Raw genomic sequence first — 115,343 nt, forward strand, 5'->3', positions numbered from 1 at the left:
TGCACATTTTTGTTCAAGATTTGCGACCTCCCCCTCGAATTGATCAACAACCGTCAATCGACGAACTTCCTAGCAATTTCTATGCCTCATTCAAAAAATATTAAAAAATCCCAATATACCCACCAATACAAATCGTTCGAATTCAAAAAATACGAATGACAACTTACATTACGATCGAATTTCAGATTTTTGGACTATGAATTTATTCCAAACATGGAAGTCTTTCACATGCGGCAGTGCGGAGAAATAAGTCAAATAACCCACAGCAACTGACGCATTGCGGCACTGCACAATTCCAGACGAGCCTTGGATGCATGCGGAGGAGCTTCACGGCGCTCTGCTTCAACCTCAACCTCAGAGGGGTCCAGAGAATGAAACGTCTGAAAGACTTGATTGACCACCGGCTGTCTCGCCGGTCCGTGCTGTCAGGCACGGCAGCCGCGGCAATGCTGGCCACCGCCAGCACATTTGCACCTGCCATCGCCGACGACGCCAACACGACTGGCCTCGCGGTCACAGAAGACACCGTGAAGGTCGGCATCCTGCACTCCGTCACCGGAACCATGGCGATTTCCGAGACCGGGTCAGTGCAGGCAGAAAAGCTCGCCATCGACCAGATCAACGCCATGGGCGGCGTGCTTGGACGCAAGATCGAATACATCCAGGAAGATGGCGCATCCGACTGGCCGACCTTTGCCGAAAAGGCAAAAAAGTTGCTGGTGAACGACAAGGTCGCGGCTGTTTTCGGATGCTGGACATCCGCATCGCGCAAGGCTGTTCTGCCCGTCTTCGAGCAGTATAACGGCATGCTCTACTATCCGACCTTCTATGAAGGCCTGGAACAGTCCCCCAACGTGATCTACACCGGCCAGGAAGCCACCCAGCAGATCATCGCCGGCATCGACTGGGTCGCCAAGGAAAAAGGCGCCAAGAGCTTCTACCTGCTTGGTTCCGACTATATCTGGCCGCGGACGTCCAACAAGATCGCCCGCAAGCACATCGAGAAGCTTGGCCTGGAGGTTGTCGGCGAAGAGTACTATCCGCTCGGCCACACCCAGTTCAACTCGGTGATCAACAAGATCAAGCTGAAGAAGCCGGACGTGATCTACGCCATTGTCGTGGGTGGTTCCAACGTTGCCTTCTACAAGCAGCTGAAGGCTGCCGGCATCGACATGACCAAGGAAAAGCCGGTTCTTCTGACCATCTCGGTGACCGAGGATGAAATCCGCGGCATCGGCGGCGAGAACATCGAAGGCGCTTATGCCGCGATGAAGTATTTCCAGTCTCTCGACAATGAGAACAACGCCGAATTCGTCAAGTCCTTCAAGGAAATGTGGGGCGACGACATCGTCATCGGCGACGTGACCCAGGCCGCCTATCTCGGCCCCTGGCTCTGGAAGGCCGCGGTTGAAAAGGCCGGCAGCTTCGACATCGACAAGGTGCGCCTTGCCTCTCCGGGCATTGAGCTTACCACCGCGCCGGAAGGCTATGTCCGCGTCCATGAAAACCACCACCTGTGGTCCAAGACCCGCATCGGCCTTGCCAAGCCGGATGGCCAGTACGAGCTGGTTTACGAGACGGCCGACCTGATGGAGCCGGATCCGTTCCCGGAAGGCTACCAATAAGCCTCCGTTAGTTCCCCCAGGGATGGAAACGCCCTTCCAGAAAGCGGGCATAACCGGGGCGCTGCGTGGAGGCAGCCTGCGCAGCGCCCGTCCCCTTCGTTTCAAACCCTTATTCGCAGCAGGGGAACAGGCGTTCCGCCTTGACCCCGCAGCATGGAGACGCGCGCAATGTTCGCCGATTATTCATGGACGGAACTCGGGTCCATATTCGCCATGCAGGGTTTTGCCGGACTGATCCTGTTTTCCGTTTTCGTCCTCATGGCCCTGGGTCTTGCAATCATTTTCGGCCAGATGGGCGTCATCAACATGGCTCACGGCGAGTTCATGATCCTGGGCGCCTATGTCACCTATCTCTGCTCCAATTTCGTCGAGACCTATGTCCCGTCCCTGTTCGGCATCTACTTCTTCTTCGCCATGGCATTGGCCTTCGTCGCTGCGGGTGCACTCGGGGCACTCGTCGAATGGTCGCTCATAAGGCATCTCTACAAGCGTCCGCTGGATACCCTGCTGGCCACCTGGGGCCTAAGCCTCATTTTGCAGCAGGCCTACCGGTCGATCTTCGGCGCGCGTGAAGTCGGCGTCAGCCTGCCGAACTGGCTGCTCGGGTCCGTGCCGCTGACGGACATCATCGAAATCCCGATCAACGGCATCTTCGTCATGGTGCTGACCCTGGTCATCGCCATCGGCGTCTATTTCATCCTGTTCCGCTCCCGCATGGGCATGCAGACCCGTGCTGTGGTCCAGAACCGCGTCATGGCCGGGGCCGTCGGCATCAACACCGAAAGGGTCGACCGGCACACCTTTGCTCTTGGATGCGGCATTGCAGGCATCGCCGGCAGCGCCTTCACCATGATCGGCTCGACCGGCCCAACCGCCGGGCAGCTTTATATCGTCGATACCTTCCTGATCGTCGTTTTCGGCGGCGCTGCAAGCCTGCTCGGAACGATCGCGTCTTCCTTCGCCATCAGTCAGGCCCAGTCCACCATGGAGTTCTTCCTTTCCGGCTCCATGGCGAAGGTCCTCACCCTGCTGACCGTCGTCGGGATCCTGATGCTGCGCCCCGAAGGTCTCTTCTCCCTGAAAATCCGTCGCTGAGGAGGTTCCGATGACACATGTGAAATCCCTGCTGTCTCGACAGGAACTGATCGGACTGCTGGTCGTGGCCGCGCTGATCTTCGTCTTGATGCCCCTGTCGATGGACATCTTCCGTCTCAACCTGTTCGGCAAATACCTGACCTATGCCTTCGTCGCCATCGGGCTGGTGCTGTGCTGGGGCAAGGGTGGCATCCTGAGCCTCGGGCAAGGCGTCTTCTTCGGCCTGGGCGGCTATTGCATGGCCATGTACCTGAAACTGGAAGCCTCAACGCCGGAAGCGACCGCGATCCAGTCCACCCCGGGTATTCCCGACTTCATGGACTGGAACCAGATCACGTCCCTGCCCTGGTTCTGGGAACCCTTCAACAGCCTGACCTTCACGCTGCTGGCCATCATCGTCCTTCCCGCGCTGTTCGCCTTTGTTATCGGTGCGGCGATGTTCAAGCGAAGGGTTGGCGGTGTCTATTTCGCCATCATTACTCAGGCAATCGCAGCCATCCTGACGATCCTGATCATCGGACAGCAGGGCTATACCGGTGGCGTCAACGGCATCACGGATCTCAGGACCCTGAAGGGATGGGACATCCGCACCGACGAAGCCAAATACGTTCTCTACTACGTCAACGGAGGTCTTCTGATCGCCGTCCTGCTGCTGAGCCAGTTCGTTCTCAAAAGCAAGCTCGGCCGTCTCTTGGTCGCCGTCAGGGACAAGGAGGACCGGGTGCGGTTTTCCGGTTACGACGTCTCCAACATCAAGATCTTCGTCTTCTGTTTTGCAGCGGTCCTGTCAGCCATCGGCGGCGCCATGTTCACCTTGCAGGTCGGCTTCATGTCCCCCTCGTTCGTGGGCATCGTTCCCTCCATCGAGATGGTCATCTTCTGTGCGGTCGGCGGCAGGCTTTCCATCTTCGGCGCGGTCTACGGAACGCTGCTGGTGAACTGGGCCAAGACCACTTTTTCCGAAACCTTCCCCGAATTGTGGCTCTTTGGCCTGGGCGGGCTCTTCATCGCAGTTGTCCTGGTGTTCCCGAACGGGTTGTCCGGTCTCTATCGCACCTACCTGGCGCCGCATGTCGACCGGCTGATTTCACGGGGCAATAGCGGCAACCGGTTAGAACCAGTCAGCCCTCCCCCCGACCTTGACGGCGAAGCAACCGCAAAGCCAGCCGAGTAGGAGAGACACATGAACACCATCAGCAACAACACCGACTTCCTGCTTTCGATCGAAAACCTGTCCGTTTCCTTTGATGGCTTCAAGGCGGTGAACGACCTGAACCTTTACGTCGACGAAAATGAGATCCACGTCATCATCGGACCGAACGGCGCGGGCAAGACAACGGTACTCGATCTGATCTGCGGCCGCACCAAGGCGACTGCCGGCTCAATCAAATTCCGCCAAAAAGAACTGACCCAGCTGCGCGAACACGAGATCGTGCTTGAGGGGGTCGGACGCAAGTTCCAGAACCCGTCCATCTATGAGGACCTGACGGTCTTCGAGAACCTGGAGCTTTCCTTTCCCCGTGGCCGAAGTGTCTTCGGTGCCCTCACCTTCAAGCGCGATGCGGAGGTGACGACCCGCGTGCGCGAGATTGCCGAAATGGTGTTCCTCGACACGCTCCTGGACATGCAGGCAGCCCTGCTCAGCCACGGCCAGAAACAATGGCTGGAGATCGGCATGTTGCTGATCCAGGACCCTGAACTCCTGATGCTCGACGAACCTGTTGCCGGCATGAGCGTCTCTGAACGCAAGCAGACCGCGAAGCTTCTCAACGAAATCACCAAGGGACGTTCGGTGATGGTTGTCGAACACGACATGAAATTTGTCGAGGACATCGCCCACCGCGTCACCGTTCTGCACCAGGGCAAGATCCTCTCCGAGGGCTCAATGGCAAAGGTGCAGGCCGACCCCAAGGTCATTGACGTCTATCTCGGCCACTAGGAGGCGACCATGCTCAATGTTGCACAGTATCACGTTGCCTACGGCCAGAGCGAAGTCCTGCACGGCCTCGATTTCACGGTCGCGCCGGGAGAAATCATCGCCATCATGGGCCGCAACGGCATGGGCAAGACCACGCTGATGAAATCCCTGATGGGGATCGTGCCCACCAGCAACGGCGCTGCCGCGGTCGACGGCGTCGATATCACCACCATGAAGAGCTACGAGCGCGTCGCCAGAGGCATCGCCTATGTACCTCAGGGACGGATGATCTTTCCGACCATGACGGTCCAGGAAAACATCGAAACCGGCCTGACCATCAGTGGCCAGAGCAAGGTTCCCGGCGACATCTACGAGCTGTTTCCGGTGCTGCTCGACATGAAGGGCCGTCGCGGCGGCAATCTCTCGGGCGGCCAGCAACAGCAGCTGGCGATTGCCCGCGCGCTGGCGACCAACCCGAAGGTCCTGCTGCTGGACGAACCGACCGAAGGCATCCAGCCGTCGATCATCCGCGAGATGGGCCGGGTCCTGAAACGTATCCGCGACGAGCGCGGACTTTCCATCGTTGTGTCGGAACAGGTTCTGTCCTTCGCCCTCGACGTCGCCGACCGGGTGCTCGTCCTGGAAAACGGCCGCCTTGTCCACGACGAACCGCGGGCAAGCGTCGACGAGGAAAAAGTCTCCGCGTTTCTGTCCGTCTAACCAGCTCATCCAGTTCAACAGCGCACGCTTTTCAGGCGCATATCCAGAGGAGAACCCCATGGCAGATACACTGATTTCGTTAGATTTGAGCGAGTCCCCGCATACCAACGAAAAGGTCCATAACCGCTGGCATCCGGATATTCCGATGGCGGTCTGGGTTGAACCGGGCGACGACTTCAGGATCGAGACCTATGACTGGACCGGCGGGCAGATCAAGAATGACGACGACGCGGCGGATGTGCGCGATGTCGAACTGGAACAGGTGCACTACCTCTCCGGTCCGATCGGCGTCAAAGGCGCCGAACCGGGCGATCTACTGGTCGTCGATATTCTCGACATCGGCGCCAAGGAAGAAATGCTCTGGGGCTTCAATGGCTTTTTCTCCAAGCAGAATGGCGGCGGGTTCCTGACGGAGCATTTCCCGGAAGCCCAGAAATCCATCTGGGATTTCGAAGGCATGTTCACGCGCTCGCGCCATGTGCCGGGCGTCAGCTATGCCGGCCTGATCCACCCGGGTCTGATCGGCTGCCTGCCGGACCGCAAGATGCTGGACATGTGGAACAATCGCGAAAAATCATTGTTCGATACGGATCCCGACCGCGTTCCGGCGCTTGCCGCCCTGCCGAACACCCAGTCTGCGCATATGGGACAGCTCAAGGGCGAAGCACGCGACAAGGCTGCTGCCGAAGGCGCGCGGACGGTTCCCCCGCGCGAACATGGCGGCAACTGCGACATCAAGGATCTGTCGCGCGGGTCAAAGATCTATTTCCCGGTCTATGTGGACGGTGCCGGTCTCTCCATGGGTGACCTGCATTTCAGCCAGGGCGACGGTGAAATCACCTTCTGCGGCGCGATCGAAATGGCCGGCTGGCTGCACATCCGGGTCAACCTGATCAAGGGCGGGGTCGCGAAATACGGGATCAAGAACCCGATCTTCAAACCGTCGCCAATTACGCCGAAATATGACGACTACCTGATCTTCGAAGGCATCTCGGTCGATGAGGCTGGCACACAGCATTACCTTGACGTGCACATCGCCTATCGCATGGCCTGCCTCAACGCCATCGAGTACATGAAGAAGTTCGGCTATTCCGGCGCGCAGGCCTACGCCATCCTGGGAACGGCGCCTGTACAAGGACATATTTCGGGCGTGGTCGATATTCCAAATGCCTGTGCCACCTTGTGGTTGCCCACCGACATCTTCGACTTCGACATGATGCCGGGTGCGGACGGACCGAAGACCTTCATTGACGGATCGGTCGACGTTCCGCTTGCCCCGGATCTCTGATCCGGACGTGACGACGAGACGGGCCCTGCCCGTCTCGAACCCATTTCGCCGGCCAGCCGGCTTTCCGTCTTTCAGGATCAATCATGCCAACCTACGATTATCTGTGCGCTTCCTGCGGTCCCATCTCCGCCAACCGGCCGATGTCCGCCCATGCGGATCCGATCGAATGTCCGATCTGCAAGGCGGAAGCCCCGCGCGCGATCCTTCAGGCGCCGCATATGTCGGGCCTGTCTCCCAGCGACCGGGCTGCCCATCAGCGCAATGAAACGTCCCGGCACAATCCGAAATTCTCGACCAGGTCGGATCGTGACGACAGTGCGAGGGAAAACCGAAAACGTCACCCGTCAGGCTGCTCGTGCTGTTCCGGCTCGAAAGGCAATTTTCGCTCAAGTGCGGTCTACAAGGCCGACGGCAGCAAGACGTTCCCCTCAAAACGCCCCTGGATGATCAGCCACTGACAATGCAAGCGTGAGCCCCGTATCTAGCTTTGCGTCCTACCGCTCGAGCACGATTGAAACTCAGATCTCATTACATGCAAGTTGGATTCGTTCTTCCAGTTGATAAACCGCCTCTTCAAAGGAGATCTCCCGAACAGGATCGTGTTCCAGGTAGTGGCTGTAGTCGAAATAAAGTGCAGCAAAGACTGCTTCCAGGGATACCGGGTGACGTCGGTTCAATTTCACCGGGTTTCGTTCAACAGTTAAGCCCCAACCTCCATAGAATGGAACACCGAAAGTGTGGACCTCACAGCCAGCAAGAATAGCTTCGAACCCCAGTTGACTTGATATGCAATAGACCTTGGCACAGGCCTCCAGAAGCGGCCAGGGATTGATCGCTTCCGGGGTTAAACGCAACCGACCTTCATTCAGGGCCTTGGCGCAACTCTCGTCCACTTGCGCGAGAGCCTGAAGGACTTCATGCGTGAAATGCCCTGCCTTGCGCCCGATCATCGTTTCCGGGTGAACCTTGATCAGAATCTCTGCTTCACGGTTCTCCTGAATGGCGACTTGCAGCATCTGGCGGAAGGTTTCATCTTTTGCAAATGCCCCGGGTATCGACGCGTCGCCAACGGTTTGATCAATAACAAGTACCCGATCCCTGCGGTCGGAAGATTGCAAACAAAGCTCTGAAATGTCCGAGAAATCGAAACTGTTGTATTTCGAGAGCCGTTTGGACCGGATCAAGTCGATGGCATCGTGGATCTCTTGCGTCCGCATGGGCTTTCCAAAACGCCGGCGAACAAAACACTCCAGATCACTTGGCTGGCGGGCGTCGTAATAGATGCCTGTTCGATCAAGTACCAGGGAGATCGGCCTTTCCTGGTTGCCAGGCCTGACGGATCTCAAAAATCCATCCTCGAAAGCGACATATGGAAGATGACGTTTAGCTGCCATTTCTCGAGCGCGCAGCGCAGTCGGCTTGTGCCCCCAACCGGCGACGGCGTCTAAGCCTCGGCCAGACGCCGAAAAACGGCTTGGCTTATGACCAACCAAGAGCTCAATCGCATACCGCTGCTTCCATAGCCCGGAGGTACTTAAACCAATTTTTGTCAAAGGGATGTCCCAAAACTAGGTGCGGAGTGGTGTACAAAGCTTCTTACTTAATCGTTGTCTCCCGCAGAAGCACCAAGGATCTATGCTACTTTGTTTTGGCGGACCAGAGTGAACGTGTCAAAACGAAGGTCGCTATCCAAATGATCGAGCTAGGATAGTCGCCAGTCGTGTTTGTCAAGTGGACTTAAAACTCGTGACAAAACCAAATTTCCCAACACCAACCAGCTTCGCTGTGCTTTAAACTGATATAAATAAGGTGAAAACAAATGCGACAATCCGCCCAATGAATCAAAGACTTCGCAGCCAAGTGATTGCTCAACGTCGACTAACAGGCGCACATAACAACTTGGCTCAAGTGTTGAGCGACTGAAAGTTTAGCGACTTGTTTAACGACTGAAGCATTCGCCAGCAAAGCCCACACCAACAATCTGTTTTCGTTATAGCGACTCCAAGATATATGAAGAATAAAATAAATATTTTTGCCTTGGGCACAAAAAATTCTGCAGCTTACAATAGCATAATTGAATCCCTGGAGGAAAATTTTAATATTGTTTGCTTTCGCTCTGAGCGCGACTTCAGATCTTGCGTCATTGGCATAAACACCATTCTCTCGAGTGGTGCAGATGCTGCAATTATGCCAAACCCATACGGAAATCCCAATCGACTTGAGATCTACCAAAAACTTCGAGCAATGAAATTCCCTGTGATCGTATTTGATCGCGGCGGGCTGCCGGGTTCTTGGTTTTTCGACACAGGGTTTAATGCCGACAGTGATAGCTACCAGGCTAAACGCTGGGATCGCCCTCTTACTGACATTGAACATACGAGTGTCGAAAAAGTTATTCATCGTCTGCGAGACGAATCTGAGCCATTGGAACAACAAGGGTGTCGGATAAACTCGGAAGCTTTGCGAAAAAAACTCAACCTCGAAGGAAAAAAGGTATTACTAGTCCCTTTCCAACGGCCTTCAGATACCACAATTAAGTACTTTTCAGACCCTATAGGTAATTTTGAAAATTTTGTAAGTCTGGTTGAAGATGTAAACGCCGAACTCTGCCAAGCTGGCTCTGATTGGGCACTTATAGCAAAACGTCACCCGCTAGAAGTTGAACGGCCTTCGAGAAACCTTCAATTTGTCGACGACGAAACTCACATTAACGACCTGATAGACCTAGCTGATGCAGTTTTGGTGGTTAACAGCGGCGTAGGTCTACTCGCTCAAATGTGGGAAAAGCCTGTTTTGATCGCTGGAACAGCATATTACTCGCATGAAAAACTGAATAAATTTGTATCTTGCTCATCTGACGTCATTGCAGCATTGCGTGATTTGCCCAAGGTTGATCGGGATACACGGAATAGGCTATTTCATCATCTCACGGAAAATGTTTATTCTTTTGGAAAATTCGAAACGCAACGCATCAAGCAGTCCGATGGAGCATACAGAAACATCACGAGGAAAATTTCATTTGACGTGGTGAACACTCCCAAGATATCCGCGAAAAAGCGGATCCTTTTTGTTACGTCAGTAATTCCCTACCCGATAAATCGAGGCAGCGCGCTTCGCACCGACCATACTCTACGGGCGCTTCTTCAAACTGATCAGCATATTGATGTACTCCTGCTTAATCAAAGCGAAGCGGCAACCGAAAACGAAGATCTAATAACTCGTTTGCAAACTCGTTATCCTGGTGCAGGATTTACTATTGTAAAACATCCTATAATTCAAAAAATAACAAATTTACATAATTTTCGCGACCTAATTACTTATCGACTTGGCCGTATGATTGAACACCTACTTGTCCGTGATGGAGACCTTAATTCTCTCCGGCATAATCCCTATGCGCTCCGCACATGTTTGAAGAAGATGATCGAACAAAGATCATACGACACCATTGTGTTCAATTACCTGAAGCTTATTCCACCTGGTTTCAAAGCGAATGGGTCGCGCATCATTGCGGATCTTCATGATGTTCAAGCCGATCGGATAAAAAACGACGTTCTACCCAAAGTAAACCGACTAAGACGCAAAACGTACTTTTCGCGAGCTGTGAAAAGCGAGACCTTACTCCTCAACAAGTGCGATATTGGGATTTGTATTTCAGGAATGGATAAGGTTCGGCTTGAACAACGCGATGGGGTTGAAACTCAACTGGTTACCATAGCCGCCTCAGCCGATGTCAACGAAGGGCCACCCAACGATTGCTCCAACACAAGATTCGACTTTCTCTTTGTCGGTTCAAACTCAGATCCAAATGTTGATGGGATCTGCTGGTTTTTAAACGATTGCTGGCCGCTCGTGACGAAAAAATTACCCAATGCTACACTTCTGATCCAGGGAAGCGTCATCCGAAATAACGAATTTAGCTACGCTATGTCCTCTCAAACCAACGGAACAATTTTCCTTTCTGGTTTTGTTGATGATCTTACGCAAATTTACGAGCGCGCCCGCGTCGTAATTTGCCCAATTCGATATGGTACAGGAATGAAGATAAAAGTGATTGAAGCTATGAGTTATGGTAAAGCTATAGTAGCTACGTCTTCAGCCTTGGAAGGTATCGGAGGAGAAAACGGCACTCCCGAAACTGACACTAATGAAGACTTTTCCTCCGCCTGTATTTCACTTTTGAAAGAAAAACGTTTGTTGATGGAAAATAAAATATCTCTAAATATTATTTTTGAAAATAATCATACTTACCAAATATTTTCTCAAAAATTGCGAAAATTGATTGAAAACTAATTACCAAGCTCTGAATTCGAAGAATAATCTAAGTTTCGATAGTTATTTAACTAATTCATTTGCTGTGTGAATTCTGTTTTCGTGCTAGTTTTTTGAGAACAATGAATCAGTCTGTCTGACGAGGAAAAGAAATGCCGGATGTAGAATGGAATAAGAAGTATTGGAATGAAGAATATCAGTGGCCTATGGCAGGTGAAGAATGGTCAAAGCAATGGGGGGGCGCGCAAATTCAGTGGTGGTCATCTATTGCGCCCAGAATTGGTTCCTTTTTGCCAGCTAATACAATTTTAGAGATTGCGCCAGGCTACGGAAGATGGACCAAATTTTTATTGAACAATTGTAAGCACTACAAAGGCTTTGATCTATCCATCAACGCGCTTGAATACTGCAAAAATCACTATTTTTCGCATGGCTTAGCAGCCAGTAGAGAATTTACTCTTACAAATGGATATCTCCTGCCCGGAGTTGGCGGAGAGACAATCGATTTTGTTTTTTCGTTCGACTCGTTGGTTCACGCAGAAATGGATGTAATCGAATCTTATATCTCTGAGATTAGCAGAATTTTGAAACATGGTGCCCACGCATTCATACATCATTCTAACTATGCAGATGTAATGAATTCTTTCGAAAAAAACACCGCCAGAAGGGGCGTTGACGTAAGCGCGGCTCGTTTTAAGGAGGTGGCAAATAAACATGGATTAACGGCCACTGTTCAAGAGAAGATAACTTGGGATAGTGAGCAATTGCAAGATTGCTTTACTTTACTTTCCAAAAACAAAGAAGCCTTGGAGACCGAAGTTTTAGAAAATTATGACTTCTGGCGAGAAGCCGGATTAGCTCCCCAAAAATTGGCGATGTATCATAGAGACCGGACTTGATCCTAAAGATTTCGCAAATTTTGGTTTTAGTGCTCCCTCATATTGAAATCTCGATCCAAAAAAACTATTCAGTTCGAACTAACGACGGGTGATCGAAAAGGTAGAAATTCAATGTTAAAGAAGAAAGAAAAATATCTAACTTGTAGAGGTGTGAAATTTTTAAACGACGAAGTGATACTTTCGGAAAGAGTTAGAGAATCCATAACAGCAGGAAGATACGAGGGAAATGAAGCGAACGAAGTCGAGAAGTTGATAAAGAATGGAGATAGGATATTAGAACTTGGTGCGGGGCTCGGATTTATTTCAACAATCGCTGCAAGACATCCCTTAGTTGAATCAGTTTTAAGCTTCGAAGCCGATCCAAGACTGATTGGTTATATCAAGAAAGTACATGAATTAAATAACGTTGAAAAGGCGGAGATACGAAATGCTGTTCTGACAGTAGACCCTAGCCTGGACGAACTTCCTTTTTTTGTTCGCGAACATTTTTGGGGATCGTCACTTTCTGAAAACCAAGGAGAATACATTGAGAAGCATCAAGTAAAAGCGATATCCATTAACAAAATTGTCGAAGAATTTCGTCCCACTTTCATTGTATGTGATATCGAGGGAGGGGAATTAGATCTTCTACCAAATATGAACCTATTTGGTGTAACTAGAGTGTTGGTAGAGATACATTCGAGAGTTATAGGGAGAAAAGGTGTAAAGCAGTTATTCGACGCAATGAGTTCAAAGAATTTTCATTATGACCAATTTCATTCTAGCAAATCTGTTGTGCTTTTTTCGCATATCGACAGGAGGGGGTGAAATTGCCCGATTCGGTTAACATAGCATTCGCAAGCGATGATAACTTCATAAAATATACAGCGGTAACTCTAGCGTCGATCTTGCGTAATTTTAAAAATTCTACGCGCAAGTTGAATATCTTTATTTTGACAAGTGACCCAATCTCCGAGGTAGATCTAACAAAACTTTTGGACCTCTACAAAATCAGAGAATTTGACCTCAAAAATATTACCGTAGATGCTTCAAGCTTCTCTGAACTAAAGACTACTCCTGGAATTAGCATAGCAACGTATTTCCGACTATACTTACATGAACTTTTACCAGATAGTATTACAAAAGTTCTATATTTGGATAGTGACCTAATAGTTTTGAAGAATATTGAAGAACTATTTGATGTGAATTTAGGTGAGAACTTCTTTGGAGGAGTGCAAGATAGTCGTAGCGAGGACTATAATGTTAAGTTTGGTCTTCCTAAACATACTAAGCATATCAACGCAGGTGTGTCTCTTATTAATCTTTCGGCGATAAGGAAATTTGATTTTTTAGGAGAAATTGACAAATACTTAGAAGCGAAAAAATATGTGATCACGCTGGGCGATCAACAAATTATAAACACTGTATTTTCTGATCAAATTTTGTATCTTCCGCCTATATGGAATATCCATGGAAGTATGTTTGATCTCGATTGGTGCAAAATTAATGCAGGTTTAGTAAATACCTTTACCATTGATGAGCTCCGTGACGCAGCTGAAGCGCCAGCAATCATACATTACACGTTTAAAAGAAAACCTTGGATCTCCTCAGACCACCCATTGTCCGACTATTGGTATGAATATGCATCGTTGACCGAATATTTTGCGAATGACACCTTTAATTCACGCACAACAACACGTAAAAATACATTCAAGTTGAATGGGGATTTAATGCCTTCTTCAAAACTTAGAAAGAAGATAGATGGCTACATAAAGAGCATTATTCAACTTAGAAAAACGCGCCTAAATGTTGATAAACTTATTAGTGATCCCAAAAGTAGTGCTAACTACAATCTAATTAAAGCAACGACATTTCAACTTCAGAATACGATCATAAGTTCCTCTGCAGCAAAAACTGTTACAAGCGCTGTAGAATTGTTGGATCAAATTCCAGAATATGCGACTATCTTGACTAATTGTGAAAATCGCGATCTCGATGGAGGATTTCACGAAAATATCAAAACTTTGCTCAAGACACCAAACATTGGCCGCGATTTTGATGTTTCAGAAGTAAATGCTACGATGATTGCTGTCCAGAGATTGGGACAGAAAGAATTCATAGAAACACTGTATTGCGCTGCAGCTTATTCCAAACCACATTTTTACGTCGAAACAAGTTTTTTTGGTGCACTAGCTCCCTATTTCCATAAAGATGTGCCAGCTAAATACAGAAGATGCTTTGGCTATATTCTTGACGATTTGGGTTATTATTATGATTCTCGCTTACCCTCCCGGCTAGAGAGAATTTTGAATTCAGAGATAGGCGACATCTCAGAGGATGAAAAAACGCGCTCAAAGGAGTTGATAAAGAAGATTATTGACCTGGGTATTACTAAGTATAATGTAGGCTTAGGCAATCGGACGATGAACATAGACAATGATTCTGTTCTCGTAATTGATCAAAAGCGAAATGATGCCAGTATCGAATTCGGCGCTGCATCGAGTAAGACATTCGACATTATGCTTGCAAGTGCAATTCGCGAAAATCCAGACTCAAAAATTTACTTCAAAACGCACCCAGATAACTCAGGAAACGAGCTACTTCTGAATGATCCAAAGGTTGAAGTTATACCTGAAAATGTCAGTGTCACAGCGTTACTTGATCAATGTAGAAGTGTTTACGTCGTTACATCCCAACTTGGTTTTGAGGCGCTCTTGCGGGGCAAAGAAGTAAATGTATTTGGCTTGCCATTCTATTCGGGCTGGGGATTGACTAAAGATAGGCAAAAGCTCGCTCGCAGGGATAAAACTCGAACAATCGAAGAATTATTCTACGGTGCCTGCATAAGAATGTCTGCATATGTAAATCCTGATACCGGTAACTTGGTCGAGTTGGAAGATGCACTAGATTACATACTCACATGCCGTACAGAAATTGATCAGGTCTGACCAGCTTCCTTGGGACCCACAAAATCTGACCATATCTGCTGAAGGGGCTGCGTGTGTGCATCGATCGAACCAAGTCTGGGCTGTGGACATCACTTATCTGCCGATACACTGCGGGTTCCTCTATCTGGTCGCAATCATTGTCTGGCTCACCCGCAAGGCGCTAGCCTGACGCATCTCGAACACGCTGAAAGCTGACTTCTATATGTCGACGCGCTGAACGGAGCGGTTCACAAGTTCGGCAGTCCGGAGTTCATGAACACCGACCAGGGCAGCCATTTCACATACTTCGTGTGTACCGACCGGCTTCGACGGATAGACGTTCGCATCTCGAAGGACGGCAAGGCCAGTTCCTTGACAATATCTTCATTTAGACGCTGTGGAGCACGCTCAAATACGAGTGCGTCTATTGCACGCTTGGTAGACCGGATCACAGGCTCGGGCTGGCACGCAAATATGGATGGAGTTCGACAACAAGGCGCGACCGCATTCTCACTTGACTGCAAGTCGCTCGCCAAGATCTATTGCCGGGCTATCAATCAACATTAACCCAACCAGCTGATGCAGACGGTAGCTTAATTTACACCGAAAACTGTCCAATGGTCGGGTAGTAGTTCCCATGTCAAATCGATGCTGACAAATATCGGCAGACACGAGTTCTGAATCCTAATCTTCGATAGTTTGGGCGAGAGGCTGTTGAATAATAACAGTACAACACACGAACATACCTAAAGTGAATGTAGAAATTTTAGGCGAAGACTTAGTCTGACCTCTTCGGGCAAAATCGTAAGATCAGTAAACTTCCGAAACGACATTAAGTCCTATCCCGAACATTGTAATACATCAAGACCACAACTGACCAAGCTCCAGCCAGGAGCAAAAACATGGCCAGAGAGTACAGCAAACGGTGCGGGTACTGTGCGTCTTCCGACAAGGTTGGTTGGATGAAAGTCGCCAGGTAAAGGTGTTTACCGTCGGCCTCCTGACGAGCCGTTTCCAAGCTGGCAAGGGACGTCACATAGAGCTGCTGTGCAAATTCTTCCTCCAATGCAAGTTCCGAATAATCTGCAAGACGGAAGGAAAGAGCTGTCCTGTTCGTGCCAGACGAACCGGAAGGCGATATGCCGGAGCCAAGGCGTTCCCGAGCACTTGAAATCTGGCCTTCCAGGGCCTCGATTTGCTGGTTCAGAAGCCTGATGCGCGGCGAGTCCTCGTCCAGATAACTCATCAAGGTCTTTTTTTCTGCTTCCCGGTTTGCGCGCTGCTGATCCAGTCCGGCAATCATTTCCACAGCAAGCTTGGCATTTTCCTCCGGACTGACTTCCTGTGTCTCGTTCCTGTAGGCAAGCATTTGCTTGCGGATTGCTTTCAGGCGCGCCTCGGCACGCGCAACGCTTTCTTCCGCGAAACGTACGGTTTCCCGCCTGTTTGCCTCGGAAAGCTGGTTGACCAGTATTTCGCTGCGCTTCAGGATTGCCTTGGCGATCTCGACCGAGTCCTCCGGCCGGAAGCTGCGCACTTCAACCTGGATCACCCCGGAGGTCGCATCAAAACTGACGTCGACCATGTCGTTCCAGTAACTCAAGCGGTCTTCGACCGGCAGATCGCTGCCCATGCTGAACAGAAAATCCGAGGATTCGCGATTGAAGATGGTCTGCAAATCCAGATCGTCCGGAAGGTCCTCCAGCACGGATTGGCTCTGCAGATAGTCCGTAACAATATAGCTGTTGGAGGTCGCGGACTCCCCTCCGGCATTACCCATTACCATGCCAAGAACTTCAGTCGCCGCAACGGGCTGGGAGCTGCGGACGGCAAATGCTGTCGTGCTGTGATATTGATCGCTTGCCCAGAAAAACATATAGGCGGAAAATGCGGCAGCCGGCATGGCTACGAACAACATGAAGCCTAACAGGATCATCCTGTGTCGCATTTTGGTCGCGGATTTCGCAGTCGTTCCCGGCAATGCCAGATCTAGAAGCTTCTGCGGATCGAGGCCGGACTTTTTCAGCCTACTAATCAGCTTACCGTCCTTGGAATTTGCCTTGGCAACGGCAGCTCCCTTTTTGGACGGAAGATTGAACACCGTTCCCGGACCAATCTCGTCTGCCTTTTCTCCAGGCATTTTTTCGACAGCTGACATGTTCAATCAAACCTTCAAGTATTCAGAGACCGGCCTATCGGCGTGCCATGTTGTCATTGTGCATGTTAATTGCATCGTCAATATCGTTAAAAAAGGTTAAGTTGCCATCTTCTAACACAATTCCAGTCGTGCAGTACTCTTTAAGAGAAGCGTTTGAATGAGATACCATGATGATGTCAGAATTCTGGAGTTTTTCTTCAAAAACCCGTTTGCACTTTTTCTTGAAATTCGAATCGCCGACGGCCGTGATTTCGTCGACCAGATAGTAGTCAAAATCAATCCCCATGCTGACGCCAAAGGCCAGCCGCGCTCTCATGCCGGAGGAATAACTTTTTACCGGCATGTAATAGGATTTCCCAAGTTCGGCAAAATCCTGAACGTAGTCGACCAGTTGTTCCGTGTCGTGCCCATAAATGCGGGCGACGAAGCGAACATTCTGCTCTCCGGTTAGAGATCCATTGAAGCTGCCCTGAAAACCAAGCGGGAATGATACGTTGGCAAGACGGATAATCCTGCCCGAAGTCGGCTTGATCGTACCCGCTATCAGCCTCAGCAATGTGGACTTGCCAGCGCCGTTACGCCCCAGCAGACCAATACTGTTTCCCCTGGGCACCGTAAACGACACATCCCTTGCGATGTAGCGCATCTCTCCCTTGAGCTTGAAGCGTTTGGTCAAGCGGTCCAACCTGATCATTTCGCCTCCCGTAGCTGCGCGTCATAAAGCCATACCAGAAAAAATCCGAAAACAATCGAAAACACGGATAGCCCTACGATGTAAGGCATGTCGACACAAGACGCCCGGTAGGTGGGGTAGAACCCGGTTCGAAAAAGGCCAACAATGTGAACAAGCGGGTTCCACATGAGCCATTCCCTGAAAGGATGCGGAACGGTGTCTGGCAGAAAAAACACTCCGGAAACGATGAATGCCGGCCGGTTAATAATACCCCAGATCTGCTGGTAGGTACTGCTCAAGTGAAACCATACGATGTTCGAAGCCCCTACTCCTGCACCAAGTGCAATTGCAATCAGGGAAGCCTGGAAGATGGGTGCCAGGTTGATACTCTCAAACGGAACCACGAAATAAAGTGCCCCGAAAAGAAGAGCATTTACGACGAAAAGCGTCGCTACCTGTAAAAAAATCCTTCCCAAAATCGTGTCGTAAGGCCGTACGACAGGATAGTTCAGCAGCGCTCTGTTTGCCTCGACTGCAGAACCTACCTGCTCAGAAGTTGAACGATACATGTAGAATGCGATGTAGCCGGTCGCAAAAAACAAGGTGAAGCTTCTTCCCAGTGGCGGGATATGAGCGACTGCTGAAAATACTGTCGTCAGGATGGCGATCGTCAAAACCGGATCCAGAACCGCCCACATGTAACCGCCGAACTTGTTTCCGTAGCGGGTGGTCATTTCGCGAACGACCAACGCAAACGTGATCGCGAATTGGCGTTTCAGGCCCTGGCGCAAAGGTTCTGAGTGCATACTGTCAATCTGCAGTTATTGATCTCTGTTGACGCTTTCTTCGAATGCCAACTGGTTGTCTTGACTAGACCTTTAGACAGTTCATGTCCATCTTCTGACAGACCGTATCATAACGGAATTTCGCGCAGCAACATAGTGTCACGATGCCACAATGATTTCGAAGGCGGGATGAATTGCACGAACTGGAAGTGCGAATGTCTGCAGCCTGAGACCGCGACCATCTCCGATCGCGACCACAGCACCGATGAAACTCATAGTGTGCGGTCTAGTTATATCGACCTTGTGGCAAGGTCCTGAAGACAAGCTCCCGGCATCAACGCCAAAATTCTCTTTCAACAATTCGCCTTTCTCCAAACGACACCCTCAAGCAGATGGTGGAAGCTGCGACGGATGCAGGCTCGAATGCGTCAAAAACAGCCTGTTTCCGCTTGCGTTTTCGTTTGTTCCCGCCTATCCCGCACAGCCATTTCATTTTTGCAGGATCTCCGTATTCGGAGTGCCCTTCGCGCTCCTGCGTCGGTTTCGAATGAGCCACCGCCATTCAATTGCAAAATGGCGTCGGTACAAATCGCTGTGACACAAAAGGACTTTGCCATGAAACAGACCATCGGACTTGATTTCGGCACCTCCAACACGGTCGCGGTTTCGGCGCAGGGTGTGGGGGCGACAGCGCCGATCAGCTTTGTTGATGGCAATGACAGTTTCACATCGCTTCCGACCGTTCTCAGTTTTCTAGACCGGGGGCCGGCCAAGGCGCTGAATGCGGAGGTCGGGCCTTGGGCGATCCGGCAGTTTCTGGAGAGCTTTGGGGATGTGCGGTTCATCCAGTCGCTGAAGACCTTTGCGGCGAGCCGCGTTTTCAAGGGGACCGGAGTTTTCGGGGTCCGGTTCGAGTTTGAAGATCTGATGGCGACGTTTCTGCAGCGGGCTTTCGAGCGGGCCGGCGCTGCGTTTGATCCCGCGGCAACGCGGCTCGTTGTTGGCCGGCCGGTGGAGTTTGCCGGGCATAATCCGGATGAAGAGCTGGCGATGGAGCGGTATCGCAAGGCGTTTCAGAAGGTTGGTTTTGAAGACATCCTCTTTGTTATGGAGCCTGTCGGGGCGGCCTTTTCCTACGCGCAATCGCTGGAACAGGATACGACCATCCTGGTTGCCGACCTTGGCGGCGGCACGACCGACTATTCGATCATGCGTTTCGAGACCGAAGCCGGGCACCTGAAAGCGACGCCACTTGGCCGAGGCGGGGTGGGCATTGCCGGTGACACGTTCGACTATCGCATCATCGACAACGTGGTTCTGCCGAAGCTCGGCAAGGGCACCACCTACCGGAGCATGGGCAAGATCCTGGAGATCCCGCCCAACCTCTTTTCCAACTTCGCCCGCTGGCACATGCTGTCGATTTTCAAGACATCAGACGACTTCAAGGAAATGAAGAAGCTGCTGCGCTACTGCGTGGAACCGGAGAAGATCGAGCTTTTCATCGATCTGGTGGAAGAAGACCAGGGCTACCCGCTTTATAAATCCGTCTCGGAAACCAAGGCCCTGTTGTCCTCTGCAGACGAGGCGGAGCTGACTTTTGCCCCGCTCGGTTCGGACTTCCGGGCAACTGTGAAACGTGCGGACTTCGACGGCTGGATTGCGCCTGACCTGAAGAAGATGGACCTGGCGCTGGATGTCACGCTGGAAAAGGCCGGTTTGAGCGAAGCCGACATCGACCGGGTGTTCATGACCGGCGGCACCTCCTTCGTGCCTGCCGTGCGCCGTCAGTTTGCGGAGCGCTTCGGCCAGGAGCGGATTTCCGGCGGCAACGAGCTGACGTCGGTTGCCAACGGCCTTGCCCTGATCGGGGCACGCACGGACGCGGCCGATTGGGCGCTTGCCGCCTGAGTTCGCCTGCCCGGATCCGGCTGAACGAGCCTGACCGACGGAACTCAAAAGCTCAAACAGCCCTCCCCGTCAGAAACCCGGCGGCACCTGAAGCCACAGTGATACGTCAACGGTGTCTCCGGCTGCGATCTTCTCTTTCTTGCGCACGGCCGACTTGACCGGCAACAGGAACGAGCCCGACGCCTTGTCCGGCCAGATGGTGGTGCTCCATTCGGCCTCGCCGATCCACGCCTTTACCTTGATCATGCCCCAGGCGCTGCCTTTACGGCTTCCTGTGAAAAACCGGATCTGATCGGCGCAGGCCGGCGGTAACGTCACAAAGGTCCAGCCGCCTGGGCCGGCGGACAGCCATAGTTTGCCGGTAAAATCCAGCCGGTCGAGCATGAAGTTGCAGCCTCTGTCCTGCCAGGCCTGTGTCGTCTCGCTTCCGTCTGGCAGGATTGAGCGACGTCAGTCAATCAGATTGATGTCCGCCATCAGGTCTCCTGCCGTCTCCTGAAGTGCGTCGCTCAGGCTTGCAGGGTCCAGTCCACTTGGCAGGCGCAGGTCGGCAGATGCCTTGAACAGGGCCTCTCCCTGCATCGAGCCGGAGACGACTTCCGTTTCCAGATGCTCGATGCTGACACCCTTTTCGGAAAGAACGCGGGTGATATCCCGCAAGATGCCCGGGTGGTCCTGGGAGACGAGATCCAGATGAGCGGATGCGCCTTCCGGCAGCTCGGCACCGGTCTGGTCGGAGCGAAGCGTGATATCGATGCCGTCGGCGGAAAGAGCTTGCAGCTTTTCCACCAGTTCGTCCGCATGCAGCCCCTCGATCGCAATGCGCACGATGCCTGCAAATTCGCCGCCGAGGCGGGCCATGGAGCTTTCGATCCAGTTGCCGCCGGTGCCGGCGATGATTTCCGCCATCCGCTCGACCAGGCCTGGCCGGTCCTTTGCAATGACCGTGAAAACAAGATGAGTTTGCATGATGCCCCGCTTGCGCATTGGAACTCGACCATCCTACTAGACAGCTTCAACGTGCTGAAAACAAGACTGCAAAATCTCATCTCCAGCTGTGGCCGTTGCGGCAGACAACCGTCATAATGGCAAGATTGATCGGGTTTCCCTTCAGGCTTTCTTGCCGATCCACATTCCGTTTCAATTCATACTGAAAATCAGGTTTCCCCATGAAGCAGACAGAACCCCGCCGCGTCGACAAATTCTGGCTCACGCTCATCGAACGACCGGCGGTTTTTCTGGTTCTGGTGCTGATCGGGCTTGGCATGCTGCCTGTTGCCGTGTGGATGGACCTGCGCGCCATTTCAGATGCCTCCCTGCGCTCGCAGGCGGTTGACCTGGACCAGGCCATCGGCAAGATCCGGACCTATTACGCGCAAAACGTGATCGCCCGGGTTCAACAGGCGCCGGGCGACATCACCCCGACACATGAATATCACGAAACGACCGGCGGCATTCCGATCCCCGCCACGCTCTCAATCGAGCTTGGGGAAGTGATCGGTGGCAACGACCATAATCTGCAATACCGGTTCGTGTCGGATCTGCCGTTCATGGAGCGCGGGTCACACAACCTGACGCCTTTCGAGATCAAGGCACTGAACGATTTCAGACAGAGCCGTGATCCTGCAGACCTGGAGATTGCCTACGAAGGATCGATCTTCGACCGAAAGATCCAGATCGCCTCCCCCGTCATGATGGGCGAGGCCTGCGTTTCCTGTCACAACAGCCACCCGGAAAGTCCCAAGACCGACTGGAAGACGGGCGACGTGCGCGGTATTCAGGCAATCACCATCAGCCAACCCATTGCCGCAAACCTCTGGTCGTTCAAATACCTGCTGCTTTATTTCGGCTGTGCAGGGGCGATCGGTGCTGCGGTCACCGCCCTGCAATGGCACCAGGCAACGCGGTTTCACCGGATGAACGTCAATCTGGAGCACGCGAATACGGAAATCGCGCATCTCAACAAGCAGCTGACGTCCGAAAACCTGCGGCTGGGAGCGGAAATTGAAGTCGCAAGGCAGATCCAGATGATGGTGCTACCGACCAAGGATGAGCTTGGCGGCATTCATGAACTGGAAATCGCGGCCTTCATGGAACCGGCAGACGAAGTTGGTGGTGACTATTACGACGTGCTGCAGCTGGACAACAAGGTGAAGATCGGCATTGGCGATGTGACCGGCCATGGCCTGGAAAGCGGTGTTCTGATGCTGATGGTTCAGTCCATCGCCGTCGCCCTGCAGGAACGCGGACCGTCAGATCCGCGCCAGTTCCTGGTTGCACTCAACAGCGCCATCTGTCGCAACCTGAAGCGCACCCGGACCGACAAGCACCTGACGCTGTCCTTCCTGGATTTCGAACCGAACAAGGTAACCTTGTCGGGCCAGCACGAAGAACTGATCATTCTCCGCGACAACGGCCAATGCGACATCGTCGATACGGTCGATCTCGGCTTCCCCATCGGCCTCGATGAAGACATCGAACCGTTTATCGAAACCAGGGAACTGGCTTTCGGTCCCGGAGATCTCATTATTCTCTATACGGATGGCGTGACCGAAGCGGAAAACCCGGACGGTGTGCTGTATGGTCTGGACCGCTTGGTCGCAAGTGCCCGCCGCCACGCTGCACCAAAGGCCGGGCAGGTGCTGGAAGGCATCCTTGCGGACCTCAAGGCCCATATCGACACACAAACGGTGCATGACGACATTACGCTGATGGTGATCCGGCACAAGTAAGCAGGCAGCGTTGGCCGCAGCTTGCTGCCGCACACTGCGAACAAAAAATTTTGGATGCGTGTCACCCCGGATCGACGCAGCGCCTATCCGGGGCGCCTATCCGGGGTAACAGCAATGTTGAGGACCCGACAGTGGCCTCTTCAGACGCCCCTTACCTCGTCATCCGATGGCCTTTCTCAGAACCGGCACGCGTTTGACAACAAGATAGTCCAGCGCCAGCACGCTCAGCAGCGTGATGCCGACAAGCGGAAAGGCCAGGGAGACAGCCAGCATCAGGATCATCGCGCCGCGCCAGTGCGGCAGGTCATCCGGCGTTTTCGGTGCAAAAACCCGAAGCGCGGAACCTTTGGGCCGTCGCAGCCACCACATGACAAGCCCGCTGACGCAAAGAAAAATCACCGACAGGCAGAATAGAGTGTTGAGTACAACGTTCCAGAGCCCCATGTCGCCTTCGTGAAAGGCAATGCCGATGGCCATGCCCTTGGCCGGCAGGGAATAATCCGCAAAACCGACATCCGCCAGGATCCGCCCGGTGTATTGATCGATATGCACCGTGCGGTCCACCATCGGGTTCTCTGAGTCGTTGCTCATGGAATCCTGGTTGATGGTCCAGACACCGGTTTCATTGCCGGGAAGGTTCACCCGGAACCGCCCTTCAAAGCCGAATTTCCGGCCGAACGCGGCAATACTGTCCAGATCAATCGGCGTTCCGGCAGCAATCGCGTCGGTGCCGGCATCAGAGCCGGACATCGGCATGCTGGTCTGTTCCAGCCCCCAGGGAACATCCTTTATCGAGCCATGGTTCATCGAGGCGTGGGTGTCGTCGGACAGAGGCACGTCGGACCATTTTTCGGCTGGAAAGGTGCTCCAGGCCTGAACGAATTTCTCGCCCCAGACACCGGCCCAGGAGAGACCACTGACCAGGAAGACCAGCAGGATGAGAGAAACATAGGCGCCGATCACCTTGTGCAGGCTCTTCCAGAGTGCGCGACCTCTCGCGCGAAGATCCGGCACAAGAACACTTCCACCGCCTGCCCGTGGCCACCACAGGTAAAGACCGGTCACGATCAGCACGATGGCAAGGCCGGCCGCGATTTCGATCAGACGATCACCAAGATCGCCGATCAGCAGCGTACCGTGAATGTCGTTCAGCAAATCATACCAGCCGTCACGCCGGATCCAGCTCTCAACGACCGAGCCCGAATAAGGGTCAACTGCCACCATGTAATTGGTGCCAGCGTCGTTGACGCGGAAGACATTGGCTCCGTCGGCGGTCTTGGCGCCGATCCATTCCACCAGGCTCGCGCCCTGACCGCGCGTTGCCAGCGCAGCGTCGGCCTGCTGCGACAGCGCCACTGGTTCGCCGGCAACTGCAACCTTGATGTATTCCCCATCACGGCCATCAAGAATGGAAATATACATCATCGAAAGGCCAGTGACGGCCAGCATGATCAGAAACGGCACAACATAAAGACCGGCGTAAAAGTGCCAACGCCAGGCAGCCAGGTAAAATCGGCTGGGGGTAGACGCATTTACAGCGTCCGAAGAGATGTTGCTCATGGGATCTCCACACCCGAGTGCGTCCGTTCGGCAAAAGCCGGACAGACCTCGGGTTCAAAACGAATTCAGAAAAGGTTCGGAAAGATCACGCGTTGAGCGGCGGTGCGCGGGCAAAGTTCCGACCGCGCGGAGTGCTGGAAGCCCAGACCTTTGCAGGTAGAGAAACCGGTTGGCGAGAGATCTCTTCCTGCACGAAAAGGAAAGGCACCCTGTCGGGCGCAGCAAACGCACCGACGCCGGCAAAGACGCAATGGCGGGAGGCCTTTTCCGCAGGGCTTTCCTCGTCGGAACCAGGCGGTATTTCTGCACCGTTCGCATCCAGCGTAACAGTGCGAAGGCCCTCGGTGGTACACAGCGTGACGGTAAAACCACCATCCGCGCGCACGTCCGGCATGTACCCCTTGGGCACAAGCGCTGTGACCAGAAACGGCAGCAGAAGCAGTAGCCTGGCTGCCGCCATAAGGTCTGGATGTTTTCGCCGGAAGTTTTCCACGCCCCACTTACCCCGAATCGAGACTGGTTGATCACTAATCCAAAGGGATGACAAAGACAAACCGGTTCTTTTCAGGGAGCCGCAAGACGCAACGATTGCCGGTTTCAGGCCATGGCTGCCTCGTGCCAATGGATGTCGCTTTCATGCTTGATCCGCTATGGCCACTCCCCTAAGGTGCGCCCACCTGACGGCGTCCCGTGGAGGGACTGAAAGCCATTCCGGATGAGGTTGACCCAAGCAGGGGACCAAGGCCGGAGCTGTCCAAGGCATCTGCAGATCAACCGGCTCCGCCGGCTTTTGCGCGTGTTTGCTTTCATTCTTCCCGACGCCTGTTGCCACGCTGCCGATCCGGCACCAGCCACTGGGGAGAGACATGATCAGACGGACCATCCTTGCAGGCCTTGCCGCCGCGCTGCCTACCTCCGCCTTCGCCCATGGGGGCCATCTTGGCGAACTCGCCGGTCATTCCCACTGGGTCGGTGTCGCAGCCCTTGCCGGTGCCGCGCTCGTCGCCGGCATCATCGCCCTCAAAGACAAGAAGCAGAAAAAAGCCGAAGACGCGCCTGAAGCCCGTCCGGAAGACGACGAGACTGCCGGAGAAGCTGCTCAATGAGCGAAAAACTCGGACTGATGATCTGCGGCCATGGCAGCCGCAACAAGGGTGCCGTAAAGCAATTTGCACAGCTGGCGGAAGGCCTGACGGCCCGCTTCCCCGATTGGCCGGTGGAATACGGATATCTGGAATTCGCCAACCCGGTCATTCATGACGGATTGAACAAGCTGCGCGAGGCCGGCTGTACCCGCGTTCTGGCTGTGCCGGGCATGCTGTTTGCCGCCGGTCACGCAAAGAACGACATTCCCTCGGTCCTGAACACCTATCAGGCCATGCATCCGGAGATGACGATCTCCTATGGCCGCGAACTGGCCGTCGACACGCGCATGGTGAAAGCCGCCGCTGCCCGTGTTCAGGAAGCGATCGACGCTGCCGACAGCGACGTGCCGCTGCACGAGACCCTGCTGATGGTGGTCGGGCGCGGCGCTTCCGATCCGGACGCGAACTCCAACGTCTCCAAGATTACGCGCATGCTTTGGGAAGGCTTCGGTTTCGGCTGGGCGGAAACCTGCTACTCCGGCGTCACCTTCCCTCTGGTCGGCCCCGGCCTCGAACATGCGGCAAGGCTTGGCTACAAGCGCGTCATCGTGTTCCCCTATTTCCTGTTCACCGGCGTACTGGTGCAGCGGATCTATTCGACCACGGACGAAGTTGCCGCCAAACATCCGGAAATCGAATTCCTGAAAGCCGGTTATCTGAACGACCACCCGCAGGTGATCGACACGATGGCCGATCGGGTGCAGGAGATCCTGCAGGGCGCCAATCTGATGAACTGCCAGATGTGCAAGTATCGCGAACAGGTCCTTGGCTTCGAAGCCGAAGTGGGTCTGGCCCAGGAAAGCCACCACCATCACGTGGAAGGCCTCGGCGCGGAAGCAGAATGCAAGCTGTGTGACGAGATCTGCACCGGGGCCTGCGAAAAGCAGGTGCAAGCGGGTGGTCATCATCACCACGACAATGGTCATCATCATCACGATCACTCCCATGACCATGGGCATGACCACGCGCATCATCACGGCCATTCTCATGATCATGCGCACGAGCATGGGCATAGCCATGCGCACGGGCACGGGCACGGGCATGATCACGATCACCACCACCACCCCTACCCGCACGCAGACCATCCGCACGGCCCCCGGTCGTTGAACCGCGGAGACTGAGGCTGCCGTGAGCACCGAAACCATGTCGTCCTACGACTATGAAAAGGACCCGGCGGCGATTTACCGCCAGTCCTTTTCAATCGTGCGGTCGGAAGCAGAACTGTCTCATCTACCCGACGGGCTGAAACCGGTCGCGGTGCGTCTGATCCACGCCTGCGGCATGACAGACATTCCGCAGGATCTTGCCTGGTCGGAGGATATCCTGTCTGCCGCGCAGGATGCCTTCGCGCGGGCCGCACCCGTCTTTTGCGATGTGGAAATGGTGGTGCATGGCGTCATTCGCTCACGTCTTCCGGCTGACTGCGACGTGGTTTGCACCTTGAATGACCCCGCGATTCCGGCCCTTGCCAAAGAGCTCGGCACGACCCGCTCGGCGGCCGCGGTCGAGCTCTGGCGCGACACGCTGGACGGCGCTGTCGTTGCCGTTGGCAATGCGCCGACGGCCCTCTTCCATCTGCTTGAAATGATTGCCGCCGGCGGACCGAAACCGGCGCTGGTTCTGGGCTTCCCGGTCGGGTTCGTGGGCGCGGCGGAATCCAAGGAAGCTCTGATCTCCAATCCGTTCAAGGTTCCCTTCCTGGCTGTTCGCGGCCGCAGGGGCGGATCGGCCATGGCTGCCGCCGCAGTCAACGCTCTTGCCGCCGGCCTGCCGGAGGAAACGTAAGATGGCCGGAGATCCGCCGAAAGACGACGAAAAACCAATCGGATTGAAATCCGTCGGCAGCAAAAAGCCTTTGCGGTCACGCGGGTTCCTGTCCCAGCCGGGTGGTTCGGTCAAGACGCCTGCGGACGGCAGTGGTGACCAGCCGGTCCATCACCGTTCACGGGGTGCCCGGCAGATATCGCCAAGCAGTAGCGGCACGCCACGGGACCTGTCGGTAAAACCGGTGATCAAACCCTATCGTCTGGAGGATAAATGACTTCCTCGACAGACAAACGCCCCTGGTTGACGCTGGTTGGCCTGGGCGAGGACGGTGTTCTGGCTCCGGGTGGCGCAGAAGCCCTGGCAGGTGCAGACATTGTTTATGGCGGCACCCGACACCTGGAGCTGACGGGCGGGATCACTGCCGAGAAGCGGACATGGCCCAGCCCGTTTGCAACCGTCTTCGAAGATCTGGCAGCGCTCAGGCAGAAGCGCGTCGCGGTGTTGGCGACAGGCGATCCCATGTGGTTCGGCATCGGCTCATCCTTGCTGAAACATTTCCCTGCGCACGAGCTGATGGTGCTGCCCTCGCCGTCCGCCTTCCAACTGGCTGCCGCACGAATGGGATGGGCCTTGCAGGAAACCGACTGCCTGTCGGTTCATGGTCGACCAGTCGATCTGTTGCGGGCATCGCTTTACCCGGGCGCCCGGATCCTGTGTCTAACCAGCAATGCGGAAACTCCCCGCCAGGTGGCTGACCTCCTGGCCGACGAAGGTTATGGGCGCAGCCGGATGACGGTTCTGGAGCATCTCGGCGGCACCAGGGAACGGTGCGTCGCAGGTACCGCGGAAGACTGGTCGGCCGAGGTCGCCGATTTTCACACACTTGCTCTGGAAGTGATTGCCGACCCCGGTGTGCGGTTCCGTGCGCGGACACCCGGCCTTGCCGACGATGCCTTTCGCCACGACGGCAAGATGACCAAGCAGGACATCCGCGCCATCACCCTGGCGGAGTTGAAGCCTCACCCAGGCGCACTGTTGTGGGATGTGGGTGCAGGCTGCGGTTCGATTGCCATCGAATGGTTGCGGGCAGCCGACCGAACCCGGGCCATCGGGCTGGAACCGCATGTGGAACGACGGCAAATGGCGGCTGAAAACGCTGTCGCGCTAGGCGTCCCACATCTGGAACTGTTGGACGCGACCGCTCCGGAAGGCCTCCACGATCTGCCACAGCCGGACGCGGTTTTCATTGGCGGCGGCCTGACAGCCGACGGTGTGATCGAGGCCTGTCTTGCAGCGCTAGGCCCCGGGGGACGGCTTGTCGCCAATGCAGTGACCCTGGAGAGCGAGGCCATACTTCTCTCCGCCTATCAGTCTCATGGAGGCACTTTGAAGAAAGTTTCCGTTCACCGGGCAAGCGCTGTCGGCGGCTTGACCGGATGGCGTCCCTTAATGCCCGTGACGCAGTGGAGCCTGACGAAATCATGACAGGCACACTCTATGGCATAGGTCTTGGCCCGGGCGATCCGGAGCTGATGACCCTGAAGGCGCACCGGCTGATCGCAAGCGCACGGGTAATTGCCTACCCCGCTCCCGATTCCGGCGAAAGCTTTGCCCGGTCAATCGCTGCCGATGTGATCCCGGATGGGGTGCGGGAAATCCCGATTGTCGTGCCGATGCGGGTCGACAGGTTCCCGGCACAGGAGATCTACGACAAGGCCGCCGAAGAGATAGCCGCCGTTTTGGCTAACGGTGAGGATGTCGTGACCTTGTGTGAAGGAGATCCGTTCTTCTTCGGTTCTTTCATGTATCTGTTCGAGCGCCTTTCCGACCGTTTCACGATAGAAATCGTGCCCGGGGTCACCTCGCTGACAGCCTGCGCCGCTCAGTTGAGACGACCGCTGACGGCACGAAACGATGTACTTACCGTCATTCCAGGCCCGCTTCCGGACGCGGACATCCGCCGCAAGATCGAAGAAGCCCAGGCGGTTGCCATCATGAAGGTCGGTCGTCACCTGACACGGCTGAAGACCTTGCTTTCCGACATGGGGCTGCTGGAAAAGGCCGGTTACGTGGAACGTGCCAGCCTGCCGGAGCAGAAGGTTCATCGGCTCATCGACCTTGAGACCGACACCGCCCCCTATTTTTCCATGATCCTCATCTACAAGGGAGAAGAAGCGTGGACGCTTCCCCCATCCTACTCGTCCTGAACCAGGCCGGCCTCGCCGCCGCCGAAGTGATCGCCAGACGGTTTTCGACTGCCCGCATACACGGGCTTGCCGGCCGTGTGCCGACAGCGGACACCCAGTTCAACGAAACGATCGACCATATCCGCCTGTTGTTTCAGGCCGGTCATCCGATCGTCGGTTTCTGCGCCAGCGGCATTCTGATCCGTGCGCTTGCACCGGTCCTGTCCGACAAGACAAGCGAACCGCCGGTGATCGCCGTGTCGGAAGACGGCAAGAGTGTCGTTCCGCTGCTTGGTGGTCATCGCGGCGCCAACGAGCTGGCCAAGCTTCTGGCCAGCGCTCTCGGTGGGCATGCGGCGATCACGACGGCTGGGGACACCAAGCTTGGTGTTGCGCTCGATGCCCCGCCCCGCGGCTGGCGTCTCGCCAATCCGGAAGATGCAAAACCGGTGATGGCCGAGCTGCTGTCCGGAGCACCTGTTCGCCTGGAAGGCCGCGCCGATTGGCTGAAAGAGGCAAAGCTGCAGCAAGCAGACGATGCCGCCATCACGCTTTCGGCAACCGAACATCCGGAAGAAGCAGGCCCGACGCGTCTGGTCTACCACCCGCAGCGCTATGCTGTTGGCGTTGGCTGCGCGCGCGGTTGTGATGCGGCCGAACTGATCGAACTGGTCGAGACCGAACTGGCGGGAGCCAACATTGCCAAGGGCGCTGTTGCCTGCATCGCGACCATCGACCTCAAGGCAGATGAAGCCGCTGTCAATGCTCTCGCTGCGCATCTGGATGTGCCGCTTCGGGTCTTTTCCGCAGAAGACCTGCAGCGCGAGACCCCGCGCCTGAAAAACCCGTCGCCCGTCGTCTTCAAGGAAGTCGGCTGTTACGGAGTGTCTGAAGGGGCTGCCCTGGCCGCGTCCGGCGCCTTTGGAACGCTGAAGGTCGAAAAGCAGAAAACCGACAACGCAACTTGCGCCATTGCACGGTCTCCGAAGTGGATTGACACCGACACGGTCGGCCGGGCTCGCGGGCATCTGTCCGTTATCGGTATCGGTCCGGGCAAGGACGACTGGCGCACACCGGAGGCCACCAAGCTTCTGGCGGAAGCAACCGACGTTGTCGGCTACTCGCTTTATCTCGACATTGTCGACCAGCACATTACCGGCAAGACCCACCACAACTTCCCGCTTGGCGCGGAAGAGGACCGCGTCCGCTTTGCGCTGGAAGAAGCCGGCAAGGGCAAGAATGTCGCGCTGATTTCCTCAGGTGATGCCGGCATCTACGCCATGGGTTCGCTGGTCTATGAACTGTTGCACCGAAACGAGGAGTATGGCGGCGTGTCGGATGCCGCCAAGCGGGTCAGCGTCACAAACGCGCCGGGCATTTCCGCCCTTCAGGCCTGCTCGGCTCGTATCGGCGCACCGCTTGGCCATGATTTCTGCGCGATCTCGCTGTCCGATCTCCTCACCCCGTGGGAGGTGATCGAAAGGCGCCTGAGGGCAGCAGCCGAGGGCGACTTCGTGATTGCCTTCTACAACCCGGTGTCCAAACGCCGCCGTACGCAGCTTGCAGCCGCAAAGGATATCCTGCTGGAGCACCGCTCGGCAGCGACACCGGTCATTCTCGGCGTCAATCTTGGCCGGCCGGAGGAAACCATCCGCGTCACCAGTCTGCATGCGCTCAGCGTCGACGATGTCGACATGCTGACCACCGTGCTGGTCGGTTCGACCAACACCCGCACCGTCATGCGCGGTGACGGGAAACCTTTCGTCTATACACCGCGCGGTTATGCCAAGCGGATCGACGCACCAAAGCCGGTGGAAGCAGCACCAGTTGCCACTGAAGCCGCGCCTTCGTCCCTGATGGAAGACGTAGCGACCGACATTTCCGACATTCTCGAAACGGATGACAAATCATGACCGTTCATTTCATTGGCGCCGGACCTGGCGATCCCGATCTCATCACCGTTCGCGGCCTGAAGCTCATCCAATCCTGCCCGGTCTGCCTTTTCGCGGGCTCGCTGGTACCTGAACAGATCGTTGCCGCCGCACCGGAAGGTGCACGCGTCATAGACACGGCCCCGATGACCCTTGACGAGATCATCGACGAGATCAAGGCTGCCCATGAAAAGGGCCAGAACGTTGCCCGGGTTCATTCCGGCGACCCTTCCATTTACGGTGCAACGGCGGAGCAGATGCGCCGTCTGGACTCACTCGGCATCGATTATGATGTAACCCCGGGCGTGCCGGCCTTCGCGGCCGCGGCCGCTGCACTCAAGACCGAGCTGACCATCCCGGAAGTTGCCCAGACCATCATTGTCACCCGCACGGCAATGAAATCCTCGGCGATGCCGAACAACGAGGACCTGGACACGCTCGGCAAGAGCGGGGCGACCCTGGCAATCCACCTGTCGATCAGGAACCTGCGGGAAGTCGAACGCCAGTTGACGCCGCATTACGGTGCCGATTGCCCGGTGATCGTCGCCTACCGCGTCGGTTGGCCGGATGAGGCCTTCATTCACAGCACATTGTCGACCATTGCCGCAGAGGTGCGTGCCTCCAAGATCACCCGCACCGCGCTGATCTTCGTCGGCCATGCCTTGAAGCCTGCAGCCGACTTCCGCGACAGCGCCCTTTACGACGCCGACCACGTGCATGTGCTGCGCCCGAAGAAGAAGGCGAAAGCCTGAGGATCCGGTGGAACTAAACCACTTCGCGGCCTTCCACTGTCTGTCATCATCGACATGCGGGAGGTCGCGAAACGCTTCGCAGGTTAATCGAGCGAAGATTTGCCTGTCCGAGAGCGCTCATTTGCATACCGCTCCCGCCCTCGCCTAATCTCAACAGGATTAAGACCGGCCAGGAGCAGCCCCATGACAGATGAAAACCCACTTCTGAAACAGGCGATTTCTCTCAGCGGTGATCCCGATGCCATTCGCAAGTTCTACGCGGACTGGGCGGAGACCTACGATGCCGACCTGCTTCAGACCATAGGGTATGTCGGTCCCAGGATTGCAGCGGAAGCACTGGTCAAACGCCTGCCCAAAACGGCGCTGGTTCTGGACGCAGGCTGTGGGACCGGCCTCGTCGGAAGCGAGCTGATCAGTCGCAATTCAGCCCTGACCATTGACGGCATAGACCTGACACCGGCGATGCTGGAGCATTCGCGCAGCCGTGGGATTTACCGCAATCTGTCCCAGGCCGACATGATGGCCACGCTCTCAGGCATTGACGACAACATTTATGACGGCATCGTCAGCGCGGGCGTCTTCACGAATGGCCATGTGGGTCCGGAAGGGATCGACGAACTGCTGCGCATCGCCAAACCGGGTGCTCCCATCGTCCTGACAGTACGCGATAGCGCCTGGGAGGCCGACGGCTTCAAGGCCAAGGTCGAGAAGCTGGAACAGGACGGCAAGACAAGGACGCTGGAGATCACCCATTGTCCCTATCACACCAGGGAAGACGTCTATTGCGAGCTGGTCGTGCTTGAGGTGGTTTAGGCGCGAGCGATGACATGGGCAAAGGAGCCCATGACCGATCCGGCGCACAGCCCCATCTGCGCCAGTTCGTTGCCTTCGGCATCTTCCGCTGAAAACAGCCGCTCCACCCCGCCTTCCGACATTATGGAGGCATAGTGGAACTCATGGGCGAATAGCGGCATTTGCCAGGGCAGGCCACGGAGTGGCATGACTTTTCGGTACCCGAGGTGACGCTTGCGGGTCTGAAACGAGGTTTCCAGCGGCAGAAGCCCTAGCATTTCGTGGCGCGTGCCATCGGCATCGATCATGCCGTTGCCGAGTGTCATGTAGCCACCACACTCGCCATAGATCAGCTTTCCTGTAGCTGCCGCCCGCAAGACCCCAGCCTTGAACCTGTCTGCCGCAGCCAGCTTTCCGGCATGTAGCTCCGGATAACCGCCGGGGAGAAAAATTGCATCGGCATCCGGAGCCGGTGCTTCATCCGCAAGTGGCGAGAAGAACTCGAGCCTCGCGCCCTGCCTTCGCCAGAACTCCAGCAGATGCGGATAGGAAAAGGCAAAGGCAACGTCCCGGGCAATGGCAATGCACTGGCCAAGCGGTGCAGGCAGGCTTTCCCTGTTATCACCGGCAGGGCTCAGTGGTGCCGCCAATGCTTCCAGGCGGTTCAGGTCTATATTCCGGGCACACAGGTCGCTCGCCTTTTCCAGGAAGGCTTCCAGATCCGGATGCTCCCCCGCCTGGACAAGCCCCAGGTGGCGTTCGGGAAGGCCTAGTTCCTGAGCCCGCGGCAAGATACCCAGAACATCCACGGCGACCGGTGCCAGCGCTGCGCGTAACATGGCTTCGTGGCGCGGGCTGCCAACCTTGTTGAGAATAACGCCTGCGAGATTGATATCCGGCCGGAAGCTTTGAAACCCATGAACAAGCGCTGCAACCGACTGGGCCTGTTTGCCGCAATCGACGACGAGGATCACGGGTAGATGCAACGTTGCCGCCAGATCGGCAGCCGAGCCCTTGCCGCTGGCAGCTCCGTCGAAAAGCCCCATGGCGCCTTCGACCACGAGAACGTCATGACTGTCGGCCTGACGGTGGGCAAGCATCTGCAGTGTCGCCGGGTCCATAGCCCAGGCGTCCAGGTTGATGCAGGGCATCCCGCTGGCAGCTTCGTGGAATTTCGGATCGATGTAATCCGGGCCGGATTTGGCCGAAACGACCGAACGTCCGGCGGATTTCAGCGCCCGCAGCAAGGCAAGCGTCAGTGTGGTCTTGCCAGCACCCGACGATGGCGCCGCGATCAGAACACCCCTAGCGCCCGCCTTGGCAGTGTCAGCCGGCATCGGCAGAACGGGAGGATATGCGCAGGTCTAGCGGGTCACTGTCCAGCACCTTGCCCGACAGGGCGCCGAGCCAGTCGAGCCCCTTGCGCAGACGGACAACCTCACCGACACAAACAACTGCCGGTGGTTCGATCCCGGCAGCCTTCGCCTCTTCAGCGCAGCGGCCCAGCGTGGTTTCCAGTACGTCCTGGCCCGCAAGGGACGCATTGCATACGATACCCACAGGTTCATCCACAGATCGTCCACCGGCAATCAGTTTGCCGGCTATGACGTCCAGGTGCTTCATCGCCATATACATGACAATGACAGGCGAACCCTTGGCGATACCATCCCAGTTGATCGCGTCCGGGGTGAGGCCCGTTTGGTCATGACCTGTCAGGAAGGTGACTGCCTGATTGCAGTCCCGGTGGGTTGCGGGAATTCCCGCATAGGCCAGACCGCCGATACCGGCGGTGATGCCGGGAATAATACGGAACGGCACCCCGGCCTCGACAAGACCGAGCGCTTCCTCGCCACCGCGGCCGAAGACGAAAGGATCGCCGCCCTTCAGGCGAAGCACCCTTTTGCCTTCGCGGGCGTAATCGATCAGCTTCAAGGTGATGTCGCGCTGTTTCGGGCTCGGTTTGCCGCCGCGCTTGCCCGCGTAGTCAGTCACGGCTCCCGGTTTGACCCAGGCAAGAATGCTCTGATCGACAAGGGCATCAAACACGACAACATCGGCCTGGCGCAGACCATTGAGCGCATGCAGCGTCAACAGGCCGGGGTCGCCCGGACCTGCACCGGCAAGCCAAACCCAGCCGGGTTCGAACACGGGTAACCCACCTGGCAGGTCTCCCGGCAAGCCTTCATGCGGTCTGTTGTTGTCGTCTTCTCCAGTCATGGTTCCTGTTTACCCGTGTGACCCGGTAACGCCAAGCGCTTCGGCGATCAAAAACGATGCGAAAACGACATTTCATCGCGCACATAAACTAATATGCACAAAGCGGAATTTCATCGTCTATAGAAAGAGCATGTCGAAGGAAGAGCCAAAAGAGCTGCGGCGGGGCTGGACGACGGGAGCCTGTGCGACAGCAGCCACCAAGGCGGCGTATCAGGCCCTTTTGACCGGCGATTTCCCGGATCCGGTCGAAATCACCCTGCCCAAGGGTGGCACGGCCTCCTTTGCGCTGACCCGGCATACGCTTTCAGGAAAATCGGCGTCCGCCGCCATTATCAAGGATGCGGGGGACGACCCCGATGTGACCCATGGCGCCTTGGTCAGTGCGACCGTCAACCTGCTGCCTCCTGATTCTGGAGTAATCTTCAGGGCCGGAGAAGGTGTCGGTACCGTGACAAGGCCTGGCCTGCCGATCCCGCCGGGCGAACCTGCCATCAATCCGGTGCCGCGCCAGATGATGCGGACCGCAATCGATGAGGTTTCCCAACTGAATGGCGGGGCCGGCGATGTCGAGATAACCGTCTCGATCGAAGGTGGCGCAGAGCTTGCCCTCAAGACGATGAATCCCAGGCTTGGCATCCTCGGCGGCCTGTCCGTACTTGGCACGACCGGCATCGTCCGGCCGTTTTCCTGCGCTGCGTGGATTGCGTCCATTCATCGGGGCATCGATGTTGCGCGCGCAGTCGGGCTCTCACATGTGGTTGGCGCAACCGGCGCCAGTTCCGAAGACGCGGTCAAGGCCCGATACGATCTGGATGAAACCGCCTTTCTCGACATGGGGGATTTCGCCGGCGGTTTGCTGAAGTACCTGCGCAGTCATCCGGTCGACCGGCTGACCCTCGCAGGCGGATTTGCGAAGTTCACCAAGCTGGCTCAAGGGGCGCTGGATCTGCATTCGGCCCGCAGCTCCGTCGACTTCGAATTCCTGCAGGATCTTCTGCGTCAGGAGAACGCTTCCGCAGATCTGATCGAACAAGCCGCCTCGGCCAATACGGCCAAGGAAGTGCTGGATACCTCCCTGGCTGCCGGTATCGATCTCAGCGGCCCACTTGCGCGGCGAACGAAGGACGCCGTCCGCCAGATCCTGCGCGATGCACCGGTGGATGTGGAAGTTCTGGTCACCGATCGCCAGGGCAAGGTGCTGGGGGAAACAGGCTTTGACCGCTAAGGCAGATCATATCCTGCTGCTCGCCGGAACAAGCGAAGCCCGGCAATTGGCCAGAACGCTGGCGGAAACTTTTCCGGAAAGTCGCCTGATCGCCTCTTTTGCCGGAGCGGTTCGCGATCTGCCTGATCTTGGCGTCCCGACACGCGTCGGCGGTTTTGGCGGCTCTGAAGGTCTGCTGGCTTTCATGCGGCACGAAGGGATCACCGTCATTGTCGATGCGACTCATCCCTTCGCTGCCCAGATGAGCCGTAATGCGGCCGAGGCAGCCAAGATGCTCAAGGTACCGCTTGTGCGCCTGGAGCGTCCATGCTGGCACCCCGGTGAAAGCGACGCCTGGACAAATGTCCTGACAATGGACGATGCGGCCAAGGCCCTTCCTGACGGCGCGCGCGCCTTCCTGGCCATTGGCCGCAAGGAGATCGAGCGCTTCACCCATCGAAACGATATTTTCGGTCTTGTCCGGATGATCGAGCCGCCCAAAACACGATTACCTTCCACCTGGGAGCTGATCCTCTCCCGCCCCCCGGCATCTGCCGACGAGGAAGTTTCGCTGTTTCTGGAAAAGAACATCACTCATGTGGTGACGAAAAACAGTGGTGGCAGTCGTTCCTACGCCAAGATCGAGGCTGCGCGGGTCCTGAAACTTCCCGTCATCATGATCGCCCGGCCAGAACTACCGGAGGCCGAAACTGCTCCAACGAATGCAGCGCTCGTTGACCGGTTACGGCAGATCCTTGCACGTGAGAGCTAGCGCGAAACGCCGGACCTGGAAAATCTGATTTTCATCAGGGCAAACAGAAAGCGCGGTATGCCGATGACATAGCGGCGGAACAGGCGGCGAGGTTCCTGCAACAGGCGGAACAGCCACTCAAGGCCGGCTGCCTGGAATATCTTCGGTGCGCGGACAACGGCCCCGGACATGAAGTCAAACAGCGCCCCGACCCCGATCGCGACCGGTACAGCCAGCGCCGACCGGTTCTCAACGATGAAATTCTCCTGCCTGGGGTTCCCCATGGCAACAAGCAAAAGGTCCGGCCTTGCCTCGTTGATCCCCCGGCACAAGCTGTCCAGTTCATCGCTTGCGAAATAGCCATCCCGGTAACCGACCACCTGGTGCTTCGGATAGGCAGTCTCGATATGCTCCTTGGCAAGGCGAACCTGTTCTTCCTTGGCGCCGAGCAGATAGATCCGCAGCGGAATGCCGATGTTCGCCAGGATTCGGGGAATCAGGTCCGTCCCGTTCAGATTTTCCGGAAACGGCTCTTCCCTGAGCAGCTTGCTGGCAAGGCTCATACCGATGCCGTCGTTCAGAAGCGTCATTTTCTGGAGCGTTGCAGCGTAGCGGGGATCATCCATCGCTGACAGGAGCGTATGGGCGTTGCAGATGGCAATATCGAGGTTCTGCTGCCTTTGAACGGCGGCTTCGACAAGCTGGATGGCATCCCGGGAGCGAAGACGCCCGATGGCAAACGGACCGATAGCGGTTGCTTCGATCCGGCACCCCAGCAGTTCACTCTCGAAATCTCTTGCCAGCATTCCGTTCCCAGTCTCCCCGATACGTTCGTCCCGGTTACGACGGCGGCGAACGCATTAGAGCAATATCCGATCGGTCTCTAAGCAGTTGTAAACATAGCCGTTAGAAAGTTCGTAGTTACCGATATTTAATGGGCCTGAACGGCAGACTGAATCGGATGGAAAATCAGTCGGCGGTTTCCAACGGTTCACGCCATCCCCGCTTCGGCACGTCACTACGCTCAAACCGCGTCCGCTCCTTGAGCGCCTTGGCAGGATTACCTGCATAAACAGTCCATGGAGCCAGGTCTTTCACCGTCACCGCACGCGCTCCCAGGACAGCTCCCTCACCGACGCGAACCCCGGGGCCAACAAAGGCTTCAGCGGCAACCCAGCTATAGGCTTCCAGAACGATGGGTTTTGCGATCAGCAGGAACTTGTCGTCGTTGATGTCGTGCGTTCCCGCGCAAATGTGCGCACGTTTGGAGACGACACCGTACCGGCCGATCGTGACAGGGCCCATGTTGTAGATATCCGCACCGTCTGCGATCGCGGCGAAATCCTCCAGGATCAGGTTGCCCGGATGCCATATCCTGGCGGATGGAGCCACATAGACACCCTCCCCCACTGTCGCTCCGAACTGTCGCAAGAGCCACCGACGCCAACCATGCAACGGCTGCGTCCAGGAGGCCAGAAGGAACCAGACAATGCCCCAGAGGATACGGAACAGCCTGTTCTTCAGGCCGAAGCTTTGCGCGCCGAGCGCTCTGGCGTCCCTGTCTTCGTCGATCTGGTTCGGCATTCATCGTCCTCCTGCGCAGTTTCCTTCAGCAGGTTGTTCGTGAAACGTGTTCCCGGCCAACATGGGGACGCCACTCAACCTTGGGGGCTGCCTGCCGGCAATGTGACGAACTGTCGTTTAAAGTTAGTTATTTTTGTCGATTGTACATTTTCGCTGTCCCATGACGCTCCAGAATGAAGCCGTTGGTGACGCTAGGTCGCGGCATTCACTCTTTATTGAAACGTGATGAGAGAAGTTTGCCCCGAAAATGAAGATCAAACAGGCTGATGGAACGACCTGCGGCCTTGTTGCAATCAAAGACCGATGAGCGCGGTGCAACCGTTCTGCCGCCAATATTCGCTGCCGAGGGAAACAATGGACACAAGAGCAGAATTCGGTGAACCGGGTGCAGCAGCGCCCCTCATCCTGCATCTGAGCGCCGACTACCCGAACCCGCAGCAATTCCATCGCAGAACCACCGCAATCGAGCGTCTGGTCACCGGCGTGGACTTTGGCAGGCACATCGTCGTCACGATGGACCGGACCAGCTTGCCCTGGCAGGCCAGCTTCAAGGATTGCGGTGAGATAAAAGGCGTGCGGCTATACTCCTACCGCTATTTCGGCCTGCCGATGGGTATAGGTCTCGCCTCGGCGATGCGACGTATCGCAAGACATGTGTTTAAGACGCTGAGGACCGAGCACGAGACGCCTGTCCTTGTTCACGCACATAAACTCTCGTTTGAAGGCATCGCGGGATTGTGGCTGGCAGAACGGTTTGGACCGGATACCCGGCTGTTCATTTCCGTTCGCGGTGAATCCGAGCGCAAGATACTGCTGTTCAAGCCGACGTACCGGAGCCTGATGCGCCGGATCGCGGCACGTGCAGACAAGATCTATCATATCTCTGCCTGGTTCCGGGACACCTACCACAGGCATGTTCCGGCGCAGCCTGAGAAGGAAAGACTGCTTCCAAACATCGTTGGGAACTCCACCAGCAAAGTGCCGGTGAAGGATCCGATCCCCCGGTTCGTCAGCGTGTTCGATCTGGACATGCGCCGCCGGAAAGGCATGTCCGACCTGCTGCAGGGATTTGCCGTTTTCCAAAAAACACACCCGGACATCGGACTGGACCTGATCGGCCCCGGCAGTGCGGAGGCCGTGGAAGCGGCGAAAAAGGAAATTGCCGAACTGGGTCTCGGTGACAGCGTACGGATCCTTGGACCGATGAACAGCAAGGACCTGTTCGAGGTTCTGCCGCACTATCTTGCGATGGCATTGGTCAGCTACAACGAGACCTTCGGGATGGTCTACCTGGAAGCGCTGTTTGCCGGTTTGCCGATTATCTACGGCAAGGATACGGGTATCGACGGTTATCTTGATGACATCGATGTCGGCATCGGCGTGAAACCCGGTGATGTCGCCGGAATTGCGGCCGCTTTCAAGGAATTGGCGGAAAGATCAGCTCACTTTCGCAGCCAGATAGTAACAAGCGAGCAAATCTTGCACGACCGGTTCAACCCTGCAATGATCCTTGAAAGTTACCGTCAGGACCTGGAAGCTGTCTTGACGCCAGATCAACAACGGAGCCGAACGTGACCGCAAAAAAGTCGAAGCGCCTATGGTCCTGGCTGACCGCGCTTGCTTTTGGTCTGGCTTTCCTCGTTTTCGTTGGTGGTTTCCTGTATCTGGACGAACGTCAGAACGCCATCGCTGCCGGAACTCAGGCAGCGAAGGAGGAGACGATTTCGATACCCATATTCAAACGGGGTATCAATGTTTCCAGACTTCAAAATTTTGCCTATCGGGATCCCGAACGGCCGGGAAAATATCTCTGGCCACCGTTCCGGGGCGAATTGTCCAAGGTCTCCGACGCCGAACTTGAACGCCTGCGCACGCTCGGGTTCGACTTCATTCGCTTTCCGATCGACGCCGGCGTCTTTCTGGCCGCGACGGACAGCGAACGCCGTATCTTGCTGGATGATACGAAATCCATAACGGTTCGCTTACTGGACAGCGGCTTTACCGTGATGGTCGATCTGCATCCGGCTGCGTATCTCACGGAATGGGCACCTGTCGACATTTTGAGCGATGCACCCGATGGCCCGCGCTTTCGGGCCTACTCCGATCTTGTGGAAGAAGTCGCCAAGCGGATCCGCGATCTGCCGACGGACAAGGTCGCACTGGAACTGATGAACGAGCCGCAGGGCGTCTGTTTCGAAGAAGACAGCCAAGACTGGTCTGTCTCTCAAAAGCAGCTGTATGACAGGGCGCGCAGTGTTGCGCCAGACCTGCCGATTGTCCTTACCCCGGGCTGCTGGCGGTCAATGGAAGGCCTCGAGTACATGAGTCTCGACGGCTACGACGACAAGATCATCGTCGACTTCCATTTCTACGAGCCCTTCTATTTCACCCATCAATCCCTTCCGTGGGTATTGGACCCTCTCCGCTATATCGCAGGCCTCAGCTATCCCTGGACGGCGGGTGACGTGGAGACTGCCGAAGAGAGGACACGTCAGCATATCGCCGCCCTCAAGGCAGCCGATGACGACGTTCCCGACTATGCCTTCGGCAAGGCGATGGACGGTATCAGGGACTACTATAAACGTGAAAGGCCCGACCGGAATTTCATTGAAAGCCGCTTTGACACGATCTCGCAGTGGGCGGAAAAACATGACATTTCCCCGGACCAGATTGTGCTTGGCGAATTCAGTGCTATCCGTCCCCCGAAAGGACTTCCGGACGATGGAAGCAGGCTTGCCTGGATCAGGGACGTCCGCACAGTGGTGGAGGAACGCGGCTTTGGCTGGGCGTTGTGGGACTACTATGAAGGCTTCGGTCTGATGACCGACAACGTCAAAAGAACCGTCGAGCCGGCTATGGTCGATGCTTTGGGGCTCAACGCAGACGCGCTATGAACCGTGCCATCCTGACACGACAGTTGATGCGGAATTTGCAGTCGACTGTGCGAAATCGTGACTGATAGATTGAGCTGACAGCTGCGAATCATGCCTAGTGACTGACCTAGCGGTGCGGGCCGGCAGAAAGCTTCTGCAGCTGCAATTGATCTGGAGACTGGGATTTGACAGTTCACCCCGTTGAACAGTCCGGGCCACAGGCCGCCATGCACGGGCAAACGTTGCTGGACAGGATCTTCAACTGGATTCCGGTGCTGCTGCTCGCCTATCCGATGTTGATCAGCCCATTCTTTCTGGTGTCTTCCGGAGGTGAAGACACCGCGGCGAACATCAGCGCGTCAAAGTCCAACGCACTGAACCAGTTGTTCTGGATCTGCCTGTTCATGGTTCTGCTGATATCGGCGGGGCGGCGCTTGCTCAACGCGTTTACGGTTCTGAAAAGTCCGCTTATCTGGATCCTGATGCTTTATCTGCTGCTCGCCGTCACGAGCGTGCTCTGGTCTCATGCACCCGGAATTGCGTTTCGCCGCGTGGTTTTGCAGATCATCATTGTGATGAGCCTTGTGATTTCGGTTTCGTTCACGGACGACGCCCGCTCACTGCTAGGCCGACTGATGCTGCTTATGAATACCGTTGTTCTGATGAATGCGGTTGCAGTCGTCCTGCTACCGCCGACACCGATCGGTCACGCAGGCATCTACACCCAGAAAAACAATCTGGGCGCGGTCATGGCTTTGGCCATGATGTTCAATATCTACGGGTTTCTGGTTTCGCGCGGTTTTCTGAAACGTTTCGGTATGCTGATCATTTCGGCACTGGCTTTTGGCCTGCTTGTTCTCAGCCAGTCGAAAACATCCCTCGGGCTTGCCGTCCTCATGCCGGTCATCGCCTATATTGCAGTCGGCATGGCGTTTCTCTTCCGTATCAATGCCGCATTGCTGCTGATCTTCGGAGCGATTACCGGCGCCGTTCTTCTGTCCTTCCTCTCGCTCCTTACGCGGTTCGGGTTCTCGGACCTGTCTCTGTTCCTGTTCAACGACGAGACCTACACCGGCCGGACGTTCATCTGGGCGTTTGTCGTGGATGTGATTTCCAGAGCCCCGGTACTTGGCCAGGGCTATGCGTCTTTCTGGGCCACGGGGTCCGATTCAATTGCCTTCCGTGAGGCGCCGGGTTTCGTCATTTTGCTGATCCAGGCTCATAACGGTTATCTCGATGTCATGCTCGAACTCGGCATTGTCGGAATTACGCTATTGTTCCTGGTTATCCTGACCGCTCTGTTTTCCGCAGCCCGGGTCGTTTCGCTGGACTACCGGATAGCCTTTCTCTGCTATTCGTTAATCCTCTTCGTCACCTGTCACAACATGCTGGAAAGCGCCTGGTTTCGTTCCTTTTCCCTGAACTGGCTGATTTTCTTGCTTGCCGCGCTGCTGCCGCATGCAGTGGTTCGCACCTGGGACAATCGTTCGCAGAACTAGTGCTTTTCTGTCTGGCCGCAGGCAAATGACAGCGGGCTTCGTGGTGTCGGAGCACCGTAGTCTTGCCGCAAATTAGCAGTTCACTAACCATAAGTGCTTACAAGCAATAAGACGCATGCCCGCGAGGACATAAGGTGACTTTTTGTGGACCCCAGACAGGTAGAAAACCCGGCTTACGATAAGGCGGCCCTTCAAGGCCGCGATGCCATTGCTCTGGACATCCTGTCCATTTTTCAGGTCTTGCGCCGCCGCATCTTCCTGATCGCGGCAATCGCATTTGTTTTTGCAGCGTTGACTGCCGCCTACTCCCTGACCATCACACCGATTTTCAGAGCCTCCTCGCAAGTCCTGTTCGACCCAACCGTCCGCCAGCCCTTCGATGACCCGAACCGCCCGAGCCGCACGGGACAAGGCTCGGAAGTGATCGACAGTCAGATGTCGGTCATCCATTCCGACACTGTGCTGCGCCCCGTCGCCCGGGAAAACAACCTGGCTGAAGATCCTCATTTCGGCGAAGGCAAGCCGGGTCTGATGAGCCAGTTCAAGAGCCTGATCTTCGGGGCAACCAAGAAGGACGCGGCAACGCTTGAAGCGCAGGAAACCGCCGCGGTCGAAGCTCTTGCAGACGCAACCAGCGTCAAGCGCGTTGGTCAGACCTTCGTCATCAACATTGCCGCGGAATCCCCGTCACCGGTCCAGGCTGCCGTTCTGGCGAATTCGATCGCCGAGAGCTATCTGTCCGACCAGAAACGGCAGGTTGACCTGGCTTCGGACGAAGCTGCCGCCCAGATCGATGATCGGCTGGTGGATTTGCGGGAACGCCTGAGGCAAGCCGAAGAAGAAATCCAGAAATTCCGCGCGGCCAACAAGCTGCAGAACTCCGACGAGGGGTCGCTGCTGACGGGACAGGAACTGACCGGACTGAATTCCAGGCTCATCGATGCACGAGCAGCACTGGCAGAGGCAACCGCCAAATACGATGAGATCCAGCGGGTTCTGCAAAGCGGTGTCGACGCGGAATCCATCGGAGATGTGGTCAATTCCCCCACGATCTCCTCACTTCGCCAGCAATATGCCACGGCTGCACGCACGGAAGCTCAGCTGATGGCCGATCTTCTGCCCTCACATCCCTCTGTCGTGCAGGCAAGGTCCCAGCTGGAACGGTTACGCAATCTCATCCGGGACGAAATCAGGCGGATTGCGGAATCCACACGTATCGATGTCCAGGTCAATCAGGAACGGGTTTCCAGGCTCGAGCAGCAGCTCGATTCCACGCGAAATCTTTCCGACGTCGACCAGGCGGCTTCCATCAGGTTGCGTGAATTGGAAACGGAAGCACAGGCAACTCGGCAGCTTTATGAGATCGCTCTGAGCCGGGCCAAGGAAATTTCGCAGCTCGACCAGGTTGTTCTGCCCAACGCCCGCATCATTTCACCTGCCATTCCGCCGGAAAGCCCGGTCTACCCGAAACGGAAGATCATGGTGGTGCTGGCCGGAATCCTGGGTCTGCTGTTCGGCACCATAATCGCCGTTGGCGGCGAAGCCATTCGCATTGCCAAAAAACACCTGTTGCCGGAGATCCTGCAGCCCCCCCAACCTGCAATGGCTGTGGCCGGCCCTGCGCAGTCGCTTGCTCCCGTAACCACGGCTGTCGACACCTCCCGCGATGCACGCTCATCAGTGGGGTTGCCGGGATCGCGGACGAGAAGCAAACGCACTCCCTCCAGGCAGGTGCCCCAATCAGATCCCGGGCTGAAAGTTATCAGCCAGTTGCCCTGGCTGACGGAGACCGACGAAAACGGCAGTGTCCGTCCGCTCAGTTCTGACGCCATCTCTGCCGTACAAGACGCGATAGAGCAGTTTTATTCGGACGAAGCCGGACCTGGATGGTCTTTCGGACAAGGCGTTGACCAGATCGTTGCATCCATCCAGAGCGCGCCTGCCCAAAACGGCACCCGTATCGTCTTTCTGACCTCTCCCGCCCTTGGCCATGGCCAGACCATTGCTGCCCTCGCCCTCGCCCTCGGGGCGGCTCAGCGCGGATTGCACGTGCTCCTTGCCGATGGTGAACCGAAACAGCGAATGCTCAGCCATGACCTGAGCATCGACGATGTGGAAGACATTGGCGGAACGCTTCGCGAAAGGGTCGTCGACTACGACGAGCTGGATATTTCCTTTCTGTCGCTGGTCTCCGGATTGCCGAAGTACAAGCACCACCGGATGAACATCCGCGAAGCTTTCGATTTCGCAGACATCGCGCGTGACTACGATCTTGTAATCATCGATGGCGTTGCCCTGCCGCAACTTGTTGAAGATGATCCGCTCGCAGGTCTTTCGACGCAATTCCTGGTCACGGTTGCCGAGCGTGAAGAAGATCAGATCTCGATGCCGATCCTGTCGCGTGACCTGCTTACGATCGCAGAAGGTCGACCTTCCGGTCTCGTTCGAACGATGACCGGCACTCCGCCGCCATCACGCCGTAAATACGCGTGAAACGGATCGGCTGAGGCATCACTTGCGAGATCTTGAAGCGGAGACTTTCGCAACGAATTCGGTCAACAGGGCGAACATCTGTTGACGGGCGGCGATAGGTGTCAGGTTATGATCCGCATCCTGCAGGCCGTGCATCTCGATGTTCGGATAGGCTTTCAATCCGTGCCGGTCGACGCCGAACCAGTTGTGTAACTCAAGAAGCCCCCGGTCGTTGTCGCTATAGACGAGAGACACCGGGACATCACGTTGCTCTAGTTTCTGAAGGCGACCGGTCAGGACGTTGAAGAGCCGGTAATGGCGTGACAGATTGCCAAGAACAGGAGCCAGGGTTCGGTCGACCTTCAACTTCACGGGCCGGGTTACCTTTTTCAGAGCGGAAACCAGATTGATTTCCCCTGACAGAACCCGTTTCAGGGTCGCTGTATCGACCGCCTTGCGTCCATAACTGGACAGCGTCTGTATCGGCTCACGGATTGCCTTGTCCACGTTTTCGTCGGGATCCCAGACCAGTTTGCGTGAATTCACCAGAAAGGCCGCATTGACGCGGTCATCGTCTGCAGCCGCCAGAAGGGCGAGATAGGCACCGCTGCAACGGCCGAACAGGATAATGTTTTTCGCCCCGGTCCGTTCCTTGACGAACCCGACGGCGGCCCTGACATCCTCAAGTTGCCTGTCGGAATAAAGAACCTGGGACGGCTGATCCGGCCAATAACAGCTCTCACCGATACCAGCCAGATCCGTGCGCAGGACCGCGCAGCCGCTTTCTGCAAGAGACCTGGCAAAGCCGACCGACATGCGTGCCCAACCAATGGAATGGTCATATCCGGAATTGAGCATGATCACCGCCGTTTCCGCACATTTGCCACGGGGGCTCGCGAGCACGCCGAAGAACATTTTGTCGGGCCCGAAACGCAGCGCCTCCTCCTCGACATCTGGCAATGGCTCCGACACAGCAGAGATTTCGGCAAGAGGTGCTGTCTCCAATTGCCCTGCCGGGAAATTGGCCTTTACCCACGCTACCATCCGATCCAGCGTTTGAACCGGGGGGACGGACAGAGTCGGGTCGGACACGTAGTCGACGTACCCCTCAAACGACAGGCTCTCGAACGCCAAACCGTTTTCGGCGTAGTGATCTGCAAGTTTCTGATCGCCCGGATGGTCGGTCCTTTGAACAAGCAATGTTTTCAATCCGGAGGGCAATTCCGTCTTGTAGAGATTGAGCGATTTGATTTCGTCGGCTGTTGCGGCCGAGAGCACGAAACCGCCTGCCATCAACCCGCCCTCGGGACCATCCGACGCACTGACCAGGAACGTCGGCTGCGTCAACGCAGTCCAGGCTGCGAGTTCCCGCAGATAAGCGCGTCCCTGGGCCACTGGCGCCAGTAGCACTTGTCCTGCAATCTCTCCGTCTGCTGCCAGGTTGCTTGCGAGACCTGCACCTATCCCCTGTCCGACCACTACAACCCGATCCGGGTTTGCCAATCTCTTGAGTTCGGAAAGGGCTGTTCGAACGGAAGCCTGCCATGCCGACTTGCCCTGAATGTCCGCGCTGTCACCGTGTGAATTCGCGGTTGCCGGATAGTCGAACCGCAGACATGGGTACCCGGATGCAGCGAATTTTTCGCCGAGCATCCTGTAGCTTTTCCGGGAACATAGCTCTTCATACCCCCAGGGGCTCAAAAGCAGGATTGCTGTTCCTCCCGCAGCTGGATGAAAATAACCAGCAAGCCCATCGAACGAGATCGGCAAGGCCACAGCAGACGTTCCGGCAACAGGTGTGGCAGAGGAGGTATCAAAACCTTGCCGGTTCATATCACGTGCGAGCTCCAGCTTCATGGCGGGTGGAAGGCGGTCTTTCCAAATTCCGGGGCATCTTGCGCCTTTTTTCTAAGCCATTGTTTAATAATGCTGCAGGAACTTCTGGTGCATTAAAAGATCGTCTCACATCCTGTTGATTGCTTCCAACTCTGCTTCGGAGCCCAGTCTGAATGGAAAAAGTTTCCGTCGCCATAGCGAGCATTGGCCGTGAAACCTTGCTCGATACGTTACGTTCCCTGGCGGCGGTGACCAAACCGGTCGGGATAGAACTCAACGTGCTGGTGGCCGACGATTCCAAATCCGGTGCGGCGACCAAACTCGTTGCCGGTCATCCCATCAAGTCGCTGGACGTGACCTGCCTTGCCGTGGCGAGCGGTAATATCTCTTCAGCCCGCAACGCATTGCTCGATGCAGCTGATGGCGACTGGCTGATATTTGTCGATGACGACGAATGGGTGGAGCGCGATTGGCTGGAAAAACTCTTCGCCTGCCAGAAAGACTTCAACGCAGACGTCGTGATCGGCCCGGTAAAACCACGCTATCCGGACAATACGCCCGAGTGGATGCGGCTCGCGAACCCGCTTTACACCGACTGGGGGCACCGGGGAAAACGGCTTTACACCGGCCGGGGCGGCAACACGCTGGTGCGGGTTGGTTTTGTTCGTGCGCTGGAACTGAGATTTGATGAAGCCTATGGCCGAACAGGTGGCGAAGACACCATCTTCTTTGCTCAAGCAGCCGAACGCGGGGCACGTATCTTTGCCACGGACGATGCGATTGCCCACGAACATGTTCCACAAGACCGATTGTCGACGAAGTTCATTCTCAGCCGCGCGACACGGTCAGGCCAATCCTATGGCCAGATGCGTCTCGCCCGGCATCCAGACCCTTTCTGGCACGTTTTTTTCGCAATTGGAGCACTGGTAAAATGTGGAGTTGCCGGTGTTTTAGCGCTCGCATTCCGGCTTCTCGACCGGGGACGGTCTTTCCGGATGCGGCAAAAACTTGCGCTCAATACAGGCAAGCTGCGCGCTGTATTCAACCTGCCTCTTGCAGAGCTCTATAGAAAACCGGATTGAACCAGCTGGCGCCTACGCCTCGGACATGCCTTCAAATGCGGAATTTCGCGCGCCGTGCGAAGGCATAGAGGGAGCTTTTCAGGCGCTTCTTGGCGGAAAACATCGGTGGGATGTCACGATCCGGGTCGAAGCCATTTGCAGGCGAAAAGCGCGGACAGAACCATGCCGTCTGATAGGCAAGTCCTGGTGTGCTTGTGAAGACCCGCCGGTACCCGGCTTCCTTGAGACGATGCAAAACGTTCGCGTCCAGAGCACCGAACGGGATCGCCGCTTCTGTGACAGCAGCCCCTACCGCATCCTCGATTTTCTTTCGAGCGTCGTAAAGTTCCCGTTGAAAGCCGGCAGCATCCAGCTTGCGCCAGTCGACATGGTCGTGGCCGTGGCTGCCGATGACCGATCCCGTCGAAACAATCTCCCGCATCTGTTCAGCGGTCAGATAGCCCTTTGCCCCGATACGTGCAGCCAGAACGAAAAAACGACCTGGCCGGCCCGCCTCCACAAGGGCTGGCAACCCAACCTCGTAATCAGACAGGTTGCCGTCATCAAAGGTGATTTCCAGCTTCACTCCGTGTTTCTGCTCAAGTGCAGGAAGGTGTTCAATTGTGCGCTGGTAAGTCTCTATCGGGACGAAGTAATGGTTCTCTTCCGGCGAAACAGGCACCGCTGGTACACCAATGCCGTGGAAAGTGAGAACCTGCGTTTTTGCCAGCATTTTTTCTCCGCCTTTTCGAACAGGACGCCAGATCCTTGACGCAGGGAAGTTAAAATAGTTTGTGCAGGTTCGCGTTGCCTCCCTATTAACGGCGCAGTCAGGTTTGGCGCCTAGTTTCTGTTGCGACTTATCCAGGGGGCAGATTAAAAAATCCGCTCCTGCGGTCCAAGGCCAGCGGCCACGGGTCCCGCTTTTTTCGATCAACGGCCCACGCCTCGAGGCAATTTCGTGTCAATGAATTCCAGTTCGGCATCGAGAAAATTTCGCGCGCTCTATGACAAGGCCCTTGGCCTCTCACGACGCCCGCTTGTTGCCAATACAATTTCCTACACGATCAATTTTGGTCTCTTGCTCGTCATTCAGCTCGTCTTTTTCCTGTTCATTTCGCGTGCCTTGGGGGCAGCAGACTACGGTCTTTTCATCACCATCGTCAGTGTCTCCATCATGGCCGGTTTCCTGGTCGGTTTGGGCAGTGAATACCTTCTCCTTCAGCGGGTCGCGGTTGAGCCTCAGTCTTTCGGCAGATACCTCGGGCATTCCCTGATCATGATGGGAATTACCTTTCCGTTTGTCCTGCCCGGGACAATCGCTTTGTTGTACGTCCTCATCGGCGATACCGTTCCGCTATCGACTATCGCGATTGTCACTCTTTCGGATCTGCTCCTCACAAAGCTGGTGATCTTGTCCGCGCAATCCTACATGGCCTTCGACCGGGCCAGAAAACAGATTGTCATCAATGTTCTGGCTGCTTCGTTGAAACTCGCCTTCTTGTTCGTTGCCACGCTTCTCCCCGGAAGTCTCACGCTCCAGGAATGGGCGTGGTGGTATTTCGCCGCCGGAATTCTGTCTGCTCTTGCGGCTTGCTGGCTTGTTTTGCGTGATCTCGGCCGGCCGACTTTCACCCTGATCCGGGACGACCTGAAGCTCAGCCTTCTCTATTGCATCGAGTTTTTTGCCATCGGCGGCATGAAGGATCTGGACAAGCCGGTGGTCGTTCACACTTTGAGCGCAGATGCAGGCGGGCAGTACGCAGCCGGGTTCCGCATCATCGACGCAGCCTCCGCGCCCGTCAGAGCGTTTCTTTATGCAACCTACACCCGCCATTTTCGCCAGGCACAAGATGGGCAGGCAAGCAGCCTTGCTTTCGGCGTCAAGCTGTTGCCGGTGACGGTATTCCTCGCCCTGCCGGTCGCGGCTTTCCTGTTGCTGATCGCCGGTTTCATCCCCCTTGTTCTGGGTGAAGATTTCGCAGAAACACCGACCGTCGTGATGTGCCTTGCGTTTTATCCGCTCCTGATGGGGTTTTCCGGTGTAGGCGCTGACATCTTGCGGGCTACCGGACGTCAACGGGTGCGAATGGCGCTGCTCATCAGCACAAGTCTTTTGTTGATACCTGTCGTCAGCCTTGGAGCTGCGCTAGGAGGCCTGGCCGGCGCAGCGCTTTTCCGCTTTGGCATCCAGATTGCTTTGACCGCGGGCACCTGGTTCTTCATTTTCTGGACAAAGGTACCTGCGCCCGAACCAGACGAAACCGCAGGCTGATCCGTCGCTTCCAGAAAGGCGTCAGAAAGGCACGCGCCCGGCGAAGTTCAAGGCCGTAAGTTGCCCTTTGGGGGCTGCCTGATTATCGCATTCTTCGTCTGGCGTTTGTTGCAGTCGAATGCACTTCGCCTCGCCCGGAGCCAGATGGAACCAGTTGTCCTCCGCCTCAAATCCGGGAATGGAAACGACGGTCGATTGCAGGAAGCGCCTGGCACGGATCATCAGCGACCATCTGCCGGCCTCGTCCTGTTCCACACTCACCTCGGGAGCATCGAAATGGCGATGCTGTCCTCGGCCGAGCGGGAAATGATGCGCCTCGGAAATGAGTTCTCCGGTTTGCGTATCGAACAGACGCACCACGGTTACATCATGCGAGGGTGGGCCGAAACGATAAGCGTAGGTGACGTCGAAGAAGGCTCCGATCAGGTCCACCGCATTGAGCGTCTGCGCACTGTTTGGCGCCAACAACAGCTCCTTGTCTCCTGAAACCACCGGCAGCTGGCCATCCCTCAGGCAGGCAATGCTGATACTGACCGACTTTTCCTCCGCCCGTTCGTTGAGGACGTGAATGGCAAGGCCGTTCGTGCCTTCATCGGTGACACAGGCGATTACCGGCCTGAATACGCGCTTGAGGGCATACCACGCGGGTTTGGGCCGTCCGGCTGCATCAACAAGTCCCCACCCGGCACCAATCGAGAGGTCGGAAAGGGTCCAGACCAGTGCGCCCTGGCAATTGGACCCTGGCCGTCGCCATTCGGAAAAGGTCTCGGACATGACCTCACCGGTGACCGCCCGTCCGAGGTCGAGATATCTGTCCGGATCGCCGTAGCGAAGCGCGGCCGGATCGACATCATAGAGCAGCTTCAGATAGTGATCGCGCACATCCTCGAAGTCCCAGCCGGCGCCGCGGTCCCGCGGTACCCGTGCCTTCCAGCGTGGATCATGCCCCGGTTTCACCGGCAATCCTTCTTCCAGGCTTTGCTGGACGGGAATGTTGGAAAACGCGAGGCACTCACCTGCAAATCGGACATCGGCCCGCCTTGCGTCTTCCAGAGGCCGCAGATATGCCCCAACGCCGTAATAGTGCGCGATGCCGTCGTTCGGCGAAAACGGCAGGACCCCGCCGCAGGGCGAATTTGCTGCATAGGGCACATCCGGCCGCAGCGCTGTGGCAATAGCCGGCAAGATCTCCTCGCACAGCGGCCCCTTCCAGCGATCCTCGGAAAGCCCCATCATGGCGCCCTGCTGGTAGATCTCGCTTCCTCCGCACAGAACGGCAAGTGAAGGGCTGCCCATGCTTTCATCGAGCTGATCGCGCAGTTCCGCCTCAACCTCCGCGACGAAGGCGGCATCCTTCACGGGATAATCGTAGTTGGCGAACTGGAAATCCTGCCAGACCAGCAGGCCCAATTCGTCACATAGCTCAAAGAAGGCGCGGCTCTCGTAAAGCATCGTCCCGCCGATGCGCAGCATGTTCATGCCTGCGTCTCGGGCTTTTTCCAACAGCGGGCGATAGGTTTCGCGGCTGGACGACAGGTTCAGGAGATCCGCATTGGTCCAGACGGCGCCCCGGCAGAAGACCGGCACACCGTTGATTTTCAGGCCGAAGCCGCGTCCATCCGCACCGTGGTCCACCTCGATCCGGCGGAAGCCTGTCTTGCCCAGCGAAAGAGAATTGTCAGCGGCCTGAACGGTTACGTCGTAAAGAGCAGGCTCGCCGTGTGTGTGCGGCATCCAGGGCTTGGCGCCCTCAGGACGGACGGTCGCCGCATAGCAACCGTCGTCCTGAAGGCTCATCTTCGCCGATGCTCCCGCGCAAGTCAGCACCGGAACGACATCCGTATTTTCGAGCCTGACCGTAACTGACAGTGCGGCAGTGCCATCCGGAGCCAGGTCCGCAAGAATATGCTTTTCAACAATACGCGGTGTCGTCTCGGGTTCGAGCCGGATCGGACGGTATGGACCAACCGCATGGATTTCCGGGCACCAACCGGGCATGTGACCGAGAAGCGTCGTCCGCACGAGCCTCAGCCCCTGGCTGGTTGCCAACTGAGGTTTCCACCGGGCGCGCGGCCCCTTTGCATTCAAGTGCGGCTCTAGCGCGCGAAAGCAGATTTTCAGAACGTTGCGATCGGCCAGTTCCACGGGAACACTGTATTTGCGGAACATGTTCCGGCTGGACAGCACCTCAACGTCGTTCAGGAAAACCTCGGCAATGGTCGCCAACCCCTCCAGGTGCAAGCGATACCGGCCCGGCGGGGCGTCGAACCAGGCTTCATACCAGACGTCCTTGCCATGAAGGGGAACGGGATTTTCCGGGTCGTAAAGTCCTGCTTCCGTAAGAGCACCGGCGACGGTTCCCGGAACGTGTGCCGGAACGAAATCCCACTGGTGCCCCGTCGAAAGCGAGGTTTCAAAGGCACCGGGCTCTGTCATCGACAGTGCCCAGGTCACTTCACCCAGGTCGATCATTCAAGCCCCGGCAGCGCTGACTACGGGAGTAAAACGTGTTTCCTGATCACCGTAGTGGGTGTCGAGAAGTTGCATCAGGTTGTCCCAGGCGTTGACCGCCGGCAGCAAGCCTTCGTCCAGCCCCTGGAACTTCTTGCGCATGACGGCGCGCGCCAGTTTGAACTGCACCATCTTGCAGGTGGAGGAAATGGTCTTGGCCATCTGCACACCCTCGGTCAGATCGTCCCTGCCTTCCGTCACGAGCCATTCGAGATAGGACGAAAACAGCTCGAAATTCGCACCGAGTTGGCGCAGCGTGTTGAAGGCATACAAGTGGAAGAAGCCGAACTCGCGTTCGCAGATCTTTTCCACCTGTGCCGGGAAGACCTGTGCAAAGGCTGCAATCGGGTTCTGCTTAGGGCGGCGCTTCAGGTGGTGGCGCAGAAGGCCTTCCGAAACGTTCAGGATGTGAGCCGGCGTTGGCAGTGTGTCCGGAACCTTCACGAATTCCGTATATGGCAGGAAGGGCGTCGGCTTTTCATGTGCACCGCGCTGGAACACCCCGTCGAAATCGTCGCCTTCCAGCCTGTGCAGGCCCAGACCGTGGAAATATTCCATTGTCCTGGCTTCAAAATCCATCCAGTTGACTGCGATCGTCGTTTTGCCGTGGGCCTCGTGATAACCAACACCGTGTGTGTCCGGCAGGAAATAGCTGTCGACTTCGACCAGTGACAAGCGGCCGCGTTCGATCTGTTGCTGGACGTGGGCTTCCACCCGGTCGTAGATCGCAAGTTCCGTGACCTTGAGACCATAAAGCGCTTCCAGATCCTCCAGCGGCACCTTGAAGAAGGTGAACTGGTCTCCTTCAAAATCCTGGGTGACCGAATAGGACAGACAAGCCTCCGCCGGCAGGCCAAGGGACGGCAATACCTCGATCCAGACATCAAGATAGCAGTTGGTTTCGGGCCAGTCCCGGTCCTGGGAATGGAGCGGGCTACGCACGTAGGTCGCCGCATTGAAGCGGTCAAACACGGCTTGCGTCATGTTGCGTCCCCTCATCCCCAAAGCGTGGCACGGACGCCTTCAGGCCATTTGGACGTGTCGAAACCATGATGGCGGAAGAGCGCCAGCGCCAGTCGTTCCAGACCGAAGCCGACACAGGCGGTGTGGGCAGGCGTTCCATCAGCCTGACGGATGTTCCAGGCCTTGCCGAAGTTGTCCATGTGGTAATTGAAGCTCATGCAGGCCGTCGGCTTTTCTTCCGACGTGATCGGCACCAGCATTTCGAACTTCAATTCCTGCTCACGCTGGCCGGACGCCATGATCTTGCCGGCTCGGCCGAAGAACGGATCGTTGGCGACATCAACGTGATGCGGGAGCTGCAGCCGCTCCATCATGTCCGAGCCGCGCTGTTTCCAGGTCTCGCGGAAATCCATGGTCTGTTCGGCAGAACCGACACGCACGTATTCGCGCTGACGGAACATCTGCATCCGCGCCGGATCCTTGGAAGGCTCATGGCGGAAGCAATAGGACTGCAGCGCAACGTAGGCTCCCTCTGCCGGCAATGCACCACGGCGCGAGAGGATCGGATAAAGCGGATAGCAGGCAGCAGGTGTCAGCGCCACCTGGGTCGGTTTCTGATCCTTGGACCAGTCGTCGCCAGCCGCCATGCATTGCAACAGCCCCATGTGGTCATGGTCGTTGCCGCAAAAGGCATGCACTGTTCCTGCCAACTGCGGGAAGTTCTTCATGTAACCGCTGGTTTCGAAATCCTGCATGGTCATTCCCGGCGGGAACACCATTGCTTCGGAGATCTCGTCCTGACCGTACGTGAGGGCAAATTTTTCGAAAAGGGCAATAACGTCTTCAAATTCGCCGCTGCGGGCATAGAGGCCGTCGACGCCGCTGTCATGCAGGACGCCTTTGGCAAAGAGCTGATCCAGAAAAGAGATTTGCGCGTCCATCATTACCCCAAAAGACTGGTGTCTTGTTTGTTGACCAGGAGCATCGTGGACGTGTTGCCCAGAATACGGTCGTTGGAAATCATCAGCTGCGCCGAATGGGCGTCACGCAGGTGGCGTCCGAGGCTGAACGGCGTACCGTTCTTGTAGCCTGCGATCCCGCAGATCAGCATGCAGTGGTTGATGATTGTCAGGATCGTCTGTGACGTGCCGATCTTCACGTTGTTCATGGCAACGGAGAAGCTCATGGCATTGAGCGCATCGCTGTCGCCCTTGCAGCCTTCGAACTGTTTCAGGCCGGCAACGACGTTGGCCTTGACCAGCTGCAGCAGGCTTGACGCCTCCGCCAGACGCAGGGCTCCCGGAGGAACCTGGCCGGGAGCCTTGCGCGCAGCGTTCTTCACGAATGCCTGCCCACGGGCAACTGCATCAGCAGCGATGCCATACCAGAGCGCGCCCCAAAGAAGATGGGAAACGGCCAGCATGGATTGGGCGGCAATCTCCGCAAACGGGCGCGGCAGGATCTGCTCGGCCGGAGCTTCCGCCTTGAAAATATAGCCGTCGGAACAGGTTCCACGCATGCCGAGCGTATCCCATTTGCTGGTCTGCTCAAGCGTGTACTGATCCTTCAGGAAAATGGTCGCAACCTGGTCGGAATGAGCCGCGTCGACATGCCGGCGGGAGGTCACCATGATGGCGTCCGCATTGGCGCCGTAGGAAATCACGGTTGCATCCTTGGTCAGGCGCACGGTGTCACCCTCGACCTCGACCGCACAGATCGAATTGCGCAAATTGCCGCCGATACCCGCCTCACTGGTTGCTGAGGCGATCAGAAGCTGCTCATCGCAGATCCGCTTCTGGAAACCTTCGTGCCAGGCACTGCCTACGGCGTAATCCGCCAGGCTGGCAATCTGGATCTGGTGCATGGCATAAGTCATCGCGGTGGCCGCGCAGGCTTGTCCAAGAATTGCGCAAACATCAGCAATCTCGGTCAGCGTTGCACCTTCGCCGCCGAATTCCGGACGGATCATGACACCCATCAGGCGTTCCGCTTTCAGGGCGTTCATGCCTTCAACAGGAAAGCGGCCTTCCACATCAACCTTGTCGGCAAACTCGGAAGCGACCTTGGCGGCCCGCTTGGCGCGATCTGCCAACCCCATGGCAGTGATCTTGGCTGCGGCGGTCATGGATTACGCAGCCTGCTCTTTCAGGATTTCGGTCAGAGCTGCGTCGATCGCATCAATGGAGGAGAAAGACTTGCGGTTCAGCAAATGCTCCGGAAATTCGATATCGAATTCTTCCTCGAGCGCCAGCATCACCTGGACGGATGCAAAAGAAGACAGACCGGCATCGTAGAGGTCAGCACCGTCCGCGACGTCGTCGATAGAAACCGGCAGATTGCCGTGTTTTGCCAGCAGGGTCCGAATGGTCTGTTTCATTTTAGTCCTTACCATTTTCTAACGGTTACACTTGAACCGGTCCTTGGGTTCCGAGACGTCATTTAGGCCAAAAAACGATAAACTGTAATTAAAGGGCATGGTAAAAAATTACAAAACAGGAACTATTAAAATTTGTTAAGTTAACACTTCCTCAATCATAAAAAATCTTTCAAGACACTCAACATTACCGCAGAGTATTCGCTCCAAAAACTTAAATCATTCTACCGAGAACACCGTCCTTGCGCACAAGACCGTGATATAGCGCGGCGGCAATATGCAGCACCACGGCGGCAGTGAAGAGCAGCCCGAGCACAAGATGAATCTGAAAAAGCTGGTCTGCCAACGCGCGGTCCTTGGCGACAATGGCCGGCATGGTGAACAGGCCGAAGACCGAGATTGCCGCGCCATAGGCGGAGGTAGCCACCCAACCGATGAAGGGATTGACCAGCAGAAACCCGTACAGAAAGGCATGGGTAGCCTTGGCGGCAAATTTCTGCCAGAGCGGCATGCTTTCCGGCAAGGGCGCGGGTTTGTGGGTCAGCCGGTAACCGAGACGTGCCAGGGTCAATATCATCAACACGATGCCGACCGAGCGATGGTAATCGAACAGCTGGTTCTGCAAGGGGCCACTGTCGATCCGGATCATGACAAGGCCGGCAGGCACCATTGTCAGCACCAGAATGGCGGTCAGCCAATGGATCAACCGGGCAATCGGGCTATAGCGTTCATCACTTGCGCCCATATCGCACCTCTCCTCTCCTGCCTGCACACAGTTTAGGCAGCCCACCCGGTTTCAACAAGTCCCGGGAGGGAGCCGGAACCCCGTGTCTTACGGCAAGGCAGTGAAATCGACGTGACCGACGCTAAGAGTGAGTTGACCTGAAGTGATGTGTTCCTGCCGCAGCGACCACCATTGCGCCAGTTCCGCCTCGTCCAGCGCGACTTCCCTGCCGACGTTGCACCAACCCCCGAGAAGCTCTTTCAGGAAATCCGCTGACGAACTGTCTGCCTGCCAGTCAGACCGGCCCTGCACCACCTTGTAGCCTCGATCCCGAAACAGTTCGATGGCACGCATGGCAGCGGCTGGACCGAGGGCCGGACCGAACCCCTTGTCAGACAGCTGATGCGTGTTGTGTGCGGCCAACAACGCGGCATCAAAGGAAAGTTGCGGGGTGAACACCGCGCGGCCATCGTAGGTCAAGCTTGCCAGAAACGGCTTTCGCGCCTTCACGACCTGATCGACCAGCCGGACAAGAAACGGCTCTGCGACCAAGTCCAGAAAGGCGGATGTAGTCACCGCGTCAACCTCGGCAAACGGCAGCTCCTCCAGATCGCTCGCAAGGTCGATCTGCCGCGTTGTTACCCTGCCCTGCCAGCGCTGCCCGGCAACTTCCAACAGAGCCGGATCGTAGTCGGTCAAAAGCCATTCGATCGAAGTGCTTCGATGCCGAGCAAGAGCCGAGACAGTCGATCCTGCTCCACTTGCAAGATCCATTATGCGCATCGGCTGACTGCCGAGAGCCGCGAAGAATGCGGTTTCCACTTCCTCATTGCGAGCCGCCAGATCGACCGGTTCGCGCAAGGCAAGCCACTCTGGTGAAAAACCACTCATCGGCCAGTATCCTGCAACAGGTCTGCAAACTTCCGTGCCGCGTCCGTCCAGTCCGGCAAGAGTTCAGCGGCCTTTCTGGCTTCAGCGCTCAATCCCGCACGTTTCTCGCGGTCGGAGATGAGTGTTTCGAGCGCGTCTCGCAAGGCATCGACATCCTCGACGCCGCAGTAGATGGCAGCTTTCTCAGGAAGTGTTTCCTTCACCGCGCCGCCACCGCTACCGATTACCGGCAAACCATGGGCAAGCGCTTCGGTATAAGCCATGCCGTAGCCCTCATACCGGCTTGCGAGCACGAATATCTCTGCCGAGCGATAAAAGTCGCCAAGGTCTTGCGCCGGAACCGCGCCGTGAAAGGTAATCCTGTCGAGTAGTTCCAGCTCACGCGCCTGGCCTAACAGCGCCTGGTAACATTCGGGATCCGCCTCAAGCCCGCCGACGATATCCAGATGCCAGCGCAACTCCTTGAGGCTTGCAAGGGCCGTCAGCAAGAGATCGTAGCCCTTGCGTGGCAGCAAGGTGCCGACCGACAACAGCCTCGTGACGTCGTTCTGTGGGCGTTTATACGGCTCAGGCTTTTCCGTGCCGGGCAGAACGGCGGTGATGCGGTCCGGAGATATGCCGAAAAGCTCCTCAACCTGGGTGCCTGTTGCGGGGCTGGTCACGATGATACGACGGGCAAAAGCCAGCACATTGTTTTCGCTCTGGAAAAGTGCGTCGGCCTGTTCCTTCGACAAACCGTTTTCGACGCAGAGCGGGTGGTGCACAAGCGCAACCAGAGTGATCCGGTCCTGCAGTCTTTCCATGGCTTCCGCCATTACGCCAAGTGCGAGACCGTCGACGACAACAAGCGATCCGTCCGGCACCGAAGACAGCCGGGCTTCGGCTTGCCGAAGCGTTTCTTCGGTGGGAAACGGAAAGCCGTCCCCAAGCGAAACCAGATCAACCTCCCAGCCAAGCGTGCGCAGACCGGCGACGATCCTGCGATCGTAGCCGTAGCCACCGGTCGGTGTGTTGAAATCTCCGGGATAGGCAAAGACAACTGCGGACATGAGCGGTCAGATCCCGGCTTCGTACCAGGCACGCGCGACGTGGGATTCGGAGATCGTCACGCGGATCGCCTTCAGTTCAGATCCCGGACGTCCGAGCTTGTCCTCTCTGGCAGCCTTGGCCAGATGATCATGGATGTGCTTTGTCAGAAACTCGGTCGTGGTGTTGATGCCTGCAAATTCCGGCACATCGTCGAGGTTCTTGTAATTCAGAGGCTGCAGGACTTCCTTCAACGCGTCATGCGCCCGGCCGATGTCGATCACCACGCCATTGGCGTCAAGGCTGTCGGCCAGAAACGCCGCATCGATGACAAACGTGGCGCCGTGCAACGCCTGGGCCGGACCGAACAGTTCTCCCTTGAAGGAGTGGGCAATCATGACGTGATCGCGTACTTCAACTGCAAACATCTTATCATCCTGAAATCATGAGGAAAATTGAGAGCTATTCAACTGACGCCTTGGTTGGTTCCGTCATATACGACGAGGGCGGCAAGCACATCTGACGCCTTGTTCAACAAATCGGGAAGACGATCCGGCAGATCGGCAAACGCCACCTTGTGGGTGATGAGACGGTCGAGGGCAGGATCGGCCAGGAGGCCAAGAGCTGTTTCCAGCCTGCGGCGGTAGGTCCAGCGGGCCTGCCGATCGATCGGGATCGTACCAACCTGACTGGAAACAAGCTTCAGGCGGCGGCAGTGAAAGTCTGCTCCGAGCGGAGCCGTGACCGCATGCGCGCCGTACCAGCTCAGCTCGACAATGGACGTGCCGTCGCCGGCACAGGCAAGCGCCGTCGCCAGTCCCGCCGACGTGGCGCTTGTGTGAAACACCAGATCCTGATTATCCGGCGCATCTTCCGGCAGTGCAAACTCCAGACCCAGCCCGATGGCAACTTCCGCCCGGTCAGGGTTTGTATCCACGACAGTTACTTTTGATCCGGGTAACCGTCCGGCAACGTATGCGGTCAAGAGACCGACGACACCACCGCCGACCACGCAGATGTGATCCCCCGGTGATGGTTTTCCGTCCCATAACGCATTAAGTGCCGTTTCCATGTTGGCCGCCAGGACGGCTCTTTCGGCGGAAACGCCCTGGGGAACCGGCACGCACGACATGGAGGGGAGCGTAAAGACGCTTTGATGAGGGAAGAGAGAAAACACAAGACAGCCGTTGAGATCCGGGTCGCCTGCAATGACCCTGCCGACGTTTGCGTATCCGTATTTAACCGGAAACGGGAAATCCCCCTCCTGATGCGGCGCCCGCATGCGCTGCCATTCACTCGACGGAACGTCGCCGCGAAAGACAAGGCCTTCCGTTCCCCGGCTTATCCCGCTAAAGAGCGTTTCGACCAGCACTTCGCCGGTTTGCATCTCATTCAAGGAAACAGTCTCCAGTCCGCATCGACCGGGCTCGGTGTACCACAGCGCCTGCGGTTTACCTGTGTCGCGCGTCACCGGTACGTCTGCGGTCATCCTTTATCCTCTGCGGTCATCAACCCTTGCCTTTGTCAACGTTAGGACATTTTGACATGCGCACTATTGCGATGATCGCTCCGATTGGAAGTCAAAAAAATGTTTCGGGTCTTTGACATGCCAAAATTCAATGGATCAATTGCTCCTATGACCGCACGGCGTTTGACGTTCGCGGCCCTTATCGGGCTCAGTTTTGCCGGCCTTGCCACCTTGATGACGCTGACGCTTTCTCCTGGTGGATATTCGGCGCTCGACCTCTTCATTCTTGTCTGCTTCATGATCACCCTGCCCTGGACCATCATAGGTTTCTGGAATGCGGTGATCGGCCTCCTCATCATGCGGCTTTCCAAAGACCCTGCTGATGCCGTCTGCCCGATCGAGCACGGCGACCCCACACAGCCGCTGCGAAGCTCGACAGCACTGCTGTCCTGTGTCCGCAACGAAGATACAGAAAGCCTGGAAACCAATCTGAACGCCATCGTGTCTCATTTGATACGTGCAGGCGAAGCAGACCGGTTCACCCTTTATGTGCTCAGCGACACCAACATGGACGACGTTGCCCTTCTGGAGCAGCAGATGACGTCGCGGCTGAAGGATCGCTTCGAAGGCCAGATGGAGGTGGTCTATCGGCGGCGCACGGACAATCGCGGTTTCAAGGCCGGCAACATCGAAGACTTCTGCGAACGCTGGGGGGAGCGGCACGAGTTTGCACTGGTGCTGGATGCCGACAGCTACATGTCGGCCGACGCCATTGTCGGACTGGTGCGGCGCATGGAAGCCAATCCCCGGCTCGGCATTCTGCAAAGTCTTGTGGTTGGCCTTCCAACAGACAGCGCCTTTGCCCGCGTCTTCCAGTTCGGCATGCGTCTTGGCATGCGTTCCTACACCATCGGCAGTGCCTGGTGGCAGGGTGACTGCGGCCCCTACTGGGGACACAACGCCATCTTGCGGATCAAACCGTTCAAGGAAAGCTGCCGTCTGCCGGAACTGCCCGGGAAGGGCCCGCTCTCGGGAACCATTCTTTCCCATGATCAGGTGGAAGCCGTCCTGATGCGCCGCGCCGGCTACGAAGTGCGCGTACTGCCGCTTGAAACGGGCAGCTATGAAGCCAATCCGCCTCATCTGCTGGAGTTTATCCGCCGTGACCTGCGCTGGTGCCAGGGCAACCTGCAATACCGCCGGCTGATCGGGCTTCCCGGCCTCAAACCCGTTAGCCGGATGCAGCTGGTGCTGGCTATCCTGATGTTCCTCGGCTCTCCTGCGTGGCTGGGCTTCATGACATCGGCGGCCATCCTCGGCATGGTCACCGACTACATGCCATATCGCCCTGACACTGGCGCCCTGCTCTTCTTCACCGTCCTGACGATGGTGTTCGCGCCGAAACTGGCAACCGTCGCCGACGTGCTCGCCCGTCCGGACCTTCGCAAGGCCTTCGGCGGGCCGATACGTGTCGTCGTGAGCGTTCTTGCGGAAATCCTCTATTCGGCAATGCTGGCGCCGATCATGGCCGTGGCGCACTCACTGTTCATGGGCGGGCTCCTGTTCGGCAAAACCATCGGCTGGGGCGCGCAGGCACGTGGTGTCCAACGACTGCCGGTCTTGCTGGCGGCCCGCAAGCTCTGGCCGCAGACACTCTTCGGACTTGCAGGTCTTGCCTGGCTTTCCACCCAGCCTATCGATCTGGTCTGGCCGGTCATTCCCGTGGCCATCGGGCCGCTTCTGGCAGCTGTCATCGCAGTGACAACCTCGACCAGAACACTTGGGCAGATCGCGATCCGTTCAACCCTGTGGCGTATTCCAGAAGAGACCAATCCACCTGCAGAGCTCGCAGACCTTCACCTGCCGGCGCTTACCAAAGGTGCAGTCACCGTCCAGCAGCAAGGGCTCGTTCAGGGCGATGCCAATCCGGCGAAGGCCTGACACGGTTCAGGCTCGCGCAAATGGACCTGCCAAGCCCATTGAGGGCCGGGTGACACCAGGTGAACCGTCCAAAGCCTCCTTGCTGGCGTAAAGCGCTGCATACGAACCAAAAGACCGGCCTCGCAGCCGGTCTTTTTGCATCTGAGACTTTGAAACGAATTAAGCCGCGTTGGAAGATGCCAACGGCTGGGTCAGAAGATCGTAGATCTCTTGCGCATCATGGGACGCGCGAATGCCCTGGGTGACGGCGCCGTCGCGGAGCTGGCGTGCGATCCGAGCCAGAGCCTTCAAATGGTCGGCACCCGCGCCTTCCGGCGCCAGAAGCAGAAACACCAGGTCAACCGGCTCATCATCGAGAGCATCGAAATCGACTGGTTTTTCGAGCTTCGCGAACAGTCCTACCAGACGGTCGAGCCGTGTCAGCTTGCCATGAGGGATCGCAATGCCGTGACCGACACCTGTAGAGCCCAAACGTTCGCGCTGAAGAAGCGTGTCGAAGATTTCCCGTTCGGAAAGACCGGTCAGTTCAGACGCCTTACCGGCGAGTTCCTGAATTGCCTGTTTTTTGCTTTTGGCCTTGAGCCCGGCAATTACCGCGTCTTTACCCAGAAGATCACCAAGATCCATTAGTCCGCCTACAAGTTTCAGAAGCCGGCTTCCCTGAGGAAGCCGACCCCATCCGCATCCTTATTCGGCAGCCTGATTGGCTACCAATGCTGGATCTATCCAGCCAATATTGCCGTCTGGCCTGCGATAGACAACATTGACACCGCCATTTGCCGCGTTTTTGAACAACACGACCGGCGCTTCGGTCAGATCCAGCTCCATTACCGCCATACCGACGGTCATCGTTTTAACTTTCGCGGAAGTTTCGGCAATCACCAGCGGATTGAAATCCACCGGCACTTCCTCGTCTTCCTCGGGCGAAGCCAGCACATAAGATGCTGCTTCCAGAGCCTCCCGGTCGTGGCCGTTGGGGCCATGATGGTCCTTCAGCTTGCGCTTGTAGCGGCGAAGCCGCTTTTCGATCTTTTCCGCAGCCATATCGAAACTGGCGCGCGGGTCCTGATCCTGCGCGGACACTTGAAGTACAATACCGGTGTCCAAATGCAGGCTGCATTCAGACTTGAAGCCTGTGCCCTCCCTGCTGAGCGTAACGTGGCCTGTGAAGCCGCCTGTGAAATATTTTTCCAGAGCGTCTTCGATTCGGTCTGTGACGTGGACGCGCAGTGCATCGCCTACATCGACATTCTTACCCGAAATCCGCAAAGCCATGGGGACCTCTTCTTTTTCTATTGACCGATAGGTCACCGGCGTTGCCGCCGGTGTTGAAACGCGAGACGTTTCAAGCTTACAGAATGGACCAGTCAGCGCCGAAGCGCCATCCCCTGTTTACGTCACGAGGGCGGTGCTATAATTGCGCTCGCTCAAAGAGTCAATTGATTATGAATTAAAGAAACAAAGTTGAAAAAGAGCCGTGTAATTGCCTTGTATTGTTTCAGTGGAAATCTCTGAAACATTTTAAATATTGCACCATTGAGCCCTAACGGCAGATCACATCAGGACTTAAAGTCGCACGTTTTTTTCACGCCGGCGCTGAACGGACGAACCGATCTTCATGGCTTCGCGGTATTTGGCGACCGTCCTGCGGGCAATATCGACACCGTCGTCCTTCAGAATTTTGACGATCGTATCGTCCGAAAGGATCGACTTCGGATCCTCGGCATCGATCATCTGCTTGATCCGGTGCCGGACGGACTCCGCCGAATGGGCATCTCCGCCCACCGTTGCAGAAATGGCGGAAGAGAAGAAGTACTTGAGCTCGTAGATGCCGCGCGGGGTCGCCATGAACTTGTTCGAGGTCACCCTGCTGACCGTCGATTCGTGCATGCCGATCGCTTCCGCGACGGTCTTCAGGTTGAGCGGACGCAAATGGGCGATGCCGTAGGTGAGGAACCCGTCCTGCTGCCGGACAATCTCCGTCGATACTTTGAGGATCGTACGGGCGCGCTGATCAAGGCTCTTGGCCAGCCAGTTTGCCGTCTGCAACGAGTCGGTGAGATATTCCTTCTCCGTCTCGTTTCGGGCCGTCTTAATGACCTTGGCATAATAGGTCTGATTGACGAGCACTTTCGGCAGAGTGTCCGAATTCAGCTCGATCGCCCAGGTGCCGTCGTTGGCCGGGCGCACGAAGACATCCGGCACCACCGGCTGCACCAGCGCCGATCCGAAGAGACTGCCGGGCTTGGGATCGAGTGCGCGGATTTCCGCGATCATCTCGACCAGATCCTCATCATCGACACCGCAAACCTTGCGAAGCCCCGGCAGATCGCGTCTGGCCAGTAGTTCAATATTGTCGATCAGCGCTTCCATCGCCGGATCGTAGCGGTTCTTGTCGATGAGCTGCAGCTTCAGGCATTCGGCCAGGTTACGCGCAAACACGCCTGCGGGCTCAAAGGTTTGCAAGATGGCCAGAACGCTTTCCAGCCGTTCGGTTTCGACCCCGAGCTGCTCCGCCGTCTCATCGAAATCCAGATAGAGGTAGCCGTTTTCATCAAGCGAGTTGATCAGGTGGGTTGCAATCAGCTTGTCGGCTTCATCGCCGATCGCCAGATGCATCTGTTCTTCAAGAGACGTGACCAGGGAGGCTTCGTCGGCAACGAAGGCCTCCAGGTTGTAATCTTCCGAAGCACCGCTGCTGCCGGCGTTCTTGTAACTGTCACCGGCCTTCAGAAGAGCCGGGTCCGGCGATGCAGGCACGCCGGGCTCGTCGGGAAAGACGTTGCCCAGATCGGTATCCATGCGTGAGGCAATGGCCTCCGACCCGGTTTCCAGATCGTTCTGCATCCAGTCGCCGGTATCGGGCTCGTCGCCCTGGCGGGTCTGATTGTCCGCGCCATCGCCGAACGCGTCTGCAGCGGCTTCCCTGCCGCCATCCCCCTCGCCTCCGCCTTCGGCGATTTCGTTCTTTTCCAGAAGCGGATTTCGTTCCAACTCGGCTTCGACATAGGCAACGAGATCGAGATTGGACATTTGCAACAGCTTGATCGCCTGCATCAGTTGCGGCGTCATGATCAGCGACTGACTTTGTCGCATCTCCAGCTTGGTTGAAATGGCCATTGAGTTCCCAGGCAAGCGTTATTTCAAGTTGGTCTGCTTTTTGCTTCTTGATTGCAGACCGAGTGTATAACGTAGCTGGCGGCGTGTCATCAAAGCGTAAACTGTTCACCCAGATAAAGCCGGCGCACATCCGGATTGGTGACAATTTCCTGGGGGAGCCCTTCCGTCAGAACCTCGCCCGAAGCGATGATGTAGGCGCGGTCGATGAGGCCGAGCGTCTCGCGAACATTGTGGTCGGTTATCAGAACGCCAATGCCACGCTGGGTCAGGTGACGCACGAGCTGCTGAATATCCCCTACCGCGATAGGGTCGATACCCGCAAAAGGTTCGTCGAGCAGCATGAAGGACGGGCGGCTTGCAAGTGCGCGGGCAATTTCCACGCGGCGGCGTTCACCACCGGAAAGGGCTATACTCGGCGATTTCCGCAAGTGGGTGAGGCCGAATTCAGCCAGCAACTCGTCGAGCTCCTCCCGGCGTTTCTGCCGGTTCGGCTCGATCACTTCCAGAACGGCGCGGATATTCTCTTCCACCGTCAGGCCACGGAAGATGGACGCTTCCTGGGGCAGATAGCCGATGCCGAGCCGGGCGCGCCGGTACATGGGCATACGGGTGATGTCGAAGCCTTCCAGCGAGATCTTGCCCTGATCCGGCCGGATCAGCCCGGTGATCATGTAGAAGGTCGTGGTCTTGCCGGCGCCGTTCGGCCCCAAAAGGCCGACGGCTTCGCCAGGCTTCACGGACAGACTCACATATTTCACCACCTGACGGCGGCCATAGGTCTTGCCGATGCCATCGACGACCAGCGCCTGCGACAGTTCTTCGCCATCGTGGCCCGTTTCCGGCATGCTTCCCTGCAATCCGTTATACTCCGAAGACGTTCTCTTCACTGGCGCGCCGTCCATCCGATCATTGCCGCGGCTTCACATAAGGTCTGTGGCCGACACTGTCGAGTCGAACCAGCCGTCAATATCAGTTGCCGTTTTGGTCGTTGTTCACACTGTTGGGCTGAATGCGCACCTTGACGCGGCCACTGCCCTGGCCGGATACCTTGCCATTGCCGGCGCTCAGATTGGCCTGGCCGGTCTTCAGATTCACGGTCAGCCTGTTCCCGACGACAACATTCGGTCCCTGGCTGAGCACGACTTCCTTGCCGGTCATCACCATGACTTCCTTGTTCATGTCGAAACTGGCTTCGTCGCCCTTCGCAGTCTGGTCCTTGGAGGTGATGAACACGCCTCCCGCCGCTTCCAGCTTCGAAATCCGCTGCTGGACGGCGCTTTCTTCTGTCTTCTCAGCACCTGAGCCGACGTAGAACACCTTGAGCCGCTGCGTCTTGAGGCTGGTTTCGCCCTGCGTGACCAGCACGTCACCGACGAAGGTTGCGGTGTTGTTGTTGTCTTCGACCCTCAGTTCACTCGCCTCGATCTCGATTGGCTCACCATCGTTCGACCCGAAGCCGGCGAAGGCATCGGAGAAGGTCTGGGCATGGGCCGAACCGGCAAGAAGGGCTGCGGCGGCGGCAATCGTCATGCGTTTCAGAAAAGTCATCTCTTACTGTCCTTGCGAAGCAGGATTGAGGGTCATCTTGATACCGTCGGAAAACCTGACGATTCCCTTGGCTTTATCATAGTCGAGTTTGCCCGCCACGACACGGCCCTGATCGGAACGAATGGACACGACCTGCGAGGTCTTCAGAGCCCCGTTGCTAAGGTCGATTTCCACTTCGGACAGGTCGACCGTGTAGCCTTCACTCCATTCAAGCTGAATGCCTTCGTAGAGCCGCAAGCTCTCCGTCGCGTTGTTGTAGGTACCTTTCAGCGCCACAATCTGCGCGCTCTGGTCCTTGCTGAGCGTGATGTCGGCCCGAATGGTCTCAAGATCGATGACGCGCGGGTCGCTGAGGCGCTGGATCGCCCTGTAGGCGGTTACCCGGTAGGAGCGGTCACCATCATGACCCGACAGTTCGGGATGATCCATCACCAGCCCCTCGCTGGTCAGCATCATGTTGGTGGCACCAAGCCCGCTGAGCACGTTGAACAAGACCACAAGCCCGACCATGACTGCCAGAATCAACAGCCCGACGCCAGGAAACAGCCAGCGCAAGATGTGCACCATCAGGCTGTGCCGGCGCGCGGCCCGTTGGGCGCGGCTCAATGGCCGCCTGGCCGCATGTCCATGCATATGATCGCCAACAGCGCTCAATCCATTCTCCGAAATCGTGTGCCCGATCTCCTGGCACCTAAGCCATTACGAGTGGGCGAAAATATCGTTTTCTTCCCAGCCCTTCAGATCGAGTTCCGCCCGCGTCGGCAGGAAATCGAAACAGGCCTGGGCAATATGACTACGTTCTTCACGCTCGAGCATCATTTCCAGCCGTTCCTTCAAGGCGTGCAGATGAAGCACGTCCGAAGCCGCGTAAGCCAGCTGGGCGTCGCTCAAGGTTTCTGCAGCCCAATCCGAGCTCTGCTGCTGCTTGGACAACTCGACCCCGAGAAGCTCGCGCGTGATATCCTTCAGTCCGTGGCGATCCGTATAGGTCCTAACCAGTTTGGAGGCGATTTTCGTACACCAGATCGGTGAGACCTGGATGTTCAGATAGTGCTGAAGCACCGCAACATCAAACCGGGCGAAGTGGAAAATTTTCGGTTTGGCCGTATCGGTCATCAGCGCTGCGAGGTTCGGCGCCTCGCTCTGGCCGCGTGCGATCTGGACCACATCGGCGCTGCCATCGCCCGGTGAAAGCTGAACAACACAAAGCCGGTCACGATGCGGGTTGAGGCCCAGGGTCTCGGAATCGACCGCCACCGCACTTGCCGTTTCATAGGCTTTCAGATCGGGCAAATCACCCTTGTGATAGCGGATGGTCATGACGTTTCGTCTCCTCTGGCCTGTCCCGAGCACAATTTCTGTCGGTGCTCCTGCCATGCTGATCCAGCAGGACACCTGTTTCTTATCTTCAATGACCGCACCTGCATTTATGCCAAGACACATGAACACAGGTTGAACGACCGCAAATGCTATTGCCTGCCGGCTGCCCGTAACTGGCAAACGACAGGCCGCTAGTTCGAATAAGTTTTCCGTCAGGTAAAACATGCAGCGGGATGAGGCAAGCCGGTTGACCGCAGAACCATGCCGATACGTGAAGAGAATGCTGTTTCTTGATACGAATTGCCTTGTGGCAGCTCATTGCAATCCCAGTCCTAAGTCGCAATCAATGCACCTGACACTCGGCCACCGGCCATCCCACTTCCAAGACCGGTTCCGAAAGATGGCGCGACAGCCGAGATCAAAAAACAATCCCTCAAGTTCAAAGCTCGCGTCCCGCCCCTCGAGTTCAGTTGATCCCGTTTGCCCGTTGAAGCGCGCGCACATAGGCAACGATCTTTTGCACATCCTCCTGGCTGACGCCATCCACGGGCGGCATATCGCCAAATGGCCAGTGGTGCGCGCGCACGCCACGGGAGACTGCGAGCAGAAAGGCCCCGTCGGCGTGATGGCCAGGCTCGTAAATCTTGTGTACCAGCGGAGGCGCGATGCCATCGCGCCCGGCAGCGTTGTCGCCATGACAACTCGCGCAGTTTTCGCGAAAAAGCGTTTCGCCAGCCAGGGCGTCTCCTTCCAGGGCCGGGACTTGCACCGACACCAGCGCGGCTCCACTGGCGGCAGGCGGTTGTTCCTTTCCGGACACGAGTCCCCAGAACAGAGTGCCCAGCACAATAACGGACAAGATCGCTGAAACTGTCAGAAAGATCCTCTTCATCAAGCCTGCCTGCTATCTTCGTCCAGCTGATCGTGGTCATGCTGGCCGGACAGATCGTCGATGATCGGGCAATTAGGCCGATCGTCACCATGGCAGGCAGTCACCAGCTCTGACAGAACCTTCTTGAGTGAGCGCAGTTCCTCGATCTTGCGATCCACTTCCTTGATCTTCGCCCGGGTGATCGCCTTGACGTCGGCACTTGCCCGGTTGCGGTCCTCGTAGAGAGACAGAAGTTCACGGCACTCGTCGATGGAAAACCCAAGGCTGCGCGACCTTTGAAGGAACTTCAGCCGCTGGAGATCCGCGTCGATAAAATCGCGATAACCGTTCTCGCTGCGCAAAGGACGGACGAGGCCGATATCCTCGTAGTAGCGGATCGTCTTGACCGGCAGTCCGCTCTGTTCGGAGGCTTCACCGATATTCATTTTTCTTTTCCTCAAAGCTTCAGCGTGCGCAGTCGCAGCGCGTTGCTGATAACCGAAACCGAAGACAGGCTCATGGCGGCGGCGGCCAGCATCGGAGACAGCAGTATGCCGAAGACCGGATAGAGCACACCGGCCGCCACAGGCACACCGACCGCATTATAGACGAAGGCGAAAAAGAGGTTCTGCCGGATGTTGCGAACCGTCTCGCGGGCAAGTTTCCGGGCGCGCAGGATGCCTTCCAGGTCGCCCTTGAGCAGCGTCAGTCCGGCGCTTTCCACCGCGACATCGGCTCCCGTGCCCATGGCAAGGCCGACATCGGCAGCAGCCAATGCGGGCGCATCGTTGACACCGTCACCAGCCATGGCAACCGTTGCCCCCCTGGACTTCAGGTCTTCAATGAGCTTTTTCTTGCCTTCCGGCAACACACCGGCGTGAACCTCGTCAATCCCCAGCAGCTTGGCTACGGCGTCTGCCGTGCGGGGCGCATCGCCCGTTGCCATGACGATCCTGATACCGTCGTCATGCAGGGCGCTTATGGCTGCCCTGGCATTTGCCTTGACCGGATCCGCAACGGCGATAAGCCCAAGAAGCTGCGCTGCCTCACCAACCTCCTGCACCAGATACATCACCGTCTTGCCCAGCTCAGCCAGTTCTTCGGCACGATCGCCAAGATCGGACAAATCGGCGCCACTTTCGCTGGCAAAAGCGGCGTTGCCAAAAAGAACGACGGCATCATCGACCCGTGCACGCACGCCCTTCCCCGTGACGGCTTCGAAGTTTTCTGCCCTGGGCAGTTCCAGCTGCTGATTTTTGACTGACCCGAGGATCGCTTCGGCAAGCGGGTGTTCCGAGCCTTTTTCAAGCGCACCGGCCAGTCGCAGAAGCTCCATTTCGCTTTTGCCGGCGGCCGGAACGATCTCATCGACAACCGGCTTGCCTTCGGTAAGGGTTCCCGTCTTGTCAACGACGATCGTATCCACCGCCGCTAGCCGTTCCAGACCTTCGGCAGTCTTTACCAGAACGCCGGCCTGCGCGCCTCTGCCTGTTGCCGTCATGATCGACATCGGGGTGGCAAGGCCGAGTGCACACGGACATGCAATAATGAGCACCGAAACGGCTGCGACAACCGCGTGAACGAACGCAGGGCTTGGACCTGCGAACAGCCACACCACGAAAGCAAGCACCGCCACGCCGAGTACAGCAGGCACGAAATATCCTGCAACGCGATCGGCCAGCCCCTGGATCGGGGCGCGTGAGCGTTGCGCCGAGGCAACCATGTCGACGATCTTGGACAGCATGGTGTCCGCACCAACCAGCTCCGCCTCCATGGTGAAAGAACCGGTCTTGTTGAGCGTTCCACCGGTCACCTTGTCTCCCGGGTTCTTTTCGACCGGAACCGGTTCCCCGGTGACAAGGCTTTCATCGACGGATGAGCCCCCCTCCTTGACCACGCCATCGACCGGAACAGCCTCGCCTGGGCGAACGCGCAACAGATCCCCTGCAAGGATATTCTCCAGCGGTGCGTCGTATTCGTCACCCTCGGGTGTAATCCGCCGGGCTGTCTTGGGGGCAAGGTCCAGCAGGGCGCGGATCGCGTCGCCCGTGCGTTCCCGGGCGCTCAGTTCCAGCACCTGACCGACAAAGACCAGCGCGATAATCACCACCGAAGCCTCGAAATAAACCGGCATGTAGCCCTCCGGTCCCTTCAGCGCATCCGGGAACAGGAAAGGCAGGAAAGCGGCGATCATGGAATAGAGATAGGCCGCGCCGACACCGATCATGATCAGTGTCCACATGTTGAAATTGCGGGTGACCAGAGATGCCCAGCCCCGCTGGAAAAAAGGCAAGGCTGCCCATAGAACTACCGGCGTAGCCAGCAGGACTTCCAGGTAGATCGCAACGCCTTCGCCGATCCAGTCACGGATCGGCACGCCTACCATCGGCCCCATGGTCAGGATCAGAAGCGGGACAGCCGCCAGGGCGCTGACCCAGAGCCTGCGGGTGAAATCGACCAGCTCATGGTTGGGCTCGTCGGAAACGCCGCTCTGCGGTTCCAGTGCCATCCCGCAAATCGGGCAGGTTCCCGGACCTTCCTGGACGATTTGCGGGTGCATGGGGCAGGTATAAAGCGCGCCCTTGGCGGACTGTTCCGCCTCCATCGCCTTTTTCTTCCCGCTATTGCCGGACACGTAGAAATAAGGATCAGCCTCGAACTTGTCGTGACACTTCGGACTGCAGAAGTGGAACTCCTCGCCCTTGTATTTCAGGCTCGGCTTGCCTTTTCCAAGAGTAACCGACATGCCGCAGACCGGGTCCGTGACCTTGCCTGCCTCGCCAGTCTGGTTCGGCTGGATCGCTGTATCCTGCATGATGTTCGCCCTGATGGATCTTCGATCTCCCCATCAGATAGGCCCTCCAGTTGCTGGAAGGTCAAGGCGGGCAATTGCTTATTCTCCGAGCCGTCGTTTATCCCGATCCGAGATAGGCTTTCTGTACGGCCGGATCATTGAGCAGGGCAGATGCCGTATCAGCGCCTGTGATCAGGCCGTTTTCAATCAGATACCCCCTGTCCGCGATCGCCAGGCTTCGCTTGGCATTCTGTTCGACCAGAAGGACGCCGATGCCGGTTTCCCGGATGCGCGACAGGTTCTCGAAGAGTTCGCCCGACAGGAGTGGCGACAGGCCAAGGGACGGCTCGTCCAGCATCAGGATGTCCGGGTTCGACATCATGGCGCGACCGATGGCCACCATCTGCTGTTCGCCACCCGACATGGTTCGGGCGGTCTGGTTGCGCCGCTGTGCCAGCTTCGGAAAGAGAGCAACCACCTTTTCCAGATTCTGCTGCCGGCTTGCTCGCGCCCGCTCCGGATAGGCACCCAGCATCAGGTTTTCCCAGACACTGAGATCGCCGAATATGCCGCGGCCTTCCGGCACGAAGGCTATGCCAGCCTCGACGATCCTGTCCGCTTTCATCTGGCGAAGGGATTGGCCAGCCAGTGCCGCCTCACCACTGACCGTTCCTTCACTGATCCCGGCGATGGCCCGCAACAGCGAACTCTTGCCGGCCCCGTTTGCGCCGAGAATGACGACGATCTCGCCTTTCGATGCGGTCAGGCTGACACCCTGAAGGGCTGCATGAAGACCATAGGTGACAGTGAGCCCGTTGATATCCAGCATCAGCCGTCCCCCAGGTAGGCCCGGATGACTTCCGGGTCGGAAAGCACGTCTTCCGGTGTGCCTTCGGCAATCCGGGCGCCGGAGTTGATCACCAGGCACCGGTCGCATAGCGAGCGGATGGCGTCCATGACGTGTTCGACAAGAATGATCGTCCGCCCCTCCTGGCGCAGGCTGGCAATCAGATCGATGCCGACCGTGAGTTCGGACGGATTGAGACCGGCGAGCCACTCGTCCAGAAGAAGGACTTCCGGTTCACTTGCGAGCGCGCGGGCAAGTTCCAGCCGCTTCTGGTCGATGTAGGTCAGCGCGGAGACCGGCTTGCCACTTTGCCCTTCAAGACCGACCCTTGCCAGAAGCTCCATTGCGAAGGTTTCAACCTCCTTGCCCCAGCGCCTGGCATGGCCGAAGACGCCGCCGGCGATGACGTTTTCCAGCACGGTCAGCTCCGGCAGAATGCGGACAAGCTGGAAGGTTCTGGAAACGCCAGAGCGGGCAATTTCGTGGGGCTTTTTCCTGGTCAGATCCTGCCCCTTGAGAATGATTGCCCCGGAGCTCGGCTTCAGGGCGCCGGAAATCATGTTCATGGTCGTGGACTTGCCGGACCCGTTCGGTCCGATCAGCCCCATCACCTCGTGCTCGAGTACCTGGAAACTGACATTGTTGACTGCAACAAGACCACCGAAGCGCTTGCTGAGGCTTTCCACGTGAAGGATCGGTTGTCCTGGTGTCATGACGACCTCCCTGCCAGAAGCTTGCCGAAAAGACCGGTGACACCATTCGGCAGGAAATAGACGATCAAAAGAAAGGCGAGCCCCAGAACCAGCGTGGTGGCATTGGGGAAAGAGACAGAAATCACCTCCCACAGGAGTGTGAAGGGAAGAACGCCCAGAAGCGGGCCGTAAAGTTTCCGCGTGCCGCCCAGAAGAGCCATGATGACAACGACAAAACTGAGTTCCGGCGAGAACACGACATTGGGTTCGATGTAGTAGTAGCGCGGTGCGACGATGGCGCCGACGAGAGCGGCGACGAAGCCGGTGGTCATGAACATCAGGACCTTGGTGCGCGCGGTGTTGATGCCGACATGACGCGCCACGGCCTCGTCATTGCCGAGAATGCGCAGCGCGAACCCGAGTCGCGACCGCCCAAGCCACCAGCCGAACACGAACACGGCGGCAAGAACGGCAAGCAGCATCCAGTAGATATGCGTTTCATCCAGGTCGGTGAGCACATAGAGCCCGCGGCTGCCGAGAAAATTGTTCTGCACCCAGCTGACGAGGTTGCGGACCATTTCCGCAAGACCGAGCGTGAAGATGACGAAATAGACACCGGACAGGCGCAGGGTTGCCCAGCCGATCAGCGCGGCGAGCGCTGTCGCGACAACGGGAGCGAGTGCCGCCATGGCCCAGAAGCTCTGGTCGTAGTCGCTCATGCCGAGGCCGACCAGATAGCCACCGATGCCGAAAAAGGCGCCCGTCGACAGGGCAATGTAATGGGTCGGCCCGGAAAACAGCGACCATGAAGTGGCAAGGGCGGCATACATGAGAACGGTAACGGCGATCGACAGCCAGTAGCCGTCTGCAACAAAGGGAACGCATGCGGCGGCAGCCAGAAGCGCTGCGGCGCCGGGCATCGCAAGGGCTGAATTGTTCATGCAGGTCTCCTGCCAAACAGACCCTGGGGCCGAAACAGGAGAACAAGCAGAAAGATCGTGTAGGCAGCAGCCAGGGTCAGCCCCGGATCTATCAGCGTCGCCACGGCGGTTTCCACCACGCCCAGGATGAGCGCAGCCACAATCGCCCCGCGAATGTCGCCGACCCCGCCCATGATCACGATGATCAACGCCTTCATGGTGAAAATGACACCGAACGACGGATCCAGCGTGACGAAGGTTGAAATCAGCACGCCCCCCATCGCCGTGATCGTGCCACCGATGGCAAAGGCCAGCGCGCTGATGCGTTCGACGTTGATGCCGACAAGACCGGCGGCCATCGGACTGACGGCAACAGCCCGGACAGCCAATCCGGCGTTGGACCGGTTCAGCCAGAGATAAAGCGCCAGACTGATGGCCACGGCCCCGCCGAAGGCAACCAGCCGGTTGGCGGCAACCGTCGTTCCGGCAACGTCCACCGGAACGGCAAGGAAGGAATAGGCAAACAGTTCCGGATAGATCAACACCATGGTGCCCACCAGAATGAAAGCCATTCCGAAGGTTGCCAGAATGGAGTCCACCTCCAGCTGGCCCTGCGTTTTTGCCCGCCGGACAAGCGGCAGAAGCAGGACGCGGTAAACCAGCCAGCTGGTTGCGAACGCCAATGGCGCCACGAGGAACACCGTGATCAGCGGACTTAAGCTAGCCGCGGTAAAGGCAAGAAACGACGCCAGTGCTCCCATGACCAGAACCTCGCCATTGGCAAGGTTCATGATCCGGGCGACGCCATATTGCAGATTGAGCCCCATGGCTATGAGCGCATAGGTTCCGCCCAGAAGCAGGCCGGAAATCAGGATGTCCATCTAAACTACCATCTCGCGAGACGATCCGGACCGGCCCGAGCCGGCCGGTCCGAAGGTCTTCAGTTCCAGCCTTCCTTGGCAACCGGCTCGACCGCAACCGGGACACCGACGCCGGCGACGGCATTGAACTGGCCGTCGTGCCACTGGCCCACCGTCCAGTAGTGCTTCGATTCATTATGCTTGTCGAAGCTGATCGTGCCGAGGGCGGTGTCGAAGCTGTTGGCCTTGATGTACTCGGTCACGGCCTCGCGATCCGTACTGTCAGCTCCTTCGATCGCCTGTTCCAGAACCTGCAGGCTGGCATAGTAGGTGGCTGCAGCCCAATATTCAGGCTGGTTGCCATGAAGCTCGTTGAAGGCCGCGCGGTATTCCGTCATCGGCTCCAGATCGAGATTGACGCCCCCTGCTCCGAGATTACCCTCGATCTTGCTGCCAAACTTGCCGGCGTAGGCGGGAAACGCTGTCGCGACAGCCGTATAGAACGCGCCGACATCGAGATTTTCAATGATCGCCTGCTCCGTCAGGGCAAAGGTATCCGGCGGATAGGAAAAGGCGATGAACGCATCCGGTTCGGTCGCCTTGGCACCCTTGACCACCGGGGACAGATCCGCCGTGCCGAGGGGGTAGGACTTGTCGAAGACAATCTCGTAGCCAGCCGCCGGCAGGACTTCACGGGCGACGGCCGCAAGCTCTATGCCGAAGGCATCTGCGACGTTGACCATGGCCACCTTGTTACCGATGGCACCGTTGTCACGAAGCTTGTTCAAGGTGTCGCGCAGGCCCTCGACAAAACCGGTCGTGTTGCCGAGGGTGAAGAACATGTTCGGAAACCGTTCGGATAATTCCTCGATCTCGTCGGTGATGTTGGTCACCGAGATTTGCGGATAACCGTATTTTGCGAAGATCGGCGCGGCTGCCGCGTTGAAACCGGTGCCCCAGGGCGTCAGCAGAAAATCGACTTCATCCTGCGTGGCGAGACGCTGCACCGCCTTGATCATCTCGGCCGGATTGGATTTGTCGTCATATTCGACCAGCTCCACAGGACGGCGCTCGCCGCCGACCATCAGGCCGCCGCGTCCGTTTACCTGGCTAACCCAGAGCTCCACATTCGGGCTGTGGCTGGCAGCATCACCTCCTGCCGCCGGACCGGTCATATGCACCACGCGGCCGATCTTGATCGGGTCCGCGGCAAAGGCCGTGGAGGCCAGCAGCGCCGCGGCAAGCGCGGTCGCTCCAAAAACTATTCTACGCATCAGAACTCCTCCCAGTCGCGCAGATCATGCGTTTGATCGCGCATCAATTTTGTATCCATAAATTTTCCACTTTGCAACATATTGCATCTAATAACAGTGATTTCAGAAATTTTGTAATGACAATGAGCTATTTTTGGATACATAAATATGAAAATGCTCATGATAAGGTCCATGCCCTCGAACTGGTATGGATCCGAAAATGGCAAGGACAGATGACGACCAAGGCAAATGAAACAGCCCCGTCCGACAAGCGCGTGCTGGCAGTTCTTCACCGCATGATCATGGACGGCTCGCTGGCACCGGGCTCGAAGATCAGCGAAGTGAGCGTTGCCGACATGTTCGACGTGTCGCGAACACCTGCACGGCTGGCACTGCGCGCACTGGAGGTGGAAGGTCTCATCAAGAAGCGTGACGGTCGCGGCTTCACGGTGCAGGAATTCAATCTGGGCGACATCAAGCATGCCTACGAGGTGCGCGGTGTGCTGGAGGGCCTGGCTGCCGGCACGCTTGCCAAGAGCGGCATGACCAAGGACGTCGAGGCGACGCTGAAATCCGTCATCAAGGACATGGACATTGCGCTAACCGACACATCGGCGGATGGTGACAAGATCTCGCGCTATCAGGACGGCAATGTCGCCTTTCACGAGACGATCATGCGCCAGTGCGGCAACGACTACATCGGCTATGCGTTCGATCGCATGGAAAGCCTCCCGATGCTCAAGCTGGGCACGGTGGTGTTCAGCGCCGACAAGGCCGAAGAAGACATGATGCGCCTGCGCCTGGGCAACATGCAGCACTGCCTCATCTTCGACGCGATCTCGAAACGCGACCCACAGCGCGCTGAATCGATCATGCGCGAACACGCCAACCAGACACTCGTCTACTCCGCCCTGTTCGCAGGCCCGGACGACTGACGGGACCAAACAAGACCAACACAACGGAGGATCCCATGGACTACGGCCTTTTCATCGACAACGAGGACCAGGCAGCCAGCAGCGCGGCTGTCTTCGAACGCAAGAACCCGGTCAGCGGCGAACGCGCCAGCGTGGCGGCAGCCGCGGTGGCGGCCGACGTCGACAAGGCTGTGCAGTCCGCGCAGGCTGCCTTTGCCGCGTGGTCGAAGACTGGCCCGAGCGAACGGCGCAAGATCCTCAACAAGGCTGCCGATCTCATGGAAGAACGCACGCCGCAGTTCGTCGAGGTCGGCATTCGCGAGACAGGGGCGACTGCGCCATGGCTCGGTTTCAACAACATGTTCGCCACCAAGATCCTGCGTGAAGCGGCCGCTTCCACCACTCAGATCAAGGGCGAGATCATCCCCTCCGACAAGCCCGGTTCCTTTTCCATGGGTTACCGCCAGCCCGTTGGCGTTCTGGTCGGCATGGCGCCGTGGAACGCTCCGACCATTCTGGGTGTCCGCTGTTTCGCGCTGCCGATTGCCTGCGGCAACACGGTGGTAATGAAAGCCTCCGAGAAATGCCCTGGCCTGCACAGGCTTCTGGGCGATGTCATGGCTGATGCGGGCCTGCCCAAGGGCGTCCTGAACATCCTGACCCATGATGCAGCTGACGCTCCAGAAGTGGTCAACGCGCTGGTCGACCACCCGCTGACGCGCCGGATCAACTTTACCGGATCGACCCGCGTTGGCCGGATCATCGCAGAGCGTGCTGCCAAGCACCTGAAACCCTGCCTTCTGGAACTCGGCGGCAAGGCTTCACTGGTGGTGCTGGACGATGCCGATCTCGACGGCGCGGTCAATGCGGCCCGGTTCGGCGCTTTCATGAACCAGGGACAGATCTGCATGTCCACGGAAAAAGTTGTTGTCGATCAGTCCGTTGCAGACGTCTTTGCGGAGAAGTTCGCGGCCAGTGCCAGCGCTCTCAAAGTGGGCGCGCCAACCGAACAGGTTCATATCGGCTCGGTTGTCGATCGCGACACGGTCGACCATGTCAAAGCCCTGATTGACGACGCGGTTGCGAAAGGCGCAAAGGTTCTGTGCGGCGGCGTGCCGGAGGAAGGCACCGTGATGGCTCCGACCATCGTCGATCTGGTAACACCGGAGATGCGCATCTACGGCGAGGAAAGCTTCGGTCCTGTCACCACGATGATTCGCGCCCGCGACACCGCCCATGCCATTGAGATCGCCAATGACACGGACTACGGCCTTTCGGCCGCTGTCTTCGGGCAGGATACCCGCAGGGCTCTTGAAGTTGCCAAGGACATCCAGTCCGGCATCTGCCACATCAATGGCCCGACTGTCTTTGACGAAGCGCAGATGCCTTTCGGCGGTGTGAAATCCTCCGGCTATGGCCGCTTCGGCGGTACGGCAGGCATCAACGAGTTCACGGAACTGCGCTGGATCACCATCGAAGACCCCGGTCAGGGCTATCCGATCTAATCCATCACCGGTAACTCGCCGCCTCCCCCCGAAAGTGTGCGGGAGGCGGGTGGGCCAAATCATTTTTTCACCAGAGGCCCCGCACCAAGGCTGCGCTGGTGCTGCACTGGGGCTGTGCCGGGGCCTGCTTCCTTTTCAAGGCCCGCCGGGCGGGACGCTGCGTCACCTGGCTCAATCAGGTGTGCCTTCACGCACTGTTAACCATAAATTGCAATACCTGACACACCAATAGCGCGCATTCCCGCGTATTCAGACAAGCGGTGTTTCAGCCATGAAAAGACTTTTGCAGTCCCTTCCGATTGCGGCCTTCCTTGCGCTTTCTTCGGCGCCCCTTGCCTCCGCTGCGGATGTCTACTCAGGGTCCGGCGAGCTCTATCAGCCATCGACGTTGCGCGGCAGCATCGGCCTGCGATACTGGTACAGCCAGTCGCGCTCCGATCTGGACAACAGCGGCTTCGACATTTCCAGCACGGACAATGTGACCTCGCACACCGCTGAACTGGTCGGAACGCTCGAGGACACGACGTCCAACACCTTCTTCAGGGGCTATGTCGGCCTCGGCAGGAGCGACGGCGGCGATGTGCATTTCTCCGGCTACGAGATGGACGAAACCGATGAGACCTCGCTCGGATATGTTGTTCTCGACGGCGGCTGGGGCTTTGCGCAATTTGCAAACAACCAGGTGCGGCTGAAAGGGTTCGTCGGCTACCAGTACCTGTCCGACGACGTTTCGGCGAAATACGGAAACCTGACCGTAGAACAGTCCCGGGACTGGCATGCGATCCGCCTGGGCATGACCGCTGAAGGCGACATCGGCCAACGCGCTGGCTGGTCCGTCGATGTGGCAGGTGTTCCCTGGAGCTACAACAAGATCGAAACCTGGGAAAGTGACTGGACCTATGGTCTGGAAGCAGATGCGATGCTGAATGTCGACCTGACCAAGAACTGGCAACTGGGCGTCGGCGGCCGCTACTGGTGGCTCCACTCGAATTTCGACCGCAGATATGTCGTCACTGGCGAGAAAGTGGTTCTCGACCAGAACTATCACCGCTACGGCCTGCTGCTGGAAAGCAAATACACCTTCTAGAGAGTGTCGCCTTCAACCAGAAGGATCGTGCATCGCGATTTGCGCCAGGCAGCTGCCCGGAAATAAAGCCCCAGCCTTCAGAAAGGTCCGCGCACGCGGGCCTTTTTCGTATAAACAGACGACACGAAAACCACTCGCTCCCTGAAAGGCCTTCGTACCTTCATCCGGAGCGCCTTCACCGCCTAAAAGAGCCTGAGATGCCGAACAGCCTCGCCGCCACCTATCTTTTTCTCGTCGCGGCCATCATCGCCGAGGTGATCGCAACTTCCGCCCTGGCAAAAACCGAAAATTTCACCCGCCTGCTGCCTTCGATCATCACCGTAGCCGGTTATGCGATCTCTTTCTGGCTGCTGTCCTATCCGATTCGCGTTTTGCCGACGGGAATCGTCTACGCAATCTGGTCCGGAGCGGGCATCGTTCTCATCACCATGGTCGCCTGGCTGGTGTTCGACCAGAAACTCGACCTGCCGGCCCTGATCGGCCTTGGACTGATCTTGTCCGGGGTCGTGATCATCAATGTTTTCTCGAAATCGGTAGGCCACTAGGCCAAAACGCCGAAGCGGCCCCAGAAACGAAAAAAGCTCCGGAAAACCGGAGCTTTTTTAGATTGTTCTGGACCTTGGTAGTGTGTCCAAAACCAAAATTTGGTGCCCAGGAGAGGACTCGAACCTCCACGCCCTTGCGAGCGCTAGCACCTGAAGCTAGTGCGTCTACCAATTCCGCCACCTGGGCTGTGAGGGGGGCTTGTAAGGGTGGTTCCGGGGCTTGTCAATCACTCTGTGTGACTTTTTTTATTCATTCGCAGCCAGCCCTTCACAGACCCGCGGCAAAGGGCTAAGAAACTCCCAGACTGAGCCGGCCAAATTCCAGGCCGCCTCTCCTTTTGGACGCGACAGAAGGCATTTTCAGGATGTCCACAGCACTTAACGGCAAACTCGTCACGGTTTTCGGCGGATCGGGATTCCTTGGCCGTCATATCGTTCAGGCGCTCGCCAAGCGCGGTTACCGCGTGCGCGCAGCCGTCCGCCGTCCCGATCTGGCGACTCATCTTCAGCCGCTTGGCGCCGTTGGCCAGATCATGCCGGTACAGGCCAACCTGCGCTATCGCTGGTCGGTTGACCGGGCCGTGATCGGCGCGGATGCGGTGGTCAACGCCGTCGGCATCCTGGCCCCCAGTGGCAAACAGTCTTTCGACGCAGTGCAGAGTTTCGGTCCGCGAGCAATCGCGGAAGCCGCGCGTGCTGCAGGCCTTGATCGGATCACGCATATCTCTGCCATCGGTGCGGACGCACAGAGCAGCTCCGCCTACGCCCGCTCCAAGGCGGTCGGCGAAGCCGGTGTTCTGGAAACCCTGCCCGGCAGCGTCATCCTGCGGCCATCCATCGTGTTTGGTCCGGAAGATAAGTTCTTCAACAAGTTTGCCGACATGGCCCGCTTCTCGCCGGTGCTGCCGCTGCTTGGTGGCGGCGAGTCCAAATTCCAGCCGGTTTATGTCTGCGACGTTGCCGAAGCGGTTGCCCGCGCTGTCGATGGCCAGCTTGCCGGTGGCACCACGTATGAACTCGGCGGCCCTGAAGTGAAAAGCTTCAAGTCTTGCCTGGAAGACGTGCTGGAAGTCACCCGCCGCAACCGCGTTCTGTTGCCGCTGCCCTTCCCGGTCGCATCTGCCATGGGCAAGGTTCTGCAGCTCTTCCCCTACGCGCCGTTCACCGCCGATCAGGTCGAGCTGCTGAAAACCGACAACGTGGTGTCTGACGAGGCAAAGGCGGAAGGCCGCACCCTGGAAGGCATCGGCGTTCCCCCGGCAACGCTCGCCGCCGTATTGCCGACCTATCTGGAACGCTACCGCGAACACGGCCAGTACGACGCGCACCGGCCGGCGTAACGCCTGCTTGCACATGAGTTCTTCGACGGGCCCTTCGGGGCCCGTTTTCTGTTGAATGAAACTTACCTGGTGCCGGGCGGGTATGCGCACGCCAACAGCCCGTCCGCACACAGAACCTTTCATCCGCCGCCCACCCGGCACAGCTTTTCGTTGCCGCATCCCGCTCCTTCGCCTACCGTCAAAACTGACGGGAGGCGCAGATGTCATTTCTTGCCAAGGTCACGTTACTTTTTGTTGTCTTTGTCGACCTGCTTGGTCAGGGGCTGGTGTTTCCGATCATCAATTCCCTGGTGATGGAACCGTCGACATCGATGTTGCCGCAGTCCACCAGCGACGCGATGCGCCATTTCGATTATGGCCTCATCATCGGCGTCTTCTTCTTGTGCTGGTTCTTCGGTGCGCCCTACATCTCCAAACTGTCGGACGTCATCGGCCGCAAGAACGCGATCCTGATCTGCCTGTTCGGCGCGCTCGGCGGCTATGCGCTCACCATAGCAGCGCTCTATCTCAACAGCTTCCTGCTCCTGATCCTGGGCCGTGCGATCACCGGGCTGACTGCGGGCAACCAGCCGATCGCGCAGGCCGCAATGATCGACGGCAGCACGGATGACGAGGACCGCAACCGGAACATGGGCTATATCATCACCGGTGTCAGCTTCGGGCTGGTCGGCGGCCCGCTGCTCGGCGGTCTCCTGTCCGACCCGGTCCTGCTTGGCGACCTGGCGAGCATCAAACTGCCGTTCTATGCCTGTTTCGTGCTGGTGCTGATTGCCATCCTGCTGGTGATATTCTCATTCAGGGATGCACACGACGCCGAGGCGGAGCGGCAGAAATTCGTGTTCCGGCCTTCGGAAATCCTCGAACTTCTATGGCGTATCCGGAAATATCCGACAGTGATGCGGCTGACGATGGTGTTCTTCTTCTTTCACGTCGCCAACCTGTCTTTCTACATCTTCGTCGACAACTACCTGACCAGCCGCTTCGGTTACGGCACGCTCGGCGGCTCGATGGTGATGCTGACGATCGGCATAGCCCTCGCCTTTTCCAGCACGTTTCTGGTGGTGCCGGCGCAAAAGCGGTTCAGCAAGGAAGCTATTCTGGGCATGACCTTCACGGTCTGGGCGGTGTCGGCGGCAGCTTTCATAGCCTCGCCCAACGCAATCCTGACCTATGTGCCGGTCTTCTGTTTCTACTTTGCCTTCGGCATCGCCTACCCGACGTTTCTCGGGCTTTATTCGGCAGCGGTCAGCGACAAGGAACAGGGCTGGGTCATGGGCGTGACCATCGCCGTCTTCACCTTGGTGGCGGGCGTGATCTCGCTGCTGGGCGGGGAACTGATCGGGCTTGATCTTGATCTGCCGTTCTACGGCGTGATCATCGCGGCTCTCACCGCGCTTGTGGTGATGTTCTTTGCCTGGAACAAGCCGGAGATAAAGGCATTGATGCGTGGATCGGGCGGCTGACAGGAGAACTTGCCAGCCGCCGGAAAAGTTTATCCACGGCGAGGCCCCAACTTGAAGCGGTCGTCGTGCAGCTCGCTGTAGCCGAGCTCTGTGCGTTGCAGGCCGATATCCTTCAGCTCACTCTCGTTCAGGCGAGAAAGTGCTCGGTTAGTTTCCCGGCGGCGAAGATAATTCCGGAACTCTGCCACACAAACACGAAGGGCAGAAAACAGAACACTGCGGCTGTTTGCGCGGCTGCGGAAAATGGTGTCGATCTCAAGGCTCATCTCTCTTCTCCTAAGGGCTGAACGCCCGTTCCTTCCTGGGGACGAGATGAGAATGACAAATCAATCCTGACAGCAGTGAGTCATGTTTGATCCCGTTCTGTTCTCAGGTTATGATTTTTTTGTCCCGACCTCACAGAGCCCGATTTTCCATGAACCCGATTGAACGCGCACTCGGCATCCTGCTTCTGCTGACCGGCGGCAAACTTGTCCCGGCAACCGTACTTGCCGAACGGTTTCACGTTTCCCACCGCACGATCTATCGCGACATCGACAGGCTGATCGCGCTTGGCGTGCCGGTGGATGCGGAGCGTGGTGCGGAAGGCGGCTACCGGCTTGCCAGCGGTTACCTTCAGCCACCCGTGGCGCTGACCCGTAATGAGACCGCTGCCCTGCTGGCAGCAATGGCACTGGTGCGCTCCAGCCGCACGGTACCGCTGGCAGACGATCTTGCGGCCGCGGAAAAGAAGCTGCTGGCGTCCCTGCCCAAAACGGTTCACGGGCTCTTGAAAGAGGCAGACAGGATCGTCGGCATCGAACCGATCCCGCCCGACATCTTTCATTCCGGCACTAAGGCGGAACCGACGGGCGACTGGCAGAAGGCCCTCGACGGATTCATGGCCGGTATCCTGGATGGCAAACGGGTCCGCTTCGAACACGTCAACCCCACAAGGCGGACCGTGAAAGCCCATGACGTCGAACCCTATGGGGTCATGTTCGACCGGGACCTTTGGTACCTGGCCGGACGCTGCGTCGATACGGACACGCTCAAGGTCTATCGGGCGGACCGGGTGCGGGATCTGGAAATCAGCGGGCTCTTTTTCCGGCCCGACAAGACCTTCTCCATCAAGAGCCTTCTTGGCGGGGCATGGCTGTCACAGGCGATGCGTCGCTGGGAGCAGGAAGAAGCGATTGCCGAGATCCTGATCACTGCCGCACAGGCCAAGAAGCTGAGCGCCGACTGGTATTACCGTCACGCTGTCTTCACACCGGCCGAAGAAGGCCGGATCCTCGTCAGCATCCCCTCTACCGAGCGGGCCCGCATATTGCCGCTCGTCCGCTGGCTCGGGCCGGGGGCGGAACTGCTAGGCCCGGAGGACCTTCGTCAGGAGCTTGCAAGCGAACTCGAGGCATTGACGGGCATCTACGCCGCCAAGAGACGGCTCAACCGCTCGGCCTGAGCCAAGCCCCCGTCACACACGCTCCGTCGTTCCGGACGCGCGCAACAAAAGCTGCGCGCTGATCCGGACCTTGGTAAAGCGACCTCAGCCCAGAAAATAAAGCCCGGCGAAACCTGCAATGCCGACGAAAATGCGCCACCAGGCAAAGGGCGCGAAGCCGTGTTTGGAGACGAAGTCGAGCAGCCCCTTGACCACAAACACACCGGCGATGAAAGACGCGACAAAGCCGATGCCAATGAGCATGGCATCGTCCATCGAAAGCACGTTGCGGTTCTTGTAGAGATCATAGGCAAAGGCACCGGCCATGGTCGGCATGGCCAGAAAGAACGAGAATTCGGCGGCCGAGCGCTTGTCGGTGCCCATGAGCAGTGCACCGGCAATCGTCGCACCGGAGCGTGAAACGCCGGGCACCATGGCAAGGCACTGGCAAAAGCCGATCTTCAGGCAAAGCGACAGCGGATAATCCATCACGTTGGTGTAGCGCGGCTTCAGCGGCAGGCGGTCGATCCACAGAAGGACGATGCCACCGAGCAGCAGCGTCGTGCAGATAAGTGCGGGCGTTTCGAACAGCACTTCCTTGATGAAACCATGCAGCAGCACGCCGATGACGGCGGCCGGCAGGAAGGCAATCAGGATACCGGCCACGAAGCGCCGACTGGAGGGATCGCTTGGCAGCGTGATCAGAAGCGTCCACAAACGGCCGAAATAAACCGACAGGATCGCCAGAATGGCGCCGAGCTGGATCAGAACCTCGAAAGTTTTGCCTGTGCTGTCGAAGCCGAGAAAATGCCCCAGCAGCAGGATGTGGCCGGTGGACGAGACGGGAATGAACTCGGTCAGACCTTCGACAATCCCCAAAATGAGAGCATTAACAATCGTTTGGCCGTCCATTGTGTATCTTGTCTCCAAATGGCTTGATGAAAACCAGCCTGACCAAGTATGTCTCGCGACTCAGGGCGTCTCCCAAGTCGCCGCTTATTTGACGAAGCGAAGTCACGCCGTCAAACCCTTGATAACCATATTCGGGGCAAACTCTCCGTTAAGGCGATTGCAGCATTCGGCTTTCGCTTTGACGTAGTCTTGCCACAGTTCAGGCTCTTAACCCCTTCATGCTGACGCTCTACCATCATCCGTTCTCGCCATCTTCAAGGTTCATCCGGCTCATCCTGAGCGAATACGGTGCCGCCTTCGAGGAGCATCACGTGAACCCATGGGAGCGGCCTCAGGCGCTCCTGGTGCTGAACGCGGCAGGCACCGTGCCGGTTATCGTGGAAAACGAAGGCCCTGCCATTTGCGGCGCCGGACCGATCATGGAGTATCTGGACGAAACCCGGGGCTATGCGGTTGCCGACCGTCGCTTGATGCCGGATCATCCCGATGCCCGCGCAGAAACGAGACGCCTGGTCGAGTGGAGCCTCGGCAAGTTCGATCAGGAAGTGATCGGCCATCTTGTGCGCGAACGCATCTACAAGCAGATCATGCCGAAGTCCGCCGGCGGCGGTGAACCGGATTCGGCTGCCCTGCGCGTTGCCCGGGCGAACATCCATCACCACTTGAAATACTTCGGCTATCTGGTCGCCTCCCGCCGCTGGGTTGCCGGCGACCGGCTGACCTTCGCCGACTTCGCCCTTGCTGCCTCCCTGTCGTGTGCCGACTATCTGGGCGAAGTGCCCTGGAGCGATCAGGAAGACATCAAGAGCTGGTATGCGCGGGTCAAGTCGCGGCCGTCGATGCGCCCGCTCCTGGGCGAGAAGGTGCTGGGCATGCCCGCCGCACAGACCTATGCGGATCTCGATTTCTGACGCATTCTTCGTGCGTTCAACCGGTTCCGGTTGAACTGAACGTTGTTCCAGCGAGCAGCCGAAGGCCTTGGACCGAAAGACCCAAAAGCTTCTGACCGCCTTTGAGGAGAAGGCCCGCGCCCTCGGTTTCGAAGGCGTGAAGATTGCCGCTGCCGACAGCATTCCGGAAGCGGGCGAGCGCCTGCGGCACTTCCTGGACAAGGGCTACGAAGGCAGCATGGGCTGGATGGCGGAAACCGCCGACCGCCGGTCCTCACCGCAAGCGCTATGGCCGGAGGTTCGCTCTGTCATCATGCTGGCGATGAACTATGGACCCGGCAGCGCACCGCACGAACATCCCCTCGCCCATTTGGCCGACAAGACCACCGGCGGCATTTCCGTCTATGCGCGACACCGCGACTATCACGATGTCATCAAGGGTCGTTTGAAGGAACTGGCCAGCTTCCTGGTTTCCCGGTCCGGTGGCGATGTGAAGGTATTTGTGGACACAGCGCCGGTGATGGAAAAGCCGCTCGGGGAGGCTGCCGGGCTTGGCTGGCAGGGCAAGCACACAAACCTGGTGTCGCGTGATCTCGGGTCCTGGTTTTTCCTCGGCTCGATCTTCACCACACTGGATCTGCCGCCGAGCGGTGCGGAACGCGATCATTGCGGCTCCTGCCGCGCCTGCCTCGACAGTTGCCCGACGAATGCATTTCCCGCGCCCTACCAGCTCGACGCGAGGCGCTGCATTTCCTACCTCACCATCGAACACCCCGGCCCCATTCCGGACGCGTTTCGCAGAGCCATCGGAAACCGTATTTACGGCTGTGACGATTGCCTGGCTGCCTGTCCCTGGAACAAGTTTGCCGAAGCAGCCCGGGAGGCCAAGTTGATTGCCCGGGAGGAGATGATTACCCCGAAGCTTGCAGACCTCCTGTCGCTGGACGACGCAGCATTCCGCCAGCTCTTTTCCGGATCGCCGGTGAAACGGATCGGACGGGGAAAGTTTCTGCGCAACGTTTTGATTGCCGCCGGCAATTCCGGAGAAATTGAACTGCTCGGAAAGATCGAAGCTCTGCTTGACGATGCCGACGCCCTTGTTCGCGGCACCGCCGTCTGGGCACTCGGCCAACTTTCTGCACAGGAAGATTTTCAAGCCCGCAAAACCGCGGCGTTACGCGTCGAAACAGACGAGACCGTGCGTTCTGAATGGCTGCTCGCGCAATCCTGATCCGGCTTTTCCCGATTCGACCTTGTCATGTGATTGGTACATAGTCATGGAATGGCCTAGGTCTTGATGAGGACTTGGATGTCCAACCCTATCGGGACCGATCTCGTTCAAACCGCTCGATTCCGATCATTTTATTGGAGCCACGACATTGAATTTTCAGCCCGCCTCCGTTTTCTCATCCAAACCAGCCAGGGCCCGTGTCCGGCTCCTCATGCTCGGCACCGCGCTTGCGCTGGTTTCCGGCTCCGCCCTTGCGCAGGACACCGGCGAGACCGCCTATGAAGCTTATGTAGAAGGCTTGAAGAACCTGGGTGTCGAGGTCGAAAACGGTAGCGTCGCTTACGACGAAGGTACCGACACGCTGACCCTGACCGACAGCACGATCTCCTTGAGCGGAACCATCGAGGATATTCCGGCCGAGGAAACGGATGTCACGGGCAATGACGGCGCTACGGATATCGAACCGGAAAAGCTGACCGACCTGACCTATTCGCTTTCATTCAGCAGCGGCACGGTGACCATTACAGGTCTCAGCCATGAGAACGGCGATTTCGAGGCCGCAAGCTGGGTCTATTCCGACGATTCAGAAATGGTTCTTTCCGCCGGCGCCGAAGGCAAGGGCCGGTTGAAGATCGACGGCCGGTTGAGCGGAGTTTCCGCGACGAACTACAGCTTCACCATGCCGGAAGTGCCGGCAGAAGACGAGGCGCATCAGGTCAGCCGCTGGCTGCCGTTCGTGAAGGCCGCCCTCCTGACTTCCTACGACGAAGTCAAGGCAGACAACACGGCGATGACCATCGAGGCGCATGAGATCGAAGACGGCAAGGACACTCTGGTTCTGTCAGGCACCATGCAGATTGCCGGCTACCGCATGGCCGACGCTGTGGATGGCCGGATCGGGGAATACACGATCGACAGCATGAGCCAGTCGATGCAGACCCTGGACACGACCTCGGGCCAGATGCTGAACCAGACCACCAGCCAGGGCAAGACCGTTTACACGGACATGGACGCGGCCGCGTTCTTCGATCTGTTCGACCCCGATGTTCCCGAAACCGGCGATGAAGTGGTCATGCTCGGCTCGGCTTCGGCGATCGACTACAAGTCCAAACAGGACATCGCCGACGGGCTTGCGATTGAAATTGCCGTCGACAAGACCTCGATTTCAGAAGTCACCGTTCTGAAGCGTGAAAACAACATCCTTGCCCTGTTTGACGGTCTGTTCGCCAAGCAGGTTCCAGCTCCTGAAGAATTGATCACCGGCGTATTCCAGTTCTACCGGTCGTTCGGCGTTACCGATGCCCGCATCAGCGGTATCAACGTGACCGTGCCGACGCCTGGTCCAGAAAAGCCGATGGAAATAGCCATCAAGGAAATGTCCATGTCGGAGATCAACTCCGACGGTATCGGCGAAATGATGATGGTCGGTCTCGATGCCCCGGACCTGCCGGAAGGTGCATCGGTCAAGATCGACTGGGCGGCGATTGGCGATATCGAATTCGCCGAATATACGCCCATGCGTGCCATGATCAGCACATTGATGGCGGACCCGAGCTTCGGCGAGGATCACCCCATGGAGGTGGCCCGCGCGTTCATGCCGCGCTCTTTCGGTTATGAGCTGGAAGGACTGGACGTTGCCGTGCCGGACCTCGGCCGGACCGAAATCGGCAGAGCCGAGATGACGCTGTCCACCACGGTGCCGCCAATACCGACCAGCTTTCACGCCAGGACCGAAGGGCTGAAAGTGCCTGTCGCGGCCATCGATGACCCGGAAGCCCAGGCATTGCTGGAAGCTCTCGGTCTGGAAACGGTCGTCTGGTCTGACGAAACCCGGCTCTACTGGGACGAGGCAACGCTGGAACTGCGCCTGGAGCGCATGATGGTGGACGTCGAAGGGCTCGGCCGCGCCGAATTGTCCGCACGTCTTGCAAACGTGCCGAAGTCCCTGTTCGAAGATCCCGAGAACCAGGGACAAATGGCCCTTGTTGTTGCCCAGTTCGTCGACGCATCCCTGACCTTCAAGGATGCCGGCCTCACCAAGAAGGGCCTGGCCCACATTGCCGAGGCTCAAAACATCCCCGAAAATGTCTTCCGGGAAGCTCTGGTGGCACAGGCAACACAAATGACCGCGCCGATCCAGAACGCGGCCTTCACGCAGATGGTTACTGAAGCAGCGTCCAAGTTCCTCGACAATCCGGGTGAACTGAAGGTGACCCTGACGCCGCCGAACCCGGTTCCGTTGGCACAGATCCTTGGTTCGATGGCAGCACCGCAAACCCTGCCGGATCTGCTTGCAGTCAAGATTGTTGCCAATTGATTGCTCTGACCACGTGAATGCGAATACCAAAAGGGCGGCCAGTGGCCGCCCTTTTTTGCCTTCAGGCAGTTAGCTCGTTCTTTGAGTTCTGGCGAGACCCGGCGTCACTCTGCCGCCTGCTGCTGTCCGACCGTTCCGATCCGCGCCGCACAGAATTTGAACTCCGGGATCTTGCCGAAGGGGTCCAGCTGCGGGTTGGTCAGGAAGTTGGCCGGGGCTTCGCTGAAGCAGAACGGGATGAAGAGCATGCCTGTCGACACGTCCCGGTCTGCGCGCAGGGTCAACGTGATTGCGCCGCGCCGTGTTTCCACCCTCACCTGCTGGCCGATATCCAGACCCGAGCGCTCGATATCACGCGGGTTCATGGAAACGACTGGCTCCGGTTCGATGGCATTGAGCACTTCCGCACGCCGCGTCATGGCACCGGTGTGCCAATGCTCCAGCATGCGCCCCGTGGTCAGCACCAACGGGAAATCATCGTCGGGAAGCTCATCCGGCGGCACCAGATCCGTCGGCACGATGCGTCCGCGGCCATCTGCCGTCGGGAAGGACTGGCCGAACAGGATCTCGTTGCCAGGCTTGTCCGGGGCATCCGCCGGATAGGTGACCGTGCCGTCGCGCTCCAGCCTTTCCCAGGAAATGTTGCCCAGCGAATTCATGTGCGACCGCATTTCCTCATAGATCGCCGGGACGCCGTCATAGGTCCAGTTCAGGCCCAGGCGGTTGGCGATATCGATGAGGATCTGCCAGTCGGCACGTGCTTCACCGGGCATCGGCACGCAAGGACGGCCGATCTGAACCTGGCGGTTGGTGTTCGTGAACGTGCCGAGTTTTTCCGCATGGGCGGAGGCAGGCAGGATCACGTCCGCATGCCAGGCGGTTTCGGTCAGGAAGATATCCTGAACCACAAGATGTTTCAGACTGGCCAGTGCCTTGCGGGCATGGGCCTGGTCCGGATCGGACATGGCCGGGTTTTCGCCCTGAACGAACATCGCCTCGATGCCGCCATCCAGGATATCGTCCATGATCTCCACCACGGTCAAACCGCGCACGGGATCGAGCGTGCGGCCCCAGGCGTCTTCGAATTCGGCGCGGATGTCCGGGTTTTCAACTGAACGATAGTCCGGGAACACCATCGGAATGAGGCCGGCGTCGGATGCCCCTTGCACGTTGTTTTGACCGCGCAGGGGATGCAGACCGGTGCCTGGGCGGCCTATCTGCCCGGTTGTCAGCGCCATGGCGATCAGGCAGCGGACGTTGTCGGTGCCGTGGACATGCTGCGAAACGCCCATGCCCCAGAAGATGATCGACTTGGCACTGGTGGCGTAAAGCCTTGCGACTTCCCGCAGGGTTTGTGCGTCAATGCCGCAGACCGGCTCCATCGCTTCCGGCGTGAAGTCGACGATCTTTTCCTTCAGTGCCTCGAACCCGTCCACGTGAGCGGCGATATACTGGCTGTCGTAGAGGCCTTCGGTGATGATGACGTTGAGGATTGCGTTCAACATCGCCACATCGGTGCCCGGCTTGAACTTCAAGCCGTAGTCCGCAAAGCGCATCAGCCCCTGGCCGCGCGGGTCCATGACGATCAGCTTTGTGCCGTTCTTGGCTGCCTGCTTGATGTAGGTCGCGGCAACCGGGTGGTTCTGCTCCGGACGAGCGCCGATCACGATCATGCAGTCTGCATCGCCGGCTGCATTGAAAGGGGCGGTCACTGCGCCCGAACCGATGCCCTCCATGAGCGCAGCCACGGAAGAAGCGTGGCAGAGACGGGTGCAGTGGTCGACATTGTTGGTCTGGAAACCCTGGCGGATCAGCTTCTGGAAGAGATAAGCCTCTTCGTTGGAGCCCTTGGCCGAGCCGAAGCCCGCAATACCACGGCCGCCCTTGGCGTCATAAACCGCTTTAAGACCACCAACGGCTCGCTCGAGCGCTTCGTCCCAGGTTGCCTCACGGAAATAGTCGAGATGGTTTTCCAGTGTCATGGCAATGTCGCCACGCTTGGGCGCATCGTCCCGGCGGATCAGCGGCTTGGTCAGGCGCTCGGGACTGGAAACATAGTCGAAGCCGAAGCGGCCCTTGACGCAGAGCCGGTTCTCGTTGGCCGGGCCGTCGCGTCCCTCGACGCTGACGATCTTGCCGTCCTTCACCGAGACCGACGTCAGGCAGCCCACACCACAGAAAGGACAGACGCTGTCGACGGTTTCTTCGGCAAAGATCTCGCGCTTGCTGGCGCTGGCATCCAGAAGGCTCTTTTCCATCAGGGCCCCGGTCGGACAGGCCGACACGCATTCGCCGCAGGCAACGCATGTGGAAAGCCCCATAGGGTCTGCCAGATCGAACACCGGCACCGTGTGCGAACCGCGATCCGCCATGCCGATAACGTCGTTGACCTGGACTTCCCGGCAGGCTCGCTCGCACAGATTACACGCGATGCAGGCGTCCAGATTGACCGCGATGGCCGGATGCGAAATGTCCTGGGCCGGTTTGGCGCATGGGGCAAACCGGCTGGTGGCAACACCGACATGGTCGGACCATTTCCAGAAATCACTTTCCGGGTCAGGGTGGTGGTCGCGCGAGGGCTGGTCGGCTGCCAGAAGTTCGAACACCATCTCGCGTGCCTTGGACGCCCGTTCGCTGGCGGTCTTCACCACCATGCCTTCGGCTGGGGTGCGAATACAGGAAGCGGCAAGCACGCGCTCGCCCTCGATATCGACCATACAGGCACGGCAATTGCCGTCGGAGCGATATCCCGGAGCGTCCTTGTGGCAGAGATGCGGAATGGCGACGCCTTCGCGCTTGGCAACTTGCCAGATGGTTTCGCCGTCTTCCGCGGTGACCATCCGACCGTCGAGGGAGAAAGTGACCTGGCTCATTTCTCGAACTCCTCCGGGAAAAATTTCAGCACCGACGTGACCGGATTGCTGGCGGCCTGCCCAAGACCGCAAATGGATGCCGATCGCATGACTTCATCGAGATCCGTGATCTTCGTCTTGTCCCAATCGCCTGCTGCCAGCAGATGTTCCATCTTCTCCGTTCCGGAGCGGCAGGGCGTGCACTGACCGCAACTCTCGTGTTTGAAGAAGCGCATCAGGTTCAATGCCACATCGCGCATGTCATCCTGATCGGAGAAAACGACGATCGCGTGGCTGCCGATGAAACAGCCGTATTTGTCGAGCGTACCGAAATCCAGCGGCTCGTCGGCAAGAGACGCGGGCAGGATGCCCCCGGAGGCACCACCGGGCAGGTAGCCCTTGAAGACGTGCCCCTCTTCCATGCCACCGCAGTATTCTGCCAGAAGCTCGTTCATGGTGATCCCCGCCGGGGCCATCTTGACGCCTGGGTCCCTGACACGGCCGGAAACCGAGAAGGAGCGGTAGCCCTTGTGACCACGGCGGCCGTGGCTGGCGAACCACTCCGAACCCTTCTCGACGATATCCCTGATCCAGAACAGGGTTTCTATGTTGTGATTGAGCGTCGGCCGACCGAACAGGCCGACCTGGGCAATGTACGGTGGGCGGTGGCGTGGCAGGCCGCGCTTGCCTTCGATCGATTCGATCATCGCGCTTTCCTCGCCGCAGATATAGGCTCCCGCTCCGCGGCGCAGTTCAATGTCGATGGTCGTGATGATGCCCGCTTCGCGCAGGGCCTCGATTTCCGTCTTCAGGATCCGGAGTACCGCCGGGTATTCGTCGCGCATATAGAGATAGATGCGCGCGGCGGAAATCGCATGGGCGGCAATCAGCGCGCCCTCTAGCATCCGGTGCGGGTCGCGTTCCAGGTGAACGCGGTCCTTGAACGTGCCTGGTTCGCCTTCATCGCCATTGATGGTGAGGTATTTCGGGGCCGGCAGGTCGTGGACGATCTTCCATTTCGTGCCGGTCGGAAAGCCTGCACCGCCCAGGCCGCGAAGGCCTGCTTCCAGCGCCTTGTCCGCAAGTGCCGCTGCATCCAGTTCACCCGCGCGCACGCGCTCCAGCAACTTGTAACCACCAGCTTCGCGGTAGGCATCCAGCTTGATGTAATCGGGAACCACCGGATCGGAAGTTCCTTCGAACAAGGCAGCGCGCACGGACACTTCGCTCGCGTTGTCGATGGCCCGCTTGCCGACCTGCACGGCCGGGGCACCGGCACAGCGACCGATGCACGGAACTTTCTGGATGCGGACTTTTGCCGGATCAACCCCGGCTTCAAGAGCAGCGGCCAGAGCGTCCGCCCCCTTGAGCGCGCAGGCAACGCTGTCGCAAACACGAATGGTCAGAGGTGCAGGCTTTGCATCTCCTTCCCGTACGATGTCGAAATGGTGGTAAAAGCTCGCGACCTCATAGACCTCTGCCTGCGACAGGCGCATCTCGTCGGCCAATGCGCGCAGGTGCCGAGCCTCAAGACAGCCAAATGCGTCCTGGATCTTGTGCAGATGTTCAATGAGCAGGTCGCGCCGGCGCGGCTCATCACCCAGCAAATTCCGGACTTCGTCCAGGGCCGCATCTTCCAACTGACGCCCTTTTGGCTGGGACGGCTTGCGTGAAAGCCCCTTGCCGAAAGACATTGGCGTACCTCCCGTATTGCTGGAGCGCATCTGGATTTCGCGTCCGCGCTCCTCTCTCGATCTTTGCGGTGCCGGCTGATGGTTCGAACAGGCGAACCCAGGACCTACCCCGCATTTTGGTCCGGATGTTAGCCGCGCGGAGTCAGCCTGTCTGTTTGAAAAACGACAAGCGGGACTCCAATGCTGACGCTTTGGAACACCTCACGGACGAAAAGACCGCAAACCCGGCAGGTTCCAGGGCGCCGCTCAGCCCGTGTTGAATGAGCTTCGATTCAAGACGTCAGATGTGAAAACGCTGCAACCACACGCTCATAGACAGGGCGCTTGAACGGCACGATCAAACCGGGCAGCCGGTCGGCATCTTCCCAACGCCACTCGCTGAATTCCGCGGTGTGGCCGTCCGGTGGCGTGAGGATATTGATTTCGTCTTCCGATCCGTCGAACCGGTAGGCGATCCAGCGCTGAGCCTGACCGCGATACTTGCCCTTGCGCGATGCGCGGACGACGTCTTCTGGATAGTCGTAGGCGAACCACTCCGGTGCTTCTTCCAGAAGGGAAACGGACTTGATCGAGGTTTCCTCGTAAAGTTCGCGCCGAGCAGCCGGTTCTGGCGCTTCGCCCTTGTCGATGCCCCCTTGCGGCATCTGCCAGCAATATTCGTAGTTGGAGGAACTGCCCCCATCATCGCGGCTGCCGATCCAGACCTTGCCCGCCTTGTTGATCAGCATGATACCGACGCAGGGCCGATAGGGAAGACCGTCGACGGGTTCCGGAAATCCCGGTCCGAGTGCCAGCTTCGTCACGAATACCTCTTGGAGCTCAGTTTCTCAGAATTATCGATCGATGGTCGCGCTGACGGGGACCAGCTGCAGACCGCGCTCTTCCAGGTCCTGCACCCACTTTTCCAGCTGGCGCACGGTCACAGGCAATGCTGATGCGGTCGCCACCGCGACACCGCGGGCACGGGCGACGCTTTCAAGCTGCAGCAGCTTGGCGTTAATATCGTCTTCACGCGGCACTTCGTCCAGCACCACGTCCACCCCACTGAAGGGAACGCGCATTTCCTTGGAGACATCATCGGCGATGGACCGGGAAGATGTGCCGTTGTCGGCGAACATCAGGCCACGCGCCTTCAGTTTTTCCAGAAGGAACTCCATGGAGGGTTTCGTCGCCGTGAAACGCGCGCCCATTTCAGGAATGACGCCGACATAATTGGTCGCCCGCGTGAGCAGGAACCCAAGCCGATCCATCATTTCATTGGGGCGCAGGCTGACCAGCAGCGTGTGCGGGCCCGGGTCATTGTCGGGAAAATCGAACGGCTCCAGCGGCAATTGCAGCAGCAGTTCATGGCCCTTGGTCCGGGCCTGCTGCATCCACAGGTCCAGGTCTTCACCATAAGGGGCAAGCGCAAAGGTCGTATCGGCCGGCAACCGGGTAATGGCGTTCTGGGTACCGGTTTCACTCAGGCCGAGCCCGGTCACGATGACGGCAATTTTCGGGATCGAGGTGAACTCACGAACGATGGGCCGGGAATAGGCATCCAGCGGACGGATACCGGCATCGCTGACTTTCGGCAGGAACCCGAAATCGGACCGTTCGCTGACACGGCTGTCCGGATTGATCGACAGGCCGGTCACCGGAGCCTCCGGGCCCAGTCCGTCCGGTCGCATGACCATGTCGTAGCGCGGGCCAAGCAGATCCTTGCTGCTTTCCGGGCGCAGGTTCGGGCCCAGGTCACCGTTGATGCCCGGGCGGATCTCGACCACTTCGATGTCCTGGGAGGTCACGCCTTCGACAATGGCGTCGAGCGGCAGAACGGCAACCGGTTCTCCGCCAAGCGGGTCGTCGACAACAGTGATCCAGACGAGCGTAGAAGTGAGGATCACGCTCAGAATTCCGACCCCGATAAGACCGAACGGCAGCCTGACCAGCCGCCGCTTGCCCATGCCTAAAGGAGCTGTGAGATCTTCGCTCGACATATCGTCCTGAGCCTATTGCCCGGTTTCAGGATGTCCCCGAACCGGAAAGTTTGTTTTTGATATACGCAGAACGAGAACGGCAAGTCGCGCGCCGGCGGACCGGCGCGCGTTTTTTGATTTAGTTTTTGACAGCCACGCTGTCGGAGACCGGCGGGAAGGCGCTGTTCACCTGATTACCGCGCAGAAGGTCGAGTGCCAGGTTCAGCTGGGTATCGTCCTTCGGATCGGACGGCACATAGGCCTGGCTACCGGATTCTTCCTCACCTTCGGAGGCTTCCAGGTGGCCACGAAGACCGGCTTCGCCCTTGGTATCGACACGACCGACCAGATCGTCCGGCAGATCCTGCAGGGACTCAATGTCCGGCACGATGCCCTTGGCCTGGATCGATGTGCCAGACGGGGTGTAGTACCGAGCCGTGGTCAGGCGGATGGCGCCGTTGGCACCAAGCGGGATGATCGTCTGCACCGAGCCCTTGCCGAAGGACCGTGTGCCGAGGATGGTTGCCCGGCGATGATCCTGCAGCGCACCTGCAACGATTTCCGAAGCGGAGGCGGAGCCGCCGTTGACCAGCACGATTACCGGCTTGCCGGTTGTCAGGTCGCCAGCCCGTGCGTTGTAGCGCTGGGTTTCGTCGGCTTCACGGCCACGTGTCGAAACAATCTCGCCACGGTCCAGGAACGCGTCGGAAACGGCAATTGCCTGATCCAGCAGACCACCCGGGTTGTTGCGCAGGTCGATGACGAAGCCCTTGAGCTTGTCTTCACCAATGTTCGCGGTCATTTCCTCGATGCCTTCCTTCAGGCCGTCGAAGGTCTGTTCGTTGAACTGGGTGACGCGAACATATCCGACGTCATCCTCTTCCCGCCAGCGAACCGAACGGATGCGGATGATGTCGCGGGTGATGGTGATGTCGAACGGCTCGGCGCGGCCCTTGCGGCGCACAGTCACCACGATGTCCGTCTTGACCGGACCGCGCATCTTTTCGACCGCTTCGTTGAGGGTCAGGCCCTGGACCTGTTCGCCGTCGATGTAGGTGATGTAGTCACCTGCCAGGACACCGGCCTTGGCGGCAGGCGTATCGTCGATCGGCGACACGACCTTCACGAGGCCTTCTTCCATGGTGACTTCAATGCCGAGACCACCGAATTCGCCGCGGGTCTGCACCTGCATGTCCCGGAAGCTCTTCGGAGACATGTAGCTGGAGTGCGGGTCGAGGGAGGTCAACATGCCGTTGATGGCGCTCTCGATGAGCTGGGCGTCATCAGGGACTTCCACGTAGTCTGACCGCACGCGTTCGAACACGTCGCCAAACAGGTTAAGCTGCCGGTACGTATCCGTTGCCGCCGCATTGGCCGCTACCGAGACATTGATCGGCATCTGGGACAGTGTCGTGATTGCTGCTGCTCCCATGAGAGCACCCACAAGCAGCAAGGAAGCTTTCCGTATCATCCGCGAGCCTTTTCTTCTTCAGTGCGTGCCCACCAGGGTGTGGGATCGATCGCACGACCGTCTTTCCGGAATTCAACATAAAGGATCGGCTGGGTCGAGCCCAAACCGAACGTCGAAGCGCTTGCCCACTGGGTTGCGCCCATCACTCCGACCGGTTCCCCGGTCAAAACAAATTGCCCCAACTCCGCATCGATCCGGTCCATTCCGGCCAGCAACACATGGTAGCCGTCGCCGGTATTCAGGATCAAGAGCTGTCCGAACGAACGGAACGGTCCTGAGTAGACCACCCATCCGTCGGCAGGTGACGTAATATTGGACCCAGGCCGTGTGGCGATAGATTGACCCTCCGTCACACCGCCGAAATCGTCTTCCTGGCCATAGTCCTTCAAAAGCGTACCGGCAACAGGCTGAGGCAGCTTGCCCTTGGCTTCCTGGAACGAAATGGCCGGTGCCAGACGCCCCGGATCCGCGAAGGGATCATACGAGCGAGAAGGATTTTTCCTGGCCTCGAGTGCTGCCTGACGCGACTTTTCCGCCGCCTCCCGGGCGCTCTCGATTTCCACTTCCAGGGTCGCGATCAATTCTTGGAGAGATCCCGCCTTGTCCGCAAGTTCCGCTGCACGCTCCTTCTCTTCCTGAAGGTCCTGTACCGATCTTTGATGTTCCTGCCTTTTCGCGCTCAGAAGAAGCTCCAGCCGGGACTTTTCCTCAGCCAATCGCATCGCGTCTCCGCGCAGGCGGTTTTTTTCCTCTGCAATCACCGTCTTCAGACGGTGCAATTCCTCAAGATCTGCTGCAAGCGCCTCGGTTTCCACCTTCAGCTCCGGCATGACCGCGTTCAGGAGAATCGCACTGCGCACAGCCGACAGCGCGTCGCTCGGGCGCACGGCCAGCGCAGGTGGCGGACGGCGTCCGATTCGCTGCAGGGCAGCCAGAACTTCTGCCAGCACGTCACGGCGAGCAATCAGCGACAAGCGCACCGCGTCCTCGTTCTCCCCCAGCGCGCGCAGCCGCCGCTCGGTATCGGTCAGTTCGCCTTCCAGGCCCTTGATCGTGTCGGACGTGCTGATGATCTTGGCATTCAACGTGTCCCGGTCGCGATCAAGTGCGCGGATTTCGCGTGCGATGGTCGCCTGCCGGTCCGTCGATACCTCGATATCGCGCGACAGCGCGGCAAGTTCCTCTTCGCGTTGTTTCTTGCGTTCAAGTGCAGCAGTCACCTCAGCAGGCGGAGCCGCCTGTTCCTGGGTGGTGGTTTCATCGACACTTTCCGTCGATCCGGCTGGCATGGGCAGAACGAGCAAGGCCGCAGTCAGGCCACTCAAGAGCGGGCGGAATTTCTTCCGTCTCTCGAGTTCCGAACGCGCCGCTGTCATGCGATCCGCTATCAACCTGCCTAAGCTCCCAAAGGGTTATCTTCCAATGCGATACACAGTCTGCGTTAACGAACCGTTTACCCTAGTGACCGGCCAATTAACTTCTGCTCCCACCGAGGATCGCATTCCCTCTTCTGTCTGATCGATGACCGTTACGTGGCGAATGCGGCGAGATACAGGCATTCTCGCCTTTTTCCGCCGTTTCAATCGTTAATTTTTGGTCATAGTGCCGTTACGACAACAGGTTTGCCGGCGGAAACCCCATCTCCTGTCCTTCACGATCAGTAATGTCTGTAGACAATATCCTTGGGGTCCGGGCGCGCAGCATCGACATCGAGATGCGCTCCAAGCCGTTCGGCAAGGCGCGCCGAGCGGGTGTTTTCCTGATCCATATAACTGACGAGCGACGGTAGACGGCGTTCCTGCCGTGCCCAGTCACGAAAGGCCCTGGCCGCCTCGAAAGCGTAGCCCCTGCCCTCCGCATGCTCATAGACGAACCAGCCGAGTTCATGTTCCGGAAAAAGCGGACCATGATTGATACCGACCTGACCGAAGACCTCGCCGGAGCCACGTGCTTCCATCATCAGGGCCCCATGCCCCATCAACTGCCATTGCGCAATGTCGTGGCAGAACAGGCCCCAGGCTGCAAACCGCGGTAGCGGGCCTCCCATATACTGGGAACGTTCTGAGGCCATCAAAGCCTCGTACGCCGGCCAGTCCGACATGGTCATCGGCCGCAGGATCAGTCTTTCGGTCTCAAGTGCCGGTATCACCGGTTCGCTCCCAGGGCTCTTTCAGAAGTCTCACACACGGTGATAAGGGTGGCCGGACTGGATCGTCATGGCACGGTAGATCTGCTCCGCCAAGAGAATGCGGGCGATCTGATGCGGCCATGTCATGGCGCCAAGAGCGAGTTTAAGGTCGGCGCGGCTCAGAACTTCCTGGCCGTGACCATCCGCTCCGCCAATGGCAAAGACCACGTCGGGAACACCTTCATCCTTCCAGGCTTCCAGTTTCTGGCTGAAGGCCGGGCTGGTCAGGTTCTTGCCGTTCTCGTCCAGCACCACCAGCCGCGCACCGGTGTTGAGCGCGGCAAGAATTCCCCGCGCCTCTTCCGCCTTGCGGTCATCGGCGCGCTGCGCACGGCTTTCCGGCATTTCGTTGAGGATGACTTCGGTAACGCCGAGACCGCGGCCTGTCTTGCGGGCGCGGTCGATATATCGGTCGAAAAGTTCTTTGTCCGCACCGGCTTTCATTTTGCCAATGCAGAAGAGCGTAAAGCGCATAAGTCCCTGCCGGAGATCGATCCGGTGATAAATCTGCCCGGCAGCAGACGGAGGCCCTGCCTCAGGGCCTCAATGCCGGCTCAGCCGATGTAATGCGGTGCCGCATCCTCTTCCGGTGCCCACATCTTCTCAAGATTGTAGAAGCCGCGAACCTCCGGACGGAAGATGTGTACGATCACATCACCCGCATCGATCAGCACCCAATCGCAAATGTTCAGACCCTCAACCGTTGCCGATCCGGCGCCGGCCGATTTGAGGTCCTTCAGCAAGTGCTCGGCAATCGCGCCCACGTGACGATGGGAACGACCGGACACGATTACCATGTAATCGGCCAGTGAACTCTTGCCTGCGATGTCGAGGGTAACAGCGTCCTCAGCTTTGGAGTCGTCAAGACTGGTGAGGACCGTATCGAGGAGGTCTGCCGCAAGTTCTTTACCTACGGAAGCCTGCAGAGGAGAGGACATGTCTGTCCGCCCACTTTCAAAGGTCATGGTCAGGTGTTGTGCCTTTCGCCGTTTATGCCGTCCCGCGCCCAACGTCGTCACGAACTGAAACGTCCGACTTCGTACGTCACCCGTTTTGGATGCAGGACCGGTTGACCGTACCTCGGCCGCGCTCATCGCGACCGTCCCTATAATACCGCTTCCCGTTTGGCATTTTCAAGACACGCGGGAATTCTTGGCAAATCCGCTGTTTACCGCTTTTGCCCAAGGCGCAGATCGGTGGACGATGTCCGGTCCAATGGCGTGTGCAGGAAAGTCCAGATCGGCGCTTCCATTTCCGGCAGAAGTGCCGCGTCTTCTTCCGGAAGCCTATATTTTTCATAGGCTTTTGCCATGGGAGACGACATCACAGACAAGGAGGCTCCGGGCCGGTCGACAATGGCGATCGGCACCGAGCCGACGATGTCGCGCCAGTCCTGCCAGCGATGGAAGCCGGCTAAATTGTCAGCACCCATGACCCAAACGAATCGGACAGATGGACGCATCTGGCGCAGGGCAACCAGCGTTCTGGCCGTATAGGGCGTTCCCAGAACCTGCTCGAAGGCGGTGACTTTCATGCGTGGATGGTCGGCAAGGTCCGCCGTCAGGCGCAGCCGCCGCTCCAGCGGCGCCAGGTCCGCGTGGCTCTTGAGCGGGTTGCCAGGTGTCACCAGCCACCAGACCTGATCCAGCCCCAGCCGCTTCAACACGGTCGAAGCCACCAGCCGGTGACCTGAATGAGGAGGATTGAAGGATCCGCCGAAAATGCCGATGCGGTTGCCCGGCTCGGCATGGGGCAGTTTCATCCAGTCACGGTCCAGTCCCGCGCCAAGACTCAAGGGGCTCATTCAGGCGAACTCACGATTGGTCATTACGGGCGGGCATTCCTGGCGGTCCTCAAGGGCGGTCGTCACGGGCGGGTCTGGCCGGTGCCATGCACCTTGTACTTGAAGCTGGTCAGCTGCTCCACGCCCACTGGTCCGCGTGCGTGCATGCGCCCAGTGGCAATGCCGATCTCCGCACCCATGCCGAATTCACCACCATCGGCAAACTGGGTTGAAGCATTGTGCAGCACGATGGCGGAATCCACTTCCCGCTGGAACCGGTCGGCGGTCGCCTGATCTTCGGTCAGTATGCAATCGGTATGGTTGGAACCGTAGCGCGCGATATGCTCCATGGCAGCGTCGAGATCCGCGACCACCTTCACCGAAAGGATCTTGTCCAGATATTCCGTCGACCAGTCATCCTCGCTTGCCGGCACGATGTTTTCGCAGATGTCACGCACAATCGCACCGCCCCGGATCTCGCAGCCCTTTTCCTGAAGTGCCTTCACGATCACCGGCAAGTGGCTGTGGGCCACGTCTTCATGCACCAGCAATGTTTCCAGCGCACCGCAGATGCCGGTCCGGCGCAGCTTGGAATTGACGATCACCTCGACGGATTTCTCAAGATCTGCCGCCTTGTCGACGAAGATATGCACCAGGCCTTCCAGATGGGCAAAGACCGGCACGCGAGCTTCGGTCTGCACACGCTCGACAAGGCTGCGGCCACCACGCGGAACGATGACATCGAGGTTGCCTTGAAGACCGCGCAGCATCTCGCCAACAGCGGCCCTGTCGGTCACCGGAACGATCTGGATCGCATCTTCCGGCAGACCGGCGGCGACGAGGCCTTTCTGCAGGGCTGCGTGGATCGCGCGGTTGGAATTGATGGTGTCGGAGCCGCCACGCAGAACAACGGCGTTGCCGGCTTTCAGACACAGCGCGCCTGCATCCGCGGTCACGTTCGGGCGGCTTTCGTAAATGACACCGATAACACCCAGGGGCGTGCGCACACGTTCGATCTTCAGGCCGTTCGGCCGGTCCCAGGCGGCGATAACACTGCCGACGGGATCGTCCAGCGCGACGATGTCCTCAAGGGCTTTGGCAATCGCCTCGATCCGCTCTTCGGTAAGTGTGCCACGATCCAGGAACGCTGCCGTCTGGCCGCCTGCCTTCATCGCTTCAAGATCGAGACGGTTGCCTGCAAGAATATCCGGTGTTGCAGCCCGAACGGCGGCTGCCATTTCGGCCAGGGCCTTGTTCTTCTGGTCTGCTGGAGCGATGGCAAGGATCCGGCCGGCAGCACGGGCGCGCTGCCCGATCTCTGCCATCAAGTCCTCGGTCGTCCTTGCCTCGACTACTTCCAGCATACTCACTTGCTCCCGTTTTGCGGCGCTCTCCGCCGCCAGTCTTTCCGCGTTTTAGCGCGTTCTGCCTCAAAAGGCATCCATCGGTTCGCTCACACTCACTCGAGCGCGGGCAGTTCCAGAACCAGATCGTCCCGATGGATCATTTCCGCCCGGCCCGGATAGCCGACGATGGCTTCAATCTCGCGGCTGTTGCGGCCTGCAATCAACTGCGCCTCGTCCGCGTCATATGCAATCAGCCCCCGGCCGATGATCCGGCCTTCCGGGTTGAGCAATGTCACGGCGTCGCCGCGCGAAAAACTTCCCGATACCGATGTCACTCCGGCAGGCAGGAGGCTCTTGCCAGACGTCATCGCCTTGACCGCGCCTGCATCCAGCCGGATTTCGCCGCGCGGCTCCAGATGGCCGCCAATCCAGGCCTTGCGGGCGCTGGCAGGTGAACTGAGCGCCGGGAACCAGGTGCCACGGGCGCCCTGATCCAGCCGCTGAAGCGGGTTGAGTTCCTTGCCGGACGTGATCACCATCGACGTTCCGGCCGCGGTCGCGATCTTGCCGGCATCGATTTTCGTCTTCATGCCGCCGCGCGAAAGCTCCGACCCGGCGCTGCCGGCCATGGATTCGATTTCATGGGTAATGCGCGGCACTTCCGGCAGGAACACTGCATCGGGGTTCTGCTGGGGCGGGGCGGTGTAAAGCCCGTCGATATCCGACAAAAGCACAAGGCAGTCGGCACTGGCCATGGTGGCAACACGCGCTGCCAGCCGGTCGTTGTCGCCATAGCGAATCTCGGAAGTCGCTACGGAATCATTTTCGTTGATGATCGGTACCGCACCAAGCTTCAACAGAGTGCCGATAGTGGCGCGCGCATTGAGATAGCGCCGCCTTTCTTCCGTGTCGCCAAGGGTGAGCAGAATCTGACCAGCCTTCTTGCCATGCGCACCGAGGGCATCCGCGTAGGCCTGGGCCAGCGCGATCTGACCGGCTGCGGCCGCCGCCTGACTTTCCTCCAGCTTCAGCGGCCCACCCGGCAGCCCGAGAATACCGCGGCCAAGCGCAATCGATCCGGAGGAGACAAGCAGCACCTCCGCACCGGCATCGCACAGCTTGACCACATCGGCGATCAGCGCGTTGAGCCAGCTACGCTTGAGTTCGCCCTGCTCGACAAGCAAGGCGGAGCCGATCTTGACAACGATGCGGCTGAAGTCTCTCAGACTGCGGGACATCAGGGATGCCAGCCCTCTTGTTCGGGTGCAGGCACCTGGTTGGCTTCTTCTTCCTTATCCCTGTCAATCGCGCGAACGATCATGCGCAGCGCCCGGTCGACATTGAGGCCACTGGCCGAGGACAGGATCAGCGGTTTCTGACCACAGGCTTCCTCAAGGCTCGCCGCCTTTTCGGCAATCAGGTCTTCATTGAGAGCGTCGCACTTGCTGAGCGCCACGATCTCGGGTTTCTCCGTAAGCCCGGCGCCATAGGCATCCAACTCGCCGCGCACGATCCTATAGGCTTCGCCCGGGTCTTCCTGGCCGGAGCCGTCGACCAGATGAAGCAGAACGCGGGTGCGTTCGACATGCCCAAGGAAGCGGTCGCCAAGACCCGTGCCTTCGTGCGCGCCCTCGATCAGGCCGGGAATATCGGCCATGGCAAAGCTGCGGCCGTCGATCTGCACGATGCCAAGATTTGGGTGAATGGTCGTGAACGGATAGTCGGCAATTTTCGGCTTTGCAGCCGATACCGTCGCAAGGAAGGTGGACTTGCCCGCATTGGGCAGGCCGACCAGGCCGGCATCGGCGATCAGCTTCAGCCGCAGCCAGATCCATTTTTCCTCGCCTTCAAGACCAGGGTTGGCCCTGCGCGGCGCCTGATTGACCGACGACTTGAAATGGGCGTTGCCGAAGCCGCCGTTGCCCCCTTTCAGAAGCATCACCTTCTGGCCAAGCTCGGTCAGGTCGGCAATCAGCGTCTCGTTGTCTTCCTCGAAGATCTGGGTACCGACAGGAACCTTCAGCACGACGTCGCCGCCGTGCGCGCCCGTGCGGTTGCGGCCCATGCCGTGAATGCCGGTTTCCGCCTTGAAATGCTGCTTGTAGCGATAGTCGATCAGCGTGTTCAGGCCGTCGACACATTCGATGATGACATCACCACCCTTGCCGCCGTCACCACCGTCCGGTCCGCCATATTCGATGTATTTCTCGCGTCGGAACGATACGCAGCCCGCTCCGCCATTGCCAGAGCGCACATAGATCTTGGCCTGATCTAGGAATTTCATTTTCTTTTTCTCTTTTCGTCCTGTGTCAGGCCGGATCCCGATCGGATCAATGGCCGTTCAGAAAGTCTGTTCGTGTCAGCTCGGTGCGAATGGCGGGCATCGTACAGCCTCGCGACACGCTGGCACAGCCCACTTCACCAACTTCCCGGAAACCCAATTTCCGGGCAACGCCGAGCGAAGCTGGGTTATCCATCATGGCTTCGCAGGCGACCAACTTGTGATCCGTATTGCCGAACAGCCAGGCGACCGCCGCCTGCACTGCTTCGCTCATATATCCCTTGCCCCAATAGGCGCGCCCCAGCCAATAGCCGATCTCCGGGGTCTCCCGCAACTTTTTGAAGCCGATGCCACCGATCATCAGGCCGTCGCAGTCGATCTGGAAACCGAGTTCCTCCGCCTCCTGCCATGTCGACCAGCGCTCGACAGACAGCGCCAGATAGGCCCGGCCCTGCTCCAGATCGTAAGGGTAGGTAACCCGCGACAGCATCTTGGCGACTTCGTAGTCCCCCAGAAGCTCGGCGCAGCGATCCAGATCCTCCGGGCGCGGGGCTCGAAGGACCAGACGCCCGGTCTTCAGAACTGGCGACATCAGGCCGCTTCCTTGCGTGCATCGAAATCGGTGCGCGCCAGGCGGACGATCACGTTGGAAACCCTTCGGTCGAGTGCCTTCGAAAAACGTTCCGTCATGGAATAGGGCTTGAAACCCATTTTCCGCAGCAGACCGCGGGAGCGGAAGTTGTCCTCAAAGGCGCGCGCGGCTATGGCGTCCGTCTCAAAGGCTTCAAACGCCCAGGCGAGAGCAGCCTCTACAGCCTCGCTGGCATAGCCATGCCCCTGAAACGCCCGGCCGAGCCAATAGCCGAGTGTCGGCAGGTTCGGCAGATCATCCAGGTCACCCGGCGGTTCGATGGCAACCACCCCGATGAACACCCCACCGAGCGTAATGGCAAACAACGCTTCGGTTTCGAACGGATCCTTGCCGACCACCGTTTTCAGGAAGGCTTCCGCAGCCCCTTCCTCATAAGGCCAGGTGAACGACGTCATCCAGCGGGCGACCTCGAAATCCTTGCCCGCCAGCGCAACCATGGCTTCGGCGTCCGACATCTCGATCGACCGCAGGATCAGGCGTCTTGTTTTCAGCTCAGGCAACATGCTCATCGTCCCTGCCCCCATCTTTTCAATGACTTCCAGACAGCCCGCTCCAGCGTATAGCGCTCGATGGGCACCGAGCCACCCGCCCCGAGAGAGCGGATCATGGCCTGGTCGCGATACTGAAATCCGGATTTGACGAGCACCCGGCGCGATGCCGGGTTGGTGACCCTGCAGGATCCCTGCAGCTCGCCGATGTCATGATAGGTGAAGGCATGGTCGACCAGTGCATGCACCGCCTCTGTTGCCAGACCCTGGCCCCAGAAGGGTTCACCCAGCCAATAGCCGACATGCACCGGACCGCCGGGCTCGACATTGGCATACCGCGCGATGCCGATCAGCCGGCCGGTTAACTTCAGGCGGATGGCAAAGCTTGAAGAACGGGGCTGGTTGATCGCGGCCTTGGCGACCAGCGCCCGGGCATCGTCCAACGCGAAGGGATGCGGCATGGTGGAAAGGTTTGCCGCCACTTTCTTGTTGTTGGCCAGAAATACCATATCGGCCAAATCGTCCATACGCGGCTTGTCGAGCCGCACACGAACCGCTTCCTGCGGCAATGGGGCCGCAGCCAGACTGCTTTCGTCTAATAAACCGTCACTTTCAACAACCATCTTTTCCTCCAGCCAAAACAAATCAAGGGAGAGATGGCGCCCCATCTCCCCCTTGGATCTTGACTGGTCGGATTGCTGACCTGTCTCGAATTGCCGGGGTCTTACGGGACGCCGGCGTTTCGAAACTTCACGTCGGCTTTACTCCGCTGCTTCCGCTACCGGGAGCACGTTAATGTAGGTTCGCTTGTTGGCTTTCGCCTGGAACTCTACCTTGCCTTCCACGGTTGCGAAGATGGTATGGTCCTTGCCCATACCAACGCCGGTGCCCGGGTGCCAGGTAGTGCCGCGCTGACGCGCGATGATGTTGCCGGGAATCACAGCTTCCCCGCCGAATTTCTTGATGCCGAGACGGCGGCCAGCTGAGTCGCGGCCGTTGCGGGACGAGCCGCCTGCCTTTTTATGTGCCATCGTTAGAACTCCTCGTTCTTCGAATACTTTTTAGGTTCGGGAGCGGCGGCTTAGTTGCCAGCCAGTTCCTTGGCCTGCTCAACCCAATTACCGCGTTCGAACTTGCCTTTCAGGCCAGTTTCTTCTTCAACGCGTGCGACGTCGTCAGCAGACATTGCTGCGATCTGAGCGAAGGTGGTGATACCTGCTTCGTTCAGCTTCTTCACAGCTGCCGGACCGGCGCCATCGAGTTTCTTCAGGTCGTCGGCGCCTTCTGCTGCAGCCGGTGCGGCTTCAGCGGTTTCTTCAGCCTTCGGCGCTGCCTTCTTCGGCGCTGCCTTCTTGGCCGGCTTTGCACCACCGGTCAGGATATCGGTCACCTTCACGAGGGTGAAAGCCTGACGATGGCCGTTGCGGCGGCGGGAATTCTGACGCCGGCGCTTCTTGAAAATGATAACCTTGCGGTTACGGCCCTGTTCGACCACTTCGGCAACCACGGTTGCGCCTTCGACAAGCGGAGCGCCTACGGTGGTGTCGGTGCCATTGCCGACCATCAGAACCTCTTCAAAGGTGACGGTGCTGCCGGCTTCGGCATCGAGCTTTTCGACCTTCAGGAGGTCATCGGCGGCAACAGTGTACTGCTTGCCACCCGTCTTGATCACTGCGAACATGTCTCGCACGTCCTTCTTTTCGTTTTTGACACACCGGAACGGGCTGTTAAACCATCGAACCGGCTGCTTTTCAGGTCGAACCGAGGCGCCTGTCTCTCCAGGTCTTGATCCTGGCTGACAAGTCTTTGTGTCGGGTTGAGCGTGAAGCTTTTAAAGCCCGGCAGGCCTTGAACGACAAACATAACTCGAAAAAGCGAACCTTTTCGAGCCCGCGCAATATAGTCGGCCCGTTCTCGTTGTCAAACGGAAATCTGGCCTTTCTGCCGCAAAACCGCTTGTTTTCGTTTCCCTGGCGCCCTCGCATTCGCGGCGGTTTCTCTCGTGGTCACCACGATTCCCGCAAACAGGGAAACGCCAATCAGCGTTGACGGCCGTTATCGGGGCAAGCCGACATCCGGTCAATCCGAATCTCCATGGCGTTCCCTCCTCCCCTTCCCCGAGCTCCCTGCAGACCGCTTTTCGCGTCGTGCGAATACGTCTGCAGGCGGTCAATTCACGCCCAGGAAGCCGACAAACCGGGCAAAAACAGCCCCAATCCACAAACTGAAAAAAGAACTCATTTCCGGGCTTGCAGGGCGCGCAGAGTGTGTCTATGTTCCGCGCCACTTGAGACCCGTTTATCGCAAGTACCGCGGAGAGGTGCCGGAGTGGTTGAACGGGGCGGTCTCGAAAACCGTTGAGCGCGCAAGCGTTCCGGGGGTTCGAATCCCCCTCTCTCCGCCATATATATTCCTGCGCTGCAGCCTTCGGCTGCTTGAACGCATGGCTCCGGGTCAGCTTTATCACCTGCCGCCATCGATGAAGAGTTCCAGGCCGCTCAGCGCGCCGCCGAGTTCCATCAGCCTCCCGCCTGCCGCCAGCGAACCGATGCACACCGGGTGCAGATGGATGTCTGAAACCAGATGCTGTGCGATGGCGACAGCGTCTTCGTCGTCACCGGCAACGAACAGGACTCGCCGCAAACGGTCTTCCTGTAACGGCGCGATCATTGTAGCGACCGGAAGAGTGTTGAACGTTTTCACGACACGGGCGCCGGGGGCCAGGCGGGCGACAATCTCGCTGCCGGTCTCTTCCCCCAGATCATCGATCTCGAACGACGGTGCATAGCTGGTGAAGATATTTGTCGCGTCGATCAAGACGCGGTTGTCCCAGTCGATATCAGGCGTAAGCACGTCGCTGAGTTTCGTCCATGGCATGGCCAGGACAGCGACCGGTTTGTTCATGGCCTCCGCCGCATGGCCGGCGGCTATCCCTTTCCCAAGTCGCGTCACGACATCACGCAGACTTTCCGGCCCACGGCTGTTGGCCAGGACTATGTAGTGACCGGCAGCGGCCAGCCGACTGGCGAGGGCCTGCCCGAGCGACGCTGCGCCCAGAATTCCGATTTCCATCGAAGAGACTCCTTGAGAGCGTATTGAAGTGAGCGCGTGGGCCAGACGGCCAAACCGGTTGTCGGCTCGGACCGTCTGGTCAACCGCGGACTTAAATCTGGTTCATGCCACCATCGACGAACAGTTCGATGCCGTTGACGAAGCTCGATGCCTCTGAAGCAAGAAAGAGCACTGCGTTGCTGATGTCTTCCGGCCGGCCGATCCGGCCAGAGGGAATATTGCCGAGGATATGGTTCTTGACACCTTCGGCCTGCTCACCGCCACCGAAGAGATCGTTGAGGCCGGCGGTCTCGGTCAGCCCGGGGCTGATAACGTTCACCCGGATATTGCGGTCCTTCAGATCGAGGATCCAGCTGCGGGCGAAATTGCGCACTGCCGCCTTGGTTGCCGAATAGACACTGAAGTTCGGTGTCCCCGCGGTGCCCGTGGTCGAAGACGTCAGGATGATCGAGGCTCCGTCCCGCAGCAGCGGCAGCGCCTTTTGCACGGTGAAAAGAACACCTTTCACATTGGTATCGAATGTCTTTTGATAGTGCTCTTCGCTGATCTCGCCGAGCGGGGCAAATTCACCTCCACCGGCATTGGCGAAGAGTACATCAATCTGGCTGTGCTGCTGCTGGACCGCGTCGTACAGCCGGTCGATATCTGCAAGCACGGACATATCCCCCTGCACGCCGGTCGTTCGCCCGCCAATGGACTTGACGGCTTCGTCAAGAGTTGCCTGGCGGCGACCGGTGATAAAGACGGATGCCCCCGCAGATGCGAATGCTTTTGCCGTCGCGAGACCGATGCCACTGGTTCCGCCGGTGACAACCACAACCTTGTTCTCGAAGTTCTGTGTCATTTCATTCTCCTGTCTGACGGCACGATTGCCGTTGACATGAAGATGCAAATGGAACGATCGTTTCTGTAGTGGGCATTTTCAACACTTAGCGTTCCATAGAAAGAACGATCTATGCAGCAAGACCTGAATGACCTGGCTTATTTCGCCGAGGTGGTGGCGCATCGCGGATTTGCGCCGGCAGGCCGGGCGATCGGCGTTCCCAAGTCAAAGCTCAGCCGGCGAATAGCGGCTCTGGAAGAGCGCCTGGGCGTAAGGCTGATCGAAAGATCAAGCCGGCGGTTTCGGGTCACCGACATCGGGGAGCAATTCTATGAGCGGTGCCGCAGCATGCAGTCGGAAGCTGAGCACGCCCATGCCCTGGTTGCGGAATCCCGGGCAGAACCGCACGGGCTGATCCGCTTCGGATGCCCAACCGGCCTCGTTGAGGTTGTTGCCCCGCTGATAAGCGAGTTCCTGTCTCGTCACCCCAAGGTACGGCTGCAGCTCGTAGCAGCCGATCGGGCGCTGGACCTGATCTCGGAACGCATTGATCTCGCCTTGCGTGTGCGTACGGCGTTGACCAGCGATGCCTCGCTGACAATGCGTACGATCGGTACGTCAATCAGAATTCTGGTTGCAAATCCAGGTCTGGCGCAGACCGTTCATGAGGTCGATGACCTGGACAAAGTTCCCTTGCTATCGACGAGTGATAGCGCGGATGAAATCGAATGGAACATCGAAACCGACATGGGCGAAACCCGCGCGTTTCGAAAGCAGGCCAGGATGGGCTGCGCGGATTTTTCGGCAACACGAACGGCCGTGAAGAAGGGTCTCGGTGTAGCGCTTTTGCCCGACCACGTCTGCAGCGCGGAACTGGCTACCGGGGATCTTGTGCGTGTCCTCCCGCAATGGCGAAGTCAGAAAGGGATCGTGCATCTGGTCTTCACGACGCGGCGCGGGCTGCCGCCAGCTGTCCGATCATTCATCGACCATCTTGCCCGCTGTTTTCCAAAGGATGCGCTGAGCTACGAATAACAGTCGAAACCAACCCATGTTGCGACTCCGTCAGTCCTTCGTAAGGTACTGTGGCGGATCCCCGAGAAATCAGAGCAAACGGATCTCATGGAAAGGAATGAAACAGGCAGAAAACCCCGATGCGAGCTGATCGCTCTGCACCGGGGTCCTGATTTTTCAGGCAAGTTTCCCGTCAAATACTCAAGGTCTTGTCAGCTGGTAGCCTCTTCCCTTTTGGCGCCTTGAATCCGCCGCTTGATCATCGGCCCGACGACAACCGCGACCGTCAGGGCTACCAGAACCAGGCTGGTTGTATTCGAGAACAGGACCAGCCAGTCGCCGCGTCCGATCCGCAAGGCAAGACGAAGGTTTTCCTCGGAAAACCCACCCAGGATTAGACCCAGGACAACCGGTGGCAGAGGGAACTTGAGCTTGTCCATTACCCAGCCGATCGCACCGAAGCCGAGCATCAGATAGACATCGAACATCCGTCCGTGGATCGAATAAACCCCGATCAGCATCAAGACGATGATGACCGACCCCAGGAGAGGACGCGGAAGATTCAAAAGGCGCGCAAAACTGTTCGTAGCCAGAGCCCCGCCAAGCAGCACCAGAAGGATCGCGCCGAACAGGAACTGCCACATGAAGCCGAATACCACGTCCGGATTGTCCCGGAACAGCATGGGCCCCGGCTGCAGACCATGCACCAGCAACCCACCCAGCATGACCGCAGCGACAGCAGTTCCCGGGATGCCAAGTGTCAGGGCCGGGATTAGCGCGGAAGCGGTGTCGGCATTGTTTGCTGTTTCCGCGGCCGCAACGCCTTCGGGTTCACCATTGCCCCAGGTATCCGGTGTTTTCGAGGCCCGGCGAGCTTCGTTATAGGACATGAAAGCAGCCATCGAACCGCCGGCTCCCGGAAGAATTCCGATCCAGATCCCGATGATCGATGAACGGATCCATGTCTTCCAGAAGCGGTACATGCGAGGCAGCGCACGCCAGATCGGCTCCGTTCCCAGCTTGGAACTGTTGACGCCGTCCGTTTTCAAAGGCGTTTCGAGCAGATCGATGACCGGAGGCAGCGCGTAGAGACCGACGAGCAGAATGACGATATTGACGCCGTCCAGAAGCTCCAGCTGTCCGAAAGTGTAGCGATCATTTCCATAGATCGGGTCCGAGCCCACCACTGAGACGAAAACACCGAAACAGGCGCTGATCAGCCCTTTCACCGGGTTGCCTCCCAGAAGGAAAATGATGCTGGCAAGGCCGAACACGGCAACCCAGAACACTTCCGAAGGGCCAAACAGGAGCGTGACCTTGGAGAGCGGAGGCGCGAGCAGCATCAGGGCAAAGGCGCTTGCGATGCCGCCGATCGAAGATGAGACGACGGCCACTTGCAGCGCAAATCCGCCCTCGCCCTTTTGCGCCATCGGATAACCGTCGAACGTTGTCGCAACGGCTGCGGGGGTTCCGGGAATCCGCAGAAGAACTGCGGGGATGGCACCGCCATACATTGCACCGTTGTAGATGCCGGCCATCAGACCGAGCGCGACCAGAGGTTCGAGACCGAACGTGAATGGCACAAGCACGGAGATGGCCATCGTGGCGCTCAGGCCGGGCATTGCACCGACAACAATGCCCGCAATCACGCCGATGACGACAGCGGCAAAGTTGGCCAGCCCGAAAACTTCGGGAAGTGCGCTGAGAAGATCGGAGTACATTGAGATCACTCCTGCCAGAGGCGTCCTGCCGGAAAGTCTTGCGACATTCCGTAATCGAAGATCAGCCAGATGGCTCCGGCAACGACCAGGGTTGCCACTGCAAGTCCAAGTGGGTTGCGATAGCCGAAGAGCCAGGCAACGAGCGGAATGGTTATGGCCGTGCTCGGATAAAAGCCGATCAGGTCGGTGGCCAATGCGTAGCCAAGGATCAGCAGAAAGGCACCTGCGACCCGGCCGGGCGACTTGCTCATGGGCTCGGTTTCTTCACCAGCCGACGCCTTGCGTTGATCGGCGATAAGAAGCAGTAGCGAGAGGATGATCAGCCCGACCAGCATCACGGCTGGCAGCAGGGCAGATATCGGCCTCAATGTCGAGGTCGGGTAGAGAAAAGCAAACGCGGCCGCGGCGATGCCAAGAGCGGTCAGTGTCTCGGGCCGGAGAAGGCGGTGTGTACGATGGTCGGACATGGCACTGGCTTTATCTGAGTAAGAGAGGCCGCGCGGGGGCGTGCCCCGCGCAACGCGCATCAGTTCCAGGGAGTCGTATCCCAGACCTGCTTTGCAAGGGTATGCAGATCCTCGGTCAATGCCTTGAAATCGTCCCCGGTTACCACTTCGACCGGATTTGCGGTTTCCTTCATGGCTTTGAGGAACTCCGGATCAGAGGCAAGCTGTTCGAATGCGGCAAGAAGCTTTGCCTGGACATCCTCAGGCAGGCTGGCAGGCGCAACGAACCCCCGCATGGATCCGTTAATCAGGTCCAGCCCCTGCTCCTTGAAGGTTGGCAGGTCTGGCGCAAAGTCAGAGCGCTCCGGCGTCGCAACGCCAAGTACATTCAGTTCTTCCTGAAACTCGGCCACCTCGGAAATGTTCAGGATACCCATCGCCACGTGTCCGCCCATGAGTGCGGTTCGCGCCGGCGCGGAGCCCTTGAACGGAACGATGGTGAACTCGGTTTCGGTCAGGCCCTCAAGCTTGATCAGCGCGAAGTGATCATCGCCTCCGAGGCTGGACATCCCGACGGTGATGGCCCCGGGATTGGCCTTGGCTTCCGCGATCAACTTGTCGAGCGTGTCGAGACCGCTCGCCTTGGAGGTGACGATCACGTTGGGATCGTTCACCACATTGGCGAGATAGGTGAAGCTGTCGGCATCATATTCCGCTTCACGATCAATCGTGCGCGCCATCATGCCCGGAAGGTTGAAGGTGCCGAGCGTGTAGCCGTCCGGAGAAGATCTCGCCGTTTCCGTAATGCCGATCTGCCCACTTGCACCCGGCATGTTCTTGACGACGAGGCTTGCCCCTTCGCCCAAATATTTTTCGATGAAAGGTGCAGCGGTGCGGGCCATAACGTCCGTGCCGCCGCCTGC

105 protein-coding genes, 2 tRNA genes and 2 pseudogenes (1 of these 109 running past the window's edge) are annotated in these 115,343 nt (G+C 58.0%); 44 read left to right on the forward strand and 65 right to left on the reverse strand.

Translation table 11 applies throughout. The annotated features are described in order from the left end of the window. Positions 1–446 precede the first annotated feature (446 nt). From urtA to FIV03_RS26390, 7 genes are all read left to right on the forward strand, one after another. Complete coding sequence (gene urtA, locus FIV03_RS26360) at positions 447–1,625, forward strand: urea ABC transporter substrate-binding protein (protein ID WP_208984573.1); 1,179 nt, start codon at positions 447–449, stop codon at positions 1,623–1,625. Between the two features lie 168 nt (positions 1,626–1,793). After that, the gene (urtB, locus tag FIV03_RS26365; RefSeq protein WP_062491829.1) at positions 1,794–2,720 is read left to right on the forward strand and encodes an urea ABC transporter permease subunit UrtB; all 927 of its coding nucleotides are present in this window, start codon (positions 1,794–1,796) and stop codon (positions 2,718–2,720) included. Between the two features lie 10 nt (positions 2,721–2,730). After that, a complete protein-coding gene (urtC, locus tag FIV03_RS26370) occupies positions 2,731–3,894 on the forward strand; it encodes an urea ABC transporter permease subunit UrtC (protein WP_022999886.1) in 1,164 nt (387 codons plus the stop codon). A gap of 9 nt (positions 3,895–3,903) precedes the next feature. Further along, positions 3,904–4,659 (forward strand): urea ABC transporter ATP-binding protein UrtD, encoded by a 756-nt coding sequence (gene urtD, locus FIV03_RS26375; RefSeq protein ID WP_022999885.1) that lies wholly within the window; start codon positions 3,904–3,906, stop codon positions 4,657–4,659. Positions 4,660–4,668: 9 nt separating this feature from the next. Continuing rightward, positions 4,669–5,358 (forward strand): urea ABC transporter ATP-binding subunit UrtE, encoded by a 690-nt coding sequence (urtE, locus tag FIV03_RS26380; RefSeq protein WP_055658424.1) that lies wholly within the window; start codon positions 4,669–4,671, stop codon positions 5,356–5,358. Between the two features lie 58 nt (positions 5,359–5,416). Next, on the forward strand, positions 5,417–6,646 hold the full coding sequence (gene fmdA / locus FIV03_RS26385; protein ID WP_152511550.1) for a formamidase: 1,230 nt from the start codon (positions 5,417–5,419) through the stop codon (positions 6,644–6,646). Between the two features lie 83 nt (positions 6,647–6,729). Further along, positions 6,730–7,104: an FmdB family zinc ribbon protein gene (locus tag FIV03_RS26390; protein WP_152511551.1), complete on the forward strand. Its 375-nt coding sequence runs from the start codon at positions 6,730–6,732 to the stop codon at positions 7,102–7,104. Positions 7,105–7,164: 60 nt separating this feature from the next. Here FIV03_RS26390 and FIV03_RS26395 read toward each other — a convergent pair whose 3' ends face one another. After that, positions 7,165–8,199, reverse strand: a complete 1,035-nt coding sequence (locus tag FIV03_RS26395; RefSeq protein WP_173013953.1) for a hypothetical protein — start codon at positions 8,197–8,199, stop codon at positions 7,165–7,167. A gap of 457 nt (positions 8,200–8,656) precedes the next feature. Between FIV03_RS26395 and FIV03_RS26400 the strand changes: the two genes are divergently transcribed. From FIV03_RS26400 to FIV03_RS26415, 4 genes are all read left to right on the forward strand, one after another. Further along, the gene (locus FIV03_RS26400; protein ID WP_152511553.1) at positions 8,657–10,936 is read left to right on the forward strand and encodes a glycosyltransferase; all 2,280 of its coding nucleotides are present in this window, start codon (positions 8,657–8,659) and stop codon (positions 10,934–10,936) included. Positions 10,937–11,067: 131 nt separating this feature from the next. After that, complete coding sequence (locus FIV03_RS26405) at positions 11,068–11,814, forward strand: class I SAM-dependent methyltransferase (protein WP_152511554.1); 747 nt, start codon at positions 11,068–11,070, stop codon at positions 11,812–11,814. Positions 11,815–11,925: 111 nt separating this feature from the next. Continuing rightward, positions 11,926–12,621, forward strand: a complete 696-nt coding sequence (locus tag FIV03_RS26410; protein WP_152511555.1) for an FkbM family methyltransferase — start codon at positions 11,926–11,928, stop codon at positions 12,619–12,621. A gap of 2 nt (positions 12,622–12,623) precedes the next feature. Then, positions 12,624–14,741 (forward strand): glycosyltransferase, encoded by a 2,118-nt coding sequence (locus tag FIV03_RS26415; protein WP_152511556.1) that lies wholly within the window; start codon positions 12,624–12,626, stop codon positions 14,739–14,741. Between the two features lie 811 nt (positions 14,742–15,552). Here the strand turns inward: FIV03_RS26415 and FIV03_RS26420 are convergent. Genes FIV03_RS26420 through FIV03_RS26430 form a run of 3 tightly spaced genes read right to left on the reverse strand, consistent with a single transcriptional unit; the run spans position 15,553 to position 18,357 of the window. Continuing rightward, positions 15,553–16,878, reverse strand: a complete 1,326-nt coding sequence (locus FIV03_RS26420) for an RkpR, polysaccharide export protein (protein ID WP_152511557.1) — start codon at positions 16,876–16,878, stop codon at positions 15,553–15,555. Positions 16,879–16,912: 34 nt separating this feature from the next. Beyond that, complete coding sequence (locus FIV03_RS26425; protein WP_152511558.1) at positions 16,913–17,572, reverse strand: ABC transporter ATP-binding protein; 660 nt, start codon at positions 17,570–17,572, stop codon at positions 16,913–16,915. Continuing rightward, positions 17,569–18,357 (reverse strand): ABC transporter permease, encoded by a 789-nt coding sequence (locus tag FIV03_RS26430; protein WP_152511559.1) that lies wholly within the window; start codon positions 18,355–18,357, stop codon positions 17,569–17,571. Before FIV03_RS26430 ends, FIV03_RS26425 begins: the two co-directional genes overlap by 4 nt. Before the next feature lie 594 nt (positions 18,358–18,951). Here FIV03_RS26430 and FIV03_RS26435 point away from each other — a divergent pair. Beyond that, entirely contained in the window at positions 18,952–20,244 is a 1,293-nt protein-coding gene (locus FIV03_RS26435) for an Hsp70 family protein (RefSeq protein ID WP_152511560.1), read from the forward strand. 69 nt (positions 20,245–20,313) lie between these two features. Here the strand turns inward: FIV03_RS26435 and FIV03_RS26440 are convergent, their stop codons facing one another. Together FIV03_RS26440 and FIV03_RS26445 are read right to left on the reverse strand one after the other, a co-directional pair. Next, the gene (locus FIV03_RS26440) at positions 20,314–20,628 is read right to left on the reverse strand and encodes a DUF1905 domain-containing protein (protein ID WP_152511561.1); all 315 of its coding nucleotides are present in this window, start codon (positions 20,626–20,628) and stop codon (positions 20,314–20,316) included. Positions 20,629–20,694: 66 nt separating this feature from the next. Continuing rightward, positions 20,695–21,213 (reverse strand): ACT domain-containing protein, encoded by a 519-nt coding sequence (locus FIV03_RS26445; RefSeq protein ID WP_173013954.1) that lies wholly within the window; start codon positions 21,211–21,213, stop codon positions 20,695–20,697. A 317-nt stretch (positions 21,214–21,530) separates the two neighbouring features. On the opposite strand from FIV03_RS26445, the pseudogene FIV03_RS31945 reads away from it, so the two are divergent. Both FIV03_RS31945 and FIV03_RS26450 read left to right on the forward strand, forming a co-directional pair. Next, positions 21,531–21,980: pseudogene (locus tag FIV03_RS31945) on the forward strand (DUF3365 domain-containing protein); the annotation flags it as partial. A gap of 192 nt (positions 21,981–22,172) precedes the next feature. Beyond that, positions 22,173–22,976: pseudogene (locus tag FIV03_RS26450) on the forward strand (PP2C family protein-serine/threonine phosphatase); the annotation flags it as partial. Between the two features lie 159 nt (positions 22,977–23,135). On the opposite strand, the gene FIV03_RS26455 reads toward FIV03_RS26450, so the two are convergent. Together FIV03_RS26455 and FIV03_RS26460 are read right to left on the reverse strand one after the other, a co-directional pair. Next, on the reverse strand, positions 23,136–24,536 hold the full coding sequence (locus FIV03_RS26455) for a PepSY domain-containing protein (protein WP_152511564.1): 1,401 nt from the start codon (positions 24,534–24,536) through the stop codon (positions 23,136–23,138). Positions 24,537–24,621: 85 nt separating this feature from the next. Further along, on the reverse strand, positions 24,622–24,996 hold the full coding sequence (locus FIV03_RS26460; RefSeq protein ID WP_152511565.1) for a DUF2946 family protein: 375 nt from the start codon (positions 24,994–24,996) through the stop codon (positions 24,622–24,624). 406 nt (positions 24,997–25,402) lie between these two features. On the opposite strand from FIV03_RS26460, the gene FIV03_RS26465 reads away from it, so the two are divergent. From FIV03_RS26465 to FIV03_RS26505, 9 genes are all read left to right on the forward strand, one after another. Continuing rightward, positions 25,403–25,642, forward strand: a complete 240-nt coding sequence (locus FIV03_RS26465) for a DUF6732 family protein (protein ID WP_031269597.1) — start codon at positions 25,403–25,405, stop codon at positions 25,640–25,642. After that, on the forward strand, positions 25,639–26,802 hold the full coding sequence (locus FIV03_RS26470; protein WP_152511566.1) for a sirohydrochlorin chelatase: 1,164 nt from the start codon (positions 25,639–25,641) through the stop codon (positions 26,800–26,802). The genes FIV03_RS26465 and FIV03_RS26470 overlap by 4 nt, the downstream gene beginning before the upstream one ends. 22 nt (positions 26,803–26,824) lie before the next feature. Continuing rightward, complete coding sequence (locus FIV03_RS26475; protein ID WP_152512089.1) at positions 26,825–27,466, forward strand: precorrin-8X methylmutase; 642 nt, start codon at positions 26,825–26,827, stop codon at positions 27,464–27,466. A 1-nt stretch (position 27,467) separates the two neighbouring features. Next, complete coding sequence (locus FIV03_RS26480; RefSeq protein ID WP_152511567.1) at positions 27,468–27,722, forward strand: hypothetical protein; 255 nt, start codon at positions 27,468–27,470, stop codon at positions 27,720–27,722. After that, positions 27,719–28,933, forward strand: a complete 1,215-nt coding sequence (cbiE, locus tag FIV03_RS26485) for a precorrin-6y C5,15-methyltransferase (decarboxylating) subunit CbiE (protein WP_152511568.1) — start codon at positions 27,719–27,721, stop codon at positions 28,931–28,933. The genes FIV03_RS26480 and cbiE overlap by 4 nt, the downstream gene beginning before the upstream one ends. Further along, positions 28,930–29,655 (forward strand): precorrin-2 C(20)-methyltransferase, encoded by a 726-nt coding sequence (gene cobI / locus FIV03_RS26490; RefSeq protein ID WP_173013955.1) that lies wholly within the window; start codon positions 28,930–28,932, stop codon positions 29,653–29,655. The genes cbiE and cobI overlap by 4 nt, the downstream gene beginning before the upstream one ends. Next, complete coding sequence (gene cobJ / locus FIV03_RS26495; protein ID WP_152511569.1) at positions 29,625–31,547, forward strand: precorrin-3B C(17)-methyltransferase; 1,923 nt, start codon at positions 29,625–29,627, stop codon at positions 31,545–31,547. The genes cobI and cobJ overlap by 31 nt, the downstream gene beginning before the upstream one ends. Continuing rightward, positions 31,544–32,317 (forward strand): precorrin-4 C(11)-methyltransferase, encoded by a 774-nt coding sequence (gene cobM / locus FIV03_RS26500; protein WP_152511570.1) that lies wholly within the window; start codon positions 31,544–31,546, stop codon positions 32,315–32,317. Before cobJ ends, cobM begins: the two co-directional genes overlap by 4 nt. Before the next feature lie 183 nt (positions 32,318–32,500). Further along, positions 32,501–33,130, forward strand: a complete 630-nt coding sequence (locus FIV03_RS26505) for a class I SAM-dependent methyltransferase (RefSeq protein ID WP_152511571.1) — start codon at positions 32,501–32,503, stop codon at positions 33,128–33,130. On the opposite strand, the gene FIV03_RS26510 is transcribed toward FIV03_RS26505, so the two are convergent. Together FIV03_RS26510 and cobA are read right to left on the reverse strand one after the other, a co-directional pair. Continuing rightward, positions 33,127–34,446, reverse strand: coding sequence for a cobyrinate a,c-diamide synthase (locus FIV03_RS26510; RefSeq protein ID WP_152511572.1), 1,320 nt, complete (start codon positions 34,444–34,446; stop codon positions 33,127–33,129). The two genes, FIV03_RS26505 and FIV03_RS26510, sit on opposite strands and share 4 nt — an antisense overlap. Then, the gene (gene cobA, locus FIV03_RS26515) at positions 34,436–35,326 is read right to left on the reverse strand and encodes a uroporphyrinogen-III C-methyltransferase (RefSeq protein ID WP_209009798.1); all 891 of its coding nucleotides are present in this window, start codon (positions 35,324–35,326) and stop codon (positions 34,436–34,438) included. Before cobA ends, FIV03_RS26510 begins: the two co-directional genes overlap by 11 nt. Before the next feature lie 130 nt (positions 35,327–35,456). Here cobA and FIV03_RS26520 point away from each other — a divergent pair, with 130 nt between their 5' ends. Continuing rightward, positions 35,457–36,551, forward strand: coding sequence for a cobalt-precorrin-5B (C(1))-methyltransferase (locus tag FIV03_RS26520; RefSeq protein WP_152511573.1), 1,095 nt, complete (start codon positions 35,457–35,459; stop codon positions 36,549–36,551). Beyond that, complete coding sequence (locus FIV03_RS26525; protein WP_152511574.1) at positions 36,541–37,302, forward strand: cobalt-precorrin-6A reductase; 762 nt, start codon at positions 36,541–36,543, stop codon at positions 37,300–37,302. Before FIV03_RS26520 ends, FIV03_RS26525 begins: the two co-directional genes overlap by 11 nt. Here the strand turns inward: FIV03_RS26525 and FIV03_RS26530 are convergent. Both FIV03_RS26530 and FIV03_RS26535 read right to left on the reverse strand, forming a co-directional pair. Beyond that, on the reverse strand, positions 37,299–38,087 hold the full coding sequence (locus tag FIV03_RS26530) for a WecB/TagA/CpsF family glycosyltransferase (protein WP_152511575.1): 789 nt from the start codon (positions 38,085–38,087) through the stop codon (positions 37,299–37,301). The two genes, FIV03_RS26525 and FIV03_RS26530, sit on opposite strands and share 4 nt — an antisense overlap. Positions 38,088–38,250: 163 nt before the next feature. Further along, the gene (locus FIV03_RS26535) at positions 38,251–38,865 is read right to left on the reverse strand and encodes a putative colanic acid biosynthesis acetyltransferase (protein ID WP_152511576.1); all 615 of its coding nucleotides are present in this window, start codon (positions 38,863–38,865) and stop codon (positions 38,251–38,253) included. Between the two features lie 354 nt (positions 38,866–39,219). Here FIV03_RS26535 and FIV03_RS26540 point away from each other — a divergent pair, with 354 nt between their 5' ends. The 4 genes from FIV03_RS26540 to FIV03_RS26555 all read left to right on the forward strand — a co-directional run bounded on the left by FIV03_RS26540 (position 39,220) and on the right by FIV03_RS26555 (position 45,730). Continuing rightward, positions 39,220–40,440: a glycosyltransferase gene (locus FIV03_RS26540; RefSeq protein WP_173013956.1), complete on the forward strand. Its 1,221-nt coding sequence runs from the start codon at positions 39,220–39,222 to the stop codon at positions 40,438–40,440. Continuing rightward, positions 40,437–41,759 carry a cellulase family glycosylhydrolase gene (locus FIV03_RS26545; RefSeq protein WP_152511578.1) on the forward strand — a complete coding sequence of 441 codons (1,323 nt, stop codon included), beginning with the start codon at positions 40,437–40,439 and terminating at the stop codon, positions 41,757–41,759. Before FIV03_RS26540 ends, FIV03_RS26545 begins: the two co-directional genes overlap by 4 nt. A gap of 164 nt (positions 41,760–41,923) precedes the next feature. After that, positions 41,924–43,237: an O-antigen ligase family protein gene (locus FIV03_RS26550; protein WP_152511579.1), complete on the forward strand. Its 1,314-nt coding sequence runs from the start codon at positions 41,924–41,926 to the stop codon at positions 43,235–43,237. A gap of 144 nt (positions 43,238–43,381) precedes the next feature. Further along, positions 43,382–45,730, forward strand: a complete 2,349-nt coding sequence (locus FIV03_RS26555; RefSeq protein ID WP_152511580.1) for a GumC family protein — start codon at positions 43,382–43,384, stop codon at positions 45,728–45,730. 18 nt (positions 45,731–45,748) lie between these two features. Here FIV03_RS26555 and FIV03_RS26560 read toward each other — a convergent pair whose 3' ends face one another. Further along, positions 45,749–47,362 (reverse strand): alpha/beta hydrolase, encoded by a 1,614-nt coding sequence (locus tag FIV03_RS26560; protein ID WP_173013957.1) that lies wholly within the window; start codon positions 47,360–47,362, stop codon positions 45,749–45,751. A 356-nt stretch (positions 47,363–47,718) separates the two neighbouring features. Here FIV03_RS26560 and FIV03_RS26565 point away from each other — a divergent pair, with 356 nt between their 5' ends. Then, complete coding sequence (locus FIV03_RS26565) at positions 47,719–48,627, forward strand: glycosyltransferase family 2 protein (protein ID WP_152511582.1); 909 nt, start codon at positions 47,719–47,721, stop codon at positions 48,625–48,627. A 31-nt stretch (positions 48,628–48,658) separates the two neighbouring features. Here the strand turns inward: FIV03_RS26565 and FIV03_RS26570 are convergent, their stop codons facing one another. Beyond that, a complete protein-coding gene (locus FIV03_RS26570; RefSeq protein WP_152511583.1) occupies positions 48,659–49,543 on the reverse strand; it encodes a polysaccharide deacetylase family protein in 885 nt (294 codons plus the stop codon). Positions 49,544–49,573: 30 nt separating this feature from the next. Here FIV03_RS26570 and FIV03_RS26575 point away from each other — a divergent pair, with 30 nt between their 5' ends. After that, a complete protein-coding gene (locus tag FIV03_RS26575) occupies positions 49,574–50,881 on the forward strand; it encodes an oligosaccharide flippase family protein (protein WP_152511584.1) in 1,308 nt (435 codons plus the stop codon). 21 nt (positions 50,882–50,902) lie between these two features. Here FIV03_RS26575 and FIV03_RS26580 read toward each other — a convergent pair whose 3' ends face one another. From FIV03_RS26580 to FIV03_RS26625, 10 genes are all read right to left on the reverse strand, one after another. Then, entirely contained in the window at positions 50,903–53,353 is a 2,451-nt protein-coding gene (locus FIV03_RS26580) for a glycoside hydrolase family 2 protein (protein WP_152511585.1), read from the reverse strand. Further along, a complete protein-coding gene (locus tag FIV03_RS26585) occupies positions 53,354–54,376 on the reverse strand; it encodes a DUF1839 family protein (RefSeq protein ID WP_152511586.1) in 1,023 nt (340 codons plus the stop codon). Between the two features lie 11 nt (positions 54,377–54,387). Next, positions 54,388–55,296: an amino acid--[acyl-carrier-protein] ligase gene (locus FIV03_RS26590; protein ID WP_152511587.1), complete on the reverse strand. Its 909-nt coding sequence runs from the start codon at positions 55,294–55,296 to the stop codon at positions 54,388–54,390. Positions 55,297–55,298: 2 nt separating this feature from the next. Beyond that, positions 55,299–56,480, reverse strand: a complete 1,182-nt coding sequence (locus FIV03_RS26595; protein WP_152511588.1) for an acyl-CoA dehydrogenase family protein — start codon at positions 56,478–56,480, stop codon at positions 55,299–55,301. Positions 56,481–56,483: 3 nt separating this feature from the next. After that, complete coding sequence (locus FIV03_RS26600) at positions 56,484–56,732, reverse strand: acyl carrier protein (protein WP_006933785.1); 249 nt, start codon at positions 56,730–56,732, stop codon at positions 56,484–56,486. Positions 56,733–56,943: 211 nt separating this feature from the next. After that, positions 56,944–57,474 carry a cytochrome b gene (locus tag FIV03_RS26605; protein WP_152511589.1) on the reverse strand — a complete coding sequence of 177 codons (531 nt, stop codon included), beginning with the start codon at positions 57,472–57,474 and terminating at the stop codon, positions 56,944–56,946. Positions 57,475–57,561: 87 nt separating this feature from the next. Next, on the reverse strand, positions 57,562–58,344 hold the full coding sequence (locus tag FIV03_RS26610; protein ID WP_152511590.1) for a class I SAM-dependent methyltransferase: 783 nt from the start codon (positions 58,342–58,344) through the stop codon (positions 57,562–57,564). Continuing rightward, a complete protein-coding gene (locus FIV03_RS26615) occupies positions 58,341–59,393 on the reverse strand; it encodes a glycosyltransferase family 4 protein (protein ID WP_152511591.1) in 1,053 nt (350 codons plus the stop codon). Before FIV03_RS26615 ends, FIV03_RS26610 begins: the two co-directional genes overlap by 4 nt. A 6-nt stretch (positions 59,394–59,399) precedes the next feature. Then, positions 59,400–59,798 carry a 6-carboxytetrahydropterin synthase gene (locus FIV03_RS26620; RefSeq protein ID WP_152511592.1) on the reverse strand — a complete coding sequence of 133 codons (399 nt, stop codon included), beginning with the start codon at positions 59,796–59,798 and terminating at the stop codon, positions 59,400–59,402. Positions 59,799–59,836: 38 nt separating this feature from the next. Further along, positions 59,837–60,859, reverse strand: coding sequence for a zinc-binding alcohol dehydrogenase (locus tag FIV03_RS26625; protein ID WP_152511593.1), 1,023 nt, complete (start codon positions 60,857–60,859; stop codon positions 59,837–59,839). Between the two features lie 147 nt (positions 60,860–61,006). On the opposite strand from FIV03_RS26625, the gene mdoH reads away from it, so the two are divergent. Then, the gene (gene mdoH, locus FIV03_RS26630) at positions 61,007–62,779 is read left to right on the forward strand and encodes a glucans biosynthesis glucosyltransferase MdoH (protein ID WP_209009799.1); all 1,773 of its coding nucleotides are present in this window, start codon (positions 61,007–61,009) and stop codon (positions 62,777–62,779) included. A 159-nt stretch (positions 62,780–62,938) separates the two neighbouring features. Here the strand turns inward: mdoH and ptsN are convergent, their stop codons facing one another. From ptsN to FIV03_RS26705, 15 genes are all read right to left on the reverse strand, one after another. Next, complete coding sequence (gene ptsN, locus FIV03_RS26635) at positions 62,939–63,406, reverse strand: PTS IIA-like nitrogen regulatory protein PtsN (RefSeq protein ID WP_023001645.1); 468 nt, start codon at positions 63,404–63,406, stop codon at positions 62,939–62,941. Positions 63,407–63,466: 60 nt separating this feature from the next. Next, a complete protein-coding gene (gene raiA, locus FIV03_RS26640) occupies positions 63,467–64,054 on the reverse strand; it encodes a ribosome-associated translation inhibitor RaiA (protein ID WP_023001646.1) in 588 nt (195 codons plus the stop codon). A 291-nt stretch (positions 64,055–64,345) separates the two neighbouring features. Next, entirely contained in the window at positions 64,346–65,899 is a 1,554-nt protein-coding gene (gene rpoN / locus FIV03_RS26645) for an RNA polymerase factor sigma-54 (protein WP_152511595.1), read from the reverse strand. Between the two features lie 89 nt (positions 65,900–65,988). Beyond that, complete coding sequence (gene lptB / locus FIV03_RS26650) at positions 65,989–66,744, reverse strand: LPS export ABC transporter ATP-binding protein (protein WP_023001648.1); 756 nt, start codon at positions 66,742–66,744, stop codon at positions 65,989–65,991. A 124-nt stretch (positions 66,745–66,868) separates the two neighbouring features. Further along, positions 66,869–67,447, reverse strand: coding sequence for an LptA/OstA family protein (locus FIV03_RS26655; RefSeq protein WP_152511596.1), 579 nt, complete (start codon positions 67,445–67,447; stop codon positions 66,869–66,871). 3 nt (positions 67,448–67,450) lie between these two features. Further along, positions 67,451–68,101, reverse strand: coding sequence for an LPS export ABC transporter periplasmic protein LptC (gene lptC / locus FIV03_RS26660; protein WP_209009800.1), 651 nt, complete (start codon positions 68,099–68,101; stop codon positions 67,451–67,453). Positions 68,102–68,146: 45 nt separating this feature from the next. After that, positions 68,147–68,767, reverse strand: coding sequence for a ribonuclease H-like domain-containing protein (locus FIV03_RS26665; RefSeq protein ID WP_152511597.1), 621 nt, complete (start codon positions 68,765–68,767; stop codon positions 68,147–68,149). A gap of 466 nt (positions 68,768–69,233) precedes the next feature. Next, positions 69,234–69,659 carry a cytochrome c gene (locus FIV03_RS26670; RefSeq protein ID WP_152511598.1) on the reverse strand — a complete coding sequence of 142 codons (426 nt, stop codon included), beginning with the start codon at positions 69,657–69,659 and terminating at the stop codon, positions 69,234–69,236. Next, positions 69,659–70,084 (reverse strand): Cu(I)-responsive transcriptional regulator, encoded by a 426-nt coding sequence (gene cueR / locus FIV03_RS26675; RefSeq protein ID WP_055658337.1) that lies wholly within the window; start codon positions 70,082–70,084, stop codon positions 69,659–69,661. Before cueR ends, FIV03_RS26670 begins: the two co-directional genes overlap by 1 nt. A gap of 11 nt (positions 70,085–70,095) precedes the next feature. Next, complete coding sequence (locus tag FIV03_RS26680) at positions 70,096–72,453, reverse strand: heavy metal translocating P-type ATPase (RefSeq protein ID WP_152511599.1); 2,358 nt, start codon at positions 72,451–72,453, stop codon at positions 70,096–70,098. Positions 72,454–72,550: 97 nt separating this feature from the next. Further along, complete coding sequence (locus FIV03_RS26685; RefSeq protein ID WP_152511600.1) at positions 72,551–73,261, reverse strand: ABC transporter ATP-binding protein; 711 nt, start codon at positions 73,259–73,261, stop codon at positions 72,551–72,553. Next, positions 73,261–73,992, reverse strand: coding sequence for an ABC transporter ATP-binding protein (locus FIV03_RS26690; RefSeq protein ID WP_152511601.1), 732 nt, complete (start codon positions 73,990–73,992; stop codon positions 73,261–73,263). Before FIV03_RS26690 ends, FIV03_RS26685 begins: the two co-directional genes overlap by 1 nt. After that, positions 73,989–74,912: a branched-chain amino acid ABC transporter permease gene (locus FIV03_RS26695; protein WP_152511602.1), complete on the reverse strand. Its 924-nt coding sequence runs from the start codon at positions 74,910–74,912 to the stop codon at positions 73,989–73,991. The genes FIV03_RS26690 and FIV03_RS26695 overlap by 4 nt, the downstream gene beginning before the upstream one ends. Further along, positions 74,909–75,772 (reverse strand): branched-chain amino acid ABC transporter permease, encoded by an 864-nt coding sequence (locus FIV03_RS26700; protein ID WP_062489850.1) that lies wholly within the window; start codon positions 75,770–75,772, stop codon positions 74,909–74,911. The genes FIV03_RS26695 and FIV03_RS26700 overlap by 4 nt, the downstream gene beginning before the upstream one ends. 59 nt (positions 75,773–75,831) lie before the next feature. Continuing rightward, a complete protein-coding gene (locus FIV03_RS26705; RefSeq protein WP_173013958.1) occupies positions 75,832–77,025 on the reverse strand; it encodes an amino acid ABC transporter substrate-binding protein in 1,194 nt (397 codons plus the stop codon). A gap of 212 nt (positions 77,026–77,237) precedes the next feature. Between FIV03_RS26705 and FIV03_RS26710 the strand changes: the two genes are divergently transcribed. From FIV03_RS26710 to FIV03_RS26725, 4 genes are all read left to right on the forward strand, one after another. Continuing rightward, on the forward strand, positions 77,238–77,939 hold the full coding sequence (locus FIV03_RS26710; RefSeq protein WP_173013959.1) for a GntR family transcriptional regulator: 702 nt from the start codon (positions 77,238–77,240) through the stop codon (positions 77,937–77,939). 35 nt (positions 77,940–77,974) lie between these two features. Further along, the gene (locus FIV03_RS26715) at positions 77,975–79,423 is read left to right on the forward strand and encodes an aldehyde dehydrogenase (RefSeq protein ID WP_152511605.1); all 1,449 of its coding nucleotides are present in this window, start codon (positions 77,975–77,977) and stop codon (positions 79,421–79,423) included. Between the two features lie 271 nt (positions 79,424–79,694). Continuing rightward, positions 79,695–80,510: a hypothetical protein gene (locus FIV03_RS26720; RefSeq protein ID WP_152511606.1), complete on the forward strand. Its 816-nt coding sequence runs from the start codon at positions 79,695–79,697 to the stop codon at positions 80,508–80,510. Positions 80,511–80,707: 197 nt separating this feature from the next. Then, complete coding sequence (locus FIV03_RS26725) at positions 80,708–81,055, forward strand: SMR family transporter (protein WP_023001663.1); 348 nt, start codon at positions 80,708–80,710, stop codon at positions 81,053–81,055. Between the two features lie 100 nt (positions 81,056–81,155). Here FIV03_RS26725 and FIV03_RS26730 read toward each other — a convergent pair. After that, a tRNA-Leu gene (locus tag FIV03_RS26730) sits at positions 81,156–81,242 on the reverse strand. 178 nt (positions 81,243–81,420) lie between these two features. On the opposite strand from FIV03_RS26730, the gene FIV03_RS26735 reads away from it, so the two are divergent. Together FIV03_RS26735 and FIV03_RS26740 are read left to right on the forward strand one after the other, a co-directional pair. Then, on the forward strand, positions 81,421–82,395 hold the full coding sequence (locus FIV03_RS26735) for a complex I NDUFA9 subunit family protein (RefSeq protein WP_152511607.1): 975 nt from the start codon (positions 81,421–81,423) through the stop codon (positions 82,393–82,395). A 200-nt stretch (positions 82,396–82,595) separates the two neighbouring features. Further along, positions 82,596–83,858 (forward strand): MFS transporter, encoded by a 1,263-nt coding sequence (locus tag FIV03_RS26740; protein WP_152511608.1) that lies wholly within the window; start codon positions 82,596–82,598, stop codon positions 83,856–83,858. Between the two features lie 29 nt (positions 83,859–83,887). Here the strand turns inward: FIV03_RS26740 and FIV03_RS26745 are convergent, their stop codons facing one another. Next, entirely contained in the window at positions 83,888–84,124 is a 237-nt protein-coding gene (locus FIV03_RS26745; protein WP_023001666.1) for a DUF1127 domain-containing protein, read from the reverse strand. A gap of 149 nt (positions 84,125–84,273) precedes the next feature. Here FIV03_RS26745 and FIV03_RS26750 point away from each other — a divergent pair, with 149 nt between their 5' ends. Continuing rightward, positions 84,274–85,302: a WYL domain-containing protein gene (locus tag FIV03_RS26750; RefSeq protein ID WP_152511609.1), complete on the forward strand. Its 1,029-nt coding sequence runs from the start codon at positions 84,274–84,276 to the stop codon at positions 85,300–85,302. An 84-nt stretch (positions 85,303–85,386) separates the two neighbouring features. Here FIV03_RS26750 and FIV03_RS26755 read toward each other — a convergent pair whose 3' ends face one another. Continuing rightward, positions 85,387–86,193: an undecaprenyl-diphosphate phosphatase gene (locus FIV03_RS26755; RefSeq protein ID WP_023001668.1), complete on the reverse strand. Its 807-nt coding sequence runs from the start codon at positions 86,191–86,193 to the stop codon at positions 85,387–85,389. Between the two features lie 218 nt (positions 86,194–86,411). On the opposite strand from FIV03_RS26755, the gene FIV03_RS26760 reads away from it, so the two are divergent. The 3 genes from FIV03_RS26760 (at position 86,412) to FIV03_RS26770 (ending at position 90,631) form a co-directional block, all read left to right on the forward strand. Then, positions 86,412–87,104 (forward strand): glutathione S-transferase family protein, encoded by a 693-nt coding sequence (locus tag FIV03_RS26760; RefSeq protein WP_023001669.1) that lies wholly within the window; start codon positions 86,412–86,414, stop codon positions 87,102–87,104. Between the two features lie 67 nt (positions 87,105–87,171). Continuing rightward, the gene (queG, locus tag FIV03_RS26765) at positions 87,172–88,314 is read left to right on the forward strand and encodes a tRNA epoxyqueuosine(34) reductase QueG (protein WP_152511610.1); all 1,143 of its coding nucleotides are present in this window, start codon (positions 87,172–87,174) and stop codon (positions 88,312–88,314) included. 148 nt (positions 88,315–88,462) lie between these two features. Next, a complete protein-coding gene (locus tag FIV03_RS26770) occupies positions 88,463–90,631 on the forward strand; it encodes a hypothetical protein (RefSeq protein WP_152511611.1) in 2,169 nt (722 codons plus the stop codon). A 104-nt stretch (positions 90,632–90,735) separates the two neighbouring features. On the opposite strand, the gene fdhF is transcribed toward FIV03_RS26770, so the two are convergent. From fdhF to FIV03_RS26860, 18 genes are all read right to left on the reverse strand, one after another. Next, on the reverse strand, positions 90,736–93,504 hold the full coding sequence (fdhF, locus tag FIV03_RS26775; RefSeq protein WP_152511612.1) for a formate dehydrogenase subunit alpha: 2,769 nt from the start codon (positions 93,502–93,504) through the stop codon (positions 90,736–90,738). Next, the gene (locus tag FIV03_RS26780; protein WP_152511613.1) at positions 93,501–95,177 is read right to left on the reverse strand and encodes an NAD(P)H-dependent oxidoreductase subunit E; all 1,677 of its coding nucleotides are present in this window, start codon (positions 95,175–95,177) and stop codon (positions 93,501–93,503) included. Before FIV03_RS26780 ends, fdhF begins: the two co-directional genes overlap by 4 nt. A gap of 272 nt (positions 95,178–95,449) precedes the next feature. After that, entirely contained in the window at positions 95,450–95,980 is a 531-nt protein-coding gene (locus FIV03_RS26785) for an RNA pyrophosphohydrolase (RefSeq protein WP_023001674.1), read from the reverse strand. A 30-nt stretch (positions 95,981–96,010) separates the two neighbouring features. Then, complete coding sequence (locus tag FIV03_RS26790) at positions 96,011–97,156, reverse strand: divergent polysaccharide deacetylase family protein (RefSeq protein WP_208984457.1); 1,146 nt, start codon at positions 97,154–97,156, stop codon at positions 96,011–96,013. A 118-nt stretch (positions 97,157–97,274) separates the two neighbouring features. Next, positions 97,275–98,606, reverse strand: a complete 1,332-nt coding sequence (locus FIV03_RS26795; protein WP_152511614.1) for a S41 family peptidase — start codon at positions 98,604–98,606, stop codon at positions 97,275–97,277. Next, on the reverse strand, positions 98,603–99,982 hold the full coding sequence (locus FIV03_RS26800) for a peptidoglycan DD-metalloendopeptidase family protein (RefSeq protein ID WP_152511615.1): 1,380 nt from the start codon (positions 99,980–99,982) through the stop codon (positions 98,603–98,605). The genes FIV03_RS26795 and FIV03_RS26800 overlap by 4 nt, the downstream gene beginning before the upstream one ends. A gap of 281 nt (positions 99,983–100,263) precedes the next feature. Further along, positions 100,264–100,713: a GNAT family N-acetyltransferase gene (locus FIV03_RS26805; protein ID WP_209010114.1), complete on the reverse strand. Its 450-nt coding sequence runs from the start codon at positions 100,711–100,713 to the stop codon at positions 100,264–100,266. Between the two features lie 72 nt (positions 100,714–100,785). Continuing rightward, a complete protein-coding gene (rlmH, locus tag FIV03_RS26810; RefSeq protein ID WP_152511617.1) occupies positions 100,786–101,268 on the reverse strand; it encodes a 23S rRNA (pseudouridine(1915)-N(3))-methyltransferase RlmH in 483 nt (160 codons plus the stop codon). A gap of 80 nt (positions 101,269–101,348) precedes the next feature. Next, positions 101,349–101,732 (reverse strand): ribosome silencing factor, encoded by a 384-nt coding sequence (rsfS, locus tag FIV03_RS26815; RefSeq protein ID WP_023001680.1) that lies wholly within the window; start codon positions 101,730–101,732, stop codon positions 101,349–101,351. Between the two features lie 230 nt (positions 101,733–101,962). After that, a complete protein-coding gene (locus tag FIV03_RS26820) occupies positions 101,963–102,598 on the reverse strand; it encodes a nicotinate-nucleotide adenylyltransferase (RefSeq protein ID WP_228148058.1) in 636 nt (211 codons plus the stop codon). A 62-nt stretch (positions 102,599–102,660) separates the two neighbouring features. Then, entirely contained in the window at positions 102,661–103,941 is a 1,281-nt protein-coding gene (locus tag FIV03_RS26825; RefSeq protein WP_152511618.1) for a glutamate-5-semialdehyde dehydrogenase, read from the reverse strand. Between the two features lie 95 nt (positions 103,942–104,036). Continuing rightward, positions 104,037–105,161 carry a glutamate 5-kinase gene (gene proB, locus FIV03_RS26830; protein WP_152511619.1) on the reverse strand — a complete coding sequence of 375 codons (1,125 nt, stop codon included), beginning with the start codon at positions 105,159–105,161 and terminating at the stop codon, positions 104,037–104,039. Next, positions 105,161–106,207 carry a GTPase ObgE gene (gene obgE, locus FIV03_RS26835; RefSeq protein ID WP_023001684.1) on the reverse strand — a complete coding sequence of 349 codons (1,047 nt, stop codon included), beginning with the start codon at positions 106,205–106,207 and terminating at the stop codon, positions 105,161–105,163. The genes proB and obgE overlap by 1 nt, the downstream gene beginning before the upstream one ends. Positions 106,208–106,253: 46 nt before the next feature. Next, positions 106,254–106,796, reverse strand: a complete 543-nt coding sequence (locus FIV03_RS26840; RefSeq protein WP_152511620.1) for a GNAT family N-acetyltransferase — start codon at positions 106,794–106,796, stop codon at positions 106,254–106,256. After that, positions 106,796–107,365 carry a GNAT family N-acetyltransferase gene (locus FIV03_RS26845; RefSeq protein ID WP_152511621.1) on the reverse strand — a complete coding sequence of 190 codons (570 nt, stop codon included), beginning with the start codon at positions 107,363–107,365 and terminating at the stop codon, positions 106,796–106,798. Before FIV03_RS26845 ends, FIV03_RS26840 begins: the two co-directional genes overlap by 1 nt. Beyond that, positions 107,362–107,967, reverse strand: coding sequence for a GNAT family N-acetyltransferase (locus FIV03_RS26850; RefSeq protein WP_209009801.1), 606 nt, complete (start codon positions 107,965–107,967; stop codon positions 107,362–107,364). Before FIV03_RS26850 ends, FIV03_RS26845 begins: the two co-directional genes overlap by 4 nt. A 138-nt stretch (positions 107,968–108,105) precedes the next feature. Continuing rightward, positions 108,106–108,375 carry a 50S ribosomal protein L27 gene (gene rpmA, locus FIV03_RS26855; protein WP_006933726.1) on the reverse strand — a complete coding sequence of 90 codons (270 nt, stop codon included), beginning with the start codon at positions 108,373–108,375 and terminating at the stop codon, positions 108,106–108,108. 50 nt (positions 108,376–108,425) lie between these two features. After that, the gene (locus tag FIV03_RS26860; RefSeq protein WP_023014642.1) at positions 108,426–109,025 is read right to left on the reverse strand and encodes a 50S ribosomal protein L21; all 600 of its coding nucleotides are present in this window, start codon (positions 109,023–109,025) and stop codon (positions 108,426–108,428) included. A 633-nt stretch (positions 109,026–109,658) separates the two neighbouring features. Here FIV03_RS26860 and FIV03_RS26865 point away from each other — a divergent pair. After that, positions 109,659–109,748, forward strand: a tRNA-Ser gene (locus tag FIV03_RS26865). A gap of 59 nt (positions 109,749–109,807) precedes the next feature. Here FIV03_RS26865 and FIV03_RS26870 read toward each other — a convergent pair. Together FIV03_RS26870 and FIV03_RS26875 are read right to left on the reverse strand one after the other, a co-directional pair. Next, positions 109,808–110,416, reverse strand: coding sequence for an NAD(P)-binding domain-containing protein (locus FIV03_RS26870; protein ID WP_152511623.1), 609 nt, complete (start codon positions 110,414–110,416; stop codon positions 109,808–109,810). Between the two features lie 91 nt (positions 110,417–110,507). Further along, a complete protein-coding gene (locus FIV03_RS26875; RefSeq protein WP_152511624.1) occupies positions 110,508–111,260 on the reverse strand; it encodes a glucose 1-dehydrogenase in 753 nt (250 codons plus the stop codon). Between the two features lie 111 nt (positions 111,261–111,371). On the opposite strand from FIV03_RS26875, the gene FIV03_RS26880 reads away from it, so the two are divergent. Continuing rightward, on the forward strand, positions 111,372–112,274 hold the full coding sequence (locus tag FIV03_RS26880) for a LysR family transcriptional regulator (RefSeq protein WP_077290572.1): 903 nt from the start codon (positions 111,372–111,374) through the stop codon (positions 112,272–112,274). Positions 112,275–112,465: 191 nt separating this feature from the next. On the opposite strand, the gene FIV03_RS26885 is transcribed toward FIV03_RS26880, so the two are convergent. The 3 genes in view from FIV03_RS26885 to FIV03_RS26895 are tightly spaced (at most 59 nt apart) and all read right to left on the reverse strand, a layout consistent with a single transcriptional unit that may run on beyond the window. Further along, entirely contained in the window at positions 112,466–113,974 is a 1,509-nt protein-coding gene (locus tag FIV03_RS26885) for a tripartite tricarboxylate transporter permease (protein ID WP_152511625.1), read from the reverse strand. A gap of 5 nt (positions 113,975–113,979) precedes the next feature. Then, the gene (locus FIV03_RS26890) at positions 113,980–114,441 is read right to left on the reverse strand and encodes a tripartite tricarboxylate transporter TctB family protein (RefSeq protein WP_152511626.1); all 462 of its coding nucleotides are present in this window, start codon (positions 114,439–114,441) and stop codon (positions 113,980–113,982) included. 59 nt (positions 114,442–114,500) lie between these two features. Further along, positions 114,501–115,343 carry the 3' portion of a tripartite tricarboxylate transporter substrate binding protein gene (locus FIV03_RS26895; protein WP_152511627.1) on the reverse strand. Its footprint extends 111 nt past the window's final position, so the window shows 843 of its 954 coding nt (coding positions 112–954); the start codon falls outside the window, past its right edge; its stop codon occupies positions 114,501–114,503.

It is taken from the genome of Labrenzia sp. THAF187b, from assembly GCF_009363375.1.
In the GTDB taxonomy this organism is placed as follows: Bacteria; Pseudomonadota; Alphaproteobacteria; order Rhizobiales; family Stappiaceae; genus Roseibium; species Roseibium algicola.

Coding starts and splice junctions, on each gene's coding strand:
- urtA (WP_208984573.1), top strand. CDS start 447: ATGCTGGCCACCGCCAGCACATTTGCACCTGCCATCGCCGACGACGCC.
- urtB (WP_062491829.1), top strand. CDS start 1,794: ATGTTCGCCGATTATTCATGGACGGAACTCGGGTCCATATTCGCCATG.
- urtC (WP_022999886.1), top strand. CDS start 2,731: ATGACACATGTGAAATCCCTGCTGTCTCGACAGGAACTGATCGGACTG.
- urtD (WP_022999885.1), top strand. CDS start 3,904: ATGAACACCATCAGCAACAACACCGACTTCCTGCTTTCGATCGAAAAC.
- urtE (WP_055658424.1), top strand. CDS start 4,669: ATGCTCAATGTTGCACAGTATCACGTTGCCTACGGCCAGAGCGAAGTC.
- fmdA (WP_152511550.1), top strand. CDS start 5,417: ATGGCAGATACACTGATTTCGTTAGATTTGAGCGAGTCCCCGCATACC.
- FIV03_RS26390 (WP_152511551.1), top strand. CDS start 6,730: ATGCCAACCTACGATTATCTGTGCGCTTCCTGCGGTCCCATCTCCGCC.
- FIV03_RS26400 (WP_152511553.1), top strand. CDS start 8,657: ATGAAGAATAAAATAAATATTTTTGCCTTGGGCACAAAAAATTCTGCA.
- FIV03_RS26405 (WP_152511554.1), top strand. CDS start 11,068: ATGCCGGATGTAGAATGGAATAAGAAGTATTGGAATGAAGAATATCAG.
- FIV03_RS26410 (WP_152511555.1), top strand. CDS start 11,926: ATGTTAAAGAAGAAAGAAAAATATCTAACTTGTAGAGGTGTGAAATTT.
- FIV03_RS26420 (WP_152511557.1), bottom strand. CDS start 16,878: ATGTCAGCTGTCGAAAAAATGCCTGGAGAAAAGGCAGACGAGATTGGT.
- FIV03_RS26425 (WP_152511558.1), bottom strand. CDS start 17,572: ATGATCAGGTTGGACCGCTTGACCAAACGCTTCAAGCTCAAGGGAGAG.
- FIV03_RS26430 (WP_152511559.1), bottom strand. CDS start 18,357: ATGCACTCAGAACCTTTGCGCCAGGGCCTGAAACGCCAATTCGCGATC.
- FIV03_RS26435 (WP_152511560.1), top strand. CDS start 18,952: ATGAAACAGACCATCGGACTTGATTTCGGCACCTCCAACACGGTCGCG.
- FIV03_RS26440 (WP_152511561.1), bottom strand. CDS start 20,628: ATGCTCGACCGGCTGGATTTTACCGGCAAACTATGGCTGTCCGCCGGC.
- FIV03_RS26445 (WP_173013954.1), bottom strand. CDS start 21,213: ATGCAAACTCATCTTGTTTTCACGGTCATTGCAAAGGACCGGCCAGGC.
- FIV03_RS26455 (WP_152511564.1), bottom strand. CDS start 24,536: ATGAGCAACATCTCTTCGGACGCTGTAAATGCGTCTACCCCCAGCCGA.
- FIV03_RS26460 (WP_152511565.1), bottom strand. CDS start 24,996: ATGGCGGCAGCCAGGCTACTGCTTCTGCTGCCGTTTCTGGTCACAGCG.
- FIV03_RS26465 (WP_031269597.1), top strand. CDS start 25,403: ATGATCAGACGGACCATCCTTGCAGGCCTTGCCGCCGCGCTGCCTACC.
- FIV03_RS26470 (WP_152511566.1), top strand. CDS start 25,639: ATGAGCGAAAAACTCGGACTGATGATCTGCGGCCATGGCAGCCGCAAC.
- FIV03_RS26475 (WP_152512089.1), top strand. CDS start 26,825: ATGTCGTCCTACGACTATGAAAAGGACCCGGCGGCGATTTACCGCCAG.
- FIV03_RS26480 (WP_152511567.1), top strand. CDS start 27,468: ATGGCCGGAGATCCGCCGAAAGACGACGAAAAACCAATCGGATTGAAA.
- cbiE (WP_152511568.1), top strand. CDS start 27,719: ATGACTTCCTCGACAGACAAACGCCCCTGGTTGACGCTGGTTGGCCTG.
- cobI (WP_173013955.1), top strand. CDS start 28,930: ATGACAGGCACACTCTATGGCATAGGTCTTGGCCCGGGCGATCCGGAG.
- cobM (WP_152511570.1), top strand. CDS start 31,544: ATGACCGTTCATTTCATTGGCGCCGGACCTGGCGATCCCGATCTCATC.
- FIV03_RS26505 (WP_152511571.1), top strand. CDS start 32,501: ATGACAGATGAAAACCCACTTCTGAAACAGGCGATTTCTCTCAGCGGT.
- FIV03_RS26510 (WP_152511572.1), bottom strand. CDS start 34,446: ATGCCGGCTGACACTGCCAAGGCGGGCGCTAGGGGTGTTCTGATCGCG.
- cobA (WP_209009798.1), bottom strand. CDS start 35,326: ATGACTGGAGAAGACGACAACAACAGACCGCATGAAGGCTTGCCGGGA.
- FIV03_RS26520 (WP_152511573.1), top strand. CDS start 35,457: ATGTCGAAGGAAGAGCCAAAAGAGCTGCGGCGGGGCTGGACGACGGGA.
- FIV03_RS26530 (WP_152511575.1), bottom strand. CDS start 38,087: ATGCTGGCAAGAGATTTCGAGAGTGAACTGCTGGGGTGCCGGATCGAA.
- FIV03_RS26535 (WP_152511576.1), bottom strand. CDS start 38,865: ATGCCGAACCAGATCGACGAAGACAGGGACGCCAGAGCGCTCGGCGCG.
- FIV03_RS26540 (WP_173013956.1), top strand. CDS start 39,220: ATGGACACAAGAGCAGAATTCGGTGAACCGGGTGCAGCAGCGCCCCTC.
- FIV03_RS26560 (WP_173013957.1), bottom strand. CDS start 47,362: ATGCTCGGCGAAAAATTCGCTGCATCCGGGTACCCATGTCTGCGGTTC.
- FIV03_RS26565 (WP_152511582.1), top strand. CDS start 47,719: ATGGAAAAAGTTTCCGTCGCCATAGCGAGCATTGGCCGTGAAACCTTG.
- FIV03_RS26575 (WP_152511584.1), top strand. CDS start 49,574: ATGAATTCCAGTTCGGCATCGAGAAAATTTCGCGCGCTCTATGACAAG.
- FIV03_RS26580 (WP_152511585.1), bottom strand. CDS start 53,353: ATGATCGACCTGGGTGAAGTGACCTGGGCACTGTCGATGACAGAGCCC.
- FIV03_RS26585 (WP_152511586.1), bottom strand. CDS start 54,376: ATGACGCAAGCCGTGTTTGACCGCTTCAATGCGGCGACCTACGTGCGT.
- FIV03_RS26590 (WP_152511587.1), bottom strand. CDS start 55,296: ATGGACGCGCAAATCTCTTTTCTGGATCAGCTCTTTGCCAAAGGCGTC.
- FIV03_RS26595 (WP_152511588.1), bottom strand. CDS start 56,480: ATGACCGCCGCAGCCAAGATCACTGCCATGGGGTTGGCAGATCGCGCC.
- FIV03_RS26600 (WP_006933785.1), bottom strand. CDS start 56,732: ATGAAACAGACCATTCGGACCCTGCTGGCAAAACACGGCAATCTGCCG.
- FIV03_RS26605 (WP_152511589.1), bottom strand. CDS start 57,474: ATGGGCGCAAGTGATGAACGCTATAGCCCGATTGCCCGGTTGATCCAT.
- FIV03_RS26610 (WP_152511590.1), bottom strand. CDS start 58,344: ATGAGTGGTTTTTCACCAGAGTGGCTTGCCTTGCGCGAACCGGTCGAT.
- FIV03_RS26615 (WP_152511591.1), bottom strand. CDS start 59,393: ATGTCCGCAGTTGTCTTTGCCTATCCCGGAGATTTCAACACACCGACC.
- FIV03_RS26620 (WP_152511592.1), bottom strand. CDS start 59,798: ATGTTTGCAGTTGAAGTACGCGATCACGTCATGATTGCCCACTCCTTC.
- FIV03_RS26625 (WP_152511593.1), bottom strand. CDS start 60,859: ATGACCGCAGACGTACCGGTGACGCGCGACACAGGTAAACCGCAGGCG.
- mdoH (WP_209009799.1), top strand. CDS start 61,007: ATGACCGCACGGCGTTTGACGTTCGCGGCCCTTATCGGGCTCAGTTTT.
- ptsN (WP_023001645.1), bottom strand. CDS start 63,406: ATGGATCTTGGTGATCTTCTGGGTAAAGACGCGGTAATTGCCGGGCTC.
- raiA (WP_023001646.1), bottom strand. CDS start 64,054: ATGGCTTTGCGGATTTCGGGTAAGAATGTCGATGTAGGCGATGCACTG.
- rpoN (WP_152511595.1), bottom strand. CDS start 65,899: ATGGCCATTTCAACCAAGCTGGAGATGCGACAAAGTCAGTCGCTGATC.
- lptB (WP_023001648.1), bottom strand. CDS start 66,744: ATGCCGGAAACGGGCCACGATGGCGAAGAACTGTCGCAGGCGCTGGTC.
- FIV03_RS26655 (WP_152511596.1), bottom strand. CDS start 67,447: ATGACTTTTCTGAAACGCATGACGATTGCCGCCGCCGCAGCCCTTCTT.
- FIV03_RS26665 (WP_152511597.1), bottom strand. CDS start 68,767: ATGACCATCCGCTATCACAAGGGTGATTTGCCCGATCTGAAAGCCTAT.
- FIV03_RS26670 (WP_152511598.1), bottom strand. CDS start 69,659: ATGAAGAGGATCTTTCTGACAGTTTCAGCGATCTTGTCCGTTATTGTG.
- cueR (WP_055658337.1), bottom strand. CDS start 70,084: ATGAATATCGGTGAAGCCTCCGAACAGAGCGGACTGCCGGTCAAGACG.
- FIV03_RS26680 (WP_152511599.1), bottom strand. CDS start 72,453: ATGCAGGATACAGCGATCCAGCCGAACCAGACTGGCGAGGCAGGCAAG.
- FIV03_RS26685 (WP_152511600.1), bottom strand. CDS start 73,261: ATGCTGGATATCAACGGGCTCACTGTCACCTATGGTCTTCATGCAGCC.
- FIV03_RS26690 (WP_152511601.1), bottom strand. CDS start 73,992: ATGACACCAGGACAACCGATCCTTCACGTGGAAAGCCTCAGCAAGCGC.
- FIV03_RS26695 (WP_152511602.1), bottom strand. CDS start 74,912: ATGAACAATTCAGCCCTTGCGATGCCCGGCGCCGCAGCGCTTCTGGCT.
- FIV03_RS26700 (WP_062489850.1), bottom strand. CDS start 75,772: ATGGACATCCTGATTTCCGGCCTGCTTCTGGGCGGAACCTATGCGCTC.
- FIV03_RS26705 (WP_173013958.1), bottom strand. CDS start 77,025: ATGCGTAGAATAGTTTTTGGAGCGACCGCGCTTGCCGCGGCGCTGCTG.
- FIV03_RS26710 (WP_173013959.1), top strand. CDS start 77,238: ATGACGACCAAGGCAAATGAAACAGCCCCGTCCGACAAGCGCGTGCTG.
- FIV03_RS26715 (WP_152511605.1), top strand. CDS start 77,975: ATGGACTACGGCCTTTTCATCGACAACGAGGACCAGGCAGCCAGCAGC.
- FIV03_RS26720 (WP_152511606.1), top strand. CDS start 79,695: ATGAAAAGACTTTTGCAGTCCCTTCCGATTGCGGCCTTCCTTGCGCTT.
- FIV03_RS26725 (WP_023001663.1), top strand. CDS start 80,708: ATGCCGAACAGCCTCGCCGCCACCTATCTTTTTCTCGTCGCGGCCATC.
- FIV03_RS26735 (WP_152511607.1), top strand. CDS start 81,421: ATGTCCACAGCACTTAACGGCAAACTCGTCACGGTTTTCGGCGGATCG.
- FIV03_RS26740 (WP_152511608.1), top strand. CDS start 82,596: ATGTCATTTCTTGCCAAGGTCACGTTACTTTTTGTTGTCTTTGTCGAC.
- FIV03_RS26745 (WP_023001666.1), bottom strand. CDS start 84,124: ATGAGCCTTGAGATCGACACCATTTTCCGCAGCCGCGCAAACAGCCGC.
- FIV03_RS26750 (WP_152511609.1), top strand. CDS start 84,274: ATGAACCCGATTGAACGCGCACTCGGCATCCTGCTTCTGCTGACCGGC.
- FIV03_RS26755 (WP_023001668.1), bottom strand. CDS start 86,193: ATGGACGGCCAAACGATTGTTAATGCTCTCATTTTGGGGATTGTCGAA.
- FIV03_RS26760 (WP_023001669.1), top strand. CDS start 86,412: ATGCTGACGCTCTACCATCATCCGTTCTCGCCATCTTCAAGGTTCATC.
- fdhF (WP_152511612.1), bottom strand. CDS start 93,504: ATGAGCCAGGTCACTTTCTCCCTCGACGGTCGGATGGTCACCGCGGAA.
- FIV03_RS26780 (WP_152511613.1), bottom strand. CDS start 95,177: ATGTCTTTCGGCAAGGGGCTTTCACGCAAGCCGTCCCAGCCAAAAGGG.
- FIV03_RS26790 (WP_208984457.1), bottom strand. CDS start 97,156: ATGTCGAGCGAAGATCTCACAGCTCCTTTAGGCATGGGCAAGCGGCGG.
- FIV03_RS26795 (WP_152511614.1), bottom strand. CDS start 98,606: ATGATACGGAAAGCTTCCTTGCTGCTTGTGGGTGCTCTCATGGGAGCA.
- FIV03_RS26800 (WP_152511615.1), bottom strand. CDS start 99,982: ATGACAGCGGCGCGTTCGGAACTCGAGAGACGGAAGAAATTCCGCCCG.
- FIV03_RS26805 (WP_209010114.1), bottom strand. CDS start 100,713: ATGACCATGTCGGACTGGCCGGCGTACGAGGCTTTGATGGCCTCAGAA.
- rlmH (WP_152511617.1), bottom strand. CDS start 101,268: ATGCGCTTTACGCTCTTCTGCATTGGCAAAATGAAAGCCGGTGCGGAC.
- rsfS (WP_023001680.1), bottom strand. CDS start 101,732: ATGTCCTCTCCTCTGCAGGCTTCCGTAGGTAAAGAACTTGCGGCAGAC.
- FIV03_RS26820 (WP_228148058.1), bottom strand. CDS start 102,598: ATGAGCCCCTTGAGTCTTGGCGCGGGACTGGACCGTGACTGGATGAAA.
- FIV03_RS26825 (WP_152511618.1), bottom strand. CDS start 103,941: ATGCTGGAAGTAGTCGAGGCAAGGACGACCGAGGACTTGATGGCAGAG.
- proB (WP_152511619.1), bottom strand. CDS start 105,161: ATGTCCCGCAGTCTGAGAGACTTCAGCCGCATCGTTGTCAAGATCGGC.
- obgE (WP_023001684.1), bottom strand. CDS start 106,207: ATGAAATTCCTAGATCAGGCCAAGATCTATGTGCGCTCTGGCAATGGC.
- FIV03_RS26840 (WP_152511620.1), bottom strand. CDS start 106,796: ATGTCGCCAGTTCTGAAGACCGGGCGTCTGGTCCTTCGAGCCCCGCGC.
- FIV03_RS26845 (WP_152511621.1), bottom strand. CDS start 107,365: ATGAGCATGTTGCCTGAGCTGAAAACAAGACGCCTGATCCTGCGGTCG.
- FIV03_RS26850 (WP_209009801.1), bottom strand. CDS start 107,967: ATGGTTGTTGAAAGTGACGGTTTATTAGACGAAAGCAGTCTGGCTGCG.
- rpmA (WP_006933726.1), bottom strand. CDS start 108,375: ATGGCACATAAAAAGGCAGGCGGCTCGTCCCGCAACGGCCGCGACTCA.
- FIV03_RS26860 (WP_023014642.1), bottom strand. CDS start 109,025: ATGTTCGCAGTGATCAAGACGGGTGGCAAGCAGTACACTGTTGCCGCC.
- FIV03_RS26870 (WP_152511623.1), bottom strand. CDS start 110,416: ATGGAAATCGGAATTCTGGGCGCAGCGTCGCTCGGGCAGGCCCTCGCC.
- FIV03_RS26875 (WP_152511624.1), bottom strand. CDS start 111,260: ATGACACAGAACTTCGAGAACAAGGTTGTGGTTGTCACCGGCGGAACC.
- FIV03_RS26880 (WP_077290572.1), top strand. CDS start 111,372: ATGCAGCAAGACCTGAATGACCTGGCTTATTTCGCCGAGGTGGTGGCG.
- FIV03_RS26885 (WP_152511625.1), bottom strand. CDS start 113,974: ATGTACTCCGATCTTCTCAGCGCACTTCCCGAAGTTTTCGGGCTGGCC.
- FIV03_RS26890 (WP_152511626.1), bottom strand. CDS start 114,441: ATGTCCGACCATCGTACACACCGCCTTCTCCGGCCCGAGACACTGACC.